The sequence below is a fragment of the Pseudomonas khorasanensis genome, assembly GCF_014268505.2.
Taxonomy (GTDB): Bacteria; Pseudomonadota; Gammaproteobacteria; order Pseudomonadales; family Pseudomonadaceae; genus Aquipseudomonas; species Aquipseudomonas khorasanensis.
Window position 1 is genome coordinate 113,831 of the sequence record NZ_JABWQP020000010.1, and the last position, 94,455, is coordinate 208,285.

Below are 94,455 nucleotides of genomic sequence, written 5' to 3' on the forward strand. Positions count from 1 at the left end.
CACTGTTCGAGCTCGCCGGCAGCCAGGCCACCCTGAGCGAGCACGGCCTCGACCGCCACTGGCGCAACGCCCGCGTGCACACATTGCACGACCCGGTACGCTGGAAATATCACGCAGTGGGCAACTACTACCTCAACGACGAAAACCCTCCACTGCGAGGGACGATCTGATGGGCGCTGTGAAAAAGAAGATCCTGCTCAACGCGTTCAACATGAACTGCATCGGCCATATCAATCATGGTTTGTGGACGCATCCGCGCGACACCTCAACCCGGTACAACACGATTGAATACTGGACGGAGCTGGCGCAATTGCTGGAGCGCGGACTGTTTGACGGCTTATTCATCGCCGACATCGTCGGCGTGTACGACGTTTACCAGAACTCCGTGGACGTGACGCTGAAAGAGTCGATTCAGCTACCGGTCAACGATCCGCTGTTGCTGGTATCGGCGATGGCGGCCGTCACCAAAAATCTCGGTTTCGGCCTCACTGCCAATCTCACTTACGAACCGCCGTATCTGTTCGCCCGTCGCCTCTCGACTCTCGATCATTTGAGTCGTGGTCGGGTCGGCTGGAACATCGTCACTGGCTATCTCGACAGCGCCGCCAAAGCCATGGGCCTCAGGGAGCAAGTCGAGCATGACCGTCGCTACGATCAGGCCGATGAGTATCTGCAAGTGCTCTACAAACTGTGGGAAGGCAGTTGGGAAAACGACGCAGTGCTCAACGACCGCGAACAGCGGATCTACGCTCGACCGGACAAAGTCCACAAGGTCGAGCACAAGGGTGAGTTCTATCAAGTCGAGGGTTACCACCTCTGCGAGCCCTCGCCGCAGCGTACGCCAGTACTGTTTCAGGCCGGCAGCTCCGATCGCGGCTTGCTGTTTGCCGGGCGGCACGCCGAGTGCGTGTTCATCAGCGGCCAGAACAAACCGTCGACCAAAATACAGGTCGACAAGGTCCGCGCCAGCGCTGTCGAGGCCGGCCGCAGTCCCGAGGACATCAAAGTGTTCATGGGCCTCAACGTGATCGTCGGCGCCACTGAAGACGCGGCGTGGGCCAAGCATGCCGAGTACTTGAGCCATGCCAGCGCCGAAGCCGGCGTGGCACATTTTTCCGCATCCACCGGGATCGATTTTGCCCAATACGAGATCGACGAACCGATCCAGTACGTGAAGAGCAACGCCATTCAATCGGCCACCAAAAATCTGCAGAACAACGACTGGACGCGGCGCAAATTGCTCGACCAGCACGCCCTCGGCGGTCGCTACATCACCCTGGTTGGCTCGCCGCAGCAAGTGGCCGACGAACTGGAGTCGTGGATCGCCGAGACCGGACTCGACGGCTTCAATCTGACCCGCATCGTCACCCCGGAAAGCTACGTCGATTTCATTGAGCTGGTGATTCCGGAACTGCAGCGGCGCGGGTCGTACAAGACCGCGTATGACAGCGGAACCCTGCGCGAAAAGCTGTTTCACCGCGAAGCGCATCTACCGGAGCAACACACCGGATCCCACTATCGCCACTGAGCCCTGCACTGATCGTTCCCACGCAGAGCGTAGGAACGATCAGTGAATCCTGACAATTGACTGGAAAAAACACCATGACCCAAAAATACTTGTCCCACCCAGTCAAAGCACTGGCCCTGGCCTTCGGTCTGTTCAGCACGGCGGTGTTTGCCGCCGAGGCGCCGCTGAAAATCGGCACCACCGCGGCGTTCGCCATTCCGCTGGAAGCCGCTGTCGAAGAGGCTGGCAAGCAAGGCCTGAAAGTCGAGCTGGTGGAGTTCACCGACTGGATCGCACCCAACGTCAGCCTCGCCGCAGGCGATATCGACGTGAACTATTTCCAGCACATTCCTTTCCTGGAGAACGCCAAGGCCGCCTCCGGTTTTGACTTGGTGCCGTTCGCACCGGGGATCATCAACAACGTCGGCCTCTATTCGAAGAAATACAAAAGCTTCGACGAGTTGCCGGAAGGCGCCAGCGTTGCCATCGCCAACGACCCGATCAACAGCGGTCGCGGTCTGCAACTGCTGGCCAAGGCCGGTTTGATCACGCTGAAACCGGGCGTCGGCTACAAGGCCACCGAAGACGATATCGTCGCCAATCCGAAGAAGATCAAAATCCTTCAGGTCGAGGCCGTGCAGCTTGTACGCGCCTATGACGATGCCGATCTGGTTCAGGGATATCCGGCCTACATTCGCCTAGCGAAGACCTTCGATGCCGGCTCGGCGCTGCTCTTCGACGGTCTCGACCACAAGGAATACGTGATTCAGTTTGTCATCCAGCCGAAGAGCAAAACCGACCCGCGCCTGATCAAATTCGTCGACATCTATCAACATTCACCCGCCGTTCGCGCGGCGCTGGACAAGGCCCACGGCAAGCTATACCAGGCCGGATGGGAAAGCTGAGCATGACGGCCGCGATCCAACGGCGACTGGAGATTCCAGAGCCTCACCGCGCAGAGCGCAGCGAACTGCACCCAGATTTGAACCGCGCTCACGTGCGCTTCATCGGCCTGGGCAAGACCTACGAGGGCCGCCAAGGACCGGTCGCCGCCCTACAAGGCATCGACCTGGCAATCCAGCACGGCGAAGTGTTCGGCATCATCGGCCGCAGCGGCGCCGGCAAATCGTCTTTGATCCGCACGATCAATCGCCTGGAGCAGCCGACATCGGGACGCGTGTTGATCGATCAGGTTGATATCGGCGAGTTCGATGAAGACCGCCTCGTCGCCCTGCGCCGGCGCGTCGGCATGATCTTCCAGCACTTCAATCTGATGTCGGCCAAAACCGTCTGGCAAAACGTCGAACTGCCGTTGAAAGTCGCCGGCGTGCCGAAGGAACAGCGCGAGAAAAAGGTTCGCGAATTGCTTGAGCTGGTCGGCCTGCAAGGCAAACACAAAGCCTATCCGGCGCAGCTTTCCGGCGGGCAGAAACAACGTGTCGGCATTGCCCGGTCGCTGGTGCATGACCCGGATATCCTTCTTTGTGATGAGGCCACCTCGGCACTCGATCCGGAGACCACGCAGTCGATCCTCGGTCTGCTGCGCGAAATCAATAAACGTCTGGGCCTGACCATTGTTCTGATCACTCATGAGATGGCGGTGATCCGTGAAATCTGTGATCGCGTGGTCGTGCTGGAGCAGGGTCGCATCGTCGAGCAAGGCCCGGTGTGGGAGGTATTCGGCAACCCGCAGCATGAGGTCAGCCAGACGCTGCTCGCGCCGCTGCAACATGCGCTGCCCGAAGAATTGCAGAGTCGCCTGCACGCGCACAAACCCGCCCACGACGCGGCAGTGGTGCTGCGCTTGCAGTTCACCGGCAGCGCCAGCGATGAACCGGATCTGGCCGCGTTGTTCGCCGCACTCGGTGGCCGGGTGAAATTGCTCCAGGGTGGTGTGGAACGGATTCAGGGCCATGCGCTTGGCCAGTTGATTCTGGCCGTGAACGGTTCGCCGTCCAGCGCCGAACAATTGGGTGAACGCGCCGGGCAGTGGGCGCAACGAGTGGAGGTGCTGGGTTATGTGGTTTGATCGCTTGCTGCAGGGTTTTATCGACACGTTTCTGATGGTCGGCGTGTCGTCGCTGATCGCGCTGTTGGTGGGCATTCCCATGGCGGTGATTCTGGTCACCAGTGACAGGGGCGGAATCTACCAGGCGCCGGTGCTGAACCGTGCGCTAGGCGCATTCGTCAATCTGTTCCGCTCGATCCCGTTCCTGATTCTGATGGTCGCGCTGATTCCGTTTACCCGTCTGATTGTCGGCACCACTTACGGCGTCTGGGCTGCCGTTGTGCCGCTGACGATTGCAGCGACGCCGTTCTTCGCGCGGATCGCCGAAGTCAGTTTGCGCGAGGTCGACCATGGCTTGATTGAAGCCGCACAAGCGATGGGTTGCCGACGCTGGCACATCGTCTGGCACGTACTGTTGCCCGAAGCGCTGCCGGGGATTGTCGGCGGGTTCACGATCACACTGGTGACAATGATCAACTCTTCAGCGATGGCCGGCGCGATCGGCGCTGGCGGGTTGGGGGATATCGCTTATCGCTATGGCTATCAGCGCTTCGACAGCCAGATCATGTTGACGGTCATCGTCTTGCTGGTGGCATTGGTCGCAGTCATTCAATTGGGTGGGGACAGGCTGGCGCGAGGGCTGAATAAACGCTAAGTTCAATAGCGGCAGGTAGCCATCAATCAGGCGCGCGTGACCGCAAGAATTCAGGCAGTGCCTTTCGTAAAAACCAGATGCTTCCTACGCGGATTTTATCGTTTCACCAGCCCGAACCATGCGGGTTTGCAGGACGATTCCTAAAATAATTTGCCCGCTTGTACCCGAAATATCGTGTAGCTAATCTCCAGACGTCACTGTTTTGCGGTGACCGGATTCAGTTGTCCGGATTCGCTGGGCGAGCAGTCAGGCCTATCCTCGGCAGAGGTTTCAGCTGTCCGAATGTTGGCTGCGCGCAGGGCACTTTCGGGTGCGCCGATATCCGGCGGCCGACGGCTAATCTGCGTGCAGCCGCCGCCCTGCTCGTTTAGTCGCGAAATGGTTGGCTCCCACTTGATGTCAGGAGTTTACCCATGGAAAAAAACAATACCGATACGCCACTCAGCCTCACTTCGAGCAAGCGTTTCACCGAGGACCTGCTCAAGGATCGCTCAGCACTCTGCCGTGCCGTTGACTCTCATCTGGCCGGCAATCAGGACACGATCGCGGGGCAAAAGCGCGTCTACAGCATCAGTGAAGATGTCACGCTGGAGGACGCCCAGTTGTATGTCGCGGATCTGCTGCGCTGTGCGTCGGTCACCGTGCATCAGTGTGGCGACCAGCTCGGGGGCGCGGACCGCGCCATGATGTTCTCGGCCTGGCATTTGCTGGAGATGGCCAAGGCGATGATGGACCGCTCGATCGATTGCCTGGGGATGAAGCAGAACTGAAGCCAGGCATCCATCGCCGCCTTCGCTGGCGCCAGCGCAGGCGGCGTTTTTTTGCCGGCGAAAAAGCTTATAGTCCGCCCTCTCCTCCGCCAAAAACAGCACTGATGATGAAGCAGACGCCCGACGACCTCGAACAGATCACCGCCACGACCCTGGGCCATTACAATTCGGTGGCCGAGGACTTCCGTGAAGGCACCCGCGATCACGATGTCAGCCAGAATATCGAAGTCTTGCTGCGCCACATTCAAGGTGAGCCGCCGTTGACCATTCTCGATTTTGGCTGCGGGCCGGGGCGGGACCTGCAAACGTTTACGCGCATGGGCCACGTCGCAGTCGGCCTCGACGGCTCGCAGGAATTTGCGCGCATGGCCCGGGAGGACAGCGGTTGCGAGGTCTGGCAGCAGGACTTTCTGAAACTTGACCTGCCGGCCGAGCGCTTCGACGGCGTCTTCGCCAACGCGGTGCTGTTTCATGTGCCGTTGCAGGAATTGCCGCGTGTGCTTGAGCAATTGCACGGCACCTTGAAGCCCGGTGGCGTGCTGTTCAGCTCCAATCCACGCGGAGATAACCAGGAGGGCTGGAACGGGCCGCGTTACGGCGCGTATCACGACCTCGAAGCCTGGCGCGGGCTACTGACGACGGCGGGGTTTGTCGAGCTGGAGCATTACTACCGGCCCGCCGGACTGCCGCGCGAGCAACAGCCGTGGCTCGCGAGTGTCTGGCGCAAAGTATGAGTCAGGGCACCGCCGGTATTTGATAGCGGCTGACGCTGCCGTCCGGCAACAGAGCGGTGATGCTTTGTCCCGGCAGGGTCTGGCCGAGCGACTCGCGTGGCGCGGCGTCGAAATTGGCCACCAGTCGCGTGCCGTCGGCAAAAGTCGTCTGCTGGACCTGACGATCCTCGCTCAACCAATCGAAGGCTGTCAGCGCCTGCGTCGCCAGCCGCTCGTGTAGCGGCCCAAAGAACTGATCCTGACGCACGATCAGTGGCAATCGCTGTTCAAGACTCGCCGCGCTCAGGTGATACAGCGGCGGCACGTTGTAGAGCAACTGACTGAGTTCGTTTTCCACCCGCACGTTGCTCAACTTCAGGCTATCGAACAACCAGTGATGGGTCGTGATGACCGAACCGTGAAACACCGCCTGATACAGCGGCAAACGGCGGGCGGGATCGAAGTGGACGCGTCGGTAGTCAGCCTTCAACCGCGTCGGTTTGAAGAACACCGCCGGCTGCTCCGGTGGATACCACCGGCCAACGAAAAAGTCCGATTCGCCTGGCTGTTTCATATCGGCATCGCCCCAGCCGATGACCGGCGTCTGCATGCCGTGGGCAAACAGCACACCCCGAGCGGTGGTCGCGTTGCCATCCTCGGAGCCGCTCGGCAGTCGCAGTACTTCATTGATCCAGCGTGATGCAGCGATATTGCCCTCGGCATTTTGCGCCTGGGTCATCGGCGCGGCGGGGTGATAACTGTCGAACAGCATGCCAGTGGCATAAGCATCGAGAAACCAGCTATTGAAACCGGCGGTTTTCTGAATCGCACCGATGCGCTGTTCAAGCAAAGGACGTACACATCGCGGATCGGTGTAGTGACCGGATTGCTGAAACCCGCTTTTCAGCGCACCGCTTTCCAGCACAATCGCGCACTCGGTATTGGCCCGGTCGCCGAGATGCGCAGTGGTCCAGTCCGGGTTTTCGTCAGCGCGCAGCGCCGTTTCGTAAGAGTCATACGGGGCGATCAAATACCCCGCATCGACAGCGGCGCGAACCGCTTCCGGGTGCCAGAGCCCGCCCTCCCATCCCTCACCAAGTCCCAGCCACAAACGCGACAACCCGGCGTCCTGTAATCGCTCAATGGTCCGGCCTGACAACGTGCTGCCCCAACGCGAGGGATCAGGTGTCAGCGCATCCGCCAAGGCAACGGCCAGTCGCGCCCGCACCTCGGCGTAACCGTTCACCAGTGCCTGCATGTCCGGCACCGTGCGCGCCTGCCAGGTTTTACGCGCCTGCGTATTCAGCGCCCGGTTGAGACTTCGCAACAGCACCGTGCGTTGATAGCCATTGAGCAACGTCTTGTTCGCGATCAACTGCAGTGCTTCGCGATCCATCGCCGCGCGCAGCTCGCTGATCAGTGGCCCCGGACCGCGCAACCGTGCCAGCAGCAGCGGCCAGTTACGCACATCGTCCGGCCCCAGCAGGTCATTGCCCCAGAGATAAACATGCGGGGCACCCGGCAGCCTGTCGCCCTGCGCGGTTTTCATGAGCTTGTCGCGCAGGGTTTCATACTGACCGTTGTCGAGCAGCCACTGCTTGTAGCGCCTGGCACCGGCCAACGGATCGGCGGCACCAAGAAACAGGCTGAAGGTCATGGGTTTTGAGGGTTCAAGCGATGTGAAACGATGCCGGGCCGACAACACCAAAGCGTCGCCCGACGCCTGGAAGCGCAACTGATTGTTATAAGGGTTGGTCAGCAGCCAGTGCAGGCTGAAACCCGGGTGTTCCATTCCCCACAGCGGCAGGCTCAAATCCTGAGTGGTATTGAGCGCGCCTTGCGTCGTCAGGAATTTCTGCCAGACCGGATCACCACGCGGCACGTAGCGCCCTTCGGCAAGCGGCCAGATCAGCGCGCTGCCCATTGCGCTGGCGGGCTGATGCAGGAACTCCAGTTCCGAGGGCGCACGGGCGGTGATGGAGAACGTCAGATCATGCTGATCAAGATTGACGTTGAGCGCCCAACTCCCATCATCCCATTGCCAATCGACACGGTTGCCGCGCCTGATCAAACCACTGACCTTATGCCGCAGCACGCCGGCCGAGGCTTGCACCGGTGCCTGGCCGGCAGCTTCTACGCGCACCGCCAGCGTTGCGGGATCGACCTTCACTCGCCACAGATCGTTCTCCAGCAACACATCGGCCGGCACTGCCGGCGACAGGCTCAAGCCAGCCACCAGCAACAATCCGCGCAACCAACCGGAAACAGTCGACATCAGGCGTCCCTCCTCGAATGGAGCAGGGACGTTAACGCAATCCACCCTGGCTGTAAGTCAGACCCTTCCCAAAGATCGAAGGTCGCCCTTATTGCGCGGCTTTTTCGTCCTTTTGCGGCTCGCGAATCTTGTACCAGGCCACATAAAGCGCAGGCAGGAACAGCAGCGTCAGCAACGTCGCCACCACAATCCCGCCAATCATCGCGTAAGCCATCGGCCCCCAGAACACTTCCCGGGCGATCGGGATCATGCCCATGCTCGCCGCCGCCGCGGTCAGCAGGATCGGCCGGCGCCGGTGTTCGGTCGCTTCAACCACCGCGTCCCACGGCGCATAGCCTTTCTGTTCGAATTCGTCGATCTGGGTCACCAGAATCACCGAGTTGCGGATGATGATGCCGATCAGCGCCAGAATCCCCAGAATCGCCACAAAGCCCATCGGCGTGCCGGTCGGCACCAGCGCCAGCACCACGCCGATCAGTCCCAGCGGCGCGACACTGGCCACCAGGAACATCTTCTGCACGCTGTGCAACTGGATCATCAGGAACGTCGCCATCAGGAACAGCATCAACGGCAACACCTTGGCAATCGGCCCCTGGGCCTTGCCGCTTTCCTCCACCGTACCGCCGGTGGCGACCTTGTAGCCGACCGGCAATTTATCCCCAAAAGCGTCAATCGTCGGTTTGAGCAGTTTCACCAGATCAGTCGGCTGAATCTCGTCGCGCACCGAGGCTTTGATGGTGATGGTCGGCAAGCGGTCGCGACGCCACACCAGCGGCTGTTCCAGTTCATAGCGCACGGTGGCAAACGCCAGCAGCGGAATCGATGTGCCGCTCGGGGTGACAATCTGCAGGTTTTGCAAAGTTTCCGGCGTTCCACGTTCGGAATCCACAGCCCGACCAACCACGTTGATGAGGTAGATATCATCATCGACCTGAGTCAACGGCGAGCCGCTGACGATGCTGTTCATCAGGTTCGCCACGTCTTCGGACGACAGCCCGAGTTGCCGGGCCTTGTCTTGGGCGATGTCGATGCGCAGGACCTTGCCCGGCTCGTTCCAGTCGTAAATGATCTCGCCGATGTGCGGGTTCTTGTCCAGCTCGGTCGCCAGATCGATGGCGTGTCGGCGTACTTGATCGACATCCTTGCCACTGACCCGGTACTGGATCGGACGCCCCACCGGCGGACCCATTTCCAGCGCTTGCACATAACTGCCGATGCCGACGAAGTCTTTGTGCAGGCGCTCGCGCAAACGCTGGCTCAACGCCTCGCGGGCTTCGAAGTCTTTGCTCACGATCACCAGTTGCGCGTAGTACGGGTTCTGCAATTGCTGGTCGAGCGGCAGGTAGAAGCGGATCGCGCCCTGACCGATATAAGTGCTCCAGCGCACGATGTCCGGGTCGCCCTTGAGCGTTGCTTCGAGCTTGTCCACCGCCTTGCGGGTTTCGTCGATCGAGGCGTTTTGCGGCAGATTAAGGTCGACGAGGATTTCCGGACGGTCCGAGGCCGGGAAGAACTGATTCTGCACAAAGCGCATGCAAAACACCGACAACACAAAAAGCAGCACGGTGATGCCGATGGCCCACCAGCGGTTGCGCATGGCCCACAGCAGGCCACCGTTGAAAGCGCGACCGACGCGACCCGGCTCGGCAGCGTGCGGCTTCACATTGGCGCTGAGAATGTGCACACCGATCACCGGCGCGAAGAACACCGCCACCACCCATGACACGATCATTGCTACGGCAATCACTGCGAACAGCGTGTAGGTGTACTCGCCGGCCGAGCTGGCGTTGAGGCCGATGGGCACGAAACCGGCGACGGTCACCAGAGTACCGGTGAGCATCGGAAACGCCGTCGAGGTGTAGGCGAACGTCGCCGCCTGCTCTTTGCTTTCACCCATTTCCAGACGTGTGACCATCATCTCCACGGTGATCATCGCGTCGTCCACCAGCAGGCCGAGGGCGATGATCAGCGCGCCGAGGGAAATCCGCTGCATGGTGATGCCGCTGTATTCCATGAACACAAACACCATCGCCAGCACCAGCGGAATCGAGCAGGCCACCACCAGACCGGCGCGCACGCCGAGGCTGATGAAACTCACCACCAGCACAATGATCACCGCCTCGAACAAGGCGCTGGTGAAGCCGCCGACGGCTTCTTCCACCACCACGGCCTGATCGGAAACGGTGTGCACGCCGACGCCCACCGGCAAGTCCGCCGTGAGCTGGTCGATACGCGCGTGCAGGGCCTTGCCGAATTCCTGGACGTTGCCGCCCTTGCGCATGGCGATCGCCAGGCCGATGGCCGGTTTGCCGTCGAAGCGGAACTCCGGTGTCGCCGGATCGACGTAACCGCGGCTGATTTCGGCGATGTCGGCCAGACGATAGAAGCGGTCGTTGAGCTTGAGATTGACCTCGGCCAGGTCCTTCTCCGACTCGAACTGACCCGAGGTGCGCACGGAAATCCGTTCCGGCCCCGCCTCGATCACCCCGGCCGGGGTCACCGCGTTCTGCGATTGCAGGCTCTGCACCACCTGACGCTGGTCGATACCCAGCGCGGCAAGTTTGCGCGTCGAGAAATTCAGGTAAATCGTTTCGTCCTGCTGGCCGACCATTTCGATCTTGCCCAGCCCCGGCACGTTGCGGATTTCGGCGCGGGCCTGTTCCACGTAATCGCGCAACTGGCGCATGGTCAGGCCGTCGGCGGTGAAGGCGTAGACCGAGCCAAAGACGTCACCGAACTCATCGTTGAATCCCGGCCCTTGAATCCCTTGAGGAAACTGCCCACGAATGTCGTCGATCTTCTTGCGCACCTGGTACCAGATTTCCGGGATGTCCTTGGCGCTGGTGGTGTCGCGCAGGTACACGTACACCGTCGATTCGCCGGGGCGCGTGTAGCTTTTCACGTAGTCGAGGGAGTCGAGCTCTTCGAGTTTTTTCTCGATGCGGTCGGTAACCTGTTTGAGGGTTTCGTCCTGAGTCGCGCCGGGCCATTTAGTCTGGATCACCATGGTCTTGATGGTGAACGACGGGTCTTCTTCGCGGCCAAGATTGAAATAGGAAAACACGCCCATCAGTAGCCCGACGAACATCAGGTACCAAACGAAAGACTGGTGCTTGAGGGCCCATTCGGAGAGGTTGAAAGAGCCTTTCATTGACTGTCCTCGTCAAGTTTTACCGATTGTCCGGGTTTGAGACTGTTGACGCCGGCGCTGACCACGCGCTCGCCGTTTTCTACGCCGCCGGCCAGCACCACGCTGTGTTCAGTGCGGCTGATGACCGTGACGTCGCGCGGGCTTACGGTTTTGCTCTGGGTGTCGATTACCCAGATCCGCGATTTGCCATCGACTTCCTGCAGCGCGGTGAGCGGTAATTCGAGGCGCGGTTTGATCGCCGAACTGAGGGTCACGCTGATGGCCGTGCCGAGGCGGAAACCGTCCGGCGTTTCGGCCAGGCTCAGGCGCGCGCGTCGGGTGCGCGTGGCGCTTTGTGCCTGGGGCTCGATTTCGCGGATGATCGCCGTGGTGTTGATGCTCGGGTCGAGTTGCGCGGCCACCGAAAACACCACATCACTGGGCAACTGATCGACCAGCGTATCGGGCAGATCGATCACCGCTTCCTTGATGTCCGGTTGCGCCAGCGTCACGACTTGCTGCCCCGCCGTCACCACTTGCCCGGCCTCGGCGTTCCACGCAGTGACGACGGCCTTGTGATCGGCGCGCAGCTCGGTGTAACTCAGTTGATCCTTGCTTTGGCTGACCGCCGCCCGCGCCTGATCGAGCGAGGCCTGGGTGGTTTTCAGGTCGGTAGTGGCGACGTCCAGTTGCGCCTGCGCCCCGACGCCGCGATCGAACAGCGCTTGCTGGCGCCGTGCGTTGGCCTGGGCGTTGATCAGTTGCGCCTGGATTCTCGCCAGATCGCCCTGGGCCGAGCGCAACTGATTCTGCTGGTCGGACGGGTCGAGCGTCGCGAGCAAGGTGCCCTTCTGCACCTCGGCGCCTACATCGACGTTACGTCGGGCGATGCGTCCACCGACGCGAAATCCGGTATTGCTCTCGTAGCGCGCCTGAATGCTCCCGGCAAAACGACCGAGGCTTTCTTCGTTCAGTGCTTTGACCGTGACCGACAGCACCGGCCGCACCGGTTCCGGCGGCGCTTCCTTTTCCGAGCAGGCGACCAGCATCATCGCCGCGCACAACAGACCGAGACGCTTCATGGCTGCGCTCCCGGTTGCAGATCCTTGTAGGTGTTTTCGGCAATCTCGACTTTCATGCCGGGGTGCAGCAACTGGCCGCCAGCGACAATGACTTTTTCGCCGCCCTTGAGGCCTTCGCTGATGATCACTTTGCCGGTCAGGTAACGGCCGACCGTGACCGTGTGCAATTGCGCCTCGCCTTTGTCATCGACCAGCCACACCGCCGGATCGCTGATGTTTTTTGTCAGCGCCGACCACGGCAGTTCCACTGCCGATTTGCCGGAGCCTTTGGCGGTGGCGCTGACCACCGAACCGAGCTGCATGCCCGGCGGCAGTTTGTCGAGGCTGACCTTGACCTGCACGGTGCCGGATTGCGCCGACACCGAGGGGGTGATTTCACGCACGGTGCCGGTGGTTTTGATTTGCGGGTTGTCGAGCAGGCTGACCACGATCGAACGATCCGACGGCCGCTCGGCCAGCAGCGATTCGTACACGTTGAACACGGCGTCACGGTCGCCATCACGGGCGAGGCTGAAAATCGGCGCCGTGGCCTGCACCACCTGGCCGACTTCGGCCTGGCGTTCGGTGATCACGCCGGGCGCATCAGCGATCAGCGAGGTGTAGCTGAGCTGGTCCTTGGCGTTGGCCAGTTGCGCCTGCGCCGCGCTCAGTGCGCTCTGGCTGCTGCGCAGCGCCGCTTGCGCCGAATCGTATTCGCTCTGGCTGGTATAGCCCTTGGGCAGCAATTTCTGCTGACGCACGAAAGCCGCCGCCGCTTGCTTCACGCGGGCCTGTTCGGCCACAACCTGAGCCTGGGCGGAGTCGACGTTGGTCTGCAAATCCTTCGGATCGAGTTTCGCCAGCACCTGTCGGGCCGTAACGCGGTCGCCGACGTCGACCATGCGCTGGATGATCTTGCCGCCGACGCGGAACGACAACTGCGTCTGCACCCGCGCCTGCACGTCCCCGGTAAGCGTTACCGCTGCGGCGTATTGCTCGGGTTTGACCTCCTGCACGAAGACCCGAGGCAAGTATTGCTCGGCAGGTTTCTTGTCGCCGCAAGCAGTGAGCAACGCCATGGCGCTCAAGGCCATCAGCACTTTCAATCCGGGACCCGCCATGCACACTCCTTGGGCTTAACTGCTGATATCGAGACGATACGACTTCAGAGCTTAGAACAGGGTTCCACCGTTGCCTCACGATTGGGTGATTTATCTCTGCAGGAGTATCCTGCGAGGGTTTTCGGCGTAGCGCAGAGGGATCTTCATGCTCAACACCCTGGCGGTGGCCAATTACCGCTCGATCAACAAACTGGTGATACCGCTCGGGCGTCTGAACCTGATCACCGGCCCCAATGGCAGCGGCAAGTCCAACCTCTACCGCGCCCTGCGCCTGCTGGCGGAAACCGCACAGGGCGGGGTGGTCAATGCGCTGGCACGCGAAGGCGGGCTCGATTCGACTTTCTGGGCCGGGCCGGAAACTATCAGCCGCCGCATGCGCAACGGCGAAGTGGCGATCGAGCCAACCGTGCGCCAGGGCGTGAGGCGTTTGCGACTGGGCTTTGCCGGGGAGGATTTCAGCTATGCCATCGGCCTGGGCCTGCCGGAGCCGAGCCGTTCGTATTTTTCCCTCGATCCGGAAATCAAGCGTGAATGCATCTGGGCCGGCCCCGTGTTCCGCCCGGCGAGCCTGCTGGTCGACCGCAACGGCCCGATGATTCGCGCCCGCGAAGGGCGCGGCTGGGATGTGCTGGCGCAACACACGCCGAACTTCGACAGCCTGTTCGATCAGGTCGGCAGCCTGCGCAGCTCCCCGGAAGTGTTCCAGATGCGCGAATTCATCCGCCGCTGGCGCTTCTACGATCACTTTCGCAGCGATGCCGACGCCCCGGTGCGCCAACCGCAACTGGGCACGCGCACGCCGGTGCTGCACCACGACGGCCGGGATCTGGCGGCCGCCTTGCAGACGATTATCGAAATCGGCGACCCGGAAGCCTTGCGGACGGCAATCAGCGATGCGTTCCCCGGGGCCCGGCTGAATATTGCGCCACTGGCCGGTGGCCGCTTTGCTATCGAGTTCTTCCAGGAAGGCTTGTTGCGGCCGTTATCGGCAGCCGAGTTGTCGGACGGCACCTTGCGCTATCTGCTGCTGGTGGCGGCGCTGCTGACACCCAGACCGCCAACGCTGATGGTGCTGAACGAGCCGGAAACCAGCCTGCACCCGGACCTGCTGCTGGCGCTGGCACGGTTGATCATCCGCGCCTCGGAACAATGTCAGGTGTGGGTGGTGTCCCATGCGCGGCGATTGATCTCGGCGCTGCAGGAAGACCCGGACTGCAATTGCATCGTGCTGGAAAAGACGCTGGGGCAGACCGGGATTGTCGGGCAGAGAGTGCTGGATGAGCCGGCGTGGCATTGGCCGGACTAAGCGGTGACTGAAGCATTCGCGAGCAGGCTCGCTCCCACAGTCGTAGCGATTGATCGTTCCCACGCTCTGCGTGGGAACGCAGCCCGCGACGCTTCGCGTTCCAATCCAAAGCCGGACACGGATCTGCCGACGAGGCATTCACCTGGGCGCGGGCAAGATCACAGGCCTATCCCTGCCACTTCCCACCCTCAACAATCACGCTCTCGGGCCGGGTGTCATCACTCAGCTCTTTACGCACGTATTGGTCATACAACTTGAGCAGGTATTTCTCCTCGCCCAACCTGGCCAGCTCGCTGTTCACCCAGTCACGCAATTCGATATTGCCCTTCTTCACCGCCGGCGCGATCGGCGCTTCTGCACCGAGTTTCTCCTCCAGCACGCGATAGCCCGGGTTCTGCTTCGCCCAGCTGAACAGCACCAGATTGTCCTGCGCATAGGCATCGCCACGTCCATTGGCCAGGGCTTGCAACGACTCGGAGTTCTTCTCGAACTTGAGCAACTTCCAGTCCGGGTGGTTTTTGGTCAGCCAGATATCGGCCGTGGTGCCGGTGGTCACGATGGTGGTGCGCGTCGCCAGATCCTCCAGCTTTTTCACAGGACTACCCTGCGGCACCAGCGCCTGCACCGCGACCTTGAGGTTCGGATTGGTAAAGTCCACCGCTTCCTTGCGCTCCGGGGTGACGGTCATGTTGGCGAGGATAAGGTCGACCTTGTCGCTCTGCAGGAAAGGTATCCGGCTGGCCGGTTCCACCGCGACGAACTCGACCTTGTTTTCATCGCCGAGCAAATCCTTGGCGAAACGCCGACCGATGTCGGTATCGAAGCCCACGTAACGGCCGGCCTCGTCGACAAATCCAAACGGTGGCTTGTCGGTGAAGACGCCGACGATCAGTTTGTCGCGGGCCTTGATCTTGTCCAGATAACCGGCCGGCGCCGCGCTTTCGCTGGCGACTTTGGGCTTGGGCGCTTCTTCGGTTTTACCGCAACCGGCAAGAAGGGCGAGGCTGAGCAGGGGCAGTAAAAAAGCGGCAGTTTTCATAACAGTTCCAGTTCCTTTGTCGGATTCGTTTCGGGCAATGTGGCAACGAAGGAGAACTTCTCCAGGAACTGCTGCGCGCGTGCGGTTTGCGGGTTCGTAAAGAAAATCTCGGGCGGGGTCTGTTCAAGGATGCGCCCTGCATCCATGAACACGATGCGGTCGGCCACCGCTCGGGCGAAGGCCATTTCGTGGGTGACGATCAGCAGGGTCATGCCTTCGCGGGCCAGACCCTGAATCACTTGCAGCACTTCCTTGACCATCTCCGGGTCAAGGGCAGCGGTGACTTCGTCGAAGAGCATGACCGTTGGGTTCATGCACAGCGAACGGACGATGGCGATGCGTTGCTGCTGACCGCCGGAGAGCTGGCGTGGAAACGCATCGCGCTTGTCCGCCAGACCGACGCGCGCAAGCAGGGCTTCAGCCTGCCGTTGCGCTTCGCCGCGCTGGCGCTTCTGCACCTTGAGCGGGCCGAGCAGCAGATTGTCGAGCACGCTCATGTGCGGGAAAAGGTGGTAGCTCTGGAAGACCATGCCGATCTGCTGACGCACTTCGCGCCAGTCGGTGGCTTTGTCGAGCAACTCGCGCCCGGCAAATTTCAGGCTGCCGCTGTGGGCCACTTCCAGACCATTGAGGCAGCGCAGCAAGGTACTTTTACCGCAGCCGCTCGGGCCCAGAATCACAATGACTTCGCCACTGCGCACTTGCAGGTCGATACCGTTGAGTACCTGCTGTTCGCCGAAGAATTTGTTGAAACCGTGAAACTCGATCAGTACGCTCATGCTTGCGTCCAGCGCCGTTCCAGCACGCGCGAAGCGGCCGATAACGGGTAGCAGATGAAAAAGAAAAACAGGAACAGCGCGCCGTAAATCAGCACCGATTCATAGGTGCGCTCAATGATCTGCTGGCCGACCTTGATCACATCGACGACGCCGATCAGCACCGCCAGCGAGCTGGTCTTGATGATTCGCGTGTAGACGTTGATGGTCGGTGGCGTCATGCGTTTGAGTGCTTGCGGCAGCAGCACGTAGCCGAACAGTTGCGGGGAGTTCAAGCCGATCGACAAACCTGCCTCACGCTGCCCGCGAGGCAACGAATGCAAGGCGCCGCGCGCCACTTCGCCGACTTCGCTGGCGCCCCACAGCGACAACACCAGCACCGCGCACCAGAAGCTCGGCAGGCTCAGGCCGAAGAAAATCGGCAGGCCGAAAAACAGCAGGTACAACCAGACCAGCACCGGGATCGCCCGGAACAGCTCCAGATAAATTCGCAGTATCAGATCAAGCCACGTCACATTAAGCGTTCGCAGCACACCGTAAAGCACGCCGCCAACGGTGCTGATGGCAATGCTCAAAAAAGAGATCGACAAGGTTTGCCCGGCGCCTTTGGCCAGTTGCGGCAACGACACCCAGAGCAATTCAAGACCCGAACTGGCCATGCTGGAGCCTCCTTTCCAGACGGCTGAGCAGCAGCGACAGCGGCAGAAACAGCAGCACGCAGATCAGCGTCAGCACGGCGAGCATTTCGTAGGTTTTGTAATAGAGCGCGATGTAGCTCTTGGTCGTGTAGAGGATTTCCGGCACCGCCACTGCCGAGACCACCGTGGTCTCCTTGAGCAGGAAGATGAAATTGGCAAACAGCGACGGCAGGCTGAGAATCCCGGCTTGCGGCAGGATCACGTAGCGCAGCAACTGGCCGTGGGACAGGCCGATGGAACGGCCCGATTCCAGTTGCGCTTGTGGCACCGCCTCCACGCCGGCGCGCAGCACTTCGGTGAGGTAAGCGCCGCCGAGAAAAGTCATGGTGATGATCGCCGCTGTGAATCCGGAGACCTTGATGCCCAGCGCCGGCAAAGCGAAGTAGACGAAAAACAGCTGAATCAGCAGCGGCGTGTTGCGGGCCAGCTCTACATAAAGGCCGACCAGTTTTCGCAGGTAGGGCGTGCGAAACACAAGAATCGTTGCATTGAGCAGGGCCACCATCAGCGAGGTGCCTATAGCGATGACTCCCACTTGCAGCGTCACCCCCACGGCTTTGAGAAATGCCGGCAGGGTGCTGAGGATAAAAGCGTAATCGAAAGTCATGAAGCGTCCTGACGCCGCTCGGTGAGTGGCGGTGATGCAATCCATGGACAGCGGGTAGCAGTCCGGCAGGAACTGACTTTATAGGTATAAAAATGAGAATTTAAATACCGTTAAAGCATATTGATATCTCCCAAAAAACTATCTTGCGGGTTTGCCGGGAAGGAATAAGAAGGCTATTTTTCTTTGCGCTGTAGGAAGTATCTTTTTTTCACGAAAGCCCTCCAAGGACGAACAGCTTTTGGCCAGACTCTGGCCAAACCATCACAAGGAAGAGAGAAATGGCTGATATCAAGGCACCGCTGGACCCGCAGGACATCGTAAAACTGCTCATGGCATTGCGCCGCGCGCTGAAGACCTATCCGGCTTAACCTGATCGTTCCCACGCTCTGCGTGGGAATGCAGCCCGGGACGCTCCGCGTCCCTTCCAGAGCCGAACGCGGAGCGTCCGATGAGGCATTCCCACGCAGAGCGTGGGAAAGATCAACACAGGAGGAATGCGGCCTCCTGTAGGAGCTGCCGAAGGCTGCGATCTTTTCTTTGCACGAACAAAAACGCCGATGACCATCGCTGGCCATCGGCGTTTTCACATCTTGCAGGTTTAGGTCAAATCAGAACGCCGGCAATACCGCGCCGCTGTACTTCTTCTCGATAAATGCTTTCACTTCCGGGCTGGTCAGCGCCTTGGCCAGTTTCTGGATCGCTTCGCTGTTCTTGTTGTCCTCGCGGGCCACCAGGAAGTTCACGTACGGCGAGTCGGCGCCTTCGATCACCAGGGCGTCCTTCTGGGGGTTCAACTTGGCTTCCAGCGCGTAGTTGGTGTTGATCATGTCCAGATCAACTTCTTTCAACACGCGTGGCAGCAGCGCCGATTCCAGTTCCTTGAACTTGAAGTTGCGCGGGTTCTTGGCGATGTCCTTTGGGGTCGCCAGTGCGTTCTTCGGATCTTTCAGCTCGATCAGGCCGGCTTTCTGCAGCAGGATCAAAGCGCGGCCGCTGTTGCTGCCTTCGTTCGGGATGGCGATGGTCGCGCCGTCCGGCAGTTCAGCCAGGGTTTTGTACTTGCTCGAGTAACCACCGAACGGTTCAACGTGTACGCCTTGCACGGTCACCAGGTACTTCGATTTGTCGTCCTTGTATTTGCCCTGGTTGAAGCTGTTCAGGTACGGCAGGGTCTGGAAGTAGTTGGCGTCCAGACGCTTCTCGCCGACTTGTACGTTCGGCTGCACGTAGTCGGTAAAGACCTTGATTTCCAGGTCCACGCCTTCTTTGGCCAGGGTCGGTTTGATCAGCTCAAGAATTTCCGCGTGTGGCACCGGCGTCGCGGCAACCACCAGTTTCTCGCCGGCGTTTGCGAAAGAAGCCGTCAGAGCAGCCGCCAATGCGGTAAACAACAGAACCTTTTTCATGCAGTGTCCTTATCGAAAATCACGGTCGTCATCGACGACGGCATTAATACGTGTGCCAGTGAAGTGATATCGCTGGCGTGAGGCGGACAATACCCGGATTTTTTATTCCCTGACAATAACGTTTGTTCAGCTCTATATTCCATTTTGTTCGCACCCGCGAAATAGACAGGCAGCCGCTGCGGCACGCTGCGATCTTTTGATTTTCAATGGCTTGAACCTGCTGAAGATCAAGGGATCGCAGCGTGCCGAAGCGCCTACAGGAGGCCGGCGTTTTTCAGTACCTGCTGCAGTGCCTGCCGATCGGAAGCAGAGCCGGAAGAGAGGATTTGGGTGATCCGGGTTTCGATCTGCGTCAGTGTCGGTGGCAGGTTCAAGTGCTCCGGCAGAATCTCATCGCCGGTACTGACCAGCAGCGCGAAGTGGATGACGTTTTCAAGCTCGCGAGTATTGCCCGGCCAACTGTGCTGTTCGAGCACATGTTGCGCCGCTTCGCTGATCAGCGGCACCGGCAGGTCGAGGCGCTGGCTATAAATACCGAGGAAGTATTCGGCCAGGGACAGGATATCGCCGGTGCGCGCGCGCAACGCCGGCAACTCCAGATGACCCTCGCTGAGGTAGTGATAGAGGCGCTCGTGGAATTTTCCGGCGTCCACCGCCTGGGCCAGGTCGATGCTGGTCGCGGCCACCAGGCGCACATCCACCGGACTCGGCTGTTGCGCGCCAACGCGGGTGACTTCATGGTTTTCCAAAGCGGCGAGCAGCTTGATCTGAATCGGCAGTGGCAAGTCGCCGATTTCATCGAGGTACAAGGTGCCACCGTTGGCCGAACCGAACCAGCCGGCACGACTGCTGGCCGAGCCGCTGTAACTGCCGGCGGCGTAGCCAAACAGTTCGGCATCGGCGTAGGTGGGGCTGATCGCACCGCAGTTGACCGAGACGAACAAGCCGCTGCGATCACTGGCGCGATGGATGTGGCGCGCGAGCAGTTCCTTGCCGGTGCCGGTCTCGCCGCGAATCAACACTGAAATCGAACGTGGCGCCAACTGCTCCAGTTCTTCACGCAGTTGACGCGAGCGCGGATCGACAAACACCAGCGCCTTGGCGCGAATGCTCAGCGGGCTCTTTTCCGCATCGGGAAAGGTCAGCAAGGGCTGACCGAAGGTTTCAAGACTCATGGCAGACTCCCGCCCAGAACCGCCGGCAGACGGGGGCGTTGAATAAAAGAAATCAGGCGCGACGGCGAGCGTGGTGTTCCAGGCGGTTTTGCAAGCGGTACAGATAGGCGAAACCCTGTTCCCAACGCTGATGCCCGGACTTCACGTTGATGTGCCCGGCGCCTGAGAGAATCCCCGCCTCCGCGCCCCAGTTGCGCGCCAGTTCCAGAGCGCGAGGCGCACTGACGGCGGCGTCGTTGTCGGAGCTGACAACCTGACTCGGAAACGGCAAGAGATCGCTCGGGATCGGCGCGAAATTGCGCAGCGCCGGCGCGCACGCAGGGCGCTCCACATCAGCCGGCGCAACCAGCAACGCACCGCGTACCTGACGCAGGTATTGCAACGGCGCAGTGGCCGCCCAATGGGCAACGGTGATGCAGCCGAGACTGTGGGCGATGAGGATCACCGGCGTGCTGTCGGCAGCAATGGCTTCGGCCAGCGCGGCGACCCAGTCTTCGCGGCGCGGCGTCAGCCAGTCGGCCTGCTCGACCCGCGCGCTGTTGGGCAGACTGTTCTGCCAATGGGTTTGCCAATGGTCATCTGGCGATCCTTGCCAGCCCGGCACAATCAGGTAGCGGATTGATTCATTGCGCATGGGGAGCTCTCCTGCATCGTGTCTGTTCCGGATCGAGTATAGGGAGAGGATTTATATTCGTTAAGGAATAAGAAGCTATTTATTAAGACTCATAATGCATATCTAACCGATAATTGTGGGAGCGAGCCTGCTCGCGAGTTCCTGGTTCAGTTGAGATTGGCGCCGTGTCGGTTGAGGCGTTCGGGAGCAGGCTCGCTCCCACAAGGGGGCGTGGTGTAACAACAGCGGACAAAAAAAGGGCCGCACCCTGCCAAGGAGACGGCCCCGGAAAATCGTGTATCTGTCAGCGCGCCGTGATCACCGATAATTTGGTAATCCCCGCCCGCTCAATCGAAGCCATGGCTCGCGCCACTTCGCCGTAATTCACCCCGTCATCGGCCTGCAGTTGCACGCGCACTTCAGGGTCTTTGGCTTTCGCCGACTTGAGGTTGAATTCCAGCAAGTCCGGCTGAATCTCGTCCTTGTTGATAAACAACTTTCCGGTACCGTCAATGCTCACCACCAGCGGGTCTTTCTGCTCGACTGGCGCTACCGTTTCGGTCTTCGGCAGGTTGATCGGGATCGCGTTGGTCAGCAGCGGCGCGGTGACAATAAACACCACCAGCAGCACCAGCATCACGTCTACCAGCGGCGTCACATTGATCTCGCTGAGCACCTCGTCACTGTCTTGCGTGGAGAAGGCCATCTCAGGACGCCTCCTTCACTTTTACCGCGTTGCCCGGCGCCGCGACCTTTTGCGCGGTCGGATGGATCAGCAAGCGGAACGCACTCTTCTGCGCCAGGCTGTAGAAGTCGTGGGCAAAGTCGTCCAGGTCCGCCGCGGTCAATTTCAAGCGCCGCAAAAAATAGTTGTAAACCAGCACCGCCGGCACTGCGACGGCGATCCCTACACCGGTAGCGACCAGTGCAGCACCAATCGGCCCTGCGACTGTTTCAAGACTGGCCGAGCCTGCAGCGCTGATTCCCTTCAACGCCTCCATGATTCCCCACACCGTGCCGAACAGACCGATGAACGGCGAAGTGCTGCCGATACTCGCGACCACCGCCAGACCGGTTTCCAGCGAACGTCGCTCGCGAACAATCTGCTGGCGCAAAGCGCGCTCCAGTCGATCCTGATGGTTGATCGCCTGGCTCAAATCATTCGCCTGCGGCGCCTCACCCACCTGGATCGCGGCATAACCGGCCTGGGCCACCCGAGCCGCCGCGCCGGGTGCGCTCTCGCTCAGCTCGGCGGCGCAATTGAGGCTCGATGCAGCCCAGAAGCGTTGATGAAACCTGCGATCCTGCGCTTTCAGCCGACCGAACTGCACGGCCTTGAGCAGCGCCAATCCCCAGGTCGCAACGGAAAAAACCACCAACAGCCAGATCACCGCGCTTTCGATGGATTCCAGTGGAGATGCCAGTAACGTCATGATGTAGTCCTCGTGTAAACGTTTTGCGCGAATTTGGTTTCGGTTTAATGAATCTTGAAATCGATGGGCACGCTGACCCAGCCGTCCTGGGCGACATCACCCTGCGTGGCCGGGACGAAACGCCAGCGCTTCACGGCATTGAGTGCTGCGTCGTCGAGCTGCTGCCGGCCACTGCTTTTCGCAATCTGGATCTCGCCCGGTTTGCCGCTGGACAACACATGCACGCGCAATAACACCGTGCCTTCCCAGCCGCGACGCTGGGCCAGCGACGGATATTCCGGCGCTGGATTTTTCAGGTACGCGGCGTTGGCCGAAGCCGGGGTCACGGGTGCTGGTGCCGGTGGCGCTGGCGCAGCGACAGGGACTGCCGGTTTGGGTGGCGCTGTCGGTTGCTCGACCGCTTTCGGCGCTGGTTTGGGCGGCGGTTTAACCACCGGTCTGGGTTTCGGGACTGGCTTGGGCGGCGGCGGTTTCACCGCCAATTCGTCTTCCACCGGCGGTGGCGGTTCAACCACAGGTGGTGGCGGCGGCGGTACGACAACCGGCGGCGCTGGCGGAGCCGGGCGCGAAAACTCGATGGTCATCGGCGGAATTTCCGGCGGCACCACTGGCAGCACTGGCGTCGGTTTCTGGCCGACCCAATAAATCACCGCGCCATGCACGACCAACGCGAGCACGCCAAGCAGAAGCGTTTCGCGCCGACTCAAAATACCCTTGGTCGCACGCTGCAAACGCAGTTGCCCCAACGGCACTCGATGCGGCCGGCCGAGGTCGACCAGTTCGCCACCCGGCGTCTGCCGCCACAGCAATTCCCCTGCGCTGGCGGCGGTCTGGACATTGCCCATTATTTAACTCCCTGCGGTCTTTTTCGTTCTGCAGAAGCGGTCGATCTGCGCTTTGCTGCAGCCCCCAACGCTGATCGATGGGGAATCATTGAGTGTTCGCGCTTATCTCTGAAAGTAATCTTTAACGTTATGCTTATGCGTTTAGTGAATTAGCGCATTGATCAGTCGCCGCCAGTCCACGAACCGCAAGGGCTGCAGCGCTCAGCTCTGAATCGCATGCTTTTCAGGCATTCAAAGTATTCATGCAACGCATCAACCTGAGCGCCCTCAACGGTGGCTTGCGGCTTGTCTGAAAACTGTCAGAAGTCATAGCGCCCGGTGACACCCAGCGTGCGCGGTGTGCCGAGCAGGCCTTCATAGCCGCCGTTGCCACCGGTCCACAGGGTCGTGTAGTAGGTCTTGTCGAAGGCGTTTTTCAGCCACAGCGAGATATCCCACTGGCCTTGATTGAAATCGCCGCGCAGCCCCGTGGACAGGTTCACCACCGCGTAACTCGGGATTTGCCCGTAGTCGGAATCCTCGACAGTGCCCACCGCTTTGGAACGGAACGCATAACTGCCGGTGACGTAGGGTTCGAAGCCGTTATCCAGATCCCATTTGTACTCGCCGTTGGCGTTGCCGATCCATTTCGATGCACCGACCACCTGATGTCCGGTCAGGTCGCAGGACGCTGGCGCGCCCGGTGCCTGGCTGATTTCCGGCGGGCACGGTGCGTCTTTGTAGGAGAGGTAGCTGACGTCGTTGTACGAGCCGTTGAAGTTCAGCGTCAGGCCGCGCAGGGGCACGAGCGTGCTTTCGAACTCAACACCGCGAGAGCGCACGGAGCCGGCGTTGGTCAGGTATTGCACGCGGTTGGTGGCGTCATAGGCGTTGGTCTGGTAGGCGTTGACCTGAGTCCAGAACACATTGGCATTGAGTTGCAGACGGTGGTCCCACAGGGTGCTTTTGAATCCGAGCTCGGCGTTGTTGGCCCGCTCGGTGCCGATCAGCAGCGAGTCGGCGCCAGCGGTCGGTGCAGAGCCGACGGCCAGGTTGACTCCACCGGATTTTTCGCCGTGGGACAACGTGGCGTAACCGAGCACGTCGTCGGTGATGCGATAGCTGAGATTGAGCAGTCCTGAGGGGCTGGAGCTGTATTGATTCAAGTCCCCGGAATCGTAAGCCCCGGCACGCCCGCGGCGTGCATTGGCTGCCGCCCCCGCCACCTCCACCCCGCCAACTGGCGCATTGCGGCTGACCCGGGCGTTCTTCTCTTCATAAGTGCCACGCACCCCGGCGGTAAAATCCAGGCGCTCGGTCAGGTGCCACGTACCCTGGGCAAACAGCGCGAAACTGTCGGTCTTGATGTGCCCCTTACCGACGCTGGTTACATTGGCCAGCGCACCGGCCGGCGTGCCGTTCCAGATGTCGGCCTGCGGGCCGTAATAAGCGAAAGACTTGTTGTCCAGATCCGAGCCGAAGTAGTAGGCCCCGACGACGTAATCGAAGAACTCGTCTTTGGGCGAGGCCAGGCGAAATTCCTGCGAGTACTGCTTATCTTCCACCGACACACCGGCGTTGTAACTGGCTGGCACATTGAGGCCGTCATCGTTGCGCGGAGTGAAATTCCAGAATCGGTAGGAGCTGATCGAAGTCAGGGTGAAATCACTCGGCAACGTCCAGTTGGCTTCCACCGAAGTGCCGCCCTGATGCACGGTGACGTGCTGGTCGTTGTCGAGATTGACCTTGCGATGCTGGCCGTTGACCAGCGTCGCCCCGGCCGCGCTGGCCCGCGATTCATACAGATTGACGCCGTTGATGGTCGGCCCGGTGTTGTAAAGCACGCGGGTGCCGGCGCTGGAATTTTCCTCGTTGTAATCGCCGATCCAGCGCAGATTGAAATCTTCATTGGGCTTGAACAACAGCTGGGCGCGGAAGCCCTCGCGGGAGCCACCGTTGAGATCGTGGCCGTCGTATTCGTTCTTGATGTCGCCGTCACTGCGCGTGCGATAGGCGGAAAAGCGTCCGGCCAACTCATCATTGAGCGGCCCGGAAATCGTGCCCTTGGTCTGGAAATAACCGTCCTCGCCGACCGACGTTTCGATGCTGCGCTCAGGTGTGAAACCGGGCGCGCGGGTGCTGATGTTGATCACCCCGGCGGTGGTGTTCTTGCCGAACAACGTGCCCTGCGGCCCGCGCAAGACTTCAAGCTGCTCGATGTCCATCAGATCGAACACCGCCATCCCCGGACGGCCCAGATAGACGTTGTCGATGTACAACCCGACGCTGCCTTCCAGGCCGTCACTGGCCGGGTTGTTGCCCAGGCCACGGATCGACACGCTGGACTGGCGCGCATGCATGTAGGCGACATTGACGCTGGGCACCAGTTGCTGCAGATCCTGGATCCGGTAGACCCGCTGCGCCTCCAGATTCTGCCCGCTGACCACGCTCATTGGCATCGGCACGTCTTGGGAGCTTTCTTCACGACGGCGAGTCGTGACGGTCACCGTTTCCAGCTGCGAACCGTTGACCGCCGCGTTGCCTGCTGGGCCCGGCGCCGGGGTTTCAGCCTCGGCGGCATAACCGTGAGTCCAGCTGGCGCTGCCTGCCAGTAACAGGGCCAAAGGCAGGCGTTTGAGCCGTCGTGGTGTGAGGGGTGAGGCGAGATTCAACGGACTCATGACGCGGCTCCTGGTCAAAAAACACACAGACATCAACAGCGCTGTATATTCTTTTAAGTTATTTATTTATGGCTTTACAAATATTTACTGCATAAGCGATTGCCTTTATAAGGAGTCGACGTAATGCATATCCAATGCATTTCCCGGATATTTTTTATGTGAAAAATGCATATCGACTTGCGCCAACTTCGCCACTTCATCGCCCTGGCTGAACAACGCAGCTTCGTCGCCGGGGCTCAGGCGGTGAACCTCTCGCAGTCGGCCTTCAGCCGCAGTATTCAGGCACTCGAGCACAGCGTCGGCTGCCAGTTGGTCGACCGGGGGCGCAAGGAATTGCCGCCCACCAAACAGGGCCAGGTGCTGCTCGAGCATGCACGGCGGCTGGTCAGCGGCGCGCAGCAGATGGCCAATGAGATCAGCCAGTTCAATGGACTCGAAGCGGGGGAGCTGCGCTTCGGTTGTGGGCCAGCGCCGGCTGCGGGCTTGATCCCGCGGGCGATAGGCGCCTTCATCGGGCGCTATCCGAAAGCGCGGGTGCAGTTTCAGGTTGATGACTGGCAAAGCCTGAGCAAACGCCTGCTTAGCGAAGAGTTCGAATTCTTCGTCGCCGACACCCGTCAATTCGAGGCGGATCCGGATTACCTGACCTACCGCTTGCGTGCCCGCAAATGGCATTTCTGTTGCCGCGCCGGGCATCCGCTGGCGGCGCTCGAGCGAGTCAGCGCCGAGCAGTTGATGAGTTATCCACTGGCGGTGAGCATCCGGCCGCCGAACCTGCGCAAGGTCATCGTCGACCTCAGCGGCCGCCCGGACTTCACGCCCAACGTGGCGTGCGAAAACAGTTCGAGCCTGTTGAGCGTGGTGCTGCGTTCGGAAGCGATCGGGATCGTCGGGGCCTACTCCGATGCGCTGCACCTGGCCAAGGGTGAGCTGGTGTGTCTGAAGATAGAAGGCCTGCCCGATGATCTTGAAGAGCTGTACACGCGCTATGGCATTGTCAGTCGCGCGGGGTATCGGTTGTCGCCACTGGCCGAGGCGATGATCGAGCAGATCAAGGGGGTTGATGCGGTGGATGAGGAGGTGTGTTCGCTGGAGAATTTTGCTGTCTGATCAGCCCTCTTCGCGAGCAGGCTCGCTCCCACATTTGGAATGCGTACCTCTGTGGGAGCGAGCCTGCTCGCGAAGAGGCTGATGCAATCGCTGCATAAATCTCATTCCCCAAATGCACTTGCCGTAGCCCCCTGCCGAAAGCGAAAACCCTCACCTGTCCCACTGACCGGTGAACCTCATGCCCACCCCACCCAACCCCGTGCGCAACGTGCTGTACATCATGTGCGATCAGCTGCGCCGCGATTACTTGTCCTGCTACGGCCACCCGCATCTGCACACGCCGAATATCGATCGCCTGGCCGCTGCCGGCGTGCGGTTCAGCCGCGCCTATACCCAAGGCACGATCTGCGGCCCATCGCGAATGTCGGCTTACACCGGGCGTTATGTCAGCAGCCATCAAGTGGCCTGGAACGCCGTGCCGTTACCGCTGGAGGAACTGACCCTCGGCGATTACCTGCGCCCTCACGGCATTCGCACTGCACTGGTGGGCAAAACCCATGCGACGGCGAATGACGCCGCCTTGCAGCGTCTGGCGATCAATCCAGAAAGCGCGCGAGCCGAAATGCTCAACGAGGTCGGTTTCGAACCGTATATGCGCCACGACGGCATCTTTCCCGACGATCCAATGTTCGATGGAAAACGCGAAGGGGCGCCTTATACCCATTACCTGCGCGAGCACGGGTTTGATGGCCGCAACCCCTGGCATGTCTGGGCCAACGCTGCCGAAGGTGACAACGGCGAAATCCTCAGCGGCTGGAAAATGCGTCATGCGAATTTGCCAGCACGAATTCCCGAGCAACACTCAGAGACTGTCTACACTACAAGTCGCGCCATCGACTTTATTGCCGAGCAAGGCGATGAACCCTGGTGCTTGCACCTCTCGTACATCAAACCACACTGGCCATACATCGTACCGGCGCCGTACCACGCTTTGTACAGTACGAAATCGATTCTTCAACCCGTCCGCGCGACGCCCTCCGAAGCCAGCCAACACCCTGTATACATGGCCTTCCGTCAACACCAGGAAAGCCTCGCCTTTTCCCTTGATTCAGTACGACTGAATGTGATCCCCACGTACATGGGCCTGATCAAGCAAGTCGATGATCAGCTAGGCAGGCTGTTCGATTTTCTGCAAAGCAATGGCCGCTGGGATGACACGTTGATTGTTTTCACCAGCGATCACGGTGACTTTCTGGGTGATCATTGGCTGGGCGAGAAGGAGTTTTTGCTGGAGCAGGCGGTCGGCGTGCCATTGATCGTGCGCGACCCCCGGATGGAGGCGGATGTCACCCGCGGAACTGTCGACGAGCGCTTGGCGGAAACCATTGATGCGCTGCCGACATTTCTTCAGGCGCTGGGTTTGCCGGGGGCGGAACACCGGCTGGAGGGGCGCTCGTTAATACCGCTGCTGCACGGGGATAAACCGGACTGGCGCCGCTATGCAATCAGTGAGTACGACTACGCCTTTCAGGCCCCTGCGCGTGAGCGGCTAGGTCAGCCGATCGACCGTTGCCGCATGACCATGGTGCGCAGCGAGCGCTGGAAATACCTGGCGTACGACGGCTTCAGGCCGCAGCTGTTTGATTTGTTGAATGACCCGCAGGAACTTCGTGATCTGGGCGATGATCCTGCGTACGCGGCGGTGCGTGAGGAGCATGCCGGGTATTTGTTCGAGTGGGTCCGGGGGTTGAAGCGACGAACCACGATCAGCCACGAGGAGATTGATTCGCGCGGGCAGCGGTTTCGTTATGGTGAGCCGGAAACCGAGAGAGTCGTTCAGATCGGCGTGTGGTGAAAGACCTTCGCGAGCAGGCTCGCTCCCACAGGGTTTGGCGTCGATCACATCCGTTGTGTTCGGCACAAATCCAATGTGGGAGCGAGCCTGCTCGCGAAGAGGCTCAATCAGGCGCCGATGCTATCCGCGCCTTTGATGGTCTGGCTGCGCTGCCCGTTCACGCCCACCGGTACCTCCCCCCTCAAGGTCACCCGGCGCACCACGCGATCCTGGGTGCCGTAATCGTCAATCGCATAATGCTGCGTCGAACGGTTATCCCAGATCGCCACATCACCGGCCTTCCAGCGCCAGCGCACGGTGTTTTCCTGGCGGACCACGTGACTTTGCAGCAACCCGAACAGATGCGCCGAGTCTGCCTGCGAATACCCTTTGATGCGTTTGACGAAATGCCCCAGCAACAGACTTTTTTCGCCGCTGATCGGGTGGACGCGTACGACCGGATGCTCGGTCTCGTAAACGGTCGAGGTGAACACCTTGCGATAGCGCTCCAGTTTCTCCGCCGAGACATCAGGTTTCGCGCTGGCGTAGTCGTATTCGTTGCTGTGCACGGCGACCAGTTTGTCAGCCAATTCGCGCAGCTCGGTCGGCAAGCCGCTGTAAGCGCTCGCGGTGTTCGCCCAGAGGGTATCGCCGCCAAATGCCGGCGCGACCACCGAGCGCAGGATCGAGGCTTTCGGGTAGGCGTCGACGAAGGTCACGTCGGTGTGCCAGGAGTTCGCGCGCTGCCCTTCGGCGCCGTCCAGCTCCAGCAGATATCGGGTGCCTTCGCGCACCGGCACAGTCGGATGCGCCACCGGCTCGCCGAGCAGATGGGCGAAGGCTTCCTGGCGCTGGTCGTCGAGCTGAGTCTGATCGCGGAAGAACAGCACTTTGTATTCGACCAGCGCCTGTTGAATCGCTTCGACGGTCGCGGCGTCCAGTTCACCGGACAGGTGCACGCCCCGAATCTCGGCGCCGATACGCCCGGCCACCGGGTGAATTTCAAGCGCCTGTGAAACAGGTTTTACGGCGAATGCGGCATTGCTCATGGGAGGACCCTCATCGACTGCTTGCGGTTGAACGGCAGCGAAACAACGCTCTATCTATATTCTATTTACATCTAATAGATATTCGAATGCTTCGTTGACGGAATAAGAGCTTGCATTTAAAACCTCAGGCAACCCTCGTCGCAAATGCCTTCGAGCTATTTTTAGGATGCCGGAAAAGCATATGGATCTTCGCCAGTTGCGCTACTTCATCGCCCTCAACGAACACCGCAGTTTTGTCCGTGCGGCGGACGCGATGGGCATCACTCAGCCGGCGTTCAGCCGCAGCATTCAAGGGCTGGAGCAAGAGTTTGGCTGTGTGCTGGTGGATCGCGGCAACAAGGATTTGCGCCCGACGCCCGAAGGCCAGGTGGTGCTGCAACATGCTCTGAGTCTGGTCCAAGGCGCGTCGTTGCTCAGCGCTGAAGTGACACAGATGACCAAGCTCGACGCCGGGGAAGTGCATTTCGGCTGCGGCCCGGCGCCCGCCGTGAAACTGGTGCCGGACGCCGTCGCGCAATTCATCAACGCGCACCCGAAAGTGCGCACCTGTTTTCAGGTGGATAACTGGGAAAAACTCAGCCGCGCGCTGAACCGTGAAGAGATCGAATTCTTCATCGCCGACATCCGTCACTTCGAGTCCGATCCAAATTTCCAGACCCAACCGCTGACACCCAAGCGCGGTGTGTTTTTCTGCCGGCCTGGGCATCCGCTGCTGGCCAAGGAAAGCCTGTCGACCAACGACATGTTCGATTACCCGCTGGCCGCCACGCTAATCCCGCCGGGCATTCGCAAACTGCTGGCGAACCTCAGCGGGCGTATCGATTTTTCCCCGACCATCGAGACCGAGCACTTTCCGGCGCTGGTCAAAGTGGTTTTACAATCCAATGCCATCGGCGTGGGCACGGCCGAGGCATTTGTGGAAGACGTCGCCAAGGGTTCGCTGGTGTTGTTGCACTGGCGCAACCTGCCGCAAAACCTCGAAAGCATGAACGCGCGCTGCGGCATCGTCAGCCGCACCGGGTTCCGGCTGTCCCCAGCGGCCAGAGCGATGATCGAGACGTTGGTGGCGGTGGATCGGCAGGACGTCAGCGTCGCCGTTTAAAGGCCTTCGCGAGCAGGCTCGCTCCCACATGTGTACACGGCTCCATTGTGGGAGCGAGTCTGCTCGCGAAGAGGGAAGCGGAAGCTGGAGATTTAGAGCTTGGCCGCAGAAAGCTCAGGCGCCACCCAATCGGTCACCTTGAACGGCTTGCGAATCAGCTTCTGCTGAGCCGCCAGATCGACCTTTTCCTGCAGGCTGCCGAGGAACACCGGATCCAGTGTCGAGGGAAAAATCTCACTCAAGTTCTGGTCTTTCAGGTCTTGGGAGAGGATCACTGGCGGGTAACTCGCCAGCCCGGACACCAGTTGCACATAAGCTTCTTTATTGCTGTCCTGAGTCAGCCAATGCACCGCCTGCTGCTGCGCCTTGAGCAATTTCGCGATGACTTCAGGGTGCGCGTCGACAAACTTGCCATTGCCCAGTAACACTGCCTGCACGCTGCCAGCACCGCCGAGATCCTTGGTGTTGAGGGGCAGTTCCGCCAGGCCTCTGGCTTGCAAGGCACTCAAGGCGGAACTGCCCCAGGACGCATCGATCTGTTTGGCCGCGAGCGCCGAGACCGCTGCGTTGAAATCCAGATTGATGACTTTGACGTCCTTCTCGCTCAAGCCCTGGCTGGCCAGCGCCGCATCGAACGACAGCTGCGTCGCGGTACCACGGAAGATCGCCACGCGTTTGCCTTTGAGGTCCTGCAGTGTCTTGATCCCAGAGCCCGGTACCACGCCGAGGTATTGCTTGACCCCGCGCGCGGTTGCGCTCAGCAGACGTGTGTCCAGACCGTTGGATTTGCCGATGATAGCGGCGAGGTCTCCGAGATAGGCAAGATCGACCTGGCCGTTGGCAAAGGCCTCATTGATCACGGGGCCGGCGCCTTTGAAGAAACTCCACTGGATCTTGATGCCCTGCTCGGCAAAAGCTTTTTCGAAGATCTGCTGATCGCGCAATACATCAACGATGCCGCCGCCGCTGTGCTGCGTGCCCGCGCTGAGATCAGGCACGGCGATGCGGATTTCCTTGAGCTCTTCGGCCTGGGCGCCGAGGGCAAGAAAACCTGCAAGTGCCGGCGCGGCCAACAGGCTGATGACACGTTTGAAGGGAAGGTTCATGGGTGCGGCTCCTTGATCGCTGAGGAGCCGAAAGTAGGCTGAATTCCCACCTTCACTTAAATACTATAAATGCACATTTTTATAGCTTTACGAGCTAAGCGAAGCCATGCGCGGCTTGCGGCGATGTATGCATTGTCAGCATTGAAAATATTCTCCGAATGCATTGGATGCGTTTGGGCTGCAAGCCTTAAATGGTTTCGCTTATCTCATATTTCATGTTTAGGCGGTTTTTTTATAACTATTTTGTAGATGGTTAATACCGCTAAAGATCGCAGCCTTCGGCAGCTACAGGGGTGGATTCAAGGACACATTGCCCCTGTAGGAGCTGCCGAACGCTGCGATCTTTTGATCTGGATCCAACCCGACAACGGAGGTCACTCATGGCCCGTCAATCCTTGCTGAGCCTGCCGCTGGCCCCGCCGTCGGTGAAAACCCGCCGCGTCTGGCCGAGCCTCAACCAGCGCCTCTTGCCCTGGCTGCTGCCCATCAGCCTGTTCGCCCTGTGGTGGCTGGCCGCACGCACTCAGTGGATGAGCGAGCAGATCCTCCCGGCGCCGTCGCTGGTGTGGCGCAGCGCCGTCGAACTGTCGCAGGGCGAGTTGTGGAGCAATCTATGGATCAGCCTGCAGCGTCTGTTTTGGGGCTTGCTCGCCGGGATTGGCGCAGGCGCACTGATTGGAGCCACGCTGGGCTCCAGCCGGCGTCTGGAGCGTCTGATTTTCCCAACCTTCGCCGGCCTGGCGCAGGTGCCGACCCTGGCGTGGATTCCGCTGTTCATGGTGTTTTTCGGCATCGGCGAAGTGCTGAAACTGGTGGTGCTGATCAAAGCTATCGTGGTGCCGGTGACACTGCACACGCTGGTCGGCGTACGCGACGCACAACCGAAACTGCGCGAAGCCGCCGCTGTGTTGCGACTGCCGCCGCTTCTGTTGATCCGCCGTCTGGTGCTTCCGGCGGCGCTGCCAGCGTTCATGGCCGGTGTCCGGCTGGCATTGGCCGCCGGCTGGACATCGTTGCTGGCGGTTGAGCTGCTGGCGTCCAGCGAAGGCATCGGTTACCTGATGGTCTGGGCGCGTCAGCTGTTCATGCTCGATATCGTGTTTGTGTGCATCGTGGTCATCGGTTTGATCGGCGTGGCGATGGATCGCAGCATCGGTCTGCTCGACCGCACACTGGTGCACTGGCCGCACCCGGCCACCGCGCAAATCCCTCGCGGCCCGCGCTATCAAGGCTGGCAACGGGTGCAGCCGTGGCTCCTGCCGCTGGGGTTATTGGCGCTTTGGCAACTGGCGAATGATCAACAGTGGGTCGACGCGAATATTCTGGTCAGCCCGTTGGCCGTGCTGACCACGGCGTGGAACGGCCTGCTCGACGGCAGCCTGATCAACGGGATGGCGCTGAGCCTGAGTCGCACCCTCGGGGGCTTGCTGCTCGGGGGCGGGCTGGGTTTCGCGCTGGGCTTGCTGCTCGGGCTGTCGCGCCTGAGCGAACGCTTGCTCGGCCCGACGTTCGCGGCGATGCGCCAGATCGCGATTTTCGCCTGGGTGCCGCTGCTCACCGCGTGGTTCGGCCTTGGCGAACTGGCCAAGTGGGTGTTCGTTGCCCTCGCCGCTTTCTTTCCGCTGTTCGTCGCCACCCAGCGCAGCGTCGCCAATCTGTCACCGCAACTCAACGAAGCCGCACAAGTGCTACGCCTGAGCCTCGGCCAACGGCTGCAGCAGTTGGTGCTGCCCGGCGCTGCGCCGGGAATTTTTGCCGGGCTCAGATTGAGCCTGATCTACGCCTGGCTGGGCACCATCGGTGCTGAATATTTCATGCCGTCCAACGGCGGCATCGGCAGCCAGATGATCGGCGCGCAACAGCTGCTGCGCATGGACCTGATCATGGCCGGCATGCTGCTCGTCGGCCTCACCGGCGCCCTGCTCAATATGCTTGGCCAACGCCTGGAAATTCGCGCGACCCGCTGGAGACACGCATGAACGCACCGATTGTCAGCTTCAACCACGTAGGCAAATCCTTCGACGTCAACGGCTTCGAACTTGAGGCGATTCGCGAATTCAACCTGGACATCGCCGAGGGGGAATTCGTCGCCATTGTCGGTTCCAGCGGCTGTGGCAAATCCACCTTGCTGCGCCTGCTGGTAGGCCTCGATACCGAGTTTCGCGGGCAGATCAGCGTGGACGGTAAAACCGTCAACGGCATCGGCGGCGAGCGCGGCATCGTCTTTCAGGAGCATCGCCTGTTCCCCTGGCTGACCGTTGCCGACAACATCGGCCTCGGCCTGGTCAACGAACCGTTGAGTGCGGCGCAGAAGCAACAACGGATTAACGACTTTATCGACCTGGTCGGCCTGCGCGATTTCACCCAGGCTTATCCGCATCAACTCTCCGGCGGCATGGCGCAGCGCGTGGCGATTGCGCGGGGACTCGTTGCCAGCCCACGGATCCTGCTGCTCGACGAACCCTTCGGCGCGCTCGACGCACTGACTCGCCAGCAAATGCAGGACGAGCTGCTGGCGATCCGCGAGCGGGCAAAGATCACCACGGTCCTGGTGACCCACGATGTCGAGGAAGCGATTTACCTCGCCGATCGCGTGGTGGTGATGGAGCCGCGTCCGGGGCGGATCAAGCAAGTGGTAGACATCGCCCTGCCGCACCCGCGCCAGCGCAGCAGTTTCGATTTTCATCAACTGCGCGAAGAACTGCTGCACGAATTGACCAATGACGACCATTACCAACCGAGCGTGCCGGTGCAGATCCGCGATCTGCCGCTGGCGTTCATTGCTTGCTGAACAGGAGTTTCGCGATGCCGCAACGTCCCAATTTTCTGGTGATTCTGGCTGACGATTTAGGCTTTTCCGATATCGGCGCGTTCGGCGGCGAAATAGCCACGCCGAACCTCGATGCCCTGGCCTGCAACGGCCTGCGCCTGACTGACTTTCACACGGCACCGACCTGCTCGCCGACGCGCTCGATGCTGTTGACGGGCACCGACCACCACATCGCCGGCATCGGCACCATGGCCGAAGCGCTGACCCCGGAGCTGATCGGAAAACCCGGTTACGAGGGTTACCTCAACGACCGCGTCGTCGCCTTGCCAGAGCTACTGCGCGAGGCCGGTTATCAGACGCTGATGAGCGGCAAGTGGCACCTCGGTTTGAAGGCCGAACTGGCACCGCATGCGAGGGGTTTCGAGCGTTCATTTTCGCTGCTGCCGGGTGCGGCCAACCACTATGGTTTCGAGCCGACTTACGATGAGCAAACACCGGGCCTGCTCAAATCGACCCCGGCGCTGTATATCGAAGACGATACATTTGTCGATGAGCTGCCGAAGGATTTTTACTCCTCGGATGCCTTCGGCGACAAGCTGCTGCAGTACCTGAAGGAACGCGATCAGACCCGGCCATTCTTCGCTTATCTGCCGTTTTCCGCGCCCCACTGGCCGTTACAGGCGCCCGCCGACATCATCGAGAAATACCGTGGCCGCTACGATGCCGGCCCTGAAGTGCTGCGCCTGGAACGTCTGGAAAAATTGAAGTCGCTGGGGTTGATCGACGCGAGTGTCGAGCCGCATCCGCTGATCCAGCTCAGCGCGCAGTGGGACGCGTTGAGCGACGAGCAAAAGCGTATTTCCGCGCGCGCCATGGAGGTCTACGCGGCGATGGTCGAGCGCATGGACTGGAACATCGGCCGAGTCGTCGATTACCTGCGCCAACAGGGCCAGCTCGACAATACGTTCATCCTGTTCATGTCCGACAACGGCGCAGAAGGTGCGCTGCTGGAAGCGTTTCCCAAGTTTGGTCCGGAGCTGATGACCTATCTGAACCAGCATTACGACAACAGCCTCGACAACATCGGCCGGGCCAACTCTTATGTCTGGTACGGACCGAACTGGGCGCAAGTGGCGACCGCTCCGTCGCGGTTGTTCAAGGCCTTCACCACTGAAGGCGGGATTCGTGTGCCGGCGCTGCTGCACTATCCGCAACTGCCGCTCAAAGGGCAGATCAGCCACGGCTTTGGCACGGTGATGGACATCACCCCGACCATCCTTGATCTGGCCGGCGTTCGCCATCCCGGCAATCAGTGGAAGGGCAAAGCGGTCGCGCCCTTGCGCGGTAAATCGTGGCTGGGCTTTTTATCCGGCGAGACCGCGCAAGTACATGACGAGGACACGGTGACGGGTTGGGAATTGTTCGGGCGCCGGGCGATTCGGCAGGGGTCGTGGAAAGCGGTGTTCATTCCGGGGCCGGTGGGGCCGGCGACCTGGCAACTTTATGATCTGGCCAGTGATCCAGGGGAAATTCATGATCTCGCGTTGAGTCAGCCGCAAAAGCTTAGTGCGTTGATCGGCCATTGGCAGCGATATGTGGAGGAGACCGGCGTGATACTCAGTGCATCGCCGTTTCAGCCGGATTGATGTCATCTGACAAACCGCATTCGCCAGCAGGTTCGCTCCCACAGATAACCGCATTCCTGATGTGAGAGCGAGCCTGCTCGCGAAGGGGGCATTGGAAACCCCATCAGGCCTGGGCTGTACGCACCTCTTCCTGCGCAGCAGCATCCCTGCGCACAAACCTGTTCGCCCGCCCAAACGTCCCGAAATCGTTAAACCGCACGCCCATCTCGCGCATCACCTTGTGTGCCACCGGTACAGTCATCTGGCGAATATAAAATGGCTCTTTCACCACAAAGTGATGAATCCCGTGACTGCTGCCGAAGTTGAAGCAGAACGCCTGCAAGGGCCACAGCCACCATGGGTTCAGCACCTGACATTGCTGCAGCACATTGCCCGGTTCGACGTCGCCGTAGTAATGCATGTTCGAGCTGATGAAATGCAGGCAAAAAGTGCGCAGCACGTTCGGACCGATGATCACTACGGCGGCGATATCGATCACCTGCATCACCGACAGCATGGTAGCCGACCACTCGATTGGCGAACCAAGCAGATAGGCGATGCCGTTCGCCGCATGGAAGCCGAGAAACACATACCACGCGCCCCAGTGCAGCAACGCCAGCGGCGCGTAAACCTTCAGCACGCGTTTGATGATGCTGAACCTGTGCGCCCAGGTTTTGGCTCGCTGCACGCGGATGATCGCTGACATCATGTTGTCGCCGACCATCAGCAAACGCGCCAGTCCCCACGGCTCGCCATTGGTGATTGCGCGTTCCTCCAGGTCGGCTTCGGTGCCGGAGACCTTGTGGTGGTTGAGGTGCAAATGCCGGCGAACCCACGGATTGATCGTGCTCGGCCGCGCCAGCCACACCAGGCCCATCATCAGGTTGTGCGGTACGCGTTGTTTGCGGAAATACATGCTGTGGATCAGATCATGCTCAAGCTCATGGGTCAGCGACGCGAAAAACGCGTTGAGCAACAGACATACCCACCAGGCCATGTAGCCGCTGATGTAGAGCGCCGCCGAGCCGATCATGCCGGCCAGGGCGAATGCAAGAATCCCCGCGCCGAGAGCGTCCTGATGCCGGAGAATCGGGTAGCGCTCACGCAATTCCAAGCCTTTGGCCAGCACCACCTCGCGAATATGCGCCGATCGCTGCACCGCATTGAGTTGTTGGGGGCTTGCAGAAGTACCGTCCATGCTTCCATCCTCGAGTCTAAGATGTGTGCATCGTGCCTTGCCGGTGCTTCAATAGCGCTAGCCAGGAACGCCAACCTGTTGACCGGACGCGCCAATCAGCATGAAGGAACCGACCTCCCTCGCCAGCTGGACCCGTGCCCTGCGCAAGCAACTGGATGCGCTGGGGCTGGACAGTCTCGCCCTGTGCCAACAGGCCGGGCTCGATCCGACGCAGATGGACGACCCCAACGCGCGCTATCCGTTATCCGGTACCACGCGCCTGTGGGCGCTCGCCGTGCAGGCCAGCGGTGATCCGGCGCTGGGCTTGCGCGTGTCGCGGTTCGTCAGCCCGACCACTTTTCATGCCCTCGGTTATGCGCTGGTCGCCAGCGGCAGTTTGCGCGAAGTGTTCGAACGCATCGTGCGTTATCACCCGGTGGTCAGCGATGCGCTGGAGCTTGAACTGAGCCGCCGCGACGACCGCTATCAGTTCCACCTGAAAATCCCGCCAGGCAACCCGGCGCCGGCCTTCGAGGCCATCGATGCCTTCACCGCGATCTACGTGCGCACCTGCCGTAATCGCCTCGGTCGCGATTACGCACCGCTGGCGGTTTACCTGCGCCGTCCCGAACCGACCGATGCCCACCAATGGCACAAAGTCTTCCGCGCACCGGTGCATTTCGCCGCAGCAGAAGATCGCCTCGAATTTGCCCTCGCCGACTTTGACAGCCACCTCGACGACGCCAACCCGGAACTGGCCGAACACAACGAAGCCGTGCTCAAACGCACCCTCGCCCAGCTCAAACCGCTGACCTGGGAGCGCAAGGTGCGTGATGCCATTGAAGAACAACTGCCGGAAGGCGAGCCGAGTGCCGAGCGCATCGCTCAAGCCTTGCACCTGAGCCTGCGCAGCCTGCAACGGCATCTGGCAGACGAGGGTTGCCGCTTCGACACGCTGCTCAACGAAAGCCGCGAAAACCTCGCGCTGCTGCACCTGCGCGACCCGCAGTGTTCGTTAAGTGAGGTGAGTTATCTGCTTGGATTCGCCGACACCAGCAGCTTCAGCCGGGCCTTCAAGCGCTGGACAGGGATGACGCCTGGGCAGTTTCGGGATGGGTTGCGTTGAGCTGAATCGCGAGCAGGCTCGCTCCCACAGTTGGAATGCGTTTCCCTGTGGGAGCGAGCCTGCTCGCGAAGAGGCCTGTCAATTCACCACAAACCCCAACTCAAACACCGTCCCCGCCACATCACTACTCACCCGCACCTGCCCGCCGTGCAAGTGCATGATCGACTTCACGATCGCCAGCCCCAGCCCACCCGAATCTCCCGGTTCGGCGCGGGACGGGTCGACGCGGTAGAAGCGGTCGAACAGTTTGCCCAGATGCTCGGGCGCGATGGCGGGGCCGTGGTTGTGCACTTGCAGCCAGCACACTCCCGGCTCGTCATGGCGGCGCAGGCTGATCAGCGTCCCGGCATCGGCGTGGCGCACGGCGTTGGCCAATAAATTGCCGAGGGCACGTTGCAGCAATTGCTGGTCGGCGAGCAGTTCACCGCGCATCCGGTTTTCAAGCTGGAGACCACGATCATCCGCCAAGGCCTCGAAGTAATCGCACAGTTCGTCGCCAAGGCTGTGAAGATCCAGTGATTGCAGATTGAGCGCGCGCTCGGCCTGTTCGGCGCGGGCGAGGAACATCAGGTTTTCGGCCATGCGCTTGAGCCGTTCGAATTCTTCCATGTTCGAGGCCAGCACTTCCTGATATTCCGCCGTGCTGCGCGGATGATTCAGGGCCTGGCCGTTACTGGCGAGCAAGGTGTGCAGCGGGGTGCGAATTTCGTGGGCGAGATCAGCTGAGAACTGCGACAGCCGCTGCACGCTGTCGTCCAGACGTGCCAGCATGCCATTGAGCGCTTGTACCGGTTCGAGCAGTTCCGCCGGCGTGCCCTGGGCAGGCAGGCGTCGATCAAGGCTGCGCAAATCGATGCTGCGCACGGCTTCGCTCAACTGACGCAAAGGTTGCAGTCCCCGGCGCAGCAGCAGCAATCCCAAGGCAAACGCGAGTAATGCGCCGAGACCGACCGAGAAATACAGGCGCAGGCGATAACTGCCGAGCATCTGTTCGCGCTCGCTCAGCACCTTGCCGGCGATCACAGTCAGAAGTTCACCGTTAGGGCCTTGGGCCTGACCGGACAGCAACGCCAGTTCGGCACCGTCGCTGGCCCGCCAGGTGAGCACATCGCGGCGCTGCGGCATTTGTTCTCGAGGCAGTGCATTCAGCGTCGGTAATTCGCGCTGGCGCGGGTTGATCGCGATCACGCTGGAACCGTCAGCCCGGCGTACCAGCAGCAGGCTGTCGAGATTGCCGAGCATGTTCTGGTACAGCCGTGGCCGCGCCTGCAAGGCATCGAGGCTGTCGCTGTCGGCGAGCAGGGCACGCACCTGTTCGAGGCGACCGAGCAGGGCCATGTCGTCACGAAACGCCAGCTCCGAAGCCAGCGAGCGGTAAAGGAACAACCCGACTGCGCTCAGTACCAGCGCACACACCATGGCGAAGGCCAGCGCCAGACGCCAGGCGATCGATTTACTCCACATCGTCCGGCGCTTCCAGTTGATAACCGACGCCGCGCACGGTGTGGATGAGTTTCGGCATGTACGGGTCGTCGACTTTCGAGCGCAAGCGGCGTACCGCGACTTCGACCATGTTGGTGTCGCTGTCGAAATTCAGATTCCACACTTGCGAAGCGATCAGTGTGCGCGACAGCACTTCGCCCTGACGGCTGGCGAGCAGATGCAGCAGGGCGAATTCCTTGTTGGTCAGGGCAATGCGCTGGCCGCCCCGGCTGACCCGACGGCGCAGCACGTCGATCTCAAGGTCGGCGATGGTGTACGACTCGGCTTCACGCATCGGCCCGCGTCGCAGCAAGGTGCGCACGCGCGCGAGCAGTTCGGCGAAGGCAAAGGGTTTGAGCAGGTAATCATCGGCGCCCAGTTCGAGTCCGCGCACGCGGTCTTCGATGGCGTCCTTGGCCGTCAGAAACAACACCGGTGTAGCGCCGCGCTGACGGATCAGTTGCAGCAATTGCCAGCCATTGAGGCCGGGCAACATCACGTCGAGGATGATCAGGTCGTATTCCTGTTGCTCGATAAAATAGCGGCCATCGAGGCCATTGAGCGCCACGTCCACGGCGAAACCCGACTCGCCCAGGCCCTTGGCAAGGAAGTTCGCGGTTTTGGCTTCATCTTCTACGACCAGCAAACGCATGGCACACCTCGATTATTCAGGCACACAGGCTAGGCGTCTTCGGCGCCGTTGCCCATTACAAACTTGTAATCTGCCTGACGGGGTTCTGACGAAGTGCGCCGGTTAAGGTGCAGGTCTTGTCATTCGGAGCCTGCACATGACCGTCAAATACCTCTTCGCCAGCCTGGCGATCGGCCTCAGCGCCAGCGCTCTGGCCAGCCCGGAGCTGCCGCGTCACGCCGACCTCGACCTGAAAACCGCTCGCCTGTTGGCCGATACGGCCATGAGCAGTTGCAGCGGCACAGTGTCAGTGCTCGACCGTAGCGGCAATCTTCTGGTGACCCTGCGTGGCGATGGCATTGGCCCGCACAACACCGCGGCCAGCCAGCGCAAAGCATACACCGCGCTGTCCACCAAGACGCCGACGCGACTGTTCGCCGAACGTGCTCGCAACAACCCGGAAACCGCCAACCTCAATACCCTCGACGAGCTGCTGTTGCTGGGCGGCGGCATCCCGCTGTTCGCCGGCAGCGAACTGGTCGGCGCCATGGGCGTGGCCGGTTCCGGGGGCGGTGAGCAAGACGAAAACTGCGCCCTCTCGGCGGTCAAAAAAGCCGGCCTGACCATCACCCGTTCCCAATAAGGAGATTCATCATGACTACTTTGCGCATGACTCTTGCCGCCCTTGGCCTGAGCGCTGTTTCGAGCCTGGCGCTGGCCGCCGGCAATCCGCTGAGCGTCCACGTGCTCAACCTGGAAAACGGCCTGCCGTCGCCGGGCATCAACGTCACCCTGGAGAAACACGTAGGCCAGAACTGGCAGCCGCTGGCGCAAGGCACCACCAACGAACAAGGGCGGATCGCCGAACTGTTCCCGGCCAAACAGCCTTTCGAAGCGGGTGAATACCGCGTGGTATTCAAGACCGGCGAATACTACGAGAAGATCAAGCACGAGACGTTCTTTCCGGAAATTCCGGTGATTTTCCAGGTGAAGCAGACCGATCAGCACTATCACATTCCGCTGCTGCTGAGCCCGTATGGCTTCTCGACCTATCGTGGTTCCTGAGCCACGCCCATAACCCTTGTGGGAGCGAGCTTGCTCGCGAAGGCGTCAGGTCAGCCGACATTTCTGTTGAATGACTCACCGCTTTCGCGAGCAGGCTCGCTCCCACAGGGATGGCAGTCGCGTTCTAGAGTGTGGCCAGGGCACGCAATCGCGCCGCGTCGAGGATTTCGATCTCGCCGTATGCCAAGCCGATAATCCCCTGCCCCTGCAAATCCTTGAGGATCTGATTGGTAGTCTGTCGCGATAGCGAAAGCATCGCCGCCAACTGTTCCTGCGGCAGTTGCAGCACACGGCGTGGCGCGTCGAGTTCGCCGTAGCCTTCAGCGATCATCAGCAAGCGATGGGCCAGGCGCGCCGGGGCTGGCAGCAGGCTCAATTGTTCAAGACTAATGAAAGCCAGGCGCAACTTGTGGCTCATCAACAGCGCCAGATGCCGCCAGTAAACCGGTTGCTCATCGAGCAGTTTGAGCAGCGTCGCTTGCGCGATATTCAGCAGCAGACACGGCCCGACAGCGTAAGCGTCATGGGTGCGCGGCTGACCGTCGAACAGACAGATTTCACCGAACCAGTGCGGCGCCTCCACCAGGCTGAGCAACGCCTCCTTGCCCTGCTCGCTCACCGCACCAATGCGCACGGCCCCATCGACTACCGCATACAAGCCACACGGCGCGTCGCCGCGCTGGAACAGGCGCTGCCCCGCTGTCAGCCGCCGCTCCCGCGCCGCCGCCAGCAGGCTATCCTGAAAGGACACCGGAAGATGACTGAACCACTGGCCGGTCAGCAGCCGTGAACGAATTTCCATAACCACTCCAAGAGTGTCGCCTGCCCGACAGAGCGAACATGGATCCCGAGGGATGATGCAATCAACCCCACCGGAGGAACAACAATGAAAAGCCTCGTCGACCATCTCAGTCAATACGCCGCCTACCATCGCGACCCGCGCAACATTGCCAGCCACTTTATCGGTATCCCGCTGATAGTGGTGGCCGTGGCTGTTCTGTTGTCACGGCCGGAGTGGTCGCTGGGCGGGTTGTGGATATCTCCGGCGGTTCTGGTCGCGCTGGCCTCGGCGTGGTTTTACCTGCGCCTGGAGCTGAAGCTTGGTGTGCTGATGACCGTGTTGATGGGGTTGTCGGTGTGGGCGGGGCATGTACTGGCGCAGCAGAGCACGATGGTCTGGCTGAGCAGCGGCCTGACGATGTTTGTGATCGGCTGGGTGATCCAGTTTGTCGGCCATCACTACGAAGGACGCAAACCGGCATTTGTCGATGACATCAGCGGGTTGATCGTCGGGCCGTTGTTTGTGGTGGCCGAACTGGCGTTCTTGCTGGGGATGCGTCAGGAACTGAAAGCGCAGATCGAGGCGCGGGCAGGAGCGGTGCGGTTCAATCCCAATCGAAAAGCGGCGGCCTAGGCTGCTTGAAAGATCGTCCGATCGCGGCCCGAGCCTTCGGCACCGACTACATCCGCTCGTTCCCACGCTTTGCGTGGGAACGCCGCCATGGACGCTCCGCGTCCACTGTGACGCGGAGCGTCACGGGATGCATTCCCACGCAGAGCGTGGGAACGATCAATCTCAGAGATTGGCGACTTTCTGCCAGACCTTGGGTTTGAAGAACAAGGTCTCACCCTTGGCCAAACCGATCAGGCTGTCGTGATCTTTCACCACTTCGGCTTCGATCAGATCTGTCTGCCCTTCAACCTTCAACGTCACCCGTGTGGTCGCGCCCAACGGTCGGATATCGCGCACCTCAGCGGCGTGATGGTCTTCCAGCTCATGCCGCGACAGCGACACTTCGTGCGGGCGGAACAGCACGTGGTTATCGTCGCTCAACAACAAGCGGTTCGAGTCGCCGAGGAAGTGATAGACGAAATCGCTGGCCGGGTTCTCGTAGACCTCGCCCGGTGAGCCGATCTGCTCGATCACACCCTTGTTCATCACCACGATGCGGTCGGCGACTTCCATCGCTTCTTCCTGGTCGTGAGTCACGAACACCGAGGTCAGGTTGATGTCTTCGTGCAGCCGCGCGAGCCAGCGACGCAGCTCCTTGCGCACCTTGGCATCCAGGGCGCCGAACGGCTCGTCCAGCAGCAGCACTTTCGGCTCGACTGCCAGGGCACGGGCCAGCGCAATCCGCTGGCGTTGCCCGCCGGACAACTGCTCCGGGTAACGATCCGACAGCCAGTCCAGTTGCACCATGTTCAGCAACTCATGGACCTTGGCGGCGATCTGGCTTTCAGTCGGGCGCTGGTTTTTCGGTTTCATGCGCAGGCCGAACGCGACGTTATCGAACACGGTCATGTGGCGGAACAAGGCGTAGTGCTGAAACACAAAACCGACGTTGCGATCACGCACGTCGTGACCGGAGACGTCTTCGCCGTGAAAGACGATGTTGCCCTGATCCGGGGTTTCCAGACCGGCAATAATGCGCAGCAAGGTCGTCTTGCCGCAGCCGGACGGGCCGAGCAGCGCCACCAGCTCGCCGCTCTGAATGTCCAGGCTGATGTTGTCCAGCGCCTTGAACGCATTGAAATTCTTGCTGACGTTACGCACTTCGATCGACATGAGTTATTCCTCCGCGGCGCTGGCGCGCAGGCGGTTGATACGGTTTTCGCTCCACTGCTTGAGCAGCAGGATGAAGAGCGCAAGGATCAGCAACAGGCTCGCCACGGCGAACGCGGCCACGTGGTTGTATTCGTTGTAGAGGATCTCGACGTGCAGCGGCAAGGTGTTGGTCACCCCGCGAATGTGCCCGGAAACCACCGACACCGCACCGAACTCGCCCATGGCCCGTGCCGTACACAGCACCACGCCATAGATCAGGCCCCATTTGATGTTGGGGACGGTGACATGCCAGAACATCTGCCAGCCATTGGCACCGAGCAGGCGCGCGGCTTCCTCTTCCTGCGTGCCCTGTTCCTGCATCAACGGGATCAGCTCACGGGCCACGAACGGCACGGTGACGAAGATCGTCGCCAGCACAATGCCCGGCAAGGCGAAGACAATCTGGATGTCGTGATCCTGCAGCCACGGCCCGAACAGGCCCTGGGCACCGAACATCAGGACATAGACCAGACCGGCGATCACCGGCGATACCGAAAACGGCAGGTCGATCAGCGTCACCAGCATGCTTTTGCCACGGAACGAGTATTTGCTCACACACCACGCCGCGCTGACGCCAAACACCAGGTTCAGCGGCACCGATATCAGCACGGCGAATACGGTGAGTTTCAGCGCCGAGATGGCATCCGGCTCAAAGATCGCAGTGAAAAAGGCACCGAGGCCGTTCTTCAACCCCTGAGACACGACGATGAAGAGCGGCAGCAACAGGAACAGGAAAAAGATCAGCCACCCAAGGCCGATCAAAATCCTGCGTGACGTCGCGCTGCCACGGCGCGCAGCGTTGGCCGAAGAGGCGGCCGCAATGGACGATTGGGACATGTTCGCGCCTCCTTTATGGGGTTTCGATGCGCCGCTGCAGCAAATTGATCAGCAGCAACAGGACGAAGGAAACCACCAGCATCAGCACGCCGATGGACGTCGCGCCGGTGTAATCGTATTGGTCGAGCTTGACCATGATCAGCAGCGGCAGAATTTCGGTTTTCATCGGCATGTTACCGGCGATGAAAATCACCGAACCGTACTCGCCCACGCCCCGGGCAAAGGCCAGGGCGAAGCCGGTCAACCAGGCCGGCAGCAACGCCGGCACGAGAATGTGACGGAACACCTGCCACGGTTTCGCACCGAGGCAGGCCGCCGCTTCTTCGACTTCACGAGGAATATCGGCCAATACCGGCTGCACGGTGCGCACCACAAAGGGCAGCGTCACGAAGGTAAGCGCCAGGGTGATGCCCAATGGGGTGTAGGCGATCTTGAAGCCCATGTCGGTGGCGAACTGTCCGACCAGGCCGGTCGGCGCATACAGCGCGGTCAGAGCGATACCGGCCACGGCAGTCGGCAGGGCGAACGGCAGATCGATCATCGCGTCGATCACCTTGCGCCCCGGGAAGGTGTAGCGCACCAGCACCCAGGCCAGCAACGTGCCGATAATGCCGTTGATGATCGCCGCGCACAGCGCCGTACCGAAGCTGAGCTTCAACGCGGCCAGTACACGCGGTGCGGCAATGATCGTCCAGAACTGATCCCAGGTCAGTTGGGCGGCGTGGACGAACATCGCCGCCAGCGGGATCAGCACAATCAGACTGAGGTACACCAAGGTGTAGCCCAGCGTCAGCCCGAAGCCGGGTATGACGGGTGAAATACGACGCGACATAAAAGTCCTTGGTTGTGTGGCGAGGGAGCTTGCTCCCGCTGGAGTGCGAAGCGCTCCCAGAATTTCTGGGGCTACTTCGTAGCCCAGCGGGAGCAAGCTCCCTCGCCACAATGAGTCCGGGGTCTGTTGAGCTTACTGCGCCTGATAAATCTGGTCGAACACGCCGCCGTCATTGAAGAATTTCGGCTGAGCGGATTTCCAGCCGCCGAAGTCCTTGTCGATCGTCACCAGTTCCAGTTTCGGGAACTGCTGGGCGTACTTGGCGGCCACGTCCTTATCCCGAGGACGATAGAAGTTTTTCGCGGCGATTTCCTGCCCGGCCGGGCTGTACAGGTGCTTGAGATAGGCTTCGGCGATCTGTGCGTTGCCTTTCTTCTCGGCGTTCTTGTCGACCACGGCCACGGGAGGTTCGGCGAGGATCGACAGCGAAGGCACGACAATGTCGAACTTGTCAGCGCCGCCATCTTCCTTCAGCGCCAGGAACGCCTCGTTTTCCCAGGCCAGCAATACATCACCCTGACCGTTGTTGACGAAGGTGATGGTCGAACCGCGCGCGCCGGTGTCGAGGATCGGCACGTGTTTGAACAGGGTCTGCACGTATTCCTTGGCTTTGCCTTCGTCACCCCCGTTGGCTTTCAGGCCGTAGGCCCAGGCCGCGAGGAAATTCCAGCGCGCACCGCCCGAGGTTTTCGGGTTCGGGGTAATGACCGAGACGTCGTTCTTGATCAGATCGCCCCAGTCCTTGATGCCTTTCGGGTTGCCCTTGCGCACCAGGAAAACAATGGTCGAGGTGTAAGGCGTGCTGGCTTCCGGCAGACGCTTCTGCCAGTCGGCGGGCAGGCTCTTGCCGAGCTTGGCGATTTCGTCGATGTCACCGGCCAGAGCCAGGGTCACGACGTCGGCACGCAAACCGTCGATCACCGCGCGGCCCTGTTTACCCGATCCGCCATGGGATTGCTGGATTTTCACGGTGTCGCCGGCATGGTCCTTCTGCCAGAACTTGATGAATTCGGCGTTGTATTCCTGATACAGCTCGCGCGTCGGGTCATACGACACGTTAAGCAGTTCGTAGTCCTTGGCAACTGCGGAACCTGCAAACACGGCGCTGGCCAGCGCGGCCAAAGCGTAACGGCGAATCGACGACATGGTGAAAGCTCCTGGAATTCTGGGTGGTGGCTTTTTCTTATGAATATTTTGAATCGGGTGTGTCCGCTAAAGATCACAGCCTTCGGCAGCTCCTGCACACAGCCCCCTGTAGGCGCTGCCGCAGGCTGCGATCCTTTATCTTCAACTCAGCCCGGTTGTTTACCCGGTTGCTGCAAACGGAATTTCTCTTTGCGTTCGATCTGCACGACTTGCGCGTTGTGCACAGTGATCTCCACCGCGCCGAAACGCAGATCGCGCAAAGCGCTCTGGATTTCACGCAAGATGGTGCTTTCGTCCTGACCGTCAACGCTGCGAAGGGATGCGCTCATGGTGCTGCTCCTTTGAAGGGGATTTGCCTGGCAGTGGGCCGCACTGCGTTCGGCGTGGGAGCAATATAAGAGAGGCACGGATATTCTTAAAAAGACTATTTGAGAATGTTTATATAACTAGAAAACCAATATCTGGACGAGCGGGCGTTTGCGCGCCGGTGAATCAAAGATCACACCCCCGGCAGGTTGTGCACCGGTCACCTGTAGGAGCTGCCTAAGGCTCGGGCCACGATCGGACGATCTTTTGATCTTTCAACCAATCACCGGCGCACGCATCCATTCAATATCCTGCGCAGGCACCGGCCGGCCGAACCAATACCCCTGCCCCAAATCGCATCCTTGCTCCAGCAAAAATGCCGCCTGGTCGACCTGCTCGATCCCCTCGGCATGCACCTGCATGCCCATGCTCCGTGCCAGCGCGATGATTACCTGGATGATGGCGGCATCATCCTCATCCCCTGGCAGCCCTGCGACGAAGCCTTGATCGATCTTAAGTTTCTGCACCGGCAGCCGCTTGAGCCGCAGCAGTGACGAATAGCCGGTGCCGAAGTCGTCGATGGCCAGGCGGACGCCCAATTCACGCAACCGATGCATCTGTTCCAGCGCCACGTCAGGGTCGTCCATCACCGCGCTTTCGGTGACTTCAAGTTCCAGATACGCCGGATCCAGCCCGGTGTCGTTCAGCACCTGCGCCACATGCTGATACAACTCGCGCCGGGCAAACAATCGCGACGACACATTCACCGCGACGAATGACAGCACCACCCCGTCCCGTTGCCACTGGCACATCTGCCGGCAGGCCTGCTGCATCATCCAGGCATCGATGTCGGCGATCAACCCGGTGCGCTCGGCAACCGGAATGAATTGCGCCGGAGAGACCAGCCCGCGTTGTGGATGCTGCCAGCGCACCAGTGCCTCGACGCCCGTCACGCGGCGGGTTTGCAAGTCATGCACCGGTTGGTAATAGACCCGCAACTCTTGCTGCTCCAGCGCCCGGCGCAGTTCAAAGGCGATTTCGACCCGTTGCCGGGCGTGCGCCGTCAGTTCTTCGGTGTAGAGGGCGTAGCCGTTGCGGCCGCTGGTCTTGGCTTTGAACAATGCGGCGTCAGCGTTGCGCAACAGCTGTTCGGCGCTCAACGCATCGTCGGGAAACAGGCTGATGCCGATGCTGGCGTTGATGAACAGCTCATGCCCATCGACCAGAATCTGCGCCTTCAGCGCATCCAGAATGCGTTGCGCCAGTGCGGCGGCCTGTGCCGGCTGTGGACAACTTTCCGCCAGCACGGCGAACTCATCGCCACCCAGCCGCGCAAGCGTGATGCCCAGGCCGAACAGATCCTGCAAGCGCGTCGCCACCGCCTTGAGCAGCCGGTCGCCGACACTGTGTCCCAGGCTGTCGTTGATCATCTTGAAGTGATCCAGATCCAGCATCAGCAGCGCGCAGCCACGCTTGTGGACCTGCGCCGACGCCAGCGCCTGCTCGGCGCGGTCGCTGAACAGAAGGCGGTTGGGCAGATCGGTCAACGGATCGTGATGCGCCAGGTGTTTCAGCTCGGTCTCGGAGTTCTTGATTGCACTGATGTCGGAAAACACCGCCACGTAATGACTGAGTCGGCCGGCATCATCGTGAATGACCCGAATGGTCTGCCACTGTGGATAAATCTCGCCGGTCTTGCGGCGGTTCCAGATCTCCCCGCTCCATTCACGGTCGGCTGCGAGGGTGGCGAACATCGCCTGATAAAACTCTGGGGGATGATGACCGGACTTGAAGAGGCTGGGCTGCTGCCCGATCACCTCGTCGCGCTGATAACCGGTGATCTCGATAAAGGCGCGGTTGACGTGGACGATCAGCCCTTGATGGTTGGTAACCAGCACGCCCTCACGGGTGCAGTCGAACACGGCCGCCGCCTGACGCAGGCGTTCACGGTCGGCGCGACGCTCGCGCAATTGCGCGCCCATGCCGAGAAACCGGTACAGGCGTACCCGCGCGAGAAAAATCAGCCCCGCGCTGACCGTGGCCAGCAGATAACCGTTGATCAGTTGCCAGCGAGCGAGATCGCTTGAGTCATCGAAGAAATTGTTTAATAAATGATCAGATACCCGCAGCCATACAGCTGCCAATACGAAATAGAACAGCCCTGCGCGTAAGGCATCGCGGTGAGTGGCAGACATTCGGTCGTCCATGTCCCTGCAAAAAGGCCGGGATTATAGGTCAAGAAACATTCAGCGACTCTTATCTGAAAGGGCGACTGGTTTTATCTGTGTGCTTAGTGATAATGCAACGGCTGTTTTTATCTTTATCGAGGGCCCTATAGCCTATGTGGTACGAAGGTTTTCTTGGCTTGTCGGCCTGGTCTCTGGTCGCAGTCACCCTGCTGATGACCCATGTGACCATCATCGCCGTCACGGTCTATCTGCACCGCTACTCGGCCCATCGCTCTCTGGAGCTGAATGCTGGCCTCAAGCACTTCTTCCGTTTCTGGCTGTGGCTGACCACGGCGCAGAACACCCGCGAGTGGACCGCGATCCACCGCAAACACCACGCCAAGTGTGAAACCGAAGATGACCCGCACAGCCCCGTCATCAAAGGCTTGTCCACCGTCCTGCGTACCGGCGCCGAGCTGTACCGCACCGAAGCACAGAACCCCGAGACCTTGCGCATCTATGGCAAGAACTGCCCGGAAGACTGGGTCGAACGCAACGTCTACAGCCGCTACCCGCTGCTGGGTGTGGCGATCATGGGCGTCATCGACCTGATGCTGTTCGGCACCATCGGTATCACCATCTGGGCCATCCAGATGATGTGGATTCCGGTATGGGCCGCCGGTGTCATCAACGGCCTGGGTCATGCCGTCGGCTACCGCAACTTCGAATGCCGCGACGCAGCGACCAATCTGGTGCCGTGGGGCATCCTGATCGGTGGCGAAGAGCTGCATAACAACCATCACACCTACCCCAACTCGGCCAAGCTGTCGGTGAAGAAGTGGGAGTTCGACCTCGGTTGGGCGTGGATCAAAGTGTTCTGCTTCCTGCGCCTGGCCAAGGTTCAGCGCGTTGCGCCTATCGCTCACCGCGTCGAGGGCAAAGGCAGCCTGGACATGGACACCGCCATGGCGATCCTCAACAACCGCTTCCAGATCATGGCCCAGTACCGCAAGTTGGTGATTGGCCCTCTGGTCAAGCAGGAGCTGGCGAAGGTCGATCATTCGGTCCGTCACCAGTTCCACCGCGCCAAGCGTCTGCTCTCGCGCGAGACCAGCCTGCTGGAAGATCGTCATCACGCACGCATCCAGAGCATGCTCGAGCACAGCCAGGCACTGAAGGTCATTTACGAGAAGCGCCTGGCCCTTCAGCAGATTTGGGTCAAGACCAGCTCCAACGGTCACGACATGCTCGCGGCCATCAAGGAATGGATTCACGAGGCCGAAGCCAGTGGCATCCAGTCGCTGCGCGAATTCGCTGATCAGTTGAAAACCTACTCGCTGCGTCCTGCGGCAATCTGAGACCGTTGATCGGTGCACCCTGCTACCGGGGTGCACCCTTCGGAACTTCGCCAAAAATCACCTATCTCAAAGACACTTCGCCATCCCGGCGGGCTGTTCTGTGGCCGCTGTCGAATTGCGGCACGCCCTTTGAGATCTGTGCCGATGGTCAATAACAAACAAAAAGACGCACCCCATGCGCAGTGGCCCGAGGCCGCGCAAACCCTTATCGCGCTGATGCACGCCCAAGGCGAGGTCGCCCGCCTGAGTGAGCGTGAACAACTGATCAGTTCATTGCTGGTCAGCGTCAATGCCGTGCTCTGGGCCTTCAACTGGGAAACCCGGCAGGTGCTTTACGTCAGCCCTGCTTATGAACGGATCTTTGGCCGCTCCGCAGGGCTTTTGCTCGCCGATTACAACCAGTGGCGCGACAGCATTTATCCCGACGATCTCGAATATGCCGAACAGAGTCTGGCCGAAGTCCTGCGCAAGGGCGCGGTGGAAGATCGCGAGTACCGCATCATCGCTGCCGATGGTCAGGTGCGCTGGCTCAGCGACAAATGCTTCATCAATCGGCAGGACGAACCCGGGCAGCCGGTGATCATCGTCGGCATCGCCGAAGACATCACTGACAAAAAGCACATGGAAACAGAGCTGCAACGGCTGGCCACCACCGATGTGCTGACCCAAAGCAGTAACCGTCGCCACTTCTTCGAATGCGCCCACCGCGAGTTCGCCGAGGCGCGGCGCCATGGCTCACCGCTGGCCTTTCTGCTGCTGGATATCGACGACTTCAAACTGATCAACGACAGTTACGGCCACCCGGAAGGCGACAACGTGCTGCAACGGATTGCCGAGTGCGGACGCGGGTCATTGCGCCGTGGCGATCTGTTCGGGCGCATTGGCGGGGAGGAGTTTGCGGCGGTGTTCCCGGGTTGTGCGCCGGACATGGCCGTTCAGGTCGCGGAGCGACTGCAGCAGGAAATTCAGCGATTGCGCTTCAACCATGACGGGCAAGCGTTCAGCATTACGGTGAGCCAGGGCCTGACCAACCTCACCGAAGCAGATGAAAGCCTCGACAGCCTGTTCGCTCGGGCGGACGCCGCGATGTATGAGGCCAAACGACAGGGCAAGAACCGGATTATTGCGGCCTGACCCGGTTTCCGCGCCTGGTGTTGTACCTGTGGGAGCGAGCCTGCTCGCGAAAGCATTCTGTCAGGGAACTCAAAGCTGAATGACACACCGGCTTCGCGAGCAGGCTCGCTCCCACATTGGATGGCGGTGACATCTGTTTATTTACGCATCCGCATCAGCTCAGGCAAGCCGATCTTGAGCAACCGCGCCGTCCGGCTCTTCGCCAGTTCCTCAATGCCTTCGTGCTCGGTGAGTCGCGCCATCTGCGCCGCCATGTTCATCACCAGCGCCTCGCGGGAATACACACCACCACCGAGTTGGTAGACCGAGGCGATCAGCTCGCGCAATTCCAGCGGCAGACGCCAACGGGTTCGCAATGCCGAGCCATACGACGCACCAAACTTCGCCAACGCTTCACCGACCTCTTCCAGCTCATCCAGCTCGCCGCCGGCCTGTTGCCATTCCTGCAAGCAACGCAGCAGCGCCAGATCGCCAAGCCGATGCAGCATGCCCGCGCAGTAACAGCGTTCCTGATCCAGATCGAGCAAGCGCGCCAAGGTTCGGGCGTATTCTGCCGTGTGCAGCGACAGCCCCCAGTAGCGCTCGGCGTAGTCCGCCAGGCACGGATCGCTGAGGCGCGCGCTGCGTTTGAGCGCCAACCCGAGAATCAGGTTCATGCTCTGGCCGGTGCCGAGCCGATGCAGCGCCTGGGCCAGGGTTTGCACCGGTGCGCCATGGTGCTGTGCAGCGCTATTGGCGGCGGCGATCAGCACGGCGGTAATCTGCGGATCGGTACGAACCTCCTGTTCCAGCAGCGTCAGATCCAGCCCCTCGGGATTGAGGCTGCGCTTGACCGCCACTTGCACGTCGGTCATCAACGGCGCGCCATCGGCCTGCTCGCGACGCCGCTCAAGAAACACCGACAAGGTCATACCCGGCGCCAGTGCAGGCACCTCGCAGACCACGGCTTCGCCGGCGTTGAGCAGCAAACCCTGCAAGCGTTCGTTCAGGCCTTCCATATTAAGGGGTTTGGTCAGGTACGCCGTCGGCGCCAGCGGAAGCGCCTCGCGAACACTCGCGCTGTCGTTGCGGTTGCTCATCAGAATGAACGGCAGCGGCGGATTGCGTTTGCGCTGCCGCACACTGCGCAGCACTTGCAGACCATCGATGCCGGGCAACTCCCAATCGACAATAGCCAGGTCATACGGCACCTCGCCGAGCAACGACAGGGCTTGCTGGCCATCGGCACACAGATCCAGCCGCGCGTCGCATCGCACGTTGAGCAGCACTTGTTTAAGCAGGTCACGGGACCAGGGGTCAGCCTCGGCAATCAGCACCCGGGGTACGGCAGGTAAATCAACGGCGGTCATGCGCGCTCTCCTTGCAATGCCTGAACCTTAGCCAATGCTGGCCATTCGATACAGCGCAAACACGTCCGATGTGTTTCAACGGGCGTAAAAAAACCCGCCTGAGCGGGTTTTTGTCGAGCAGGTCACACCAATCGATCAGAGCTCGGAGAAGCACTCTTCGATGATCGCGAGGCCTTTGTCCAGTTGCTCGTCCGGCGAGGTCAGCGGAACCAGTACACGCAGCACGTTACCGTAGGTGCCGCAGGACAGCAGGATCAGGCCCTTGTCACGCGCCTTGGCCACAACTGCCGCAACAGCAGTCGGGTTTGGCTTATGGCTGTCGCCGTTTTCGAACAGCTCGACGGCGATCATCGCGCCCAGTGCACGGACTTCACCGATGACCGGGTACTTGGCCTGAATGGCCTTCAGACCCGTGACCAGACGCTCACCGACAGCCTTGCAGCGGTCCAGCAGTTGTTCTTCTTCGAACACTTCCATCACCGCCAGCGCAGCCGCGCAAGCGATCGGGCTGCCGGCGTAGGTGCCGCCCAGGCCACCCGGCGCAATGGCGTCCATGTATTCGGCCTTGCCGCAGACACCGGCCAGCGGGAAGCCGCCAGCGATGGACTTGGCGAACGTGGTCAGATCGGCCGCAACGCCCATCTGTTCCATGGCGAAGAAGGTGCCGGTACGGCCAGCGCCCGTCTGCACTTCGTCAGCGATCAGCAGAATGCCGTGCTGGTCGCACAATGCGCGCAGGCGCTCCATGAATTCCTTCGGTGCCACGTAGAAACCACCTTCGCCCTGAACCGGCTCGATGATGATCGCAGCGATGTCTTTCGGCTCGGCGTCATTCTTGAAGATGCGTTCGATGGAAGCGATCGAGTCGTCGATGCTCACGCCGTGCAGTTCGTTCGGGTACAGCGCACGGAAAATGCCGCCTGGCATCAGGCCCATGCCGGCCGAGTACGGCACGACTTTACCGGTCAGGCCCAGGGTCATCATGGTGCGACCGTGGTAAGCGCCGGTGAAGGCGATAACCCCAGCGCGGCCAGTGGCGGCACGGGCGATTTTCACGGCGTTTTCCACCGCTTCGGAACCGGTGGTCACCAGCAGGGTTTTCTTGGCGAAATCGCCCGGCACCTTGGCGTTGATTTTTTCGCACAGCTCAACGTACGGCTCGTAGGCCAGTACCTGGAAGCAGGTGTGGGTCAGCTTGTTCAGTTGCTCGGTCACGGCAGCAATGATTTTCGGGTGCACGTGGCCGGTGTTCAGTACAGCGATGCCGCCCGCGAAGTCGATGAATTCACGACCTTCAACGTCGGTCACCGTGGCGTTCTTTGCCGACTCGGCGAAGATCGGGTGAATCTGGCCAACACCGCGTGGGACAGCAGCGGTACGACGGGCCATCAGTTCAGCGTTAGTCTTGCTCATTACAGTCCTCATTCGCCGCTCATCGGGCGGCGTGGTTCAAGGATTAAGCGGGGAGAATCAGCGGTGGCAGCATGCGATGATCGACTGCCACGGCGTTCCCGGCCGCAGAGAAAATGCAGGTTTAAACGACGCAAAGGGACAGCGCTCTCGTGCCCTTTGCGTTTACAGCGTTCCTTGCGCTGGCTCAGATGCCCAGGCAGAGGTATTTGATTTCCAGATAATCTTCGATGCCGTACTTGGAACCTTCACGGCCCAGGCCCGAGGCTTTGATGCCGCCGAACGGCGCGACTTCGTTGGAGATCAGCCCGGTGTTGACGCCGACCATGCCGTATTCCAGCGCTTCCGCTACTCGGAATACACGGCCGAGGTCGCGGGCATAGAAATACGAAGCCAGACCAAATTCGGTGTCGTTGGACATCGCGATCACTTCGGCTTCGTCTTTGAAACGGAACAGTGGCGCCAGCGGACCGAAGGTTTCTTCCTTGGCCACGGCAGCGTTTTTCGGCACGTTGGTCAGGATCGTCGGTTCGAAGAAGTTGCCTTCCATCGCCTTGCCGCCAGCCAGCACGGTCGCGCCTTTGCTTACTGCGTCAGCGATGTGCTCCTGAACCTTGGCCACGGCTTTTTCGTCGATCAGCGGGCCGGTGGTGGTGCCGTCTTCCAGACCGTTACCGATCTTCAGTTTGGCCACGGCCACTTTCAGCTTCTCGGCGAATGCGTCGTAGACCGCGTCCTGAATGTACAGACGGTTTGCGCAAACGCAGGTCTGACCGTTGTTGCGATACTTGGAAATGATCGCGCCTTCGACGGCCTTATCCAGATCCGCATCGTCGAACACGATGAACGGCGCGTTGCCGCCCAGTTCCAGCGAGACTTTCTTGATGTCCTTGGCGCATTCGGCCATCAACTGGCGACCGATTTCGGTCGAGCCGGTGAAGGACAGTTTGCGCACGATCGGGTTGCTGGTCAGCTCGCTGCCGATGTCGCCGGCGCTGCCGGAGACCACGCTGAACACGCCCGCCGGAATGCCGGCACGCTGGGCCAGTTCAGCCAGTGCGAATGCGGAGAAAGGGGTTTGCGAAGCCGGCTTCAGCACCATGGTGCAGCCAGCCGCCAGTGCCGGGCCGGCCTTGCGGGTGATCATCGCCGCCGGAAAGTTCCACGGCGTGATCGCGGCGGTGACGCCGATTGGCTGCTTGATCACGATCAGGCGCTTGTCCGGTTGGTGCCCCGGAATAACGTCACCGTAGATGCGCTTGGCTTCCTCGGCGAACCACTCGATGAACGACGCGGCATAAACGATTTCGCCCTTGGCCTCGGCCAGCGGCTTGCCCTGCTCGAGGGTCATCAGGCGCGCGAGGTCGTCCTGATTTTCGATCATCAGCTCGAACCAGCGACGCAGCTTGCCCGCACGCTCCTTGGCGGTCAGTGCACGCCAGGCCGGCAGGGCCTTGTCGGCGGCTTCGATGGCACGACGGGTTTCGGCCGCGCCCATCTTCGGCACGGTGCCGAGGATTTCGCCAGTGGCCGGGTTGTTGACCTTGATCGTCTGACCGTTGTCCGCATCGACCCAAGCGCCATCGATGAAGGCTTGCTGGCGGAACAACTGGGTGTCTTTAAGCTGCATGTCGGCTTTCCTTAACAGCACCGCGGCCTGCGCGGAGCAAATTATGATTGTAGAAAGGCGCCTCGCAAGGCTGCCGTCAGGGAAATCAGTGAGCGGATTGTGGCGCATCAACAGTGCACGACCGGGCGCACCTGCGCTGCAACATCCCGTCAACGAGCGTTTGAAATCTCAAACGGATCGTAGGATCAAAGGGGGTAAAGGACAATAGGTCGTTCGAAAAAAAGAACAAAAATGCCGCTTTTCAGATCAACGCCACAAAAACGCTTACCGCAGGAAAACCTTAGATCAACACCGGCAAAGCGCCAAGCGAGGGTTTTGCAGGACGTTACCGCTTTAAGGAATGCAGCCATTGACGCCGACACGCACCCTGACAAAACCCGCCAAACCCGGCATGGACGCCCCGAGCCGACCTAGGTATGATGTCGCCCGCTGCACCAGTAGCTCAGCTGGATAGAGTACTGCCCTCCGAAGGCAGGGGTCGTGGGTTCGAATCCCGCCTGGTGCACCATGAATCAAACGAAAAAGCCCCGGACTGTGATGGTCCGGGGCTTTTTTGTGGGCGATGACAAGATCGCTGGAACGCCGTCACTCCGTCGTCCAGTCAAACTCGTCATACTCATCGTCGTCATCCCCCTCCTCCTCAACCTCATCAAACACCTCGTCTTCAGCAACGAGGTCTTCTTCCGGCTGATTCAGCAGAAACTCCTTACGCGATTCCGTTACTGCTCGCCGCATTTGTTCGCCCTTTTCGGGGCAATTGAGTAGCTGGGCGATGCGGTCGATTTTTGCTGCCACGGTGTCCTCCAGCGCATTGGCAATGGCTTGATAGTGCGCGTTTTCGCGGGGCAATGCCAAATGGCTGCGGGTGATCGGGGCATTCAGCTGCTCGTGAGCGGCGAAACCTTAGCGGTGATAACGCCGCACCGCACTGCTGTTACGCAGCACATGACCTTTGATTTTTTCCATCAGCTCGGCGCGGGTCAGGCCGGCGGGCAAGGCGTCCGGGGCCAGGTCGAGGGCATAGATCTGGATGATGTAATGATGCGCGCTGTCGCCCACTGGCGGGCACGGGCCCATGTAATGGGTGTTGCCTTTGCTGTTGGTGCCGCCGATGCCTTCGAGGGCGGATTTGGCGCCGACGCCGGCTGCAATCTGGTGCGTGGTGGGTTTGATGCCGTAGTGAATCCAGTGATCGACACCGAGACCTTTCTGGCCGTCCGGGTCGTGCATGACGATCGCATAACTTAGGGTGCCGGAAGGGCCCGCGTTCCAGCTCAGGGCCGGGGACTGGTTTTTGCCGCCGCAGCCGGGCGCGTCGCTCGCTGCGGCCGAGGTGAACAGGCGGTTGTCCGACACGCCCGGAATGCTGAGGGTGAAGCGCTCCTGGGCCTGCGCCGGAAACTGCACGCAAAGGGTCACGGCGAGAGCCGCCAGCCAAGGGTTGAGAGAGGTCAATCGGGTCATTCCGGGAGCACCTTGTGCAGTGAGGCCGTCGTCGGCTGGCAAACTATAGCTGTACCGTTCGTGCCTTGGCAGTAGCAAATGGCTGAACCTCACGCGGCGACACCCACTCGTAAGAGAAAATGCCTGCGAGGAAGCCGAAGATGTCCCTGCACCGTGTCGCCCGCTTTGCCGATGTTCCGCAAGACCGTGGCCTGCAAGTCGAAATCGGCGACTGCAAGATCGTCCTGCTGCGTGCGAACGGGCAACTGCGTGCGTTTCAGGGTCTTTGCCCCCATGCCGGTGCGCCGTTGGCCAAAGGTGCGTTGTGTCACGGACGCCTGATCTGCCCTTGGCACAAAGCCGCGTACCGCGCCGAGGACGGCGGTCTGTGCGAGCCGCCGTCGCTCGACAGTCTCAAGCGCTATCCGCTGGAAGTGCGCGGCGATGAAGTCTGGGTCGATGACCAGGCCCTGTCCGATCCGCACACCCCGCCCGCCGATGACTCAAGAACGTTTGTCGTGGTCGGCGCCGGTGCGGCAGGCACGGCTTGCACGGCGGCGCTGCGGGAGAAAGGTTTCGGCGGGCGCATCGTGCTGATCGACGGAGATCCGGACGCCGGGTACGACCGCACGGTGCTCAGCAAATTTGTCCTCGCCGGTGAGATGTCGTCGAAAGAAGTCCCGCCTCTGCGCGATGAGGCGTCCTATCTAACGCAACGCATCGAACGTGTGCAAGGTGAAGTCACCTCACTCGACGCACCAGGCAAAACGCTTCATTTGAACAACGGCGGTATCCTGCGCTACGACGCCGCTGTGCTCGCCACGGGTGGCGCGCCCAATCCGCTGAAACTGCCCGGTGCCGAGCTGCCCAACGTATTCGTTTTGCGTTCGAAAGCCCAGGCCGAACAGATCATCAGCGCCGCTCAACCGGGTCAGCGTGCGGTGATCATCGGCGACAGTTTTATCGCGCTCGAGTGCGCTTCGTCCCTGCGCGAGTACGGCCTCGACGTCACGGTTCTGGCACGTCATGCGGTGCCCTTCGCCAGGCAATTCGGCGAAGCCGTGGGCAAGGCGATTCGCGCGTTGCACGAGGAGCATGGCGTGAAATTCATCAGCGAACATGAGGCCACGCAAATCCTCGGCGACGACAAGGTCGAGGGTGTGCTGCTGGACAACGGTTTGCGCCTGGCGGCGGATCTTGTTCTGGCCGGGATCGGCATACATCCAGCCACCGAAGCGTTCGCCTCATTGCCCAAGGAAGACGACCAGTCGCTGCGGGTCAATGACGGCATGCGCGTGACCGAAGGTGTGTGGGCCATCGGCGATATCGCCACGTTCCCGTTGAATGGCCAGCCACAGCGCATCGAGCATTGGCGCCTGGCGCAGCAACATGCGCGCATCGCTGCGGCCAACATGCTCGGTGGCGAGGAACACTATCTGGATGTGCCGTATTTCTGGACTCACCACTTTGGCAAGGATTACGACTATCTCGGTCACGCCGAAGAGTGGGACGAGGTGGAGTTCAGCGGCGAGCCGGAGAAACCACCGTTCGTTGGCCTGTTCGCCAAAAACGGCATCGTCGTCGCGGCGGTGGCGTGCGACAAGCAACGTGCGATGGCGCTGTTGGTTGAGCGGATGAAGCAGCCGTTGCGGATGAAAGAGGCGTGGACGCTGATTCAGGCCTGACTTCGGCCCTGTAATCAGGTCAGCCGCTTCACCGGTTCGCGGTTGTCATCATCTTCGGCATGCAGAAAGATCACCCGCGGATGCTCCAGGGGCGCCAGCGGCGCCGGCAGGGCTTGCTGCGGTACCGGCCAGAAATGCGTTTCCACGTGGCTGATATCACCTTCCTGGTCGTTGTGAATGGTCATCACACCGGGCGTGCGCAATTTTTGAAAACGTTCGTCGCAGAGCTTGAAGCTTTTGCTCAGGCCTTCATCGCCGACTACCGGCGACGGCAAACGACGCTGCGCGAAACTGCGGCTTTTGCGTTGTTGATAACGCGCCCAACCGATCAGGATCAACGCGTTGACCAGCGCCACCCATAGATAGACCTGCAGGGTCCCGAGGGCATCGAATGCCGAATGGTCGATGCGCGGGCCTCCGGCGTAGGTTTCGATCAGCGGCCATAACCCGCGTATCAACAAAAACAGCAGGCCAACCCACGCCATCACCGTGAGGATGACGTCGATCACCACCAGAAAGGGCCGTTGGCGAGTCCGGATAATCTTCATTTGATGACCTCCTCCTGGTCGTCACCGAGCGGTTTGATTCCCCGATCAGGACTGACCCAGCGCGCGCGTTTTTTGTGTTGGCTGAACAACACCTTGGGGAAGCTGACCAGGGTGGTCAGCAGACTGACGAGCCAGAACACCAACGGGTACCAGACCACCCAGAACATGGTCTTGCCCAGACCCGGCTCATAGCGGCGATCGATGACGATGCTGACGGCAAACTGCACCAGGCAGACAAACGCCAGCAACAGACCGGTGAAGGCCGGCGGCATCAGATGATCCACGGCGATCGCGTCCGGCATGACCACGAATTTGCCCACGCCCCAGAAGATCACCGACAACAGGAAGGTGAACGCCCAACCGGTGGACAGGCAATATTCGAACAGCAGCGGCCACAGGTAACGATGGCGATACTGCCAGATACCGCGGATGTTCTTGAACAGCACTTCGGCGCCGCCCTGGGCCCAGCGCAAGCGCTGCTTCCACAGCCCGCCCAAGGTTTCCGGCATCAGGATCCAGCACAGCGCGCGCGGTTCGTAGAAGATGCTCCAGTGATCGAGTTGCAGCTTCCAGCTGATGTCGATGTCTTCGGTGATCATGTCCGGGCTCCAGTAGCCGACCCGGTTCAGCGCGGTACGGCGGAAGGCGACGATCACTCCGGACACCGTGAAAATTCGTCCGAACACTCGCTGCGTGCGTTTGATCAGACCAATGATCGAAGAGAACTCCCCGACCTGCACCCGCCCGATCAACGTCGAACGCGTGCGGATGCGCGGGTTGCCGGTCACCGCGCCGAGGCGGGCGTTATCGAGCATCGGCGCGACCAGATAAGCCGCAGTGTTCGGAGCCAGCAACGCATCGCCATCAATGCACACCAGATATTCACTGCGCGCAGCAATGGCGCCCATGCGCAGGGCCACAGCCTTGCCCTGGTTTTCCGCCAGGTGCAGCACTCGCAGGCGGGGATCTTCCTTGGCCAAGGCGTCGAGGACTTCGCCGGTGTTGTCCTTGGAGCCGTCATTGATCGCGATAACTTCGATGTTCGGGTAGTGCTGCGCCAGCGCCGCATGAATGGTGTCGGCAGCGTTGTCGCCTTCGTTGTAGCAAGGGATCAGAATCGAAATCAGTGGCTCGCCTTCCAGAGGAGGCGGCAGCGTATCGTCCTGCCAAGGCCAATGACGCTCCCAGTGCAGCCAGAAATACAGGCCGCCGGCGATCCACAACCCGGACATGAACAGCGGGTAGAAGAACACGAAGTCCATCAGGAACTGGCCGGTCACGAGGAAGATCAGCCCCAGCGGTACGCCGAGGACAATCGCCAGAACAAGCAGGGCTAACAGTCTATCCAGCATGTTATGGATTCCATTTGTTGGAGAGTGCAGGCCTTATGGTTTTCAGGTCCGGCAGGTTGTCCAGGAAGTTGTCCGGGTAATAGCCGAAACTGGTTGCGCCCTGACGTTTCAACCGTCCCATCCAGTCCGCCAGATGCGCGGCATCGATGTCGGCCTGATCCTTCTTGTTCCAGTCCCGCGCCTGCAATTCGAACACCGTGCGGTTAAGCGCACCGGGCCGTTTCTTGACGGTGGCCACGAGCGCTTCCAGCCATGGGCCGGACTGCGCCTGGGTCTTTTTCTCCATCAACGGCATGGCCATCGGCGCCGTCCAGTCGTAGGTGGCGAGGAAGTCGTCGAGGTTCTGCGCAAACCACGCTTCGCTGTCGGGATTGAGCATCGGCTCGGCGAAGATGTTGCGTGCCGTCAGCACCTGCGGGCCGCGAATGGCACGGACCTTGGCGGTCAGTTCGTTGGTGAAGTCGATCAGGTAACGGCTCTTGAAGCGCGTCCAGCGTTGCATCGTGGCGGGATCGTTGCGCAGCGCAGCAATAGACCCCGGTAAACCCTGGGCGGCGTAGGCCTTCAAGGCTTGAGGTGTGGCGTCTTCAAAGTCCGAGAGCACCGCGTCGTCGTGGTAAAGGATGCCATCGACCGAGGTGAGGCGTGCTACGTCTTCGTAGATTTCACCGATGATCCGGCGTACTTCGGGGTCGAACGGCGACAGGCGTTTGTACTGGCTCGGTTCGACCGACGTGGTGCCGGTTTCAGGGTCCCAGCGGGTCACGCGCGGCAGCTTCGAATCCAGTTCAAAGCTCAGCACTGGCATCCACGCGTACACCTTCACATGGGCGCGGGTACGCAGTTGCCAGGCGACGCGGTCGAAGAGGTCGGCGCGCACCGGCAAGTGGCGGTTGGGGAAGTACAGCGAATGCACCAGCCCATCACCTTTGGGATCGGCGAAGGCTTGCAGGAACACCGTGTTGGCACCCAGGTCGGCCATGCGCTGCACCAGTTTGCCGAGATTGATGTCCTGCTGCGCCGGGTCCGGGTCGTAGACATTGTCCAGATCGACATGCACCACGCGCATCGCCGATTCGGCCTGCACCGAAACGATGCTATTGGCGAAATGTTCACCGTCAGGATCGGAGGCGACCAGGAAGCGCGGCCCGCTCATCAGGTTATCGAGGGTGTCGAGACCGTCGTCCAGCGTCAGAGCCATTTCATAGCCCTCCTCGCCGACCACAGTCAACGACGTGCCGTCCGCGGCCCCGTACGGCCATACCCAGACGCGCGGTTTGTAACCCGTGGCCTTGCGGATTTTTTCGGAAATGTTCTTCACATCGGTACGAATGCGCGCCTGGAAATCGGCTTCGGATTCGTAGCGTTTGGTGACCGGGTCATAACGCCGGGTTGCGGCGGCCGGCTGCAGGTTGCCCTGAGGGTTGGCGAGGATGCCTTTGTGGTTGGCGTCGGTGTGGGCGGCGATTTCAACCAGCCCGGATTTGGAAATCTCGCGCACCTGCTCCCAGGTCAGGAAGTCCGAACGCTTGCGCGGCGTGCCGGCAAAATCCACCGGCTGATTGAGCGGCGTGTCGATCCAGGTGCCGACCGGCGCCAGCAAGGCGTGCCAGTTGTAGGCCCGCAATATCGGCAGCACGCGGGTATAGAAGCTTGCGTAACCGTCATCGAAGCTGAGCAATACCGCTTTCGCCGGCAACTGCGGGCCGCCCTTGCGCGCGGCCATGATCTGGTCGACCGTCACGGGTTTGTAGCCGTTCTCGCGCAGCCAGGCGAGCTGCTCGATCATGCGTTCGGTGCGCACCGCCACCACTGCCTGATCGGGATCGCGGTCTTCGACGTCGTGATAGGCGATGCCAAGCACATGGTTTTTCGGCCACGGTTGTTCACTGGCCGCGATCGGGCGCTCGGAGGGCGGCGCGAAGGCCGGGGCTTGCTGGGCGCAGGCGCTGATCAGCAACGCTCCCAGCAGAAGGATGAAACGCGAGATAAAAGGCATCTTCAAACTCTTCTAGAAGCGGAAAGTGAGGTCGACGAGCAGGCGCAGATCAGTTTCCCGATCACCGTCGTAAGGCCGGTTGATCACACTGAACATGCCACCCACATCGAACACGTCATTCCAGGCATACCGTTGACCGTAACCGAGCAACGCCATGCCGCCGGTGCCGTGGTCGCGCTGGCTGTACGTGCCCGCGCCGGCCTGGAATTGCTGGCTCCAGGACGTTTCGTAGCGGTGGTAGAGCACGTGATTGATGTTGAGCAGCGGCATCACGCTGAAGTCGGATTTGGGGTTGAAATACGGCACGTCATCGGATTTCGAGTTGTGGCTGCTGCCGACTTCCAGACCGGCGTCGACCTGAATGTTCGGCGCGCTGTAGAGCCCTTCGCGCCCGGTCACCAGGGCTTCGACGCGGTTGTTGCCGTCGCTGAAGTGCGACGGGCTGACCGACACGCGCCACTCGCGGCTCTCGTTGGCGCGCCAGCGCAGGAACGCGCTGCCGCCGTTGGCCTTGATGTCGCTGTTGAGGGCGCGCAATGGCGTTTCGGCGGACAGGTATTCGAGGCTGCCGCCGTATTGCCAGTGATCATTGATGTCGCGGGCAATCGCCAGACGCGCGCCCTGCTTGTCGCCGAAGCCGTAGTCGTGATTCGACACTTCGGCTTCGAGGGTCATGTCACGGGTGCGCCGCTCCAGGCCAACACGCTGGAAGCGATGATGGCCGGTGCCTTCGGCGAAATCACCGGTGGCATAACCAGCGCCGGCAAACACGCGCCAGTCTTCGTTGATCGGCGGGCTGTACAAGGTGCTCTGGATACCGAAATCACGGCTGCCGCTGACCGCACCGGCATCGCCGCTGCCACCACCGTTGGCCTTGCCGCCGTAGGCTTCGACGCGCAATTGGGCCATGTCGTGGACTTCCCGCTCGCGGGCCAGACGCTGCACCTGGCGGTTGTCCGGATAGCGCGCGACCACGTCGTCGACCAGCGCATCGTTCTGCCGCCATTCCTGCAGTTCCATCGCCGTGCGCGCCTGAGCGACTTCCAGACCCGCATCGCGCGGCGCCAGGCTCTCGGTTTCCTTGAGCTGATTTTCGGCGCGGCGCGGCCATTGACGGGCCAGGTAGAGATCGGCCTGGGCCAGACGCAGGCCGAGGTTGCCCGGCGCTTGATCGACCAGGGTCTGCAGGCGCTCCTCGCCGTGGGGCAGGTCGGCACTGTACGTACCGGCCTGCGCCGCGAGTTGCTGGGCATCCATCCATTCATCGTTCGGGTTGCCGATCGGCAAGCCCTTGAGCTCGACGCGCGGACGCTGGGCTTTCGCCGCGTCTTCGGCAACCTTGCGGGCCTCGTCGGCGCGGTCGCTTTCCAGTAGCGAGTAATACAGCGCCGTCGTGTCTACAAGGCGATCACCGACATCGGCGTCCGGCGCCGAGAGCACCTGGCGATAAAGATCGGTGGCGATTTCCGGCTCACGCTGATCCAGATAAGACGCCGCAACCCAACGCAGGGCATAAGTCGGAGTCTGTACGCCTTCGGCTTGCAGTTTCTGGTACTCGCTGATGACATCAGTGGTACGCGCGCGGGCCTTCAGCGCGCCCATGCGATCGATGCGCCAGCGCGTCACGTCGTCGTGGGCGTTAGCGTCGGGCGTCCAGGTGGCGAGCAGTTTGTCGTAATCGGCCAGCGCGCGGTCGGCGATGACGTAGCGTTCCTTTTCGCTGCGGGTGGCCAGTTCGGCGAGGCGCACGCGCTCGGCAGCGAGATCGCCTTCGAGGCGGCGCAGGGTCACCGGATCGATCAGCCCCGGGCGTTGACTCGCCAGGCGCAACGCCGGCTCGGGCAGACGCGCCTTTTGCAGGGCGACTACGTATTCGCGAGCCACTTCAGGTTTGTTGCCGGCGCGGATAAAAGCCTGATCGAATTCGAAGAGCGCGTCGTACTGTTTGCCGGCGCGCCCGAGTGCGTAACCCAAGGCGAGGCGGCGTGACGGATCATCGGGTTTGGCTGCCACCAGCGCCTGGGCTCGGGTCACAGCCTGGTCGGGTTGGCCGGCATCGGCCTGGGTCAGCGCCAGGCCCAATTGCAGGTCGGCGTTGTCCGGTTCCAGCGCCAGCGCCTTGTTATAGACCTGGGTGGCCTGATCCCAGCGCTTGAGGTTGCGGTAGGCACGGGCGGCGGCGGTCAGCGCTTGAACCGGCAGGACGCGGTCGCGGCCCTGGGTTTCATAGATCTGGACGACTTCGGCATCAAAACCGGCCCAACTGGCGATTTGCAGATGATCGCTGATCTGCCCGTCACTGGCCTGGCCGGGCGGTAACTGACGCAGCACCGTCAACGCAGGCGTGTAATGCCCGGCGCGGGCATCGCGAACCATCTCGTCATAGGGCGTGTCGGCCAGCGCCATCAGCGGCCAGAGCAACTGGCCGCACAGGGCGAATCGGAACAAAGGGCGCAAACCACGATGTAATACAGGACCATCAATACGCGGCATTCGTCAGCATCCTTACATGGCCAGCCGGGTCGCGATGCCCTCCTTGCCCATTCGTAACGGTGGCCGACAATGACAGCCCTCGGCCAAGCTTGGTGAGGCAGTCTGCACGCAAGCGTAGTTGAATTTTCACAACGCAATAATTGTTCAGAATCGGTCGGGTTATTGCGCAAACCCCGGACAGCAAAACGCCCGGCGCCTGTTCAAACAGGGGCCGGGCGTTGCTGAAGCGTGGGGCGGATTATTGTTCTTGGGTGACGCCGGCGAACTTGCTCATCAGGAAGCCAATGAACTGTTCGACGGTCATTTTCTGGCCATTGAAGTCCACCTGATTGGCCGCGTAATGCAGCTTGGTGACGACGTTGGTGCCGTCGGCAACAGCCAACTGCGAACCGACCGCCATGCCAGCGAACATATCGGCCGCTTCCTTCGACTGATCAACGATGGCTTTGGCGTCAGTCTGGCCATCGAGTTGCGCCTGTACGCTCAGCAAATCGACCAGCATCGGTTTGGACACCTGAATATTCAGGTCGAGCAGCGCGATCAGTTGCTTGCCGAGTTGATCCGGCGGCAAATCCATCGATTGCGGCTTGGTCAGGTCGATCACCAGATTGGCGCGGCTTTCACCGTTGGCAGTGTTGAACGAGAGGTTCTCCAGCGCCAGTTGCGGGCCGGCGGCCAGCAGTTTCTGCAGGTCGGCTTTGACCTGGGCGCTTTCTGCTTCGGTCAGGTTCAGCTCCGGGGCCGGCAAGCCCTGAGCGGCGGCTTCGGCGGCGGCTTTTTCGTAAGGCTGCAACTTGGTCTGGTAGATCTGCATCAACGACATGGTCGACGGAATGTCGAGATTCTTCAGGCTCATGGCCATGGCCGCCGAACCGACCTTCTTGTCGTTGAGCGTCACTTCGCCGATTTTGTAGTCGGCACGGCCCGAGGCGTTGCTGCCGCTTTCTTCGGTGCGATTCTTCATTTCGAAGTTCTTCACACCCAGCACCATCGGCTTGGCGCCGAAGGTGGTTTTGCTGCTGGTCACTTCCAGGGTGTTTTCCCCGGTGTAGTAGCCGTAGCTGCTCTTGGCGAGGTTGCTGGCCAGGGTCAGACCGTTGATCTCGACTTGCACAGGCGCCTGGTCTTCAGAAACGGTGACCAGTTTGAGGTTGTCCACATAACCGTCGGCCTTGACCTTCTGAGCCTGGGCGCTGGCGGCGATGTCCATGCTCAGCCCTGAGAACTTCAGGCTTGACTGCTCATCCAGCGCGGTTTCGAACGGCACCAGATTAAGGGTGCTGGTGGTCGATTCGTCGTAGCCAATGTTGGTCACGCCTTTGAGCGGCGCGGCGCCTTTGGTGGCGGCAAACCATTTTTCCGTGGACGGGCTCTTTTCCAGCTCGTAGTTACTGGTGGCCATGACGGGCAACCATTTCAGCGAAACCAGGCGCGAGAAGGGCAGCGGGCCGTGTTCGATGTGGTCGACGAACAGCAACTCGACCGGCGCATCGCCGAACATCTCGCCTTCGCCCTTCAGGCGATAATGCGCGGTGCTGGTGAAGGTGTGGCGTTCCAGCGATACCAGTTCCAGCGACGCCGTACCGTTGGAGCCGGCCATGGCAGTCTGCAGCTCTTTGTTGGCGTTGGTGACGGCGTTGTTCAGTACGCCTTCGATCTTGGTCCCGGTGTACCAGGCCCCGCCTGCGCTGATGGCGCCGATGGCAACAACAATCCCGAGAAGCACGCCTGCTGATTTATTCATGAATGACCTGATCGATTTCCGTGGCTGTAAATGGGGACGTCTTCCTTGAACCCGAGATGGGGTCGCGGCTCGACTGTGCGTAATTCAGCGGTGGAGATTAGCACCGGGCGCAGGCGACGGCCCAATGTTTAAAGGTTAAAGAGTGTCCATGGACCGTTGAGAGCGCGAAAAGATCGTCCGATCCTTTGATCTCAGGAATACTGGACCTCAACCTCATCCAGCTGATGATCAAAGCTTTTGAGCCGCGCCGTCCAGGTATAAACGAGCACTTCAAAGTCCCGATCGATCACCGCTCCGCCGGTCGTGTCCGCCCGCACATCGCAGAAATCCAGCTGATAGCGTTCACGGGCCATGGCCGTGGCGACGTCGGACAGTTCCCGGGCGTTGTTCAGCCAGTGCCAACCTTCATCGGCAATCTGCTTGTCGAGTTCCAGGCATTGTTTCTTCAGCGCTTCGAGGCTCTTCTCCAGCGGTGTGCCGGTGAGTTCGCCCATGACTTCGGCAAACGTCCGCCCAGGCTGCCAGTAACTGCCCCAGAAATAGCGATCGAACACGGTTTCTACCCGGCGCAGGGCGACCTTGGTATCCCAGATCAGGACCAGCATCTTGCCCCGCTCCAGCTGGCGTTTCTTGACCCGCTGCACCTGGATCGACGTCCACGCAACCACGACGATCGCCATGACCGCGATCAGCGCAACGGCGCTGTCGAGGAAAATCATCGCGGTGTCGATCTCATGGGCCAGCATGATCCCGTAGAAATACGTGGCCGAGAGCAACACCAGCGCTACCAGGACGCACCAAAAACCGAGAGCGTAAGGGTTTTTCATTATTGGTTTCCCCTGAACCAGCACTTGCAATGTGCGCTGAAGGGACGCTTTGCACGGGGCGCCCCTCCAACACTTCAAAGCATAGCAACGGGCTCAGGGTTTGTTGGCGTCTGAAGTGTGCGTTCGTCCGCTTTCCCAGCCACCGCCCAGCGCGAGGAACAAATCGATCTGGCTCATCGCAACCTGGGTGTTGGCGGCGGCCAGTTGTGCGGTGACATCGGTGTAGGTGCGCGTCGCCTGCAGATCGGCGAGGAAGGACTCGCGGCCAGCCTGGAAGAAGCGGTGGGTCTGCTCGGCCGCGAGCTTCGCCGACTGCTCGGCCTCGGCCAGTGCGTCGCGGCGTTGCAGCAACGCGCTGTACTGCGCCAGGCCGGTCTGGGTCTCGCGAATGGCGTTGAGCACTACACCGTCGAAATGCGCCAGCGCACCCTGAGTGTTGGCTTCAGCTTCGCGAATGCGCGCGCGTGCGCCGTTGGTCGGCACCTTCCAGCTCAGCGACGGGCCAAAGCCCCAACGATTCGTCGAGGGGTCACCGAGTTCGTCGGCGATCCCGACGGTGCCGATGGTCGCACCGATGCTGATGTCGGGGTACAACTCGCCGGTGGCGACACCGATACCGGCGGTGGCCGCCGCGAGGCGCCGTTCGGCCTGGCGAATATCCGGACGGCGCTTGAGCAGCGCGGCGCCATCACCCACCGGGACCAATTGAGCGATTTTCGGCAGTTCGGCGCAACTGGCCGTGCCCGCCGGCAATTGATCGACCGGTTTGGCCAGCAGCATCGACAGACGGAACAGCCCGGCCTGACGCGCAGCTTCATAACGCGGCAGGTCGGCGCGCAAGGACTTGAATTGGGTCTGTGAACGGGTGACCTGGGTTTCATCACCTCGTCCTGCGTCGCGCAGACGCTGGATCAGCGTCGTGCTTTGCGATTGCAAGTCGAGGGAATGCTGGGCGATTTCCCGTTCTTCGTTGGCGGCACACACTTGCGTGTACGCGCGGACCACGTCCGCCACCAGGGTGATGCGCGCGGTGTCGGCAGCCGCCTGGGTCGCGTCGGCATTGGCTTTCGCCGCTTCGATGCCGCGTTGCAACGTGCCCCACAGGTCGAACTGATACGAAGCGCTGATGCCGATATCGGCAACGTTGGACACCGGGACTTTCTCCGGCAGCAAGAACGCCTGACCGGATTCCTGTAGACGTTGAGCCCCCATTTTTACCCCGCCGCTCCAGCCGCCGGCGGCTTCGGCTTCGTCAACCTGAGCGCGAGCGCGTGACAGATTTGCCGCCGCCACGCGCAGATCGGTATTGGAGGCCATGGCCTGCTGCACCAGTTGATCAAGCCGTGGATCTTGATACAGCCGCCACCAGTGCGCAGGCACTGGCGCCGACACCACCGGTTTGCCGGCCACTGCCAGCTCACCCTGAATATCTTTGCGCTGCACCGCCGCATCATCGGGCACTTGATAATCCGGCCCGACCATCTGACAAGCCGACAGCATCACGCCCAAACCGACGATCAACAACGCCCTGCTCATGGCTGGGGCTCCTGCGGCTGGTCGTCGATGATCGACACGGTGGCGGTGCGCCCGGCAATCATGCGGAAGTCTGCCGGTACGTCATCAAAAGCGATGCGCACCGGAATCCGCTGCGCCAGCCGCACCCAGCTGAATGCTGGGTTGACGTTGGGCAGCAGATTGCTGCCGCTGGTGCGGTCGCGGTCTTCGATACCGGCGACGATGCTCTCGACATGTCCGCGCAGTTTCGCGCGGTCGCCGATCACGCGGATATCCACTGATTGCCCGACATGAATGCCGTCGAGCTTGGTTTCTTCGAAATAGCCATCGATGTGAAACGAATTGCTGTCGACCACTGACAACACCGGGCGCCCCGCCGTGACGAATTCCTGCGGGCGCGGCGCGCGGTCGTTGACGTAACCGTCGACCGGGCTGCGGATCACCGAGCGGTCGAGGTTGAGCTGCGCACTGTCCACCGCCACCCGCGCTTCGGCCAATGCCGATTGCGCACGGGCTACGCGCGACTGGCTCTCTTCCAGCTGCTCGGCCGGCACCAGATTGCCCAAACCTCGATTACGCTTGGCTTCGCGCTGCGCCTGAGCGAGGGTTTCTTCGCGGTCCGCGACGGCGGCCTTTGCTTGACGCAGGGCCAGTTTAAAGCGGTCCTGATCGATGCTGAACAACACCTGACCGCGCTTGATCAGTTGGTTGTCCTTTACTTCGACCTGCTGGATCAGTCCGGACACGTCCGGGGCGATCTGGATGATATCGGCGCGGATATGGCCGTCGCGGGTCCAGGGCGCGAACATGTAATACATGACCATGCGCCAGACTAGGACAACGGCAAACGTCACGATCAGCAGGGTCAGCACCACGCGACCCAGGGTCAAAAACGGTTTTTTCATGTCATCAGGTATCGACTGAGTGAGTCCACGCCGTACAGCAGCACGGCATAGAGCGCCACGTTGAACAATGCCCGGTGCCAGACCAGACGGTAAAAGTGCAGGCGCGTCAGCACGCCATGCACCAGCAAAAACAACACATAGGTAATGCCCATCAACACCAGCAGGGTCGGCAGGAAAATGCCGCTGATATCCAGATCACCGATCATAGGGGCGCTCCATCGGGCAGCGGTTCTTCGGGCTCGGCGCTGGAGACGAATTCGACGCCGGGCAGCAGCGCCAGACGCAAACCGCTCAAGGCGTGCAACAGGTGCAGACGGGTCTCATCGTCGCCCTGGCCATTCAGCGCTCGGCGGGTGCGATCCAGTGTCATCAGCAATCCGCTCGGTGCGGGCAGACGTTCGCCTGATTTGAGGCAGGCGCGAAAATACTCGCCAACCTCGGCCACCACTTGCTGCAACAACGCATTCGGCGCGCCAGTGACGCGCGGGGTGTAGGCGAGCAAGTCCAGCAGGTTCAGACCGACGCGCACTTCACGCATTGCGATGCCAGTGTCCTGGCCGGTCAAGGCCAGACGCGGCAGATGCTGCATCAGCCGATCGAGCAGCTGCACGCCCAACTGCCGATGCTCGGCGAGGTTGGCCGGCTCGGTCATGCTGACGATGTCTTTCCAGCTGAATCGGGTCAGGCGCTTGGCCGCCAGCTCGGCACCGAACGGGCGCGCGACCAGTGTCCAGATAAAGGCGAACAACAGCCCCAGCGGCCCGGCGAGGTTGGAGTTTACGAACGCGAAAAAATCCGCATCGTACGCGCCCTGAATGCTGATGAACGACGAAGTGTTGACCAGCGTCAGCAGCATGCCGAGGTAAAAACGCGGCTGGACCGTCAGCGTGCCGATGCAAATGAACGGCACGGAAAACGCCAGTACCAGCATCGGAAAATCATGCAGGTTGGGCAGGATTAAAAACAGATACAGGCTGGCGAACAGTACCGACATGCCGGTCCAGAAAAAGAACCGGTAAATCTGCGGCGCCGGATCGTCCATCGATGCAAAGAAGCTGCACGCCACCGCCGCCAGAATCACCGCGCTGCCGCCATCCGGCCACCCGAGCAGGATCCATAGCACCGAAGCGACGATGATCGCCAGAATGGTCGAGGCCACCGAATAGAGCATCAGCCCGCGATCAATGAACGGCGTCAAACGACCGAGGCGCCAATGGCGATAGACCGCGCGCCAGCTGTCCTGGCGCTCGCACAGAATCGCATCCTGCAGGCTGCGGCAGTCCTGCCACAAATCGATGAATTCACCGAGGCGGTAAATCGCGTTGGAGAACAGCAGCTGCTTGCGATCCTCCAGCGCTTCAGCGCTCGGTTGCAGCGCGTCGAGCTGTTCTCTGAGTGCTTGCCAGCGATCTAGATCGGCGTCTGCATGGCTCAACCATTCGCGGGTCGCTGTCAGCAGCGGCTGGAATTTTTCCACCAGTTCCGGCGTGCGGCGCTCAAGGGCATACAGCGAATCTTCAAGCGCATCGATCACCGGCAACAAATGAATCATCCGCCCGCGCAGTTCCTTGGTGTTGCGCACGGTTTGCGGCCGCGCGCCCTCATGAGGCAGCTGGCCGATCATCAATTCGAGACTGTTGAAACTGGCGACCATGGCCATGCGCAGCGCGGTGACTTCTTCAGGCTGCACGTCGCGGCCGAGAAACTTCAGGCTGTAGCTCGTCGCGTCGGTGAACCACTTGCCCACGGCATCGTTGAACACCGGCGCCAGGCGTCGCGGCCAGAACATCGCGCCAACCACGGCGGCGACGGCGATGCCGAGGAAAATCTCTTCGGTGCGCGCCTCCGCCACGTCCCACACCGCCAGCGGATTATCGACGACCGGCAAGGCAATCAGCGGCAAGGTATAACCGGCGAGCATCAAGGCGTAGCTGTTGGCGGTGCGCAAATGCAAGGACATGAACAGTAAAATGCCGGTCCACAACGCAATGACCACGACGAGCACATAAGGGCTCTGCACAAACATCGGCACGAACAGCACCGCTGCCGCAGCCCCCAGAAAAGTGCCCGCCGCCCGGTACAGAGCCTTGGAACTGGTCGGGCCGAGAAACGGACTGGAGACGATGTACACCGTGGCCATCGCCCAATACGGACGCGGCATTTGCATGAGCAAGGCGATGTGCAGCGCAATCATCGACGCTGCAAAGGTACGAACCCCGTAGAACCAGTCACGGGCCGGCGGGAAGCCTGCGAAAAAAACGTTCAAGAACTGACCACCACCGGCGACCTGGCCGCCTCAAAAGCCCTGAGTACCCGAAGCGTTGCTTCCAGATCACTGCGCTCGACGCCTTCCAGCACCTCGAGGCGCAAGCGCACCAGCTCGGCTTCCACCGCTTGCACCAACTCACGGCCGGTCTCGGTCAGGCTCAGGCACTTGGCCCGGCGATCCTGAGCGTCTTCCGTACGACAGACGTAACCGGCATGGCACAGCTGATCGAGCAGGCGAACCAGCGACGGACTCTCCATCCCGGCCGCCTGCGCCACTTGCACCTGGCGCACGCCCTCGCCCAGACGCCCGATCATTAACAATGGAACGGCGCAGGCTTCGGAAATTCCATAGTTGACCAGCGTGGTCTGGCAGATTTTCCGCCAATGCCGGGCGGCAACCACCATGGCACTGCTGATGTTCATCTGGAGACTGTCGAGGGAATCGGGCACGGGAAAACGGACACTGTTAGTTTGCTAACTATCAATATCGCATCGCGGGGGATTTTCAGTCAAGTTTTGAAACAAATTGTGCCGCTGGTCGCCCATCTGTACGGGCGGTTCACAATTTTGTACTGCCAAGGTATACACGTCATCAGTACTTTTTACTGGAGCGTGAAATGTCAAAACAAGCCGTTTTTACCATGAAGCTGGAGCCAGAGTTGCGCGAAGAATTCATGGCCGAAGCCGAGGCTGCACATCGGCCGGCTTCGCAAATCATGCGCGACATGATGCGTCAGTTTGTTCAAAGCCAACGAGAGGCGCGCGAATACGAAGCCTTCCTGCAGCGCAAGGTAGAGATCGCGCGGGAGTTCGTACGCGCGGGCGATGGCATGACTAATGAAGAGGTGGAAGCCGAGTTCGCTGCCAGGCGCAGGCGGGCAGAAGATCAATTATGAGGATTATATGGACGCCAGCCGCCGCACAGGATCGTGCAGACATTTGGAATTATTTGCAGGCCGCCAACCCGAGAGCGGCCATCGAGATGGATCTGCGCTTCAATGAAGCGGTGCACCGCCTTTCCGACAACCCACTGAGTGGCCGTGCCGGACTCGTTGCCGGTACGCGCGAAGTCATACCCCATCCCAGTTACCGTCTCGTTTATCAAACGGAGCGGGACGCAGTCTGGATCATGGCGCTGGTTCATACGGCGCGGGCCTGGCCTCAGCCAAAGTGATCACCCCACCCGCCCCTTGCGCAACATCACATTCAACTGATCCACGACTTCCGCCCAGTCCGCGTCCTCCAGAATCTCGTCGCGCAGAAACTGCGCCTGGCTTTTCGTCCAGAAAAACGCGTCGGCCAGATGCAATTCCGGTTTGAGCGGGGAATGGCTGGCGATGAATTGGTCGATGCTGACCGGGTCGTCGGCGAGGCCGAGTTGTTTGAACAGGGCCGGTAGGCTGTGCTGCGGATTTTCCATGATGCAACTCCTCTGGAATTCGTGCTCTTACGTTACGCCGATTGACCCAGTTAAGTTGATCATAGCTGTCGCTGTCGGTTCAGGATTTCGCGGCGTCCCGCGACACTGCGGCCAGTTGCGCCGCTGGATAGACCGACTCCCATCCGCCGCCCAACGCTTTGTATAAACCGACCATCGCCAGGGAAACGCCAGTCGAGCTTTCCACCCATTGTTCCTGCGTGGCGAGCAAGGCGCTCTGGACGGTGAGAACGTTGACGAAATCGACCACGCCTTCCACGTATTGCTGCTGCGCGGTGCGCAGGGCGATCTGGTTCTGGCGGACGGCTTCGGCAAGGCTGTCGCGACGGCGTTGGCTGGCGTTGTAGGCAGTCAGTTGGTCATCAATTTCATGCCAGGCCCGCAGCACGGTTTGTTGATAAGCAATGGCCGCTTCCTGTTGCTGGGCTTCGCGCAATTGCAGCATCCCGCGCAAGCGTCCACCGTCGAACAGCGGCACGCTGAACTGCGGGCCGATGCCAAAAGCACGCGAGCCCCAGGAACCGAAATCGCTGAGTTGCATCGCCTGCGAACCGAGGTTGCCGGACAACGTGATGCGCGGGTAAAAATCACCCTTGGCCACGCCGATAGTGGCGGTGGCAGCATGCAAACGCGCTTCAGCCTGGCGGATGTCCGGACGGCGCTCGGCCAGTTGCGATGGCAAGCCAATGGCGACTTTCAGGGGCGATTGCGGCACCGCCGCGTCTGTGGATAACTCCCTGGCCAAGGCCTGTGGCGGTTCGCCCATCAACAGGCTGATCGCATTGATCAGTTGCGCCTGACGCTGTTCAAGGGCTGGAAGGCGTGCCTCGATGGCGGCGACCTGCGCGGCGGCTTCGGCGACGTCCAGGTCGGTCGCCACGCCATCGGCCAGGCGCAGCTGCGACAGTTTCAGGCTGTGCCGGGCGACGTCGAGGTTCTGCTCGGTGACGGCGCGGGTGTTCTGCACCCCGCGCAGCTGAATGTAGCTTTGCGCGGTGTCGGCGAGCACGGTCAGCAGCACACCGCGACGATCGTTTTCCGCCACTTCGAGACTGGCATCAGCGGCTTCGGTTTCACGGCGCACGCGGCCCCAGAAGTCCAGTTCCCACGAGGCCGAGAAGCCGGCGCCCCAGAGGTTGAAAGCGGAGTCCCCGTTGTGTCCGGACGGGTCGTTCAGGCCCTCGCCACTGTTGCGCTTGCGTGCGTAGCTGCCGGTGGCGGCGCTGTTCGGATAACGCTCGGCGGTGATCACCTGACGGGCAGCGCGGCTTTGCTGCAGGCGGCTGCTGGCCAGTTGCAGGTCGAGATTGCTGTTCAGTGCGCGCTGGGTGAGCGCCGAAAGCTGTGGGTCGTTGAAGACTTCCCACCAGCGCTCGTTCAGGGGCTCGCTGACGGCTTTGCTCGGGGCGGATTGGCTCGGCTTGGCCCAGTCGGCGGGTCGCGTGGCTTGAGGTTTCTGGAAGTCGGGGCCGATGGTGCAGGCGGTGAGACTCATTGTGAACAAGGCACTGAAGGTGAGTTGCTGCCACTGGCGCTTTCGCGAGCAGGCTCGCTCCCACATTCTGGAATGCGTTACCCTTGTGGGAGCGAGCCTGCTCGCGAAGGCGGCAGCCGATTCAACACTGATCATCGTTGCGTCACCTCGCGCCCGGAGGCCGCGGGACTCGCCGTATCAATACTCGCCTCAACCGACATCCCCACCCGCAGCCGCTCGGCCAATGACTGGCCCGGCGCCAAAACAACTTTCACCGGAATGCGCTGTACGACCTTGGTGAAGTTCCCCGTCGCGTTGTCCGGTTTCACCGCCGCGAAGGTCACGCCCGTTGCCGGCGCAATACTTTCGACACGCCCGCTCAAGGCTTCGCCGCCGAGGCTGTCGACACGCACTTGCACATCCTGCCCCGGCTGCACGTCGGTCAATTGGGTTTCCTGAAAGTTGGCGACCACATAAGCCTGCTGCAAGGGCACTACCGCCAGCAGTTTGCTGCCCGGCGTCACGTAGGCACCGACGCGCACCGCTCGCTCACCGATCATGCCGTCCTGCGGCGCGGTGATGCGCGTGTAGGACAGGTTGAAACTGGCGATTTCCAGCGCCGCTTGGGCGTGCTTCAAATTGCCTTCGGCAGCGTTGCGCTGGGCGGCAAGAATCTCGACCTGCTTGCGTTCGGCCGCCAGTTTCGCTGTTGCAGTGTCGAGCCGGGCAGACGCCTGATCGATGCGGGTGCGCGCTTGCTGCGCGTTCTGCACCGTGCCGGCGCCGACGCCGGCGAGGTGGTTGTAGCGGTTCAATTCCTGCTGGGCGAAAGCCATCTGAGCCTTGGCCGAGACCACCGAGGCTTGCGCCTGGGCGATCAACGACGCCTGCCGCTCCAGGGTCGCGTTGGCGTTCTGCAGCTGCGCCCGTGCCACCAGCGTCTGCGCATCCGCCGCTTCGGCTGCCGCGCGCAGATCACGATCATCGATCAGCGCCAGCAACTGCCCGGCCTTTACCTGCTGGTTGTCTTCGACCAGCACCTGCTTGATGAAGCCCGCCACACGCGGCACGACCAGGGTGAAGTCGGCCGAGACGAAGGCGTCATTGGTGGTTTGCTCGGTGCGTTTGCCGAACAGCCCGGGCATCGCCAGGTACACCAGCACACCGACCGCCAGTGCGGCGGCCACAGCCACCGCGAGTTTTTGCTTGGTTTGAGTCGTCATAAAAACCTTCTGTTTCAATGCAGCATCAGGTGGGCGCGCGCGGCGGATAGATCCGCGTCGGCAGCCAGAAAATCAGCAGGATCAACGCCACGGCGACGCCGGCCATGCACACGTAGAGATCGGACGAAGTCAGCACCACGGCCTGCTCGTGCAGACGGTGAGCGAGGCCCGGATCGCTGTGGTCGGCCAGCGGCGAATTGCCGAGGTTGTCGACCAACATGGTCGAATGGAAATGCAGGCGCGAGGTGGTCAGCGCCTCGATCACACCGGTGGCAACCACTGCCGCCAGGCCCTTGACCGTGTTGAACCACGCCGACGCGAACGGCCCCTCCATCGGTGTGATACTGCCAGTCGACAGCATCAGCAGCGGCAACACCGCCATCGGCTGGCCGAAAATCTGCAGCCATTGCAGAACGTAGAAATCATCACGAATCCACGCCGACGTCAGATGCGAACCGCCCAGGCAGGACAGCGCGAGCATGCCCAGACCAATGCCGAGCACCCAGCGGCAATCGACCCAGCGCAAGTTGCACAGCGCTGCCACCAATGGCAGCGCAACCAACTGCGGCAACGCGGCAATCAGCATGATCGGCGCCGTCTGGGCCGGACGGTAACCTTGAACCTGGGCCAGATAACTCGACGGGATCAGCACCACCGCCAGCAGCACGATCAGCACACCGGCAAGCGTAATCAGCGCAAACAACAGATTGCGGATGCCAAGCATCTGCAACTTGAAGAACGGAATCGGCTGCGACCACTCATTGATCAGAAAGGCCACCAGCAGCAGCGAGCCGGCGCCGAGCAAGGCACAGATCAGATTCGATTCGAACCAGTCCAGTCGATTGCCCTGCAACAGGCCGATAACCAGCATGCAGATCGCCGGAAAGCCCAGCAGCAACCCCTTCCAGTTGAACGATTTGAGGCGCTCCAGACGCAACGGGTCCTGCGGCAAACCGTACGCCACCGCAGCCATGGCGATCAGGCACGGCACGATGATTTGCCAGAACGTCCACTGCCAGCCGACGTATTCAGTCCACAGCCCCGCCAGCGGCGTGCCGAGCCCCGGGCCGAATGTCGCGGTCAGCGCATAGCCGGCCAGTCCGTAGAGCTTGATATTGGCCGGCAGAAAGCGCAGTGCGACGGTCATCAGCATCGGTGGTAATGCCCCGCCGGCCAGACCTTGAAGGGTGCGCATCAGCAGCAGGCTTTCGTAGTTCGGCGCAAACGGGCATAGCACGCCGAGCAAGGTGAACACGCTGATCGCGCACAGCGTGAAGCGGCGCAGCGAGAAGGTCACTGAGCACCACGGCGCGAAAGCCATGGCCGCAACCGAAGTGGCGGTGTAACTGGCGACCAGCCAGGTGCCTTCGTCATAACCGATGTGCAAAGCGCCGCGAATGTCGGCCAGCGCGACTTTGGTGACCATTTCGTTGAGGCCGCTGACCAGCACTGCCAACAGCACGCCAACCAGACCAATGATGATCCGCGCCCCGAATACCGGTGGCGCGGCCGCCGATGCCGGGCTGGCCGCGGCAAGGGGCGCCGAGACCGTCAGGGATGTCATGAGTGAAACTCCGGGAAGGGAAATACCGGAGCATTTTAGTGGGGCGTAATGCTGACGAAAATTGACTTGTTGGCAGGTTATAAATGCGTCAGACACAACGGTTGATACTGATGTGGGAGCGAGCCTGCTCGCGAAAGCGGTGGAACAGTCGCCACTGAAGTGACTGGCCCGACGCCTTCGCGAGCAGGCTCGCTCCCACAGGAAATCTCTGATGTCTGACGATTTATGGCTGTGCCGCCAACCACGTTTCATCGCAGCAAGTCTTGAGCGTTTCGCGCAACCAGCGGTGGGCCGGGTCCTTGTCGAAGCGCGGATGCCAAGCCTGCGTGAGCATCAGCATGGGCAGCGGAATCGGCAGATCGAATGAACGCAGCTTCAGGCCCAGTCGCCGCACGCTCAGCAGCGCTTCCTTGGGCACGGGCAGGATCAGGTCGGAGTCCGGCAAGGCAAACATTGCCGCATGAAAGCTCGGCGCGATCACCGCCACTCGGCGCTCCAGCCCCAATGCATTGAGCGCGGTGTCGATGGGACCTCGGGCAATGCCTCGGCGCGACATGCTGATGTGGGAGAACCCGGCGTAACGCTCGGCCGTGATTTCACCGTCAAGCAATGGGTGGTCCTCGCGCACCAGGCCGACGAAATGGGTAGAGAACAGGTTCTGGATTTTCACTTCCGGAGTCACCGGCCGGGTATTGCTGACGCTCAGGTCGATGCGCCCTTCGCGCAGCGCCTCGTCGTCGCCATCGCCCTCCGGAACAAACCGCAGCTCGCAGTGCGGGGCGAGCTGGTCGAGGGTATCGAACAGCTTGCCGCCGTAGACACCGACGAAAAAGTCATTGGCGCGAATGCTGAAACGCCGCCGCAAGGTGCCCAGTTCCACGGTGTCGGCGGAGCGGAACAGCAGCGCCGCCTGCTCGACTACATCGCGCACTTGTTCGCGCAGCTCAAGGGCTTTGGGCGTCGGCACCAGGCCACGCCCGGCGCGCACCAGAATCGGATCGCCAATGGCTTCGCGGATTCGGGTCAATGTGCGACTCATGGCGGCCGGGCTGAGGTTCATTCGCCGCGCGGCGCCGACCACGCTGCCCTCGTCGAGCAAAGCGTCGAGGGCGACCAGAAGGTTCATGTCCGGGAGTTGCATGCTGAGCACTCTTGGCTGATCTGGATTGATCCGGGCGCAATGCTAACAAACATCCTTCTAGAGTGGCGGTGCCACCGCTGGCCTCATCGCGAGCAGGCTCGCTCCCACCTTGGAATGCATTCTCCTCTGGGAGCGAGCTTGCTCGCGAAGAGGCCGGCCCAGCCAACGAAAATCTTATCGCTGCATACCCCACCGCTTGACGGTCACGCGTTCGAGGGTGGCAAACACCAGATTCTCCACCAGCAGGCCAATCAGGATCACCACCGCCAACCCCGCGAACACCTTGTCGGTGTACAGCTCGTTGCGATTCTGGAAGATGTACCAGCCCAGGCCACCCTTTCCGCTGGTCGCACCAAACACCAGTTCCGCCGCGATCAGCGTTCGCCAGGCAAACGCCCAGCCGATTTTCAGCCCCGCCAGAATCGATGGCAGCGCCGCCGGGATCAGTACGAACAACACCAGGCGCAAACCCTTGAGCCCATAATTTCGGCCAGCCATGCGCAAGGTTTCCGAGACGCCCAGAAACCCGGCGTAGGTATTCAGCGCCAGCGCCCACAAAACCGAATGCACCAGCACGAAAATCAGGCTGTTCTGCCCCAGCCCGAACCACAACAATGCCAGCGGCAGCAGGGCAATCGCCGGCAACGGGTTGAACATCGACGTCAGTGTGCTCAACAGATCGCGACCCAGTTGGGTCGAGACTGCCAACGTGGTCAGCGCGAACGCCAGGACGATGCCGATCAGGTACCCCTTGATCAGCACCACCAACGATATCCACACTTTTTCCAGCAGCTCGCCACTGAGCACGCCGTCGAACAGGGCATGCGCGGTCTGCAGAAATCCCGGCAGCATCAGGTCGTTGTTCTGAATCCGCGCGACCACTTCCCAGATGATCGCCAATACGATCAGGATCAGGCTTTTGCGCAGCCAGCCTTGTTGCCACAGCCGTGTGCCGAGTGGCAGTTCACGCTCGACCGGAACGTCGGTCAGCGGCTCGAGCACGGTTTCGAATTCTTCACGCACAGATGATGAAAGGCTCATCGGGTAATCCTCCTGGCCGCTCAATAGGCGATGCGAATATCGCTGAAGTCATGTTCACGCTCGGTCTCCGGCGAGTGGCCTTCGTCGAACAGCAGACGATGAATGCGCCGCGCCGATTCCTGAAACGCCACGCCGCCGAGGCTTTGAAAATCGTATTGATGACTGTGCACTTCGGCGCGCACCCGGCCGGGATGCGGCGAGAGCAAGAGGATGCGATTGCCGACCACCAGTGCTTCTTCAATCGAGTGCGTGACGAACAGTAAGGTGAAGCGCACTTCTTCCCAGAGCCGCAGCAACTCCTCTTGCATCTTGCGTCGGGTCAGCGCATCGAGTGCGGCGAAGGGTTCGTCCATCAACAGGATTTTCGGCTGCATGGCCAATGCCCGGGCGATCGCCACCCGCGCTTTCATGCCGCCGGACAAGGTATGCGGATAGGCGTCGGCGAACGCAGCCAGCCCGACCTTTTCCAGATAGTGCAGCGCACGCTCTTGCGCGTCTTTTTTGTTCAAGGTGCGCGAGGCGAGCAACGGAAACATCACGTTCTGTTTGACGGTTTTCCACGGCGGCAATTGGTCGAATTCCTGAAACACCACGATCCGGTCCGGCCCCGGCGCATCGACGCGCTGACCTTGCAGACGGATCTCGCCTTCGCACGGCTGGATGAAGCCCGCGACCGCTTTGAGCAGGGTCGATTTACCGCAGCCGGACGGGCCGAGCAGGACAAAACGATCGGCGGGGTCGATGGCGAAACTGACTTGGTGAGTGGCACGCACCACGCGCTGCGGCGTGCGGTACTCAAGGCTGACGTGATCGACGGCCAACAACGCTTCGCGGTGGGCGATCGAGTTGCTGGCCGCGTGGCCTGGCAAAGGGGCGTTCATGGTCGGTCTCCGGCAAATCAGAAAGGCGCGTCGCCCTGGATGGTCGTGCGATACAGCTTGCGACGCAGGTGTGCGGGGCAGCCGGCGGCGAGGTGGATCAGCGAACGGTTGTCCCAGAACACCAGATCGTGAGGTTCCCACTGATGGCGGTAGATATTTTGCGGCAGCACGCTGTGCGCGTAGAGCTCGGCCAGCAATTGGCGGCTTTCATCTTCCGGCAGGCCGACGATGCGTGTGGTGAAGCCTTCACTGACGAACAACGCCTTGCGCCCGTTTTCCGGATGGGTGCGCACCACCGGGTGTACCACTTCGGCGACTTGGGCCAGTTGTTCAGGGGTCAGGGTCGGGCGCCAGTTGCCTTCGAATTTGGTTTCGCTGTAGCGCGCGGTGTAGGAATGCGCGGCAAAGCGTCCTCCGACAGCGTTGCGCAAGGCTACGGGCAGGTCGTCCCAAGCTTTGTGCATGTCAGCAAACAGCGTGTCACCGCCTTCGGAGGGAAGCTCTTGCGCATGCAGCATCGAGCCGAGGCTTGGCAGCTCTTTGTATGAGAGGTCGGAATGCCAGAACTTGCCGGCGTCACCGAGGCCGATGTTCTGACCGTTCTCGATGATGTTGGAAACGATAAGAATTTCCGGGTGATCGGCCAGCAGAAACTGCTTGAGCACATGGATCTGCAGCACGCCGAAGCGGCGGCTGAAGTCGATTTGCTGTTGCGGGGTGATCTGCTGGTCACGGAAGACCACGACGTGGTGATCAAGGTGCGCGCGGTGGATGCGCGCGAAGTCCCGATCATTGACCGGCCGGCTCAGGTCGAGGCCAACAATCTCGGCGCCGACGGCACCGCTGAAAGGACGGATCTCAAAAATTTGCGACGCGGCCGTCGCGGCGCTCGGGGTGGCAGTAGCTGCGGACATTATTCATCTCCCACGTACGGCGCGCTCACGGGCGCGCACGTCGATCAAACACTCACGCTTGATTGCGTGTCGGTTCATGGCGTGCGGCGCGCCGATTGGTCGGCAGGTACGCAGGGAGTGACTTTATAGCTATAAGAATTTGAAATTAAATACCGTTATTGAATAACGATATGGCGGTTGGTGAGGACGCGGGTGACCATTTGTGTCACTTACCGACAGATGTGTAGCGCTCCGGCAGACGCCTTCGCGAGCGAGCTCGCTCCCAAAGGGATATTCGCCAGACACATCCTCTGTGCTCATTGAACATTACCTGTGGGAGCGAGCCTGCTCGCGAAGAGGCCGGCCGCAGCGCTAGAGATCAGCGTTCGTGCAACGCCTCGGCCCGCGCCCGAATAATCGGCTTGAGCAAATAGCTCAACACCGATTTCTTGCCGGTGATGATGTCCACCGAGGCGACCATCCCCGGGATAATCAGCAATGGCTTTTCATCGGTACCCAAGTGGCTGCGCTCGGTGCGCACCTTGATCACGTAGTAGGTGGTCTTCTTGTCTTCATCGGTAATGGTGTCGGCGCCGATCTGCTCCAGTTGGGCCTTCAACCCGCCGTAGATGGTGTAGTCATACGCGGTGAATTTGACGATGGCTTCCTGCCCCGGATGCAGAAAGGCGATATCCTGCGGCCGGATCTTGGCTTCGACCAACAAGGTGTCGTCCAGCGGCACGATTTCCACCATGTCGCTGCCCGGCTGGATAACGCCGCCGATGGTGTTGACCAGCAGTTTGTTGACGATACCGCGCACCGGCGAGGTTACCAACGTGCGGCTGACGCGATCTTCCAGGGCCTTGCCGGTGGCCTGGGCCTTGTTGAGATCAGTACGTGCTTCGTTAAGCTGGGTCAGCGCTTCGCTGCGGAATTTGCCCCGGGTCTCGTCGATCTTGCGTTGCACTTCCTTGATCGCCGATTCGGCGCGGGGAATCGCCAACGTCGTAGCGTCGAGCTGACCACGGGTTTCCACTTCGGCACGCTTGAGGCGCAACACTTCCACCGGGGAAACCGCGCCTTGCGCCACCAACGGCTCGGACATGTTGATTTCCTGACGCTGCAAGGCGAGTTGCTGACGGTACTGCGCCTGTTTGGAGCTGAACTCACGCAGCTCTTGCTGACGCTGGATCAACTGCTCCTGCAGGCCGCCGATCTCGTCGTGCAATTGCTGACGGCGACTGACGTAAAGGGACTCCTCGCTTTTCGCCTGACCCGGCACCGCTTTGAGCACGTCCTCGGGGAAACTCAGCGGGCGGTCATCGACTTCGGCACTCAGACGCTCGACCCGCAGCAGCATCGACAGGCGATCGGCCTCGGTTTCGCCAACGTTGGAGGCGAAACGCGTGTCGTCGAGACGAATCAGCGGCGCGCCGGCTTCGACGATCTGGCCTTCCTTGACGAACAGCTCGGCAACGATCCCGCCCTCAAGGTTCTGGATTTTCTGAATCTTCGACGAAGGAATGGCCTTGCCGTCGCCCTTGGTCACTTCGTCGATCACGGCGAAGTTGGCCCAGAGCATGAGGAATATGAAGAAGCCGATGATTGCCCAGATGGTCAGGCGCACGACGCGCGGGGCGTCCTCGATCAGCGCCTTGTTGACCTCCGGAAGCGGCTGCCCATGCAGCGAGGCAGAACCCTTGAAGTAGCGACGGATCGACTCCTTGACACCGGACTTAAGCAACACTGATCTGCCCCTTCTTCAACGCTTCCATCACGGCGGCTTTAGGGCCGTCCGCGAGAATCTGCCCGCGATCGATCACCAGCAGACGATCCACCAGCGACAACAGCGACGCCCGGTGCGTCACCAGCACCACGGTCTTGTTTTCAATGACTGCCGCGAGGCGTTGCTTGAGGCGTTCTTCGCCGGTGTTGTCCATTGCGCTGGTCGGCTCGTCCATCAACAGGATCGGCGGATTGAGCAGCAGTGCCCGGGCCAGCGCGACGTTTTGCCGTTGACCGCCGGACAGGTTCTGCCCGCGCTCGCCGACTTGCAGCTCATAGCCTTGCGGGTGCAGGCGGGCAAACTCGTGGACGCCGGCAAGCTCGGCGGCTTGCAGCACGAGTTCGTCCTCGACATACCGCGCACCGGACACCAGGTTGTCCCGAAGCGTGCCGGCCAGCAATTGAATGTCCTGCGGCACGTAGCCGATGTTGTAGCGTAACTCGCTGACGTCAATCTGGCGGATATCCACACCGTCCACCAGCAGTGCGCCGTCGTCCGGCTGATACAGGCCCACCAGCAGTTTTGCCAGCGAACTCTTGCCCGAACCGCTGCGGCCGATGATGCCGATTTTCTCGCCGGGACGAATGACCAGGTTGATGTTTTTCAGCGCCGGATTCTGTTGTTCCGGATAGGTGAAACTCAGCTGGCGGCATTCGATGGCGCCCTGCAGGACCTTACGGCTGAGCGGGCGCTCTTCGAAGTTGCGCTCTTGCGGCAGCTCCATCATTTGGTCGACCGAGGTCATGGTCACCCGCGCCTGCTGGTAACGGGTCAGCAGGCCGGACAGCGAAGCCAGCGGACTCAGTGCGCGGCCGCTGAGCATGTAGCAGGCGATCAGGCCGCCCATGCTCAGGTTGCCGGCGATGATCTGGTAGACCCCGAAAACGATCATGATCACCCCGGCCAGTTGCTGGATCAGCAAGGTGATGTTCATCGCCAGGCCGGAGAGCATTTTCACGCGCAACTCGAGACGACTGAGGGTGCCGATGGTTTGTTCCCACTGGTACTGGCGCTCGCTTTCAGCGTTGTTGACCTTGACCGCGTCCAGACCGGCGAGGGTCTCGATCAGGCTCGACTGGCGCTCGGCGCCCAGGGCCATGGTGCGTTCCATGGTTGCCACCAGCGGCTTCTGCAAGGCGTAACCGATCAGCAGCGCGATCGGAAAAGCCAGCACCGGAATCCACACCAGATGCCCACCGAGAATGGCGATGACTATAAAGATGAGGAGCGTGAACGGCAGGTCGATCAGACTGGTCAGCGTCAGCGAGGCGAGGAAATCGCGCAGGCTCTGAAATTCGTGGATGTTCTGCGCGAAGCTGCCGACCCGCGCCGGGCGGTACTTCATGGACATGCCCACAATGCGCTCGAACAAGGTCGCCGAGATGATCAGGTCGGTTTTCTTGCCGGCCAGATCCAGGCACAGGCTGCGCAGGCTCTTCAGGATCAGGTCAAAGAGGTAAGCGCCAGTGATACCCAGCGCGAGCACCCACAGGGTCGCTTCGGCCTGGTTCGGTACCACGCGGTCGTAGACGTTCATCACGAACAGCGGCGCAGCCATGGCGATGATGTTGATCAGGAAACTGGCGGCGATGGCGTCGGCGTAAAGCCAGCGCGAACGCTTGAGGGTATCGCGAAACCATGAACGCGCGCGGGGAATCAGCGTGCCGTGGTTGACGTCGAACTTGTGTTGCGGTTGAGCGAAGAACACTTTGCCGGTGTAGTCGTCGGCCAGCAGTTCGCGGTTGACCACGGATTCGCCGCCATCGCTTTCACTGAGCAGCACCCGCACTTCGTCATCACCCTGCCAGCCAAGCAGAACGGCACTGCGACCGTCCTTGAGCAACAGCAACGCTGGCATGGCAATCGCCGGAATTTCCTCCAGCTTGCGCTGCAACACACGCCCCTGCAGACCGGCGCGAGCCGCCGCGCGGGGCAGCAATTCGACACTCAAACGTTGTTTGGGCAGCGGCAGGCCGGTGGTCAGCATCGCGGCGCTGGCCGGCTTCTGGTGCAACATGCAAAGGGCTAGCAGACCATCCAGTAAAGGATCGTCGTGCAACGCGCGTGGATCATGACTGAGTTGAACTCGACTGACTTCTGATTCCACGCTCGACACTCTTCAACAGTTGAAAGGGATAACTCAATTCATCCCAGGCAGCTGGACCTTGGGCTTCACGTCGTTCTGCACAACGGATGCCAACGGTGCGACCACTCCCTGGCTTCTGAGCAATTCGCCCATGGTCGCCTTGATTCGGTACTGAGTAAATAACTGAATGTTCTTGATCTCGGCCAGACGCCGCGATGCGGTGAAGAGCTCGTTTTCGCTGTCGAGCAAGTCAAGCAAGGTGCGCTCGCCGAGGCTGAATTGACGCTGGTAAGCGGTGCGCACCGAGGTGCTGTGATCAACGTACTGCTGGGCGATCGGCACCTGGGCATTAGCGTTATTCAGGGCATTCCAGGCCAGGCCGAGTTCTTCGTTCAATTGACGCAGGGCGTTGTTGCGGATGTCCAGCGCTTGGCTGGCCAGGTACGACTTGGACTCAAGATCAGCCTTGTTGCTACCACCCGAGTACAGGTTGAAGCGCATGCGCAGCATGGCCTGCCACTCATTGTTATGACCATTCTGGCCGTCGAGATCGTTGTCGGCGGTGCGGCCCAGCTCGGCGTCGAAGCGCGGGTAGAACGTTGACTTGGCGGTGGCGTACTGCTTCTCGGCAGCGGCGATATCCGACTCGGCCGAACGCAGGATCGGGCTGTTCTCCAGCATCTGCTGGCGCGCTTCATTGAGGTTGGCCGGCATCATCGCCATAAAAGGCGCCGGACGCTCCAGTTGGTCCGGCATCTGACCCACGGCGCTGAGGAAGTTGGTTTCGGCGTCGGCGAGGTTGGTCTGCTCGGTGATCAGGTTGTTGCGGGCCTGGGCCATGCGGGCCTCGGCCTGGTCGAGGTCGGCACCGCTGCCGACGCCGCGCTGGGTGCGCAACTGGATCTGGTCGTAGATGCGCTGGTGGCTCTTGAGGTTTTCCTCGGCCAGACGCACGAATTCGCGACGGGTCAGCACATCCAGATAAACCTGAGCGACGGTCAGCGCGGTGCGCTCCGAAGTGCCCAATAACGAATATGCGCGGGAGCTGACGTTGGCTTGTTGACGCGCAACTTCGTTGGAGGTCGCAAAACCGTCAAAAACCATTTGCGAGAGACGTAAACTTGACTCGCTGCGGTTCAAGGTCTCCCAGTGATTGCCACCACCGTTCGCCCGAGTGGTCACGCTGTCCGTGCCTTCGCGGCCGTAACCGCCCAGCAGATCAACCTTGGGCAGGTATCCCCCTTTCGCTGCCTTTAACTGATAATCCGCCGCCAATCGACTGTTGACCCCTGCCTGAACCTCCGGATGGACATCCAGCGCCTGTTGCATGGCTTCTGGTAAGGATTGTGCTTGTACGAAAGAAGCGGCGAGCGCGAAGGGTACCGCCATGAACAAAGGCAAACGCATGGTAATAATTTTCCAGAACTGCTTGTCGTGAATCACAGCAAAAGTGTCGAGCTGCGTTGGAGGATGGCAACCGGAATGACCGTATGTCGGAAAGTTCAAAACGGGAACTGAATCACGCGCTGAAGGGCAGGTCGCCGGGGAAATATCAATGTGACATTAGTGGGACGATTGTTTAGGATGGCAACCATAAGGTCAATAGTTTGGCATAAAGTTTAGGTCGAAAGAATATAGCCAAAATATTGACGATTTACTGGCGTCAAACTTGTAGCGCGATTTTTTAAAGTACGTCCAGACTGAATTGGCATCCATGCCTTCAGGCCCATGGAAGTCAACTGAATGTGGCACCCGGAGAGTCTTCAATGAGCAGTGTTGTTGCCGTCGTCAAAAGCATTGTCGGTCAGGTTTTCGTGGTGTCCCCAGAGGGCGTGCGTCGCGTACTCGTTGAAGGTGATCGCCTGTACGTCGGCGACCAGATCGACACCGGTCTCTCCGGCGCCGTGTCGCTTGAACTGGCCGATGGCCGCACGCTCGACCTGGGCCGCGAAACCCAGTGGAGCGCCAGCACGCCCGATTCCAGCAATGACCTGGCCGAAGCCACCGCGCAGGCTGCGCCGTCTGTAGAAGAACTGCAGCAAGCCATCGCCGCCGGTATCGACCCGACTACCGCGCTTGAGTCCACCGCGGCCGGCCCGAGCGCCGCAGGCACTGGCGGCGCTGCCGGTGGCGGCCACAGTTTCGTCATGCTCGACGCTACGGCTGGTCGCGTCGATCCGACCATTGGCTTTCCAACAGCGGGCATCAACTCTGGCGGCCAGATCGCCCAGGACACCACCGGTGGCCAGACCACCGATACCACGACAACGGCCCAGCGTGATTCGACGCTGACACTCAGCGCCACCCCGACCATCACCGAAGCCGGCGGCGTGCTGGTCTACACAGCGACCCTGACTCAGGCGCCGCTGACCGACCTGACCATTACGCTGTCCAACGGCTCGGTGATCGTGATCCCGGCCGGCTCCACCACCGGAACCGTCAACGTGCCGCTGGCACCCAACGACACGGTTTACAACGACCCGACCCAGATCGACGTGACGGTCACCGGCACCACCGGCGGCAATGGCATCACCGTGACCCCGCCGACCATTCCGGCGACGACCCAGGTCACCGACACCGTTGACACCACTACCGTCACCCTGACGGCGGGCAGCACCGTTACTGAAGGCGGCCAGATCACCTACACCGCGACCCTGACCAACCCGGCGCAAACGCCGGTCACCGTCACCCTGTCGAACGGTTCGACCGTCACCATCGCTGCGGGCCAGACCACCGGCACCGTCAACGTGCCGACCGCGGCCAACGACGTTTACAACAACGGCAGCACAGTCAGCACCACAATCACCGGCGCTACCGGCGGCAACTTCGAAAATCTGGTGCCAAACCCGACGCCAGCAGTCACCACGATTGCCGACTCGGTCGATAACACCGGCCTGACGCTGACCGCCACCAATAATGTCGTCGAGGGTGGTCAGATCACCTACACCGCGACCCTGACCAACCCGGCGCAAACGCCGGTCACCGTCACCCTGTCGAACGGTTCGACCATCACCATCGCTGCAGGCCAGACGACCGGCACCGTAAATGTGCCGACTGCGGCGAATGATGTTTACAACAATGGCAGCACTGCCAGCACCACCATCACCGGCGCTACCGGCGGCAACTTCGAAAATCTGGTGCCAAACCCGACGCCAGCAGTCACGACCATTGCCGACTCGGTCGATAACACCGGCCTGACGCTCACCGCGACCAACAACGTCGTTGAAGGCGGTCAGATCACCTACACCGCGACGCTGACCAACCCGGCGCAAACGCCGGTCACCGTCACACTGTCGAACGGTTCGACCATCACCATCGCTGCAGGCCAGACGACCGGCACCGTAAACGTGCCAACTGCGGCGAATGACGTTTACAACAACGGCAGCACTGTCAGCACCACAATCACCGGCGCTACCGGCGGCAACTTCGAAAATCTGGTGCCAAACCCGACGCCAGCAGTCACCACGATTGCCGACTCGGTCGATAACACCGGCCTGACGCTGACCGCGACCAACAACGTCGTTGAAGGCGGTCAGATCACCTACACCGCGACGCTGACCAACCCGGCGCAAACGCCGGTCACCGTCACACTGTCGAACGGTTCGACCATCACCATCGCTGCGGGCCAGACCACCGGCACCGTCAACGTGCCGACCGCAGCGAATGATGTTTACAACAACGGCAGCTCTGTCAGCACCACCATCACTGGCGCTTCCGGCGGCAACTTCGAAAATCTGGTGCCAAACCCGACGCCAGCAGTCACGACCATTTCTGATTCGATCGACGATACGGGCGTGAGCCTGAGCGCTTCGGGCTCCGTGGCCGAGGGTGGTTCGATCGTTTACACCGCGACCCTGACAAATCCGGCCGGCACTCCGGTCACCGTGACCCTGAGCAACGGCTCGGTCATCACCATCGAGGCCGGCAAAACCACCGGCACCGTGACTGTTCCGGCGCCAGCAGACGACGTCTATAAAGACGCCGGCACCGTCGAAGTCACCATCAAGGACGCGACGGGCGGTAACTTCGAGAACCTCGTTCCGAGCACCACACCAGCGATCACCCAAATCACCGACACCGTCGACACCTCGACCGTAAAACTGACCGCTGACACCTCGGTCGCTGAAGGCGGCACTGTCACGTATACCGCCACCGTAGGGGCGCCAGTGACGGGCTCCCCGGTTGTGGTGACCCTGGCCAACGGCCAGAGCATCACTATCGCCGTAGGCCAGACGTCCGGCACGGTCACCACCACTGCGCCAAATGACGCGCTGGCCGGCAATGCACCGCTGACCAACTCGATCACCGGCGTGAGCGGCGGCAACTACGAAGATCTGGTCGCTGACAAAACACCGGTATCGACCACTGTTACCGATGTCGTCGACACCACCAACCTGACGCTGAGCGCGACCGGAACAGTGGTTGAAGGCGGCTCGATCGTTTACACCGCGACTTTGACCAATCCGGCTGGCTCGCCAGTCACCGTGACCCTGAGCAACGGCTCGGTCATCACCATCGAGGCCGGCAAGACCACGGGAACCGTAACCGTTCCAGCGCCAGCCGATGACGTCTATAAGGATGCCGGCAAAGTCGAAGTCACCATCAAGGACGCTACTGGCGGCAACTTCGAAAACCTGGTGCTGAGCGCTACCCCGGCGGTCACCGACGTCAGTGACACTGTCGATACGTCGACAGTCAAATTGACTGCCGACACGTCGGTAGCTGAAGGTGGCGCCGTTACTTACACCGCCACTGTTGGCGCGCCCGTCACCGGTTCGCCAGTGACCGTGACCCTGGCCAATGGTCAGGCGATCACGATTGGAGTCGGTCAAACCACCGGCACCGTGACCTTCACCGCGCCAAATGATGCGCTGACCGGTCAGGCTTCACTGACCAACTCGATTACCAACGTCAGCGGTGGTAACTACGAAAATCTGGTCGCCGACAAGACGCCGGTGTCTACGACCGTGACCGACGTTGCCGACACCACCAACCTGTCGCTCTCCGCGACCGGTTCCGTGGCCGAGGGCGGCCAGATCACTTATACCGCCACGCTGACGAATCCGGCCGGCACCCCGGTAACAGTGACCCTGAGCAACGGTTCGGTGATCACCATCGAGGCCGGTAAAACCACGGGAACAGTGACCGTTCCAGCGCCAGCCGATGACGTCTATAAGGATGCCGGCAAAGTCGAAGTCACCATCAAGGATGCCACTGGCGGCAACTTCGAAAAACTCGTTGCGAGCTCGACTCCAGCGGTTACCAATGTCACCGACACCGTTGACACCTCGACCGTAAAACTGACCGCTGACACCTCGGTCGCTGAAGGTGGCACCGTCACGTACACCGCTACCGTGGGCGCGCCAGTGACCGGTTCGCCTGTCGTCGTGACGTTGGCCAACGGTCAGCAGATCACCATCGACATCGGCAAGACCGCCGGCACCGTGACCACCACGGCGGCGAACGACGTGCTGACGGGCAATGCACCGCTGACCAATGCGATCACCAACGTCAGCGGCGGCAATTACGAAAACCTGGTTGCCGACAAAACTCCGGTCAGCACTTCCGTGACTGACACCGTCGATACCACCACCGTTTCGCTGACCGCCACCGGCAACGTCAATGAAGGCGGACAGATCACCTACACCGCGTCGCTGACCAACCCGGCCGGCACGCCGGTCACCGTGACGCTGAGCAACGGCTCGATCATCACCATCGACGCCGGCAAGACCACCGGCACCGTGACCGTTCCGGCACCGACCGATGACGTCTACAAGGACGCCGGCAAAGTCGAAGTCACGATCAAGGAAACCTCGGGCGGCAACTTCGAAAACCTGGTGGCCAACCCGACGCCTGCAGTGACCAATGTCGCCGACACGGTCAACACCACGCAGCTGACCCTCAGCGCTGAAAGCTATGTGCTCGAAGGTGCCTCGATCACCTACACCGCGACCCTTAGCAACGCCGCGCAAACGCCGGTGACCGTGAATCTGAGCAATGGCCAGACCATCACCATCGAAGCCGGCAAGACCAGCGGATCGGTGACGATCGCGGCGCCGAGCGATGACGTCTACAAGGACGTCAGCACGCTCACCGTGACCATGACCGATGCCAGCGGTGGCAACTTCGAGAAGCTCGACATCAGCAAGACGCCGGTCAGCACCACGGTCAACGACACCGTTGATAAAACCACCTTGACGTTGAGCGCCAGCGACACCGTCAGCGAGGGTGGCCAGATCACCTACACCGCGACCCTGAGCAACCCGGCAGGCACCGCCATGACCGTGACCCTGGCCAACGGCGCGGTGATCAACATCGCCGCCGGCGCTACCAGCGGTTCGGTGAATTTCCCGGCGCCAGCCAACACCCCGTACATCGACGGCGGTAAGGTCCAGACGGCGATTGCCAGCCACAGCGGCGGCAATTTCGAGCGCGTCGATGCTGATCGCTCACCTGCCATGACCAAAGTAACCGACGCCGTCGACACCACCAATATCAGCCTGAGCGCCACCGGCACTGTTGCCGAGGGAGGCTCGATCATCTACACCGCGACCCTGAGCAATCCGGCCGGCACGGCCATGAAAGTGACCCTGAGCAACGGCGCGGTAATCAACATTGCCAAGGGCGCGACCACCGGCACCGCGACCGTCGCGGCGCCCGGTGATGACGTGTACAAGGACGCCGGCAACGTCGATGCAAGCATCACCAAGACCAGCGGCGGCAACTTCGAGAACCTGGTGGTCGACAAAACCCCGGCGGTGACATCAATCACCGACACCATCGATAACAGCACCGTTTCGCTGACAGCCAGCGCCAGCACCGTCGAAGGCGGCGTGGTTGTCTACACCGCGTCCTTGACCGCGCCGGTCACAGGCTCGCCGGTGGTGGTGAGTCTGTCCAACGGCCAGACCATCACCATTCCGGTCGGCGCCAGCAGCGGCACGGTCAACTTCACAGCACCGAACGATGCATTGGCCGGCGGCAATACGCTGAGCGTGAAAATCGACGGCGCCAGCGGGGGCAACTACGAAAACCTGGTGGCTGACAAAACTCCGGCCGTGACTTCGGTGACGGATACCGTCGACACCACCAACCTGTCGCTGAGTGCCACTGGCTCCGTTGCCGAAGGTGGCTCGATTGTTTACACCGCTACGCTGACCAACCCGGCCGGCACACCGGTCACCGTGACCTTGTCGAACGGCGCCGTGATCACCATCAAAGCGGGCGAAACCAGCGGCACCGCAACCGTTGCTGCACCGACTGACGACGTCTACAAAGATGCCGGCTCCGTGCAGGCAACAATCACCACTGCCACCGGCGGAAATTTCGAGAACCTCGTTCCGAGCACCACGCCAGCGGTTACTCAGGTCACCGATACCATCGACACCTCGACGGTCAAACTGACCGCCGACACCTCGGTGGCTGAAGGCGGCACCGTGACTTACACCGCCACGGTTGGTGCGCCGGTTACCGGTTCGCCAGTCGTCGTGACCTTGGCCAACGGCCAGAACATCACCATCGCTGTCGGTCAAACCACCGGTACCGCGACCTTCACCGCA

At 60.9% G+C, this 94,455-nt stretch carries 78 protein-coding genes and 1 tRNA gene (1 of these 79 running past the window's edge); 25 read left to right on the top strand and 54 right to left on the bottom strand.

All coding sequences use genetic code 11. From position 1 onward, the window contains the following. From HU727_RS19505 to HU727_RS19535, 7 genes are all read left to right on the top strand, one after another. On the top strand, positions 1-170 hold the 3' end of the coding sequence (locus tag HU727_RS19505) for an SfnB family sulfur acquisition oxidoreductase (protein ID WP_186533846.1). Its footprint begins 1,024 nt before the window's first position; the window shows 170 of its 1,194 coding nt (coding positions 1,025-1,194); its start codon lies off the left edge, out of view; the stop codon is at positions 168-170. Further along, positions 170-1,528, top strand: coding sequence for an LLM class flavin-dependent oxidoreductase (locus tag HU727_RS19510; RefSeq protein WP_186533847.1), 1,359 nt, complete (start codon positions 170-172; stop codon positions 1,526-1,528). Before HU727_RS19505 ends, HU727_RS19510 begins: the two co-directional genes overlap by 1 nt. Before the next feature lie 74 nt (positions 1,529-1,602). Then, entirely contained in the window at positions 1,603-2,412 is an 810-nt protein-coding gene (locus HU727_RS19515; protein ID WP_186533848.1) for a MetQ/NlpA family ABC transporter substrate-binding protein, read from the top strand. 2 nt (positions 2,413-2,414) lie between these two features. Then, positions 2,415-3,536 (top strand): methionine ABC transporter ATP-binding protein, encoded by a 1,122-nt coding sequence (locus HU727_RS19520; RefSeq protein ID WP_217847137.1) that lies wholly within the window; start codon positions 2,415-2,417, stop codon positions 3,534-3,536. Further along, complete coding sequence (locus HU727_RS19525; protein ID WP_186534439.1) at positions 3,526-4,170, top strand: methionine ABC transporter permease; 645 nt, start codon at positions 3,526-3,528, stop codon at positions 4,168-4,170. Before HU727_RS19520 ends, HU727_RS19525 begins: the two co-directional genes overlap by 11 nt. A gap of 413 nt (positions 4,171-4,583) precedes the next feature. Continuing rightward, entirely contained in the window at positions 4,584-4,940 is a 357-nt protein-coding gene (locus HU727_RS19530; RefSeq protein ID WP_186534438.1) for a DUF6124 family protein, read from the top strand. Positions 4,941-5,047: 107 nt separating this feature from the next. Next, complete coding sequence (locus HU727_RS19535) at positions 5,048-5,674, top strand: class I SAM-dependent methyltransferase (RefSeq protein ID WP_186534437.1); 627 nt, start codon at positions 5,048-5,050, stop codon at positions 5,672-5,674. A gap of 1 nt (position 5,675) precedes the next feature. On the opposite strand, the gene HU727_RS19540 is transcribed toward HU727_RS19535, so the two are convergent. From HU727_RS19540 to HU727_RS19555, 4 genes are all read right to left on the bottom strand, one after another. Beyond that, positions 5,676-7,928 (bottom strand): glycoside hydrolase, encoded by a 2,253-nt coding sequence (locus HU727_RS19540; protein ID WP_217847138.1) that lies wholly within the window; start codon positions 7,926-7,928, stop codon positions 5,676-5,678. Positions 7,929-8,016: 88 nt separating this feature from the next. Continuing rightward, positions 8,017-11,079, bottom strand: a complete 3,063-nt coding sequence (locus tag HU727_RS19545; protein ID WP_186533949.1) for an efflux RND transporter permease subunit — start codon at positions 11,077-11,079, stop codon at positions 8,017-8,019. Beyond that, complete coding sequence (locus HU727_RS19550; RefSeq protein WP_186533950.1) at positions 11,076-12,140, bottom strand: efflux RND transporter periplasmic adaptor subunit; 1,065 nt, start codon at positions 12,138-12,140, stop codon at positions 11,076-11,078. The genes HU727_RS19545 and HU727_RS19550 overlap by 4 nt, the downstream gene beginning before the upstream one ends. Beyond that, positions 12,137-13,240 carry an efflux RND transporter periplasmic adaptor subunit gene (locus HU727_RS19555; RefSeq protein WP_186533951.1) on the bottom strand — a complete coding sequence of 368 codons (1,104 nt, stop codon included), beginning with the start codon at positions 13,238-13,240 and terminating at the stop codon, positions 12,137-12,139. The genes HU727_RS19550 and HU727_RS19555 overlap by 4 nt, the downstream gene beginning before the upstream one ends. A 145-nt stretch (positions 13,241-13,385) precedes the next feature. On the opposite strand from HU727_RS19555, the gene HU727_RS19560 reads away from it, so the two are divergent. Continuing rightward, positions 13,386-14,546, top strand: a complete 1,161-nt coding sequence (locus HU727_RS19560; protein WP_186533952.1) for an AAA family ATPase — start codon at positions 13,386-13,388, stop codon at positions 14,544-14,546. A gap of 166 nt (positions 14,547-14,712) precedes the next feature. Here HU727_RS19560 and HU727_RS19565 read toward each other — a convergent pair whose 3' ends face one another. From HU727_RS19565 to HU727_RS19615, 11 genes are all read right to left on the bottom strand, one after another. Beyond that, entirely contained in the window at positions 14,713-15,585 is an 873-nt protein-coding gene (locus HU727_RS19565; protein WP_186533953.1) for a transporter substrate-binding domain-containing protein, read from the bottom strand. Further along, positions 15,582-16,364 carry an amino acid ABC transporter ATP-binding protein gene (locus tag HU727_RS19570; RefSeq protein ID WP_186533954.1) on the bottom strand — a complete coding sequence of 261 codons (783 nt, stop codon included), beginning with the start codon at positions 16,362-16,364 and terminating at the stop codon, positions 15,582-15,584. Before HU727_RS19570 ends, HU727_RS19565 begins: the two co-directional genes overlap by 4 nt. After that, the gene (locus HU727_RS19575; RefSeq protein WP_186533955.1) at positions 16,361-17,020 is read right to left on the bottom strand and encodes an amino acid ABC transporter permease; all 660 of its coding nucleotides are present in this window, start codon (positions 17,018-17,020) and stop codon (positions 16,361-16,363) included. The genes HU727_RS19570 and HU727_RS19575 overlap by 4 nt, the downstream gene beginning before the upstream one ends. After that, the gene (locus HU727_RS19580; RefSeq protein WP_186533956.1) at positions 17,001-17,666 is read right to left on the bottom strand and encodes an amino acid ABC transporter permease; all 666 of its coding nucleotides are present in this window, start codon (positions 17,664-17,666) and stop codon (positions 17,001-17,003) included. The genes HU727_RS19575 and HU727_RS19580 overlap by 20 nt, the downstream gene beginning before the upstream one ends. Positions 17,667-18,274: 608 nt before the next feature. Continuing rightward, positions 18,275-19,072, bottom strand: a complete 798-nt coding sequence (locus HU727_RS19585; protein ID WP_186533957.1) for a MetQ/NlpA family ABC transporter substrate-binding protein — start codon at positions 19,070-19,072, stop codon at positions 18,275-18,277. A gap of 254 nt (positions 19,073-19,326) precedes the next feature. Next, a complete protein-coding gene (locus HU727_RS19590) occupies positions 19,327-20,247 on the bottom strand; it encodes a sigma 54-interacting transcriptional regulator (protein ID WP_186533958.1) in 921 nt (306 codons plus the stop codon). 52 nt (positions 20,248-20,299) lie between these two features. Then, the gene (locus tag HU727_RS19595; RefSeq protein WP_186533959.1) at positions 20,300-20,881 is read right to left on the bottom strand and encodes an alpha/beta hydrolase; all 582 of its coding nucleotides are present in this window, start codon (positions 20,879-20,881) and stop codon (positions 20,300-20,302) included. A gap of 283 nt (positions 20,882-21,164) precedes the next feature. After that, positions 21,165-21,566 carry an ExbD/TolR family protein gene (locus tag HU727_RS19600; RefSeq protein ID WP_186533960.1) on the bottom strand — a complete coding sequence of 134 codons (402 nt, stop codon included), beginning with the start codon at positions 21,564-21,566 and terminating at the stop codon, positions 21,165-21,167. A 1-nt stretch (position 21,567) separates the two neighbouring features. Next, on the bottom strand, positions 21,568-22,293 hold the full coding sequence (locus HU727_RS19605; RefSeq protein WP_186533961.1) for a MotA/TolQ/ExbB proton channel family protein: 726 nt from the start codon (positions 22,291-22,293) through the stop codon (positions 21,568-21,570). A gap of 44 nt (positions 22,294-22,337) precedes the next feature. Beyond that, a complete protein-coding gene (locus tag HU727_RS19610) occupies positions 22,338-23,138 on the bottom strand; it encodes an energy transducer TonB (RefSeq protein ID WP_186533962.1) in 801 nt (266 codons plus the stop codon). 299 nt (positions 23,139-23,437) lie between these two features. Further along, positions 23,438-25,798, bottom strand: a complete 2,361-nt coding sequence (locus HU727_RS19615) for a TonB-dependent receptor (protein WP_186533963.1) — start codon at positions 25,796-25,798, stop codon at positions 23,438-23,440. Positions 25,799-25,963: 165 nt separating this feature from the next. Between HU727_RS19615 and HU727_RS19620 the strand changes: the two genes are divergently transcribed. Further along, positions 25,964-26,908 (top strand): LysR family transcriptional regulator, encoded by a 945-nt coding sequence (locus tag HU727_RS19620; RefSeq protein ID WP_186533964.1) that lies wholly within the window; start codon positions 25,964-25,966, stop codon positions 26,906-26,908. A 178-nt stretch (positions 26,909-27,086) separates the two neighbouring features. Then, complete coding sequence (locus HU727_RS19625) at positions 27,087-28,703, top strand: alkaline phosphatase family protein (protein ID WP_186533965.1); 1,617 nt, start codon at positions 27,087-27,089, stop codon at positions 28,701-28,703. A 107-nt stretch (positions 28,704-28,810) separates the two neighbouring features. On the opposite strand, the gene HU727_RS19630 is transcribed toward HU727_RS19625, so the two are convergent. Then, a complete protein-coding gene (locus HU727_RS19630) occupies positions 28,811-29,731 on the bottom strand; it encodes a TauD/TfdA dioxygenase family protein (protein ID WP_186533966.1) in 921 nt (306 codons plus the stop codon). Positions 29,732-29,912: 181 nt separating this feature from the next. On the opposite strand from HU727_RS19630, the gene HU727_RS19635 reads away from it, so the two are divergent. Further along, complete coding sequence (locus HU727_RS19635) at positions 29,913-30,833, top strand: LysR family transcriptional regulator (RefSeq protein WP_186533967.1); 921 nt, start codon at positions 29,913-29,915, stop codon at positions 30,831-30,833. Between the two features lie 92 nt (positions 30,834-30,925). Here the strand turns inward: HU727_RS19635 and HU727_RS19640 are convergent, their stop codons facing one another. Then, positions 30,926-31,939, bottom strand: coding sequence for an ABC transporter substrate-binding protein (locus HU727_RS19640; RefSeq protein WP_186533968.1), 1,014 nt, complete (start codon positions 31,937-31,939; stop codon positions 30,926-30,928). A gap of 380 nt (positions 31,940-32,319) precedes the next feature. On the opposite strand from HU727_RS19640, the gene HU727_RS19645 reads away from it, so the two are divergent. The 3 genes from HU727_RS19645 to HU727_RS19655 are packed head-to-tail and all read left to right on the top strand — an operon-like array spanning position 32,320 to position 36,355. Beyond that, positions 32,320-33,918 (top strand): ABC transporter permease, encoded by a 1,599-nt coding sequence (locus tag HU727_RS19645; protein ID WP_186533969.1) that lies wholly within the window; start codon positions 32,320-32,322, stop codon positions 33,916-33,918. Beyond that, positions 33,915-34,730, top strand: coding sequence for an ABC transporter ATP-binding protein (locus HU727_RS19650; protein WP_186533970.1), 816 nt, complete (start codon positions 33,915-33,917; stop codon positions 34,728-34,730). The genes HU727_RS19645 and HU727_RS19650 overlap by 4 nt, the downstream gene beginning before the upstream one ends. A gap of 14 nt (positions 34,731-34,744) precedes the next feature. Beyond that, complete coding sequence (locus HU727_RS19655; RefSeq protein WP_186533971.1) at positions 34,745-36,355, top strand: arylsulfatase; 1,611 nt, start codon at positions 34,745-34,747, stop codon at positions 36,353-36,355. A gap of 103 nt (positions 36,356-36,458) precedes the next feature. Here HU727_RS19655 and HU727_RS19660 read toward each other — a convergent pair whose 3' ends face one another. Beyond that, positions 36,459-37,532, bottom strand: coding sequence for a fatty acid desaturase (locus HU727_RS19660; protein ID WP_186533972.1), 1,074 nt, complete (start codon positions 37,530-37,532; stop codon positions 36,459-36,461). A gap of 100 nt (positions 37,533-37,632) precedes the next feature. On the opposite strand from HU727_RS19660, the gene HU727_RS19665 reads away from it, so the two are divergent. Beyond that, entirely contained in the window at positions 37,633-38,637 is a 1,005-nt protein-coding gene (locus HU727_RS19665) for an AraC family transcriptional regulator (RefSeq protein ID WP_186533973.1), read from the top strand. 78 nt (positions 38,638-38,715) lie between these two features. Here the strand turns inward: HU727_RS19665 and HU727_RS19670 are convergent, their stop codons facing one another. Next, the gene (locus tag HU727_RS19670; RefSeq protein ID WP_186533974.1) at positions 38,716-40,101 is read right to left on the bottom strand and encodes a heavy metal sensor histidine kinase; all 1,386 of its coding nucleotides are present in this window, start codon (positions 40,099-40,101) and stop codon (positions 38,716-38,718) included. Then, positions 40,091-40,771, bottom strand: coding sequence for a heavy metal response regulator transcription factor (locus HU727_RS19675; protein ID WP_186533975.1), 681 nt, complete (start codon positions 40,769-40,771; stop codon positions 40,091-40,093). The genes HU727_RS19670 and HU727_RS19675 overlap by 11 nt, the downstream gene beginning before the upstream one ends. Positions 40,772-40,907: 136 nt before the next feature. On the opposite strand from HU727_RS19675, the gene HU727_RS19680 reads away from it, so the two are divergent. Both HU727_RS19680 and uraH read left to right on the top strand, forming a co-directional pair. Beyond that, positions 40,908-41,393, top strand: a complete 486-nt coding sequence (locus HU727_RS19680; RefSeq protein WP_186533976.1) for a GlcG/HbpS family heme-binding protein — start codon at positions 40,908-40,910, stop codon at positions 41,391-41,393. Between the two features lie 11 nt (positions 41,394-41,404). Then, entirely contained in the window at positions 41,405-41,815 is a 411-nt protein-coding gene (gene uraH, locus HU727_RS19685; RefSeq protein ID WP_186533977.1) for a hydroxyisourate hydrolase, read from the top strand. A gap of 124 nt (positions 41,816-41,939) precedes the next feature. Here the strand turns inward: uraH and HU727_RS19690 are convergent, their stop codons facing one another. Then, positions 41,940-42,617: a Crp/Fnr family transcriptional regulator gene (locus HU727_RS19690; protein ID WP_186533978.1), complete on the bottom strand. Its 678-nt coding sequence runs from the start codon at positions 42,615-42,617 to the stop codon at positions 41,940-41,942. A gap of 84 nt (positions 42,618-42,701) precedes the next feature. On the opposite strand from HU727_RS19690, the gene HU727_RS19695 reads away from it, so the two are divergent. Next, on the top strand, positions 42,702-43,229 hold the full coding sequence (locus HU727_RS19695; RefSeq protein WP_186533979.1) for an Mpo1 family 2-hydroxy fatty acid dioxygenase: 528 nt from the start codon (positions 42,702-42,704) through the stop codon (positions 43,227-43,229). A 162-nt stretch (positions 43,230-43,391) separates the two neighbouring features. Here the strand turns inward: HU727_RS19695 and HU727_RS19700 are convergent, their stop codons facing one another. The 6 genes from HU727_RS19700 to dibA form a co-directional block, all read right to left on the bottom strand. Beyond that, the gene (locus HU727_RS19700) at positions 43,392-44,381 is read right to left on the bottom strand and encodes a sulfate/molybdate ABC transporter ATP-binding protein (protein ID WP_186533980.1); all 990 of its coding nucleotides are present in this window, start codon (positions 44,379-44,381) and stop codon (positions 43,392-43,394) included. A gap of 3 nt (positions 44,382-44,384) precedes the next feature. Beyond that, on the bottom strand, positions 44,385-45,257 hold the full coding sequence (cysW, locus tag HU727_RS19705) for a sulfate ABC transporter permease subunit CysW (RefSeq protein WP_186533981.1): 873 nt from the start codon (positions 45,255-45,257) through the stop codon (positions 44,385-44,387). A 13-nt stretch (positions 45,258-45,270) separates the two neighbouring features. Next, positions 45,271-46,089: a sulfate ABC transporter permease subunit CysT gene (cysT, locus tag HU727_RS19710; RefSeq protein ID WP_186533982.1), complete on the bottom strand. Its 819-nt coding sequence runs from the start codon at positions 46,087-46,089 to the stop codon at positions 45,271-45,273. A gap of 132 nt (positions 46,090-46,221) precedes the next feature. Then, positions 46,222-47,235, bottom strand: coding sequence for a sulfate ABC transporter substrate-binding protein (locus HU727_RS19715; RefSeq protein ID WP_186533983.1), 1,014 nt, complete (start codon positions 47,233-47,235; stop codon positions 46,222-46,224). Positions 47,236-47,381: 146 nt separating this feature from the next. Then, complete coding sequence (gene oscA / locus HU727_RS19720) at positions 47,382-47,564, bottom strand: sulfur starvation response protein OscA (protein ID WP_007917682.1); 183 nt, start codon at positions 47,562-47,564, stop codon at positions 47,382-47,384. 252 nt (positions 47,565-47,816) lie between these two features. Continuing rightward, a complete protein-coding gene (gene dibA, locus HU727_RS19725) occupies positions 47,817-49,736 on the bottom strand; it encodes a phosphodiesterase DibA (RefSeq protein WP_186533984.1) in 1,920 nt (639 codons plus the stop codon). A gap of 146 nt (positions 49,737-49,882) precedes the next feature. On the opposite strand from dibA, the gene desA reads away from it, so the two are divergent. Next, positions 49,883-51,067 (top strand): delta-9 fatty acid desaturase DesA, encoded by a 1,185-nt coding sequence (gene desA, locus HU727_RS19730; protein WP_186533985.1) that lies wholly within the window; start codon positions 49,883-49,885, stop codon positions 51,065-51,067. 144 nt (positions 51,068-51,211) lie between these two features. Further along, entirely contained in the window at positions 51,212-52,201 is a 990-nt protein-coding gene (locus HU727_RS19735; protein WP_186533986.1) for a GGDEF domain-containing protein, read from the top strand. A gap of 137 nt (positions 52,202-52,338) precedes the next feature. Here HU727_RS19735 and HU727_RS19740 read toward each other — a convergent pair whose 3' ends face one another. The 3 genes from HU727_RS19740 to gabD form a co-directional block, all read right to left on the bottom strand. Further along, entirely contained in the window at positions 52,339-53,550 is a 1,212-nt protein-coding gene (locus HU727_RS19740; protein ID WP_186533987.1) for a response regulator, read from the bottom strand. Positions 53,551-53,685: 135 nt separating this feature from the next. Then, positions 53,686-54,963 (bottom strand): 4-aminobutyrate--2-oxoglutarate transaminase, encoded by a 1,278-nt coding sequence (gabT, locus tag HU727_RS19745; RefSeq protein ID WP_186533988.1) that lies wholly within the window; start codon positions 54,961-54,963, stop codon positions 53,686-53,688. 184 nt (positions 54,964-55,147) lie between these two features. Then, positions 55,148-56,590 carry an NADP-dependent succinate-semialdehyde dehydrogenase gene (gene gabD, locus HU727_RS19750; protein ID WP_024011131.1) on the bottom strand — a complete coding sequence of 481 codons (1,443 nt, stop codon included), beginning with the start codon at positions 56,588-56,590 and terminating at the stop codon, positions 55,148-55,150. Positions 56,591-57,021: 431 nt separating this feature from the next. Between gabD and HU727_RS19755 the strand changes: the two genes are divergently transcribed. Then, a tRNA-Arg gene (locus tag HU727_RS19755) sits at positions 57,022-57,098 on the top strand. 77 nt (positions 57,099-57,175) lie between these two features. Here the strand turns inward: HU727_RS19755 and HU727_RS19760 are convergent. Then, complete coding sequence (locus HU727_RS19760) at positions 57,176-57,445, bottom strand: hypothetical protein (protein WP_186533989.1); 270 nt, start codon at positions 57,443-57,445, stop codon at positions 57,176-57,178. A 48-nt stretch (positions 57,446-57,493) separates the two neighbouring features. Beyond that, entirely contained in the window at positions 57,494-58,054 is a 561-nt protein-coding gene (locus HU727_RS19765; protein ID WP_186533990.1) for a YbhB/YbcL family Raf kinase inhibitor-like protein, read from the bottom strand. A 140-nt stretch (positions 58,055-58,194) separates the two neighbouring features. Between HU727_RS19765 and HU727_RS19770 the strand changes: the two genes are divergently transcribed. Next, on the top strand, positions 58,195-59,718 hold the full coding sequence (locus tag HU727_RS19770; RefSeq protein ID WP_186533991.1) for an FAD-dependent oxidoreductase: 1,524 nt from the start codon (positions 58,195-58,197) through the stop codon (positions 59,716-59,718). A gap of 14 nt (positions 59,719-59,732) precedes the next feature. Here the strand turns inward: HU727_RS19770 and pgaD are convergent, their stop codons facing one another. From pgaD to HU727_RS19825, 11 genes are all read right to left on the bottom strand, one after another. Next, positions 59,733-60,266, bottom strand: a complete 534-nt coding sequence (pgaD, locus tag HU727_RS19775; RefSeq protein ID WP_186533992.1) for a poly-beta-1,6-N-acetyl-D-glucosamine biosynthesis protein PgaD — start codon at positions 60,264-60,266, stop codon at positions 59,733-59,735. Next, complete coding sequence (gene pgaC, locus HU727_RS19780; protein ID WP_186533993.1) at positions 60,263-61,618, bottom strand: poly-beta-1,6-N-acetyl-D-glucosamine synthase; 1,356 nt, start codon at positions 61,616-61,618, stop codon at positions 60,263-60,265. The genes pgaD and pgaC overlap by 4 nt, the downstream gene beginning before the upstream one ends. A 1-nt stretch (position 61,619) precedes the next feature. Next, on the bottom strand, positions 61,620-63,617 hold the full coding sequence (gene pgaB / locus HU727_RS19785) for a poly-beta-1,6-N-acetyl-D-glucosamine N-deacetylase PgaB (RefSeq protein WP_186533994.1): 1,998 nt from the start codon (positions 63,615-63,617) through the stop codon (positions 61,620-61,622). A gap of 12 nt (positions 63,618-63,629) precedes the next feature. Then, positions 63,630-66,110 carry a poly-beta-1,6 N-acetyl-D-glucosamine export porin PgaA gene (gene pgaA, locus HU727_RS19790; protein WP_186533995.1) on the bottom strand — a complete coding sequence of 827 codons (2,481 nt, stop codon included), beginning with the start codon at positions 66,108-66,110 and terminating at the stop codon, positions 63,630-63,632. Positions 66,111-66,348: 238 nt separating this feature from the next. Continuing rightward, a complete protein-coding gene (locus HU727_RS19795; protein ID WP_186533996.1) occupies positions 66,349-67,854 on the bottom strand; it encodes a YdgA family protein in 1,506 nt (501 codons plus the stop codon). A 191-nt stretch (positions 67,855-68,045) separates the two neighbouring features. Further along, positions 68,046-68,681, bottom strand: a complete 636-nt coding sequence (locus tag HU727_RS19800) for an NADH:ubiquinone oxidoreductase subunit N (RefSeq protein WP_186533997.1) — start codon at positions 68,679-68,681, stop codon at positions 68,046-68,048. A gap of 93 nt (positions 68,682-68,774) precedes the next feature. Continuing rightward, positions 68,775-70,217 (bottom strand): efflux transporter outer membrane subunit, encoded by a 1,443-nt coding sequence (locus HU727_RS19805; protein WP_186533998.1) that lies wholly within the window; start codon positions 70,215-70,217, stop codon positions 68,775-68,777. Continuing rightward, the gene (locus tag HU727_RS19810) at positions 70,214-71,101 is read right to left on the bottom strand and encodes an efflux RND transporter periplasmic adaptor subunit (RefSeq protein ID WP_186533999.1); all 888 of its coding nucleotides are present in this window, start codon (positions 71,099-71,101) and stop codon (positions 70,214-70,216) included. Before HU727_RS19810 ends, HU727_RS19805 begins: the two co-directional genes overlap by 4 nt. Continuing rightward, positions 71,098-71,307, bottom strand: a complete 210-nt coding sequence (locus HU727_RS19815; protein ID WP_027611129.1) for a DUF1656 domain-containing protein — start codon at positions 71,305-71,307, stop codon at positions 71,098-71,100. Before HU727_RS19815 ends, HU727_RS19810 begins: the two co-directional genes overlap by 4 nt. Beyond that, a complete protein-coding gene (locus HU727_RS19820; RefSeq protein WP_186534000.1) occupies positions 71,304-73,367 on the bottom strand; it encodes an FUSC family protein in 2,064 nt (687 codons plus the stop codon). Before HU727_RS19820 ends, HU727_RS19815 begins: the two co-directional genes overlap by 4 nt. Beyond that, positions 73,364-73,792 carry a MarR family winged helix-turn-helix transcriptional regulator gene (locus HU727_RS19825; protein ID WP_186534001.1) on the bottom strand — a complete coding sequence of 143 codons (429 nt, stop codon included), beginning with the start codon at positions 73,790-73,792 and terminating at the stop codon, positions 73,364-73,366. The genes HU727_RS19820 and HU727_RS19825 overlap by 4 nt, the downstream gene beginning before the upstream one ends. 194 nt (positions 73,793-73,986) lie before the next feature. On the opposite strand from HU727_RS19825, the gene HU727_RS19830 reads away from it, so the two are divergent. Both HU727_RS19830 and HU727_RS19835 read left to right on the top strand, forming a co-directional pair. Beyond that, a complete protein-coding gene (locus HU727_RS19830) occupies positions 73,987-74,265 on the top strand; it encodes an antitoxin of toxin-antitoxin stability system (protein WP_186534002.1) in 279 nt (92 codons plus the stop codon). Continuing rightward, entirely contained in the window at positions 74,262-74,543 is a 282-nt protein-coding gene (locus tag HU727_RS19835) for a type II toxin-antitoxin system RelE/ParE family toxin (protein WP_186534003.1), read from the top strand. Before HU727_RS19830 ends, HU727_RS19835 begins: the two co-directional genes overlap by 4 nt. Here HU727_RS19835 and HU727_RS19840 read toward each other — a convergent pair whose 3' ends face one another. The 11 genes from HU727_RS19840 to HU727_RS19890 form a co-directional block, all read right to left on the bottom strand. Then, a complete protein-coding gene (locus tag HU727_RS19840) occupies positions 74,544-74,789 on the bottom strand; it encodes a DUF2789 domain-containing protein (RefSeq protein WP_186534004.1) in 246 nt (81 codons plus the stop codon). It abuts the gene before it with no gap. A 79-nt stretch (positions 74,790-74,868) separates the two neighbouring features. Further along, the gene (locus HU727_RS19845; RefSeq protein WP_186534005.1) at positions 74,869-76,437 is read right to left on the bottom strand and encodes an efflux transporter outer membrane subunit; all 1,569 of its coding nucleotides are present in this window, start codon (positions 76,435-76,437) and stop codon (positions 74,869-74,871) included. After that, positions 76,434-77,504 carry an HlyD family secretion protein gene (locus tag HU727_RS19850; RefSeq protein ID WP_186534006.1) on the bottom strand — a complete coding sequence of 357 codons (1,071 nt, stop codon included), beginning with the start codon at positions 77,502-77,504 and terminating at the stop codon, positions 76,434-76,436. Before HU727_RS19850 ends, HU727_RS19845 begins: the two co-directional genes overlap by 4 nt. Positions 77,505-77,529: 25 nt before the next feature. Then, entirely contained in the window at positions 77,530-79,068 is a 1,539-nt protein-coding gene (locus tag HU727_RS19855) for an MFS transporter (protein ID WP_186534007.1), read from the bottom strand. A 223-nt stretch (positions 79,069-79,291) separates the two neighbouring features. Next, a complete protein-coding gene (locus HU727_RS19860) occupies positions 79,292-80,209 on the bottom strand; it encodes a LysR family transcriptional regulator (RefSeq protein WP_186534008.1) in 918 nt (305 codons plus the stop codon). 174 nt (positions 80,210-80,383) lie between these two features. Beyond that, complete coding sequence (locus HU727_RS19865; protein ID WP_186534009.1) at positions 80,384-81,250, bottom strand: ABC transporter permease; 867 nt, start codon at positions 81,248-81,250, stop codon at positions 80,384-80,386. Between the two features lie 20 nt (positions 81,251-81,270). Further along, entirely contained in the window at positions 81,271-82,131 is an 861-nt protein-coding gene (locus tag HU727_RS19870; RefSeq protein ID WP_186534010.1) for an ABC transporter ATP-binding protein, read from the bottom strand. A 17-nt stretch (positions 82,132-82,148) separates the two neighbouring features. Then, positions 82,149-83,045 (bottom strand): TauD/TfdA dioxygenase family protein, encoded by an 897-nt coding sequence (locus HU727_RS19875; RefSeq protein WP_186534011.1) that lies wholly within the window; start codon positions 83,043-83,045, stop codon positions 82,149-82,151. Positions 83,046-83,403: 358 nt separating this feature from the next. Next, positions 83,404-84,771 (bottom strand): HlyD family type I secretion periplasmic adaptor subunit, encoded by a 1,368-nt coding sequence (locus HU727_RS19880; protein ID WP_186534012.1) that lies wholly within the window; start codon positions 84,769-84,771, stop codon positions 83,404-83,406. Further along, positions 84,761-86,917 carry a type I secretion system permease/ATPase gene (locus tag HU727_RS19885; protein ID WP_186534013.1) on the bottom strand — a complete coding sequence of 719 codons (2,157 nt, stop codon included), beginning with the start codon at positions 86,915-86,917 and terminating at the stop codon, positions 84,761-84,763. Before HU727_RS19885 ends, HU727_RS19880 begins: the two co-directional genes overlap by 11 nt. A 33-nt stretch (positions 86,918-86,950) precedes the next feature. Continuing rightward, on the bottom strand, positions 86,951-88,303 hold the full coding sequence (locus HU727_RS19890) for a TolC family outer membrane protein (RefSeq protein ID WP_186534014.1): 1,353 nt from the start codon (positions 88,301-88,303) through the stop codon (positions 86,951-86,953). 359 nt (positions 88,304-88,662) lie between these two features. On the opposite strand from HU727_RS19890, the gene HU727_RS19895 reads away from it, so the two are divergent. Continuing rightward, positions 88,663-94,455 (top strand): retention module-containing protein (locus HU727_RS19895; RefSeq protein ID WP_217847139.1); only part of this gene is annotated, 5,793 nt, incomplete at its 3' end.

What these genes read in the sequence shown, in the direction of transcription:
- HU727_RS19510 (WP_186533847.1), top strand. Translation starts at nt 170, where the DNA reads ATGGGCGCTGTGAAAAAGAAGATCCTGCTCAACGCGTTCAACATGAAC.
- HU727_RS19515 (WP_186533848.1), top strand. Translation starts at nt 1,603, where the DNA reads ATGACCCAAAAATACTTGTCCCACCCAGTCAAAGCACTGGCCCTGGCC.
- HU727_RS19520 (WP_217847137.1), top strand. Translation starts at nt 2,415, where the DNA reads ATGACGGCCGCGATCCAACGGCGACTGGAGATTCCAGAGCCTCACCGC.
- HU727_RS19525 (WP_186534439.1), top strand. Translation starts at nt 3,526, where the DNA reads ATGTGGTTTGATCGCTTGCTGCAGGGTTTTATCGACACGTTTCTGATG.
- HU727_RS19530 (WP_186534438.1), top strand. Translation starts at nt 4,584, where the DNA reads ATGGAAAAAAACAATACCGATACGCCACTCAGCCTCACTTCGAGCAAG.
- HU727_RS19535 (WP_186534437.1), top strand. Translation starts at nt 5,048, where the DNA reads ATGAAGCAGACGCCCGACGACCTCGAACAGATCACCGCCACGACCCTG.
- HU727_RS19540 (WP_217847138.1), bottom strand. Translation starts at nt 7,928, where the DNA reads ATGTCGACTGTTTCCGGTTGGTTGCGCGGATTGTTGCTGGTGGCTGGC.
- HU727_RS19545 (WP_186533949.1), bottom strand. Translation starts at nt 11,079, where the DNA reads ATGAAAGGCTCTTTCAACCTCTCCGAATGGGCCCTCAAGCACCAGTCT.
- HU727_RS19550 (WP_186533950.1), bottom strand. Translation starts at nt 12,140, where the DNA reads ATGAAGCGTCTCGGTCTGTTGTGCGCGGCGATGATGCTGGTCGCCTGC.
- HU727_RS19555 (WP_186533951.1), bottom strand. Translation starts at nt 13,240, where the DNA reads ATGGCGGGTCCCGGATTGAAAGTGCTGATGGCCTTGAGCGCCATGGCG.
- HU727_RS19560 (WP_186533952.1), top strand. Translation starts at nt 13,386, where the DNA reads ATGCTCAACACCCTGGCGGTGGCCAATTACCGCTCGATCAACAAACTG.
- HU727_RS19565 (WP_186533953.1), bottom strand. Translation starts at nt 15,585, where the DNA reads ATGAAAACTGCCGCTTTTTTACTGCCCCTGCTCAGCCTCGCCCTTCTT.
- HU727_RS19570 (WP_186533954.1), bottom strand. Translation starts at nt 16,364, where the DNA reads ATGAGCGTACTGATCGAGTTTCACGGTTTCAACAAATTCTTCGGCGAA.
- HU727_RS19575 (WP_186533955.1), bottom strand. Translation starts at nt 17,020, where the DNA reads ATGGCCAGTTCGGGTCTTGAATTGCTCTGGGTGTCGTTGCCGCAACTG.
- HU727_RS19580 (WP_186533956.1), bottom strand. Translation starts at nt 17,666, where the DNA reads ATGACTTTCGATTACGCTTTTATCCTCAGCACCCTGCCGGCATTTCTC.
- HU727_RS19585 (WP_186533957.1), bottom strand. Translation starts at nt 19,072, where the DNA reads ATGAAAAAGGTTCTGTTGTTTACCGCATTGGCGGCTGCTCTGACGGCT.
- HU727_RS19590 (WP_186533958.1), bottom strand. Translation starts at nt 20,247, where the DNA reads ATGAGTCTTGAAACCTTCGGTCAGCCCTTGCTGACCTTTCCCGATGCG.
- HU727_RS19595 (WP_186533959.1), bottom strand. Translation starts at nt 20,881, where the DNA reads ATGCGCAATGAATCAATCCGCTACCTGATTGTGCCGGGCTGGCAAGGA.
- HU727_RS19600 (WP_186533960.1), bottom strand. Translation starts at nt 21,566, where the DNA reads ATGGCCTTCTCCACGCAAGACAGTGACGAGGTGCTCAGCGAGATCAAT.
- HU727_RS19605 (WP_186533961.1), bottom strand. Translation starts at nt 22,293, where the DNA reads ATGACGTTACTGGCATCTCCACTGGAATCCATCGAAAGCGCGGTGATC.
- HU727_RS19610 (WP_186533962.1), bottom strand. Translation starts at nt 23,138, where the DNA reads ATGGGCAATGTCCAGACCGCCGCCAGCGCAGGGGAATTGCTGTGGCGG.
- HU727_RS19615 (WP_186533963.1), bottom strand. Translation starts at nt 25,798, where the DNA reads ATGAGTCCGTTGAATCTCGCCTCACCCCTCACACCACGACGGCTCAAA.
- HU727_RS19620 (WP_186533964.1), top strand. Translation starts at nt 25,964, where the DNA reads ATGCATATCGACTTGCGCCAACTTCGCCACTTCATCGCCCTGGCTGAA.
- HU727_RS19625 (WP_186533965.1), top strand. Translation starts at nt 27,087, where the DNA reads ATGCCCACCCCACCCAACCCCGTGCGCAACGTGCTGTACATCATGTGC.
- HU727_RS19630 (WP_186533966.1), bottom strand. Translation starts at nt 29,731, where the DNA reads ATGAGCAATGCCGCATTCGCCGTAAAACCTGTTTCACAGGCGCTTGAA.
- HU727_RS19635 (WP_186533967.1), top strand. Translation starts at nt 29,913, where the DNA reads ATGGATCTTCGCCAGTTGCGCTACTTCATCGCCCTCAACGAACACCGC.
- HU727_RS19640 (WP_186533968.1), bottom strand. Translation starts at nt 31,939, where the DNA reads ATGAACCTTCCCTTCAAACGTGTCATCAGCCTGTTGGCCGCGCCGGCA.
- HU727_RS19645 (WP_186533969.1), top strand. Translation starts at nt 32,320, where the DNA reads ATGGCCCGTCAATCCTTGCTGAGCCTGCCGCTGGCCCCGCCGTCGGTG.
- HU727_RS19650 (WP_186533970.1), top strand. Translation starts at nt 33,915, where the DNA reads ATGAACGCACCGATTGTCAGCTTCAACCACGTAGGCAAATCCTTCGAC.
- HU727_RS19655 (WP_186533971.1), top strand. Translation starts at nt 34,745, where the DNA reads ATGCCGCAACGTCCCAATTTTCTGGTGATTCTGGCTGACGATTTAGGC.
- HU727_RS19660 (WP_186533972.1), bottom strand. Translation starts at nt 37,532, where the DNA reads ATGGACGGTACTTCTGCAAGCCCCCAACAACTCAATGCGGTGCAGCGA.
- HU727_RS19665 (WP_186533973.1), top strand. Translation starts at nt 37,633, where the DNA reads ATGAAGGAACCGACCTCCCTCGCCAGCTGGACCCGTGCCCTGCGCAAG.
- HU727_RS19670 (WP_186533974.1), bottom strand. Translation starts at nt 40,101, where the DNA reads ATGTGGAGTAAATCGATCGCCTGGCGTCTGGCGCTGGCCTTCGCCATG.
- HU727_RS19675 (WP_186533975.1), bottom strand. Translation starts at nt 40,771, where the DNA reads ATGCGTTTGCTGGTCGTAGAAGATGAAGCCAAAACCGCGAACTTCCTT.
- HU727_RS19680 (WP_186533976.1), top strand. Translation starts at nt 40,908, where the DNA reads ATGACCGTCAAATACCTCTTCGCCAGCCTGGCGATCGGCCTCAGCGCC.
- uraH (WP_186533977.1), top strand. Translation starts at nt 41,405, where the DNA reads ATGACTACTTTGCGCATGACTCTTGCCGCCCTTGGCCTGAGCGCTGTT.
- HU727_RS19690 (WP_186533978.1), bottom strand. Translation starts at nt 42,617, where the DNA reads ATGGAAATTCGTTCACGGCTGCTGACCGGCCAGTGGTTCAGTCATCTT.
- HU727_RS19695 (WP_186533979.1), top strand. Translation starts at nt 42,702, where the DNA reads ATGAAAAGCCTCGTCGACCATCTCAGTCAATACGCCGCCTACCATCGC.
- HU727_RS19700 (WP_186533980.1), bottom strand. Translation starts at nt 44,381, where the DNA reads ATGTCGATCGAAGTGCGTAACGTCAGCAAGAATTTCAATGCGTTCAAG.
- cysW (WP_186533981.1), bottom strand. Translation starts at nt 45,257, where the DNA reads ATGTCCCAATCGTCCATTGCGGCCGCCTCTTCGGCCAACGCTGCGCGC.
- cysT (WP_186533982.1), bottom strand. Translation starts at nt 46,089, where the DNA reads ATGTCGCGTCGTATTTCACCCGTCATACCCGGCTTCGGGCTGACGCTG.
- HU727_RS19715 (WP_186533983.1), bottom strand. Translation starts at nt 47,235, where the DNA reads ATGTCGTCGATTCGCCGTTACGCTTTGGCCGCGCTGGCCAGCGCCGTG.
- oscA (WP_007917682.1), bottom strand. Translation starts at nt 47,564, where the DNA reads ATGAGCGCATCCCTTCGCAGCGTTGACGGTCAGGACGAAAGCACCATC.
- dibA (WP_186533984.1), bottom strand. Translation starts at nt 49,736, where the DNA reads ATGTCTGCCACTCACCGCGATGCCTTACGCGCAGGGCTGTTCTATTTC.
- desA (WP_186533985.1), top strand. Translation starts at nt 49,883, where the DNA reads ATGTGGTACGAAGGTTTTCTTGGCTTGTCGGCCTGGTCTCTGGTCGCA.
- HU727_RS19735 (WP_186533986.1), top strand. Translation starts at nt 51,212, where the DNA reads ATGGTCAATAACAAACAAAAAGACGCACCCCATGCGCAGTGGCCCGAG.
- HU727_RS19740 (WP_186533987.1), bottom strand. Translation starts at nt 53,550, where the DNA reads ATGACCGCCGTTGATTTACCTGCCGTACCCCGGGTGCTGATTGCCGAG.
- gabT (WP_186533988.1), bottom strand. Translation starts at nt 54,963, where the DNA reads ATGAGCAAGACTAACGCTGAACTGATGGCCCGTCGTACCGCTGCTGTC.
- gabD (WP_024011131.1), bottom strand. Translation starts at nt 56,590, where the DNA reads ATGCAGCTTAAAGACACCCAGTTGTTCCGCCAGCAAGCCTTCATCGAT.
- HU727_RS19765 (WP_186533990.1), bottom strand. Translation starts at nt 58,054, where the DNA reads ATGACCCGATTGACCTCTCTCAACCCTTGGCTGGCGGCTCTCGCCGTG.
- HU727_RS19770 (WP_186533991.1), top strand. Translation starts at nt 58,195, where the DNA reads ATGTCCCTGCACCGTGTCGCCCGCTTTGCCGATGTTCCGCAAGACCGT.
- pgaD (WP_186533992.1), bottom strand. Translation starts at nt 60,266, where the DNA reads ATGAAGATTATCCGGACTCGCCAACGGCCCTTTCTGGTGGTGATCGAC.
- pgaC (WP_186533993.1), bottom strand. Translation starts at nt 61,618, where the DNA reads ATGCTGGATAGACTGTTAGCCCTGCTTGTTCTGGCGATTGTCCTCGGC.
- pgaB (WP_186533994.1), bottom strand. Translation starts at nt 63,617, where the DNA reads ATGCCTTTTATCTCGCGTTTCATCCTTCTGCTGGGAGCGTTGCTGATC.
- pgaA (WP_186533995.1), bottom strand. Translation starts at nt 66,110, where the DNA reads ATGCCGCGTATTGATGGTCCTGTATTACATCGTGGTTTGCGCCCTTTG.
- HU727_RS19795 (WP_186533996.1), bottom strand. Translation starts at nt 67,854, where the DNA reads ATGAATAAATCAGCAGGCGTGCTTCTCGGGATTGTTGTTGCCATCGGC.
- HU727_RS19800 (WP_186533997.1), bottom strand. Translation starts at nt 68,681, where the DNA reads ATGAAAAACCCTTACGCTCTCGGTTTTTGGTGCGTCCTGGTAGCGCTG.
- HU727_RS19805 (WP_186533998.1), bottom strand. Translation starts at nt 70,217, where the DNA reads ATGAGCAGGGCGTTGTTGATCGTCGGTTTGGGCGTGATGCTGTCGGCT.
- HU727_RS19810 (WP_186533999.1), bottom strand. Translation starts at nt 71,101, where the DNA reads ATGAAAAAACCGTTTTTGACCCTGGGTCGCGTGGTGCTGACCCTGCTG.
- HU727_RS19815 (WP_027611129.1), bottom strand. Translation starts at nt 71,307, where the DNA reads ATGATCGGTGATCTGGATATCAGCGGCATTTTCCTGCCGACCCTGCTG.
- HU727_RS19825 (WP_186534001.1), bottom strand. Translation starts at nt 73,792, where the DNA reads ATGAACATCAGCAGTGCCATGGTGGTTGCCGCCCGGCATTGGCGGAAA.
- HU727_RS19830 (WP_186534002.1), top strand. Translation starts at nt 73,987, where the DNA reads ATGTCAAAACAAGCCGTTTTTACCATGAAGCTGGAGCCAGAGTTGCGC.
- HU727_RS19835 (WP_186534003.1), top strand. Translation starts at nt 74,262, where the DNA reads ATGAGGATTATATGGACGCCAGCCGCCGCACAGGATCGTGCAGACATT.
- HU727_RS19840 (WP_186534004.1), bottom strand. Translation starts at nt 74,789, where the DNA reads ATGGAAAATCCGCAGCACAGCCTACCGGCCCTGTTCAAACAACTCGGC.
- HU727_RS19845 (WP_186534005.1), bottom strand. Translation starts at nt 76,437, where the DNA reads ATGATCAGTGTTGAATCGGCTGCCGCCTTCGCGAGCAGGCTCGCTCCC.
- HU727_RS19850 (WP_186534006.1), bottom strand. Translation starts at nt 77,504, where the DNA reads ATGACGACTCAAACCAAGCAAAAACTCGCGGTGGCTGTGGCCGCCGCA.
- HU727_RS19855 (WP_186534007.1), bottom strand. Translation starts at nt 79,068, where the DNA reads ATGACATCCCTGACGGTCTCGGCGCCCCTTGCCGCGGCCAGCCCGGCA.
- HU727_RS19860 (WP_186534008.1), bottom strand. Translation starts at nt 80,209, where the DNA reads ATGCAACTCCCGGACATGAACCTTCTGGTCGCCCTCGACGCTTTGCTC.
- HU727_RS19865 (WP_186534009.1), bottom strand. Translation starts at nt 81,250, where the DNA reads ATGAGCCTTTCATCATCTGTGCGTGAAGAATTCGAAACCGTGCTCGAG.
- HU727_RS19870 (WP_186534010.1), bottom strand. Translation starts at nt 82,131, where the DNA reads ATGAACGCCCCTTTGCCAGGCCACGCGGCCAGCAACTCGATCGCCCAC.
- HU727_RS19875 (WP_186534011.1), bottom strand. Translation starts at nt 83,045, where the DNA reads ATGTCCGCAGCTACTGCCACCCCGAGCGCCGCGACGGCCGCGTCGCAA.
- HU727_RS19890 (WP_186534014.1), bottom strand. Translation starts at nt 88,303, where the DNA reads ATGCGTTTGCCTTTGTTCATGGCGGTACCCTTCGCGCTCGCCGCTTCT.